Raw genomic sequence first — 111,010 nt, forward strand, 5'->3', positions numbered from 1 at the left:
GACGTCGCCGACCCCGACGAGCACGCCCTCGGGCGTGGGCAGCGCCGCGTAGAAGTCGCCGCCCATCTCGGCCTCCTGGGAGGCCGGCTCGTAGCGGAAGTCGATGTCCAGGCCCGCGAAGGCGGGCAGTTGGGAGGGCAGGAAGTTGTGTTGCAGCGTGTGGGCGACATGCCGCTCCTGCTCGTACAGGACGAGGGGTTCCGCGGCGAGCGCGATGGCGCGGGCGAGCTGGGCGACGAGCGGCCCCGTCCTGGCGTCCGGATCGTCGAAGTCGGGCGTGGCGAGGCACACGGGGAACCGGCCGTCGCGGGTGCGGGAGAGGGTGAGCCGGGCGCCGCCGGGCCCGAAGTAGGCCTGCGGCCACGCGGTCCCCGGCCGCAGCGTGGTGCGCACACCGCCGGGCCGGCAGCGGATCTGCCGCACCTGCTCGACGGCCCGCTCGCGCGCGGCGGAGTCCGGTCCCTCGGACGTCGGGGCGCTCCGGGACAGGCCCGTGTGCACCGCGCCGTGGTCGCCGAGGACGAAGACGGCGGCGTCGCCCCCGGTGAGCCGGGCCGTCGCGGCGGCCGCGGTCCGCGCGAGTTCCGCGAGGTCGCGGGCGCCCTGTACGTCGACGACGGCCCGGGACAGCAGGGTGAGGTGGTCGAACTGGGCCTGGGTGTGGGTGAGTTCGCGGGCGCCGCGGAGCGCGGCGCGCACGACGGCACGGATCTCCTCCGGTTCGGCGGGCACCGTCAGATAGGCCTCGCCGCCCGCGTCGAGCGCCCGGCAGCGGTCCGCCGGCACCGACGGGCGGGCGGAGAAGTGCACGACGGGGATCCCGGCGAGCGAGGGCAGCGCCTTGACCCTGCGGCACAGCTCGAACCCGCTGAGGTCGGGAAGGCCCACGTCCACGAGCGCCACATCGGGCAGCGCCCCCGCGCGCAGCCGCACGTCGAGCTCGACGAGGGCCTCGCCCGCGGAGCCGACGGGGACGACGACGTGCCCCGCCCGGCTCAGGACGGCGCCCAGCGCGTACCGATTGGCGGCGCTGTCGTCGACCACCAGGACGGTGCAGCCGACGTCTGTCCCGGGTCGCTGAGCCATGACGTTCACGAGAGCCCCTCAGGAAACGGAGCGGTGCGGGCCCCCTCGGCCCGCACCGCACCAAACTACCGCCGGACACCCGTGCGGCGGCCCGCCCTTCGTCCGGTTCACCGTTCCGGGTGGCGGCGGCCCAACCCGGCTTGCCCGCCCGGTACTTCCCGTTCGGTGGGCAATGCGGCGAGTGACGGGTAAGGTCGCGTCCCGTGACCGCACGCCTAGCCGACATCGCAAGCCAAGCGGGGGTCAGCGAAGCGACCGTCAGCCGCGTGCTCAACGGGAAGGCGGGGGTCGCCGCGGCCACCCGTCAGTCCGTCCTCGCCGCCCTCGACGTGCTCGGCTACGAGCGCCCCGTGCGCCTCAAGCAGCGCAGCGCGGGCCTGGTCGGCCTGATCACCCCGGAGCTGGAGAACCCGATCTTCCCGGCGCTCGCCCAGGTCGTGGTGCAGGCCCTGACCAGGCAGGGTTACACCCCGGTCCTGGCCACCCAGACGCCCGGCGGCTCCACCGAGGACGAGCTCACGGAGATGCTCGTCGACCGCGACGTCAGCGGCATCATCTACGTCTCCGGGCTGCACGCCGACACCACCGCCGACACGCAGCGCTACGAGCGCCTGCGCGGCCAGGGCGTCCCCTTCGTGCTCGTCGACGGGTACGCGGCGGGGGTAGCGGCGCCCTTCATCTCGCCGGACGACCGGGCGGCGGCCCGGCTCGCCGTGACGCATCTGCTCTCGCTCGGCCACACCCGGATCGGCCTGGCCGTAGGTCCGCGCCGCTTCGTTCCCGTACAGCGGAAGATCGAGGGGTTCGTACGCACGATGGCGGAGCGGCTCGACCTGCCGGAGGACGAGATGGAGCACGATCTCGTCCAGCACTCCCTCTACACCCTGGAGGGCGGGCAGGCCGCGACGTCGGCGCTGCTCGACCGGGGCTGCACGGCGGTGGTCTGCGCGAGCGACATGATGGCGCTCGGCGCCATTCGGGCGGTGCGCGAGCGCGGCATGGACGTGCCGAAGGACGTCTCCGTGGTCGGTTTCGACGACTCTCCGCTGATCGCCTTCACCGATCCGCCGCTGACCACGATCCGCAAGCCGGTGCATGCGATGGGTCAGGCCGCGGTGCACACGCTGCTGGAGGAGGTCGGCGGCACGCCCGCACCGCCGAGCGAATTCGTGTTCATGCCGGAGCTGGTGGTGCGGGGCTCCACAGCCGCGTCGGCAGCGGTGTCCGTAGGGGTTCGGCCTCGTCCGTAGGGCGTAGCGGGTGCGCCCGTGACCCGCCCAGGGGATGATCGGACGTGGGGTCGCAATCTGGCAGACTCTGTGCCTATGGGTGAATCGACCGTGACGACACGTGAAGGCCGTAAAGGGGCCACTTCATCACCCATCGCGGAAGACCGCGTCGGGCGTCGCCTTCGGGTGCCGCGGCGTCCGCGGCTCTGGTTCGAGATCCTGCTGATCGCGGTGAGTTACTACACGTACTCCCTGATCCGCAACGCGGTCCCGGAGCAGAAGACACAGGCGCTGCGCAATGCCGACTGGATCTGGCAGGCCGAGCACAGCCTCGGCATCGCCGTCGAGCAGGCAGTCAACCATGCCGCGAATTCGGTGAGTTGGCTCATCGTCGGCATGAACTACTACTACGCGACACTGCACTTCGTCATCACGTTGGGCGTCCTGGTGTGGCTGTTCCGCTGCCATCCCGGCCGCTACGCGGCGACCCGTCTCGCGCTGTTCGCGACGACGGCGGTCGCCCTCGTCGGTTATTACTTCTATCCGCTGGCACCACCGCGCCTGATGAGCGGCGGCGGTTTCGTCGACACGGTCGCGGTGCACCAGACCTGGGGCTCGATGGCCTCGGGCAACCTGAAGAACATGTCGAACCAGTACGCGGCGATGCCGTCGATGCACATCGGCTGGTCGCTGTGGTGCGGCATGACGATCTTCGCGCTCGCCTCGGTGCCGTGGGTGCGGGTCCTCGGGCTCGTGTACCCGGCGCTGACCCTGGTGGTCATCGTGGCGACCGCGAACCACTTCTGGCTGGACGCGGTGGGCGGCATGCTGTGCCTGGCGTTCGGGTTCGCGGTGGCGCGGGCCTGGTACGGGGCGCTGCCGTACGCGCTGCCGCGCCTGGTGACCCCACCCTTGATGCCGATCAAGGCCTGAGGCCTGTCGAGGGGGGGGCGGCGCCGTGCGGTGCCGCCCCTCCCCCGTGGCTCAGGCTCTCCGGTGCGTGATCCGGCCGTCCGTCACGGTGAGGACGACGGGGGCCTCGGCGACCTCGTCCGCGGGGGCCGTGACCGGGTCGAGGCCGAGCACGGTGAGGTCCGCGCGCAGGCCGACCGCGATCCGGCCGCCCTCCGCCGCCTGACCTGCGGCGATCGCCGCGTGCGAGGTGACGCCCTCCAGCGCTTCGAGGCCGGTGAGCCCCTGAGCGGGACCCGCCGCCCCCTCCGGCACCCGCGCCATGGCGAGCACGTTGCGGGCGTCGTAGTGGGCGATCGGCCAGTCGGAGCCGAGCGCGAGCACGGCGCCGGCGTCCCGCAGGTCACGGGTGCGCCAGGCGCGGGCGGCGCGCGCGTCGCCGAGCCGCTTGGACCACTCGTCGCTGTGGTCGCCCTTCGTGTACGCGGTGTGCGGGGGCTGCATCGACGCGGCGACGCCGAGCGCGGCGAACCGCGGGATCGTGTCGTCGGGCACGGACTCGATGTGTTCGATGCGGTGCGCGTTCCGGCCGCTCTCCCCGAGCGCCTCGATGGTGTCGAGGGCGTGCCGGACGGCCGCGTCGCCGATGGCGTGCGTCGCGGTGCGCACCCCGGCCGCGTGCAGATGACGTACGGCCGCGCTGTACGCCGCCGGGTCCGGCCAGAACGCGTCCGTGCCCTGACCGTGGCAGTCGGCGTGCTCCAGCCAGGCGGTGCCGCCCTCGACGGTGCCGTCCATGAAGAACTTGACCCCGCCGACCCGCCAGCGGCGCCCGCCGAGCTTCTGCAGCGCGACCAGCTCGTCGAGCCCGGCCCGGTCCACGCCCGGCATGCACCAGGGCGAGACGGTGAGCCGCATCGGCAGCTCCGTCTCCTCCTCGACGGCGGCGAGCAGCTCGAGCCCTGACCCGTCCATGACGTGCGCGCCGGTGAGCCCGGTGGCGGCCATGGTGCTGAGCAGATCGACGAGCCCGGAGCGGCGGTCCGCGGCGGAGGCCCGGGGCGCGACCTCGTACACCAGGTCCATGGCGGCGTGCTCGACGAGATATCCGGTGGGCCGCCCCTCGCCGTCGCAGACGATCTCGGCCCGCTGGGCGAACTCCCGCGGCCCCGTGATCCGCGCGGCGTCCAGGGCGGCGCCGCTGACCAGCGCGGAGTGGCCGTCGTACAGGCGCAGGAAGGCGGGCGCACCGCCGAGCACGTCCTCGATCAGCTCGCGGTGGATGGGCCGCCCCTCGAAGGCGTTGTGGTCGAGCCCCCACCCGACGACCCACCCGTCGAGCCGATCTGCTGTGCGCAGGGCGGCGCGGAGCCCGTCGAGGTCCTGTACGCCGCTGAGGTCGACGCCGGTGGCCATCTCCAGGCCCCAGACGGGGTGACTGTGGGAGTCGACGAACCCGGGGAGGACGTGGGCGCCGTCGAGGTCGATCCGTTCGGTGCCGGGGCCCTGCCAGTCCCGTACGAGGTCGCGGGTATCGCCCACAGCCACGATGCGACCTCCGGCCACAGCGACGGCGGTTGCCTCCGGCCGGGCCGGGTCGAGGGTACGGACGTGGGTGTCGGTGAGGAGGAGGTCGGCGTAGGACATGAGGCGGGGGTGACTCCGTTTCTGCAATTCAAGCCCCTGCGGCGATTGAGCAGCGGGGTTCGGGGCAGAGCCCCGTGGCGTCGGCCTGTTACTGGCCGAACCGTGCGTACGTCTCCGGACGGGACCGCTTCAGGCGCCATGCCAGCGCGAGACCCAGGACGAACACCGCCGGCGCCACCGCCATGAGGATCCAGTTGACCAGCGGAGACGCACCCGTGAAGAGGTCGATGTGCGTGGCCACCAACCCGATCGCGACGGCTAGGAGAACCGTCGCCACGACCGGCGCGACGACCGTCCGCAGCACGCCCTCCTGATGCGTGATCCGGCGGAAGAAGAACGGGACGGCGAGCGCCGCGAGGAGCTGGAGGGCCATCAGGCCCAGCATGCCCGGGGTGTTGACCCACAGCAGCAGTTGGTCGTACGGGTCCGCGCCCGCCGCCCAGAACCCGAGCACGACGACCGCGCCGAGCACCGTCTGCGCGAGCCCGGCGACGTACGGGGACCGGTGCTTGGGGTGGATGCGGGCGAGCGAGCGCGGCAGCACGCCCTCGTCGGCGAGGGCGAGGGCGTACCGGTTGATGGCGTTGTGGAAGGCGAGGAGCGAGGCGATGACGCTGGTGACGATGAAGACGTGCATCAGGTCCGCCGCCCAGCCGCCGACGAAGGTGGTGATCGCGGTGAAGAAGAGGTTCGCCGGGTCGTCGCCCGCCGCCTTCACGACGGCCGCGTCGCCGAAGGACTGGATGGCGATCCAGACGGTGAAGGCGTAGAAGAGGCCGAGGAAGGCGACCGCGATGTACGTGGCGCGGGGCACGGTGCGGTCCGGGTCGCGGGCCTCGCGGCGGTAGATGACGGTCGACTCGAAGCCGGTGAACGCGGCGAACGCGAAGGCGAGGACCGCGGCCGTGCCGGGCACGAGGACGTTGCCGGGCGCGAAGGAGGCCAGGGACAGTCCGTGCGCGCCGCCCTTGAGGAGCACCCCGCCCGCGAGCAGGATCAGGATGCCGGTCTCCGCGACGAGCAGGACGCCGAGCACCTTGGCGCCGAAGTCGATCGAGCGGAAGCCGCCGTACCAGATCAGGGCCAGGCCCACGAGGGAGACCGGCAGCCAGGGCACGTCCGCGCCGAACAGGGAGTGCACGGTGTCCTGCGTGGCGGAGCCGAGGAGTCCGTAGACGCCGATCTCCATGCCGTTGTAGCCGACCATCGCGAGCAGCGCCGCGCCGATGCCGGCCGGTCTGCCGAGGCCCTGCGCGATGTACGAGTAGAAGGCGCCGCCGCCGGTGACGTGGCGGCTCATCGTGGTGAAGCCGATGGCGAAGACGGCGAGGGTGATGCCGGCGAGCAGATAGCCGGCGGGGGCTCCGACGCCGCCGAGGGAGATGGCGATGGGCGCGACGCCCGCCATGACGGTGAGCGGGGCGGCGGCGGAGACGACGAAGAACGCGATGTCGGACGTGCCGAGGCTTCCTGTGCGGAGGCCGGTCGGGGTGCTCGGCGGTGCGTTCTCGGTCTTCGGGGAGGTCACGGTCATGCGGCAGGAAGCCCCTCTGGCGGACGGCCCGGACTGCGGACGGGCGTAAATCTAAAGGCTTTTGGTTTTCGCAATGTAACCTCCCGTTGGGCATACGGGAAGACCCGATTTTGTGGAGCCACCGAGGAGGGATCTGGATGGGGCGGCCGCGCACACCCCTCCTCGACCGGGAGCGGATCACCACGGCGGCGCTCGCCATCGTCGACGAGAAGGGCGAGTTCAGCGTCCCGCAGGTGGCGCGCAGGCTCGGCGTGCAGGCGGGCTCGCTCTACCACCACGTGGACGGCCGGGACGGCATCGTGGAGCTGCTGCGCGAGCGGATCTGCTCCGCGATCGACGAGACGCCGCTGACCTCGGGCCTCCCGTGGGACGAGGCGATCGCCGGGTGGGCCCGCTCCTACCGGGCCGCGTTCGCCGCGCACCCCAGGGCGATCCCGCTCCTGACGACCCACCCGGTGCGGGCGCCGCGGGTGCTCGCACAGTACGAGCTGGGGGTGGCGCTGCTGCTCGACGCCGGGTTCGCGCTGCCGGACGTGATGCCGGTGATCATCGCGCTCGACAACATGGTGCTCGGCTCGGCGCTCGACGTGGCGGCGCCCGACACGATGTGGGAGCCGACGGAGGAGGGCGCGACCCCGATGCTCGAACGGGCCCTCGCCGCCGGGCCCGAGGGCCGCACGGACGCGGCGTTCGAGCTGGCGCTCGCCGGGTTCGTCGCGCACTGTCGGGTACTGCTGGACGCGTAAGGGCCCCGTAGGGTTCCGGGACCTTCGTCCCGCGCGTTCACGACCGACGGCATCTGCCGCCGGGGCCCGTCCCGGAGGATCGTCGGAGGTCCAGACCTCGACGGTACGGACGGAGGGCCGGTCTCATGGCCACGGCAACGGTGCACAAGGACACGACGAGCGCGAGGGTGGCGGCGCCGGGCGACGCGTCCCACCCCTTCGGCGCGCTGCACCGCGAGCACGCTCCCGCGGACGAGCGGGCGGCCGCGGCGACGGCGCGGGCCCACCGGGGGCCTTCGGGGTTGCCGTGGCTGTCGGCGACGACGTCGGCGAAGGTCGCCTGACACCGGCACCGCCCCCACGCCACGGGGCTCCGCCCCGGACCCCGCGCCTCAATCGCCGGCGGGGCTTGATCATGCCGACCCAGCCTTGGGCAATCTGCCGCCTTGGGCGGCAGGGTGGGCAAGGCGGCCCCCGGTGCCGCGCAACGGAACCTCCCGGCGCCACCCCGGCACGGCGGGAACTCCCGGCGCCGCGCAGCACCGTCACCCGTCGTAGAACCGCTCCTCCATCACGGCTCGCGCGCGGCGCGTCGTGCGGCGGTAGTCGTCCAGCATGTCGCCGACGTGGCCGGGGTCGTACCCCAAGTACCGGCCCACGGCGCCCAGTTCGCGGCCGTCCGACGGGAACGTGTCGCCCGGCCTGCCGCGCACCAGCATCACCGCGTTGCGCACGCGCGTGGCGAGGACCCACGCCTCGTCGAGGATCGCCGCGTCCTCGGCAGGGATCAGTTCGGCGGCGCACGCGGCGGCGAGGGCCTCGCGGGTGCGAGTGGTGCGCAGACCCGGTTCCACCCAGCCGTGCCGCAGCTGCATCAGCTGCACCGTCCACTCGACGTCGGACAGCCCGCCGCGCCCCAGCTTCGTGTGGAGCGTGGGGTCGGCGCCGCGCGGCAGCCGCTCCGACTCCATGCGGGCCTTGAGGCGGCGGATCTCAAGGACGGCGTCGTCGCCGAGGCCCTCGGCGGGATAGCGCAGCGGGTCGATCAGGTCGATGAACGCGCGGCTCAACTCCTCGTCACCGGCGACCGGTTGGGCCCGCAGCAGCGCCTGCGACTCCCAGACCAGTGACCAGCGGCGGTAGTACGCCTCGTAGGACCCCAGCGTGCGCACCAGCGGGCCCGACTTGCCCTCGGGGCGCAGGTCCGCGTCGATGAGCAGCGGCGGATCGGCGCTCGGCAGGGCGAGCAGCCGGCGCATCTCGGAGACGACCTTGTTGGCGGCCTGCGCGGCCTCGTGGTCGTCGACGCCCTCGCGCGGCTGGTGCACGAACAGCACGTCGGCGTCGGAGCCGTAGCTCAGCTCGTGCCCGCCGAAGCGGCCCATGGCGATGATCGCGAACCGGGTGGGCAGGGTGTCGCCCCAGCCGTCGCGGACCACGGCGCGCAGCGTCCCGCCGAGGGTGGCGGCGGTCAAGTCCGATACGGCGGCGCCCACTTGGTCCACCAGGGCGCCCTGGTCGGCGACGGCGGGGGTGTCCTCGGTGCCGTACGAGGCGATGATGTCCGCGGCAGCCGTGCGCAGCAGCTCGCGGCGGCGCACAGCGCGCGCCGAGGTGACCGCCTGCTCGCCGCCGTCGGCCCGCCGCACCGCCGCGAGCACCTCCTGCTCCAACTGGGCGTGCCCGCGCGGCTCCAGGCCCCGCTCGTCGCCGAGCAGCGCCACCGCTTCGGGGGCGCGCATCAGGAGGTCGGGGGCGAGGCGCCCGGCGGACAGGATCCGCGCGAGGTTCTCGGCGGCCGCCCCCTCGTCGCGCAGCAGCCGCAGGTACCAGGGCGTCTTGCCCAACGCGTCGGAAACCTTGCGGAAGTTGAGGAGCCCCGCGTCCGGGTCGGCGGAGTCCGCGAACCAGCCGAGCAGCACCGGCAGCAGCGTCCGCTGGATGGCGGCCTTGCGGCTGACGCCGGAGGCCAGCGCCTCCAGGTGGCGCATGGCGGCGCTCGGGTCGGCGTAGCCGAGCGCGACGAGCCGCTCGCGGGCGGCCTCCGCGCGCAACCGGGTCTCGCCCGGGGCGAGTTGGGCCACGGCGTCTAGCAGCGGCCGGTAGAACAGCTTCTCGTGCAGGCGGCGGACGACGGACGTGTGCCGCTTCCAGGCGCGCTTGAGATCCGTGATGGGTTCCGTGCGCATCCCCATCGAGCGGCCGATGCGGCGCAGGTCGGCATCGTCCTCGGGCACCAGGTGGGTGCGGCGCAACTTGTAGAGCTGGATGCGGTGTTCGAGCGTGCGCAGGAACCGGTAGGCGTCGTCGAGCTGCACGGCGTCGACCCGGCCCACGTATCCGCCGTCGGCGAGCGCGGCGAGCGCGTTCAGGGTCGTACCGCTGCGCAGCGCCGAGTCCGCGCGGCCGTGCACCAACTGCAGGAGCTGCACGGCGAATTCGACGTCGCGCAGCCCTCCGGGCCCGAGCTTCAGCTCGCGGTCCACGTCGCCGACGGGGATGTTCGCGACGACCCGCTTGCGCATCTTCTGCACGTCGGGCACGAAGTTCTCGCGCTCGGACACCTGCCACACCATCGGCGAGACGGCCTCGACGTACTCCTCGCCGAGGTCGAGGTCGCCCGCCACCGGGCGGGCCTTGAGCAGCGCCTGGAACTCCCAGGTCTTGGCCCAGCGCTGGTAGTAGGCGAGGTGCGAGGAGAGGGTGCGCACGAGCGGCCCGTTGCGCCCCTCGGGGCGCAGGTTGGCGTCGACGGGCCAGATGGTGCCCTCGACGGTGGTGTCGGAGCAGATCCGCATCATGTGCGAGGCGAGCCGGGTGGCGGCCTGGATCGCCTTGCCCTCGTCGGCGGACCCGTCGGTGGGCTCGCCGACGAAGATGACGTCGACGTCGGACACGTAGTTCAGCTCGTGGCCGCCGCACTTGCCCATCGCGATCACGGAGAGCCGGCACAGCGCGGCGTCGGCCGGGGACGCCGTACGGGCGATGGCGAGGGCCGCGCGCAGCGTCGCCGTCGCCAGGTCGGCGAGTTCGGCGGCGGTCTCGGTGATGTCGGTCGTGCCGCACACGTCGCGGGCCGCGATGGACAGCAGGCAGCGCCGGTAGGCGACGCGCAGCGACACCTCGTCGGTGGCCTCGGCGAGCCCCTGCTCGAACTCCTCCACACCGGGGTGCAGATCGTTCGCCTCGTACGTGACCAGGGCCCGCCAGTCCTTCGAGTGCCGGGCGAGGTGGTCGGCGAGCGCCTCGGAGGAACCGAGCACGCCGAGCAGCCGGTCGCGCAGCGGCTTCGCGGCGACGAGCGTGTCGAGCAGCTCGCGCCGCGCCGTCTCGTCCTCCTGCGCCTCGACCAGCCTGACGAGGCCGAGGAGCGCCAGGTCCGGGTCGGCGGCGGCGCCGAGCGCGTCCAGGAGCAGCGGGTCGGCGCGCACGGCGGACAGCGCGGGGGCGTCGAGCAGCCGCTCGGCGGTGGACGGATCGGTGAAGCCGAGTCGCAGCAGCCGGGTGAAGGTGCTGCTTCTGCGGCCGCCCGTCCACCGTCCCCCTTCGTGCGGCACCGACATCATCGCCCGGCCTCCTGTTCGATCAACGGTGGCCTTGAGCCTACTGCGCCCCGGGCCGCACCGATGAGTTGTGGGGCCGTGGCAGGTCCCCACTTGTGTACGAGTGGCCACGTACAAGGAAAGGAACGCCCACGATGGAGTACGACGCGCACACCGGCACCGGCCCGCCGCACACGTCGATCGACCCGCGCTACAGCTCCCCCGGCGCCGAACCCACCGCGTGGGCGGCGGCCGAACGGCTGCTGACCGGCGCCGAGCTGTTCTGGATCTCCACGGTGCGCCCCGACGGCCGCCCCCATGTCACACCGCTCATCGCCGTCTGGCTGGACGGCGCGCTGCACTTCACCTCCGGCGAGCGCGAGCGCAAGTCGCTCAACGTCGCGGAGAACCCCGAGGTCGTCCTCACCACCGGCACGAACGCGTGGGCCGCGGGCTTCGACGTGGTGGTCGAGGGGTGGGCGGTGCGGATCACGGAAACGGAACGGCTGCGTTCCCTCGCCAAGGCGTGGGAGGCGAAGTACGGTCCGGCTTGGCACTTCGAGGTCCGTGCCGACGGCGCGTTCCAGGGCCGAGAGGGCCCGGCCCTGGTCTTCGCGGTGACGCCGCGCACGGTCTTCGGCTTCGGCAAGGGCGAACAGTTCACGCAGACGCGCTGGCGGTTCGAATGACCGCCGGGCACTCATGAGAGGACAGGCACCGGTCATGGAATGGACCCTCGAGGTGATCGTCGTTCCCGTCTCCGACGTGGACCGCGCCAAGGACTTCTACGCGAACAAGGTGGGCTTCAAGGTCGACCTGGACAGCCAGGTGGCCCCCGGCATCCGCATCGTTCAGCTCACGCCACCGGGCTCGCGCTGCTCGATCTCCCTGGCGGAGGGCCTGCCCGGAGCGCCTGGCCAGCCGGCCCTGGCCCCCGGCTCGCTCACCGGGCTCCAGGTCTGCGTCACCGACATCGCGGCGGCGCGCGAGGAGCTGCTGACACGCGGCGTCGACGTCAGCACGGTGCAGCACGCCGGTCCGCAGGGGTGGCAGGAGGGCCCCGGCGAGGTGTGGAACTCGTTCATGTTCTTCACGGACCCGGACGGCAACGGCTGGACGGTCCAGGAGGCGCCGGCACCACTGTCGGAACGCTGAGCACGCAACACCGAGCACCGGCGTCCGCACCGGCCCGGAACCGACGATTCGCCCCTACCTTGTCCCCATGGAAATGACCCTTGAGGTAATCGGCCTGCCGGTGTCGGACATCGACCGGTCCAAAGCCTTCTACGTCGACAAGGTCGGCTTCCGCTGCGACGTCGACCGCGAGGTGATGCCCGGCGCCCGCATCGTCCAGCTCACCCCGCCCGGCTCCGGCTGCTCGGTCACCCTCGCCGCGGGCGTCCCGTCACCGACGGGCACCGCGACCCCGGGCGCGTACCACGGCCTGCAACTGTGCGTCAGCGACATCAAGGCGGCCTACGAGGAGCTCCGCGCCCGCGGCCTGGACGTCTCGGAACCGGTCCAGTACGCCCCCGACGACGGCGGCACCTTCATGCACTTCACCGACCCGGACGGCAACGGCTGGTCCATCCAGGAATACCGAAAGCGCTCCGCTGTGCCGTTGCGGGACGCGTTGTAGACCGGGCGGGTCCCGGAACGTTCGCCCCTGCCTTGGCAGACCAATGCCTCACGGGCTACCGGCGGCCGAGATGCTCTGCACGACGTTGCCCAGGACGGCGAGAATCCCCTGCCCGAACCCGGTCGGCGCGATCAGCACGCCGAACACCAGCACGATGAACACGGTCGTCCACTGGTTGGCTTTGCTCTGGAACTGGCCCTTCCGACCTATGCGGAAGTAGATGATCACGGCCAGCAGGACCGCGACGTTGAGCGTCAGGATCACGTGGCCCACCTCCCCTTCTGATCAGGACCGTGCCGTCGGTCGACGAGGTGGATGCGGTGCTCCCGGCCCCATGGGGCGGCCTTCGAGGAGAACCGCCCGTTGGTGAGCACGACCGCGACATCCGCCCCGTGGACCTGCCGGGCCGTTCCGTTGACCTGCCGCAGCACCCCCACGCCGACGGCCGGGCCACGGTCCCCGTCACGGCGGTGCTTGCACTGGATCGCCCAGATACGACCGGCCGGGTCGGTGGCCCGTACGTCGCCGGCGCCACCGATCCGCTCGGCCGTCCAGCCGTCCCGGCGCATCAGGTCCCGGACGGCGAACTCGAACGCCCGGTGATCCAGCGCGTCCGTCTCCGCGATGCGCAGCCGTAGCGACCGGGCGCGGACCCGTTGCCACTCGTCCCGCTGCCGGACCTGGTGGAACCAGAAAACGCCCACGACCGAGGCGATCACGGCGTTGAGGACGAGGGGCCACCAGTGCACGAGCAGCCACCGCACAGCGGCAATCACCACACCGACCGCCACGACGGCACCGCCCAGGAGCGCGAGCTGCTCGTCCTTCTTCCTGGAGCGACGACTCACCCGACGGCGGGCCGTGCGCCGCGCCGAGCGACGACCGCTCACCGGAACACGACCGAAGGCCGCGACCTCGCTCCGCCACTCATATGCCCCTCGCTCCGTGCCCCCATGAACGAACTCCCCCTCAGGTCAGCCACGTTGGCGAGCCCCTGCTCTCGTCATATGACAGCACGCACCACTGACATGACGTAAGGATGCGATCACAGAGAGCAGCACCATTTCGGCCAGCACAACTCCCCCTCCCGCCCACACACGGCCCAGCCCCACCGCACACAACGAGGCCGCCGGTCTGTGACCGACGGCCCCGAAAGCCTGATGCGGTGCGAAACCGCTCTGACCTGCCCCTACAGCACCGGCAGATTCTTCCGCAGCTCGAACGCCGTGACCTCGCTGCGGTACTCCTCCCACTCCTGCTTCTTGTTCCGGAGGAAGAAGTCGTAGACGTGCTCGCCCAGCGTCTCCGCGACCAGTTCCGAGCGTTCCATCAGGGCGATGGCCTCGCCGAGGTTCTGCGGGAGGGGCTCGATGCCCATCGCGCGGCGTTCCGCGTCGGAGAGGGCCCAGACGTCGTCGTCGGCGCCCGGCGGGAGTTCGTAGCCCTCTTCGATGCCCTTGAGGCCGGCCGCCAGGAGGACGGCGTACGTGAGGTACGGGTTGGCGCCCGAGTCGATGGAGCGGACCTCGACGCGCGCCGAGCCCGTCTTGCCGGGCTTGTACATCGGGACGCGGATGAGGGCCGAGCGGTTGTTGTGGCCCCAGCAGATGTAGGACGGGGCCTCGCCGCCGGCGCCCGCCGTGCGCTCGGAGCCGCCCCAGATGCGCTTGTAGGAGTTCACCCACTGGTTGGTGACGGCCGAGATCTCCGCCGCGTGGCGCAGCAGGCCCGCGATGAAGGAGCGGCCGACCTTGGAGAGCTGGTACTCGGCGCCCGACTCGTAGAAGGCGTTCCTGTCGCCCTCGAAGAGGGACAGGTGGGTGTGCATTCCGCTGCCCGGGTGTTCCGAGAAGGGCTTCGGCATGAAGGTCGCCTGCACGCCCTGCTCCAGCGCCACCTGCTTCATGACCAGGCGGAACGTCATGATGTTGTCCGCCGTGGAGAGCGCGTCGGCGTAGCGGAGGTCGATCTCCTGCTGGCCCGGTGCGCCCTCGTGGTGGCTGAACTCGACCGAGATGCCCATCGACTCGAGCATCGTGATCGCCTGGCGGCGGAAGTCCATGCCCACGTTCTGCGGGGTGTGGTCGAAGTAGCCGGAGGTGTCGGCGGGCACCGGGCGGGTGCCGTCCAGCGGCTTGTCCTTGAGCAGGAAGAACTCGATCTCGGGGTGCGTGTAGAAGGTGAAGCCGAGGTCGGAGGTCTTGGCCAGGGCCCGCTTGAGCACGTAGCGCGGGTCGGCGAAGGACGGCGAGCCGTCGGGCATCAGGATGTCGCAGAACATCCGCGCCGTGCCGGGGGCCTCCGCGCGCCACGGCAGGACCTGGAAGGTGCCGGGGTCCGGCTTGGCGATCATGTCGGACTCGTAGACGCGGGCGAAGCCCTCGATGGCGGAGCCGTCGAAGCCGATGCCCTCATCGAACGCCTGTTCCAGCTCGGCCGGGGCCACGGCCACCGACTTGAGGAAGCCCAGCACGTCCGTGAACCACAGACGTACGAACCGGATGTCGCGCTCCTCCAGGGTGCGGAGCACGAACTCCTGCTGCTTGTCCATCTTTCGCTTCCACCCATCCTTGCTGGTCAGGCCTACTGCTCCCACGCCGTTTGGAGGGCCTGGTCACATCCCACCACACGCCCGTTTCCGGCGCGTTGCCGACCTTGATCGTCACTGATCGGCCGGTGATGTGTTCATAGTGCCTGCCGAAGCCCTCGGCGTCATAGTGCCCGCCTTCCGGGCCGCGCCGCCGGACGGTCCACGAGGGCCCGCACGACCGGCCCCGCCGCACCCCGCGATGCGCCCAAATCAGCCTATCCCGACCGGAGTTGAGCCGACTTGACGTCTTCTTGATCGTCCCATTTCCCTCGCGTGAACGGTTGTTGGCAAGAGTGGGCCTCTCTGCGTGTGCATTACACATGCACCTCAGCATCTCCAGTACCTCTATCCAGGGGGGTTCCACATGAGATCCAATCGCGGCGCACGCCGCACCCGGGCGGGCCTGAGCATCGCGGCCACCCTTCCGCTGCTCGCCGGCGCCCTCGCCCTCGCCGCGCCCGCCCACGCCCAGCCGGACGGCCGCGACACCCTCTCCGGCACCAGGCCGCTGTGGGCCACCGGCGCCGCCGACAAGGGCGACACCGCGGACGGCGGCAAGGTCACCGCGCGCGTCTACCTCGCGGGCCGGGACGCGAAGGGCCTCGCCCAGTACGCGAAGGACGTGTCCGACCCGAAGTCGGGGAAGTACCAGAAGTACCTGAGCGCCAAGGAGGCGCGCAGCCGCTTCGGGGCGACGAAGGAGCAGATAGCCGAGGTCACGGCCTGGCTGAAGTCCGCAGGTCTGACCGTGACCGGCTCCACCGCGCACTATCTCTCCGTGTCGGGCGACGTGGCCGCCACCGAGAAGGCCTTCGGCACCCAGCTGCACGACTACAAGAAGGGCGGCCACACCTACCGCGCCCCGTCCGGCGCCGCCTCCGTGCCCGCGTCCCTCGACGGCGCCGTGCTCACCGTGACCGGCCTCGACAGCGCCCCGCACAAGGCGACGAAGCAGGACCAACTGCCGCCCCCGAGCGCCGTGTTCCGCAACGCGGGCCCGTTCTCCACGTACTACGGCTCCAACACCGCGAGCACGCTCCCGGACGCGTACGGCGGCAAGGTCCCGTACGCCCCGAAGGGCTACACCGGCAAGCAGCTGCGTGCCGCGTACGGCGCCGGGAAGGCGACCGGCAAGGGTGTGAAGGTCGCGATCACCGACGCGTACGCCTCGCCGACCATCGCCAAGGACGCGGCGACGTACGCGAGGAAGCACGGGGACGCGGGCTACAACTCCGGGCAGCTGAAGCAGGTGCTGCCGAAGCAGTACACGAAGACCAAGGAGTGCGACGCGGCCGGCTGGTACGGCGAGGAGACCCTCGACGTCGAGGCCGTGCACGCGATGGCCCCGGCCGCCGACATCACGTACGTGGGCGCGGCCTCCTGCTACGACGACGATCTGCTCGACTCGCTCGGCAAGGTCGTCGACAAGCACCTGGCCGACATCGTCTCCAACTCCTGGGGCGACATCGAGGCCAATCAGACGCCCGAGCTGGCCGCCGCGTACGACCAGGTGTTCCAGCTGGGCGCCGTCGAGGGCATCGGCTTCTACTTCTCCTCCGGCGACAACGGCGACAACGTCGCGTCGACGGGTACGAAGCAGGTCGACACGCCCGCCAACTCGGCGTGGGTGACGGCGGTCGGCGGCACCTCGCTCGCGGTCGGCAAGGGCGACACGTACCAGTGGGAGACCGGCTGGGGCACGCTGAAGTCCAACCTGGCGGCGGACGGCAAGAGCTGGACCGACTTCCCGGGCGCGTACACCTCCGGCGCGGGCGGCGGCACCAGTAAGACGGTCGCGCAGCCCGACTACCAGAAGGGCGTCGTGCCGGACGCGCTCGCGGGCGCGAACGGCGGCCAGAACCGCGTCGTCCCGGACATCTCCGCGATCGCCGACCCGAACACCGGCTTCCTGGTGGGCCAGACGCAGACGATGCCCGACGGCTCGCTCGGCTACGACGAGTACCGCATCGGCGGCACCTCGCTCGCCGCACCGGTGATCGCGGGTGTGCAGGCGCTCGCGCAGCAGACGGGCGGCGGCAAGGCGCTCGGCTTCGCCAACCCGGCGATCTACGACCGGTACGGTTCGGCGAAGTACCACGACGTCGTCGACAAGCCGACCGGCAAGGACCTCGCCGTGGTCCGCGTCGACTACGCCAACAGCTACGACTCCTCCGAGGGCCTGCTCACCTCGGTGCGCAGCCTCGGCAAGGACGCCTCCCTGAAGGCCGTCAGGGGCTACGACGACGTGACGGGGGTCGGCTCGCCGGCTCCGGGTTACGTGCGCTCGTACCGCCGCTGACATCACGACGGCCCCAGTGGTCCGGGTGGGCGCTCACCCGGACCACTGGGGCTCACTGCTGTTCGCCGACGACCGGGTCCCGGTGGTCCGGGTGGATCCAGCTCGGCTTGCGGTACTTGAGGAACGCGACGGGCGCCGCGATGCCGAGGAGCAGCAGCCCGCCGCCGACGATCAGCAGATACCGCCACAGCGGCCCGGTGTCGTACTGGTCCGGCGGTACGAAGCCGATCACGAGCGCGAGCACGGAGGCCACGAACCCGACGCCCGCGACGGCGGTGACGGCCGGGACGACGAAGCCGCGCGGCACGTCCGGCTGCGAGCGGCGCAGCCGCACGACGGCCACGAACATCAGCAGATACGCGACCAGATAGATCTGGATCGTGATGACGGAGAACATCCAGTACTGGCTGGAGACGTTGTCGCTGAAGGCGTAGAGCACGCCGATGAGCGTGGTGAGCACGCCCTGCGCGATCATCACGTTCTGCGGGACGCCGTACTTGTTGAACTTCTGCAGGAACGGCGGCAGGTATCCCTCCTGCCGGGACAGCAGCACGAGCCCCTTCGCGGGTCCGGCGAGCCAGGTCAGCATGCCGCCGAGCGCCGCGCACACCAGCATCACGCCGACGATCCGCGTCATCCACCCGACCCCGAAGTGGTCGAAGAACGCCTGGAACGCCTGCATGAGGCCCGCGGTCAGGCTGAGTTGCTTCGCGGGCATCACCCAGCTGATGGCGAGGGCGGGCAGGATGAAGATCAGGAGTACGAGCCCGGTGGCGAGGAAGATCGAGCGCGGGTACTCGGCGCGCGGGCTGCGCAGCGAGGACACGTGCACGCCGTTCATCTCCATGCCCGCGTAGGACAGGAAGTTGTTGACGATGAGGACGAGGCTCGCGAGGCCCGTCCACGGCGGCAGCCAGTGGTCGGCGGTCATCGGGGCGGCGGACGGATTGCCCTGCCCGAGGAAGACGATGCCGAGCACGACGAGCACGACACCGGGGATGAGCGTGCCGATGATGAGCCCGAGCGACGACAGGCCGGCGATGGTCTTCGTGCCGCGCGAACTCACGTACACGCCCGCCCAGTACAGGACGACGATGCAGATCGCGACGTACAGGCCGTTCTCGGCGAGGCTCGGGTGGATGACGTACGCGAAGGTGGACGCGACGTAGGCGAGCAGGCTCGGGTAGTACGCGATGGTCATCGCGAACTGGCACCACACGGCGATGAAGCCGAGCGGTTTGCCGAGCGCCTCGCTGACCCAGCGGTAGATGCCGCCCGTCCAGCCGGAGGCCAGTTCGGCGCCGACGAGGGCGGTGGGCAGCAGGAAGACGACGGCGGGGAGGAGGTAGAGGAAGATCGCGGCGAGTCCGTACAGCGCCATGGAGGGCGAGGGCCGCAGGCTGGCGACGGAGGCCGTCGTCATCAGGCCGAGGGTGATCCAGGAGATGAACTGGCGGCGGTTGCCGTCGTCCGCGACCTGATCGCTTTGCCCTGGGTTGTCCGCAGTCGTCATGGGCTCATGATCGGTGCGGGAGGGGGAGGCCGCACCTCGCGGGATACCGGGTGGGGGTAGGGTGCGGGCATGGCGAGGACGCGGAGCGGTACGGGGCGGTGGCAGCGGCTGCTGCTGTTCGCCGCGCTGCTCTTCGGCGTCGTCGGGATGCATACGCTGGGGCATCCGTCAGGGCACGGGGCGGGGCACGACGGGGCGATGCCGATGCCGAGCGCGCACACCGCGATGGTTGGGCACGACTCCCCGCACAGCACCCCCGTCACAGCGCACGAGCGCCCCGACTCCCCCGGCCACGGCGGCATGGATCCGCTGAACGTGTGCCTCGCGGTGCTCGGTTCGTTCACGCTGCTGTTGCTGACGGCGGTCGTGCTGCGCCCGCTGCTCGCGGCGGTGGCGCCGGGGCCGCGGGCCCGCGGAATGGCCCTCGCCCAGCGCCCGAACCCTCCCCCGCCGCGAAGACTCCTGTCCGAGCTGTCGGTACTGCGCATTTAGGCCTGCGCGCGCTTTCGCACGCCTGAATCCACCTTCACCGACAGTTCATCGACAGCGAGGTACACACGCATGCGCAAGGAGACTCCGCGCACCCCCACTCGACGCACCCTGCTCGGCGCGGCGGTCGCCGCGGCCGGGACGGGCGCTCTGGCGGCCTGTTCCGGCTCGTCGTCGGGCCACGGAGGCCACGCGGCGAACGGCGCCGCGCCGCAGGGCTACATCGACCCGGCGGGCAAGGAGGTCGCCGCCGCCGAGAAGAAGCGCGGCTCCGGCGGCCGGGTCCGCGAGGTCCGGCTCACGGCGGCCGCGAGCCCGCTCGACCTGGGCGACCGCACCGTCAAGTCCTGGTCGTACGGCGGCGATCTGCCCGGCAAGGAGGTGCGGGTCACGGCCGGCGACACGCTCGCCCTCACCCTCGCCAACCACCTGCCCGAGCCCACGTCGATGCACTGGCACGGCATCGCGCTGCGCAACGACATGGACGGCGTACCGGGCCTGACCCAGAAGTCGATCGCGCCGGGCGCCGACTTCACGTACCGCTTCAAGGTGGCGCACCCCGGCACGTACTGGTTCCACCCGCACTCCGGCACGCAGCAGGACCGCGGCCTGTACGCGCCGCTGATCGTGGAGGACCCGAAGGAGCCGCTCTCCTACGACAAGGAGTGGGTGGTCGTCCTCGACGACTGGGTCGACGGGGTGGCCGGCTCGACCCCGGACGCGGTGCTCAAGGAGCTGCGGGCGGGGATGGACCACGGAAGCGGCTCCTCCGGTGGCGGTCACTCGGGCCACGACATGCCGGGGATGGAAGGCATGTCGATGCGTACGGAGGAGACCCCGGCCGGCCCCTCCCGCATGATGATGGGCGCGAAGAGCGATCTGCTGGGCGGCGACGCGGGCGACGTGAAGTACCCGCACTACCTGGTCAACGGCCGTACGCCACAAGCCCCTTCGTCGTTCGAGGCCCGCCCCGGCGATCGCATCCGGATCCGGTTCGTCAACGCGGGCGGCGACACGGCGTTCCGCGTCGCGCTCGGCGGCCACGAGATGACGGTGACGCACACGGACGGCTTCCCGGTGCGGCACGCGAAGACGGATGCGCTGCTGCTCGGGATGGGCGAGCGGTACGACGTGCTGGTGACGGCGGGCGACGGGGTGTTCCCGCTGACGGCGCTCGCGGAGGGCAAGAAGGCGTCGGCTCTCGCGGTGCTGCGCACGGCCTCGGGCTCGGCACCGTCCGCCACGGCCCGCCCCAAGGAGCTGGACGGCCGCCTCCTGACGGCGGACAAGCTCCGCGCGGACGACTCCGTGGCCCTGTCCGCCCGCAAGCCGGACCGCACGATCAAGCTGCGGCTCACGGGCGGGATGGCCAAGTACGACTGGGCGTTCAACAAGAAGCCGTACGACCCGGACCAGCGCTACCCGCTGCGCGCGGGCGAACGGGTCCGTCTGGTCTTCACCAACACGACGTCCATGTGGCACCCGGTCCACCTGCACGGCCACACGTTCGCCCTCCCGAACGGCCCCCGCAAGGACACGGCGATCGTCCTCCCGAACGCCACCGTCACGGCCGACTTCGACGCGGACAACCCCGGCCTGTGGATGCTCCACTGCCACAACGTGTACCACTCGGAGGCGGGCATGATGACGGTCCTGGGCTACCGGGGCTGACGCACGAGGGCGGGGTACGCGCGCGTACCCCGCCCTCTTCCACGCGGTCCGGTGAACCGGCGCGGCTCAGCGTCGCGCCGGTTCCTGTTCCGACGGGATGTGGGAGGCCACCAAGCGGCCGGGGGTCGTCGCGGCCCGGCCGCGGTCCACCGCGTACGCGACCGATGCGACGCCCACGCCGAGTACCGCGAGGGCCGCGCCCGTGATGGCCGGGGAGGTGACTCCGAAGCCCGCGGCGAGGGCGAGGCCGCCGATCCAGGCGCCGCCGGCGTTGGCGAGGTTGAAGGCCGCCTGGTTCGCGGACGAGGCGAGGGAGGGGGCCGCGGAGGCCTTCTCCATCACGATCAGCTGGAGCGGGGAGCCCGTCGTGAACGCCGCCATGCCGAGGAGGAAGACGGCGAGCGCCGCGCTCCACTCCGCACGCATGAGGAGGGGGAAGAGGGCCAGGACCACGGCCAGGGACGTCAGGCCGCCGAAGAGCGTGCCGCGCAGGGAGTGGTCCGCGAGGCGGCCGCCCATGAGGTTGCCGATCGTGGCGCCGACGCCGAAGAGCGCGAGGAGCACGGTCACGGACGCCTCCGCGTAGCCCGCCGCGTCCGTGAGCATCGGCGTGATGTAGCTGTACGCCGCGAAGAGCGCGCCGAATCCTGCGACCGTCGTGCCGAGCGCGAGCCAGACCGGGAGCGACCTCAGGGCGCGCAGTTCGCCGCGCAGGCCCGCGGCCGTCTCGCCGTGGCCGTGGTCCGCCGGGACCAGCGCCAGCAGCGCCGCGATCGCGACCAGACCGATCGCGCTGACCGCGAGGAACGTGGCGCGCCAGCCCAGCTGCTGCCCCATCGCGGTCGCGGCGGGCACGCCGACGACGTTCGCGATGGTCAGGCCGAGGAACATCAGGGAGACCGAGCGGGCCTTGCGTTCCGGGGCGACGAGCGAGGTGGCGACGACCGCGCCGACGCCGAAGAACGCTCCGTGCGGCAGGCCGCTGACGAAGCGCGCGAGCATCAGCGAGTGGTAGTCGGGGGCCGCCGCCGACACCGCGTTGCCGACGACGAACAGCGCCATCAGGCCGATGAGGACCCGGCGGCGCGGCATCCGCGCGGTGACCGCGGCGAGCAGCGGCGCGCCGATGACCACCCCGAGCGCGTACGCGGAGACGAGGTGTCCGGCGTCCGGGATCGAGATGCCCAGGTCGTCGGCGACGTTGGGCAGCAGGCCCATGATGACGAACTCGGTCGTGCCGATGCCGAAGGCGCCCACGGCGAGCGCGAGCAGGGCGAGGGGCATGGAGGAACTTTCGGTTGCGACGGCGGGAGGGTGGTGCGTCCGTACGTGAACGCGTACGTGTGGAGTACGTAAGTTTACGTACGGAACAAAGTCTCGCCCATCGACTATTCCGTGAGGTTAAGGCGCCGTGACGAGCGGCGAACCATCAGCCGTCACAGGTCGACCCGCGCCGCGATCGGCAGATGGTCGCTCCCGGTCCGCGGCAGCGTCCACGACGTGACCGGCTCCACACCCTTGACCATGATCTGGTCGATGCGCGCCATCGGGAACGCGGCCGGCCAGCTGAACCCGAAGCCGCTGCCCGCCGCGCCCTGCGTGGAGCGCATCTGGGCGGTGACCCCGTTCAGGGCCCGGTCGTTCATGGTGCCGTTCAGGTCGCCGAGGAGGACGACCTTCTCGATCGGCTCGTCGGCGATCGCCTCGCCGAGCGCGTCCGCGCTCTTGTCGCGCTGGCTGGCGGTGAACCCGGAGTTGAGCTTCACCCGCACCGACGGCAGATGCGCGACGTACACCGCGACCTTGCCCTGCGGCGTCGCGACGGTCGTGCGCAGCGCCCGCGTCCAGCCCAGCTTGATGTCCACGGGCTGCGTGTCGGAGAGCGGGTACTTGCTCCACAGCCCGACCGTGCCCTTGACCGCGTGGTACGGATAGGCGCTCGCCAGCGCGTCCCGGTACGTCGGCAGCGCCTGGGCCGTCACCTCCTCCAGGGCCACGACCTGCGCGCCGGACGCGGCGACGTCCTTCGCGGTGCCGGCCGGATCGGAGTTCTCGGCGTTGACGTTGTGCGTGACGACGGTGAGGTCGCCGCCGCTGTCCGTCTTGTCGGTGAGCAGCCCGCCGAAGAGGTTGAACCAGACGATCGCCGGGGCGAGCACCGCGACCACGGCCGTCGCCGACCTGCGGACGAGGCCCAGGACCAGCAGCACCGGAACGAAGACGCCCAGCCACGGCAGGAACGTCTCGGTCAACGAGCCGAGGTTGCCGACGGTGTTGGGGATCTGCGCGTGCAGCAGCATGACCAGCGCCAGCAGGATCGCGAGCACCGCGAGAACGATGCCGCGCCGCCAGTAACCGCGGTCCCCCAGCGGCCGGCCGCCCTGACGTCCCGGCCGGGCTCCCGGTCCGGCGGTCCCGGTCCCGCTGCCGTCGCCACCCTTGTACGCCTGCGCCATGCCGTCGTCGCCTCAACTCTGCCGTGCCCGCTGCCCTCGCCCGAAAACAGTAGGCGATGAGCAGCGGCTTTCCGTTCCTCTATGGTCAGGGGGACGTGTGCGGCGGCGTCCTGAGTTCCGTACGACCGGCCCGCGAGGGACGCTGTGACGAAACCCGCACATCGTCCACGGGGCCGTCGTCACCCGGCACGCGCGCCCGGCCCCCGTCAGCGGCCCGCGCGCAGCCCCGCGAGCACCGTATCGACGATCCGCTCGGCCAGGTCCTCCGCGAGCGGCGCGTCGGAGCGCATCACGGTGCGCAGCAGCATCGGCCCGGTGAACAGATCCGCAGCGAACCCCACGTCCGTGCCCGCCGGCAGCTCCCCCTCGGCGACCCCGCGCCGCACAACGTCGTGCGTCGCGCGCCGCCGGGGCTCCACGACCAGCTCCTGGTACGCGTCCCAGAGCCGCGGCAGCGTCTTCATCTGCGCCAGGACGTTGTGCAGCAGGGCGGAGGTGCGCATGCTGAGGCCGCGTCTGCGCATGTGCTCCAGGAGCCGCACGAGGTCGTCGCGCATCGAGGTGCCGGGAAGGTCGGCGGGATCGGGCTCCTCGATGGTGGCGACGACGTCGACGAAGAGCTCCTCCTTGCCGCTCCAGCGCCGGTAGATGGTGGCCTTGCCGACGCCCGCGGTACGGGCGATGCGCTCGATGGAGAGCTCCGTGAGCGGCACGCCCTGTTCGAGCAGCTGGATGACGCCCTCGATGATCGCCTGCTCGACGGCCTCGCTGCGCGGGCGCCCGCGCGCGGGAGCGGCCGGCTCCGGGGGCCCGGGAATCCTCCGCCGCCGCGTGTGTCCCTCGGCCGGTCCCGTGCCCGCGTCCACCGCACTCCGCCTTTCGCCGCGCCCCGGGGTCCGCCGCCGCGGCGGACCCCGGCGCATTCTCTCAACCAGCAGCTCGGTGCCGGATCAATGGCCCGCGCCGACCTTCTCCGGCTGCTCACCGCTCTGCTCGGCCGGCGGGTCCTTGGGCTTGCGCGGCAGGAAGAGCCCGGTGAGGACGGCGCTGAGCAGCGCGACCCCCGCACCGCACAGCGCGGTGACGTGCATGGCGTGCACGAAGGAGTCGTTCGCCGCCACGACCAGCGCCTCGCCGCGCGGCCCGAGCTTCTCGGCGACGCCGAGCGTGGCCTCGATGGACGCGCCCGCGGCGTCCCGGAGCCCTGCGGGCAGCGGGAGCAGCTGGTCCGCGATCCCGTTCTTGTACGCCGTGGCCAGCACCGAGCCGAGCACGGCGATCCCGAGCGCGCCGCCGACCTGGCGGAACGTATTGCTGAGCGCGGAGGCCGAACCCGCCTTCTCGCGCGGCAGCGCCTGCATGATCACGACGCTGGTCGGCGTCATGACGTGGGCCATACCCGTGCCCATGAAGAAGAAGATGATCTCCATGACCCACATCGGGCTGTCCTCGTCGAGCAGCGTGAACGCGGCGAGCATCGCCGCGAGCAGCACCAGGCCGCCGGTCGTCGTGACACGGACGCCGAGCCTGTCGACGACGAGCCGGGCGCGCGGCGCGAAGATCAGCTGCGCGGCGGCCAGCGGCAGCAGGAACGCGCCGGTCTGCAACGGCGAGTAGCCGCGCACGCTCTGGATGTAGAAGGACGCGAAGAACGTGACGCCCATCATCGCGAAGAAGACCAGCGCGATGCCGGCCATGGCGGCCGAGAACACCTTGTTCTTGAAGTAGTTGATGTCGAACGACGGGTGGTCACTGCGCTTCTCGTACAGCACGAAGGCGACCAGGACGGCGAGGCCCGCGGCGATGGTGGCCAGCACCTGGGCGCTGGTGAAGTCGCCCTCGTCGCCGCCCTTGATGATCCCGTAGACGAGCAGCACGAGTCCGACGATGGACAGCGCGACGCCGACGAGGTCGACACGGCCGGGCTTCGGGTCCCGGGAGTCCGGCACGAGCGCGAGCATCAGCGCGATGGCGATGATCACGATCGGCACGTTCACGAGGAAGACCGAGCCCCACCAGAAGTGGTCGAGGAGCAGTCCGCCGGTGATCGGCCCGATCGCGATGGCGAGCCCGACGCCGCCGGCCCAGATGCCGATGGCCTTCGGCTGCTCGTCCCTCTCGAACACGTTCATCAGGACGGCGAGCGTCGCCGGCATGACGAAGGCGGCGCCGAGGCCCATCACCGCGCGGAACGCGATGAGTTGGACCGGCGAACCGGACTCGGCGGCGAGGGCGGAGCCGATGCCGAAGACGACGAGTCCGCCGATGAGGACCTTCTTGCGCCCGATGCGGTCGCCGAGCAGTCCGGCGGTGAAGAGCAGGCCGGCGAAGACGAGCGTGTACGCGTTGATGGCCCACTCGAGCTCGCTCTGCGAGGCGCCGATGCCGATGGGCTCGGGGGTCGAGATCGTTTTGATCGCGACGTTCAGGATCGAGTTGTCGAGGACGACGATCAACAGGCTCAGCATGAGCACGCCGAGGATCACCCATCGGCGGCGGTGCACGGACTCGGGCACGCGGGCGCCCGCGGAGTCCGGGGGACCCTGGGGGCCCTGAGAGGCGGCGGGAGTGGTCATGGGAACGACCCTAGACCCATTTCGATACGGGACCGTCTCGTATTGAAAGTCTCGGGGGAAAGCCTTGCCGAGGCTTTACGCGGGCGGGGCACGGGTTGGGGAGGAGGCCTGGCGCGGGAGCGGCACGCGGTGCCACCATGGAGGCGATCCGGGGACGCCGTCAGGGCGCCTCGAGACGACATGAAGGAGCCGTTGCGATGACGCAACCCACAGAGCTTTCGGCTGCCCAGAACGCCCAGAGGTCCACCGTGCTGTACGGGGGCAAGGGCTCGCGCCGCGTATCCGTCCGGGACATCGGCCTCGCCAAGGAGCGGGGCGAGAAGTGGCCCATGCTCACCGCGTACGACGCGATGACGGCGTCCGTCTTCGACGAGGCCGGGATCCCCGTGATGCTGGTCGGCGACTCGGCGGGCAACTGCCACCTCGGGTACGAGACGACGGTGCCGGTCACCGTGGACCAGATGGTGATGCTGTCGGCGGCGGTCGTACGGGGCACGTCCCGCGCCCTGATCGTCGGCGACCTGCCCTTCGGCTCGTACCAGGAAGGGCCCGCCCAGGCGCTCCGGTCCGCGATGCGGCTGGTGAAGGAGGCCGGGGTCGGAGCGGTGAAGCTGGAGGGCGGCGAGCGCTCGCACGCCCAGATCAAGCTGCTCGTCGACGCCGGGATCCCGGTCATGGCGCACATCGGCCTGACCCCGCAGTCGGTCAACACGCAGGGTTACCGGGTGCAGGGGCGCGGCGAGGAGGCGGCGCAGCAGTTGCTGCGGGACGCGAAGGCGGTCCAGGACGCGGGCGCGTTCGCGGTCGTCCTGGAGCTGGTCCCGGCGGAGCTGGCGGCCGAGGTCACGCGGACGCTGCACATCCCGACGGTCGGGATCGGGGCGGGGGCCGGTACGGATGCGCAGGTCCTGGTCTGGACGGACGCGCTCGGCCTGACCGGCGGCAAGATGCCGCGCTTCGTGAAGAAGTACGCGGATCTGCGGGGCGTGATGTCCGACGCGGCGAAGGCGTTTGCGGAGGACGTCGTCGGCGGAACGTTCCCTCAGGAGAAACACTCCGTCCACTGAGCGCGCCCCGGGCGGGGGGCGCCCCGTCCGTTGAGCACACCCCGGGCGGGGGCGACCCGTCCGCTGAGCACACCCCGGACGGGGGCGACCCGTCCGCTGAGCACAACCGGGCGGTTGGAACCGCCCCACTGAGCCAATTCGGTACGACCGCGGCCCGCCGATCTTCCCCCGTCGGCGGGCCGCGTCACGCTCCGCGGGTGGGTCGGTGGGGCGTTGCGCATCGCCCCGCCTGGCGGTGGCCTGTCCGGCTCTCTCGGGGCCGCCGCCCCTGCCTGCCGACCATCCGCCGCTCTCGGGGCTCCGCCCATCTCCCACCACCCGCCCCCTCCGGGGGCTGCGGCCCCGCGGGGTGCCGCTGCTCTGCCGGGACGTCGGTGACGGCCGACCGTCCACCGCCCTCGGGGCTCCGCCCCGGCCCCCGCTGCTCAAACGCCGCAGGGGCTTGATTGGGCCACCCGTCACAGGGGCCCGAGTTTGCCCGCTCTTCCGGGGGCCATGGCCTTCACCCGCTCCGTCCGGGGGCGGCGGCCCGACGGGGTTCCGCCCGGGGCAGGCAGCCCCGTCCGGTCGACCATCCACCGCCCCGGAGCTCCGCCCCAGACCCCGCTGCCCAAGCGCCGCAGGGGCTTGATTGGGCCACCCGTCAGTCACGGGGGCCCGAGTTTGCCCCTCCCGCAGGGCAAGGCCCTCGCCCGCTCCCCCACCCATCTCCCACCACCCGCCCTCTCCGGGGGCTGCGGCCCGACGGGGTTCCGCCCGGGCCGCAGCCCCGTCCAGCCGACCGTCCACCGCCCCGGGGCTCCGCCCCAGACCCCGCTGCTCAAACGCCGCAGGGGCTTGAGCAGCCCACCCGCCCGCTGCCCGAGGCAAGCTCCGCAGAGGATCGATTTGGCCCCAGCCTCCGCCGAGCTGGGTCGACCACCTTCCGCAGGGCCGTGCGGATGGCCGTCACCGGCTTGGGCAATCTGCCGTCTGGGGCGGCAGGGTGGGCAAGGCGGCCCCCGGTGCCGCGCACCCATCACGACGGGCGCCGCCCCGGCGCGGGGGACGGACGGGCCGAAGCCCCCGGAGGGGGCGGCGGGTGGGAGATGAGCAGGCCCAGTCGCAGAACAGCGGTGCCGCACACCGGCACCATGAACACCCACCCGGCCCGCCGGCCGGACCCGGACCGGCCGAAGCCCCCGGAGGGGGCGGGCGGTGGGAGGTGAGCGGGCCCAGTCGCAGAAGGGCCGTGCCGCGCACCGGCGCCGTGGCCCTCAGCCCCGGCACGGCGGCCAGAACCCCGGCCCCGCTCACCCGACCCGACAAGCAACATCCCGACCACTGGGACCCCGGCCCCGGACCGGCCCCCGGCCCCGGCCTCCGCCCCGGGTGCCGGACCCGGACGCGACACCCGGCCCCCGGACCGGCCCCCGGCCCCCGGCCCCCGGCCCCCGGCCCCCGGCCCCCGGCAATGGCACCCCGCCCCGCCCCCGTCGGAGACCTGTCGGTCGGCTGTCGGCAGGTTGTCGGTGGTGGCTGCCACCTTGGGGGCATGACGCGAATCGACAAGAACCCCGACATCAGCCCGGGCAGCGACCGCCCGGTCGCCGTGTCCGTCCGGGGACTGGTCAAGCACTACGGCGAGACCAAGGCCCTGGACGGCGTGGACCTGGACGTGCACGAGGGCACCGTGATGGGCGTGCTCGGGCCGAACGGCGCGGGCAAGACCACCCTCGTACGGTGCCTGTCCACCCTGATCACCCCCGACGCCGGCACGGCGATCGTGGCCGGCTACGACGCCGTCAACCAGCCCCGCCAGCTGCGCCGCGTGATCGGCCTCACCGGCCAGTACGCCTCGGTCGACGAGAAGATCTCCGGCCGGGAGAACCTGTACATGATCGGCCGGCTCCTCGACCTGTCCCGGAAGGACGCCAAGGCCCGCGCCGACGCCCTGCTCGAACGGTTCAGCCTCACCGACGCCGCCGCCCGCCCCGCGAAGACGTACTCCGGCGGTATGCGCCGCCGGCTCGACCTCGCCGCCTCCATGATCGGCCGCCCGCACGTCCTCTACCTGGACGAGCCGACGACCGGCCTCGACCCCCGTACCCGTAACGAGGTGTGGGACGAGGTGCAGAGCATGGTGCGCGACGGCGTCACCGTCCTGCTCACCACCCAGTACATGGAGGAGGCCGAGCAGCTGGCCTCCGAGCTGACCGTCGTCGACCACGGCAAGGTCATCGCGCGTGGCGGCATCGAGGAGCTCAAGGCGAAGGTCGGAGGCCGCACCCTGCGCATCCGCCCGGCCGACGAGCTGGAGCTGCACCCGCTGGCGCACGCGATAGACGACATGGGGCTCACGGGCCTCGCCACCACCACCGTGGACACCCTGTCCGGGTCCGTCCTGGTCCCCGTACTCAGCGACGAGCAGCTCACCGCCGTGGTGGGCGCGGTCACCGCGCGAGGCATCACGATCGGCTCCATCACCACCGAACTGCCCAGCCTGGACGAGGTGTTCCTGTCCATCACCGGCCACAAGGCCTCCGCTCCGGAGGACGCCAGGCCCGAACTCGAGGAGGCCGCCGTATGAGTGCCACCACCCTTGCTCCCCCCGCGGCCCCCACGATCACCGTCGAGGCCGACCCCAAGATCGGCCTGCGCGGCCACCTGCGTCACACGGGCGCGCTGATACGCCGCAACCTGCTGTGGATCCGCAACGACCCGGAGTCGATGTTCGACGCGATCCTGATGCCGATCGTCTTCACGCTCCTGTTCGTGTTCGTCTTCGGCGGCTCGATCGGCTCCGCGATGGGCGGCGGCCAGGACGCGTACGTGCAGTACGTGATCCCCGGCATGGTCGCGATGATGAGCATGAACATCGCGCAGGGCGTCGGCACCGGCTTCAACGAGGACTTCCAGAAGGGCATCATGGACCGCTTCCGGTCCCTGCCCATCGGCCGCGGCTCGGTGCTCATGGCCAAGGTGGTCGTCGAGATGCTGCGGCTCCTCGTCGCCACCACGGTCCTGATGATCGTCGCGCTGCTCGTCGGCTTCGACATCACCAGCTGGGCCGGTCTGCTCGGTGCCATCGGCCTGACCGCACTGTTCGGCTCCGCCCTCATGTGGATCTTCCTGACGCTCGGCGTGACCATGAAGAGCGCACAGGCCGTGCAGGCCATGGGCTTCCTGGTGATGATGCCGCTGCAGTTCGGTTCGTCGATCTTCGCGCCGACCGAGTCGATGCCGGGCTGGCTGCAGGCCTTCACCGACTGGAACCCGATCTCGTCCCTCGCGGACGCCTGCCGCGGAATGATGGTCGGCGGCCCGGTCGCCCACGATCTGTGGGTGACCCTCGGGTGGACGGCGGTGATCACGGCCGTCATGGCGCCGATCGCGATCCGTAAGTTCACCACCAAGAGCTGACCCTGCGCGGGACGGATCCGGGCGACCGGGTCGATTCGCGTCGGTCGTCAGTCGTCCAGCAGGGCGGTGGCCTCCTCCACGGAGAGGCCGCCGCCCTCGGCGTATGCCCGCTCGTACGTGTCGGTGTCGAGCCCCGCGCGGACCGCCGCCTCGGCGTCCGCGCGCCAATTGCGTTCGAGGAGGCCCGGCTTGTGGCCCTTGGGCATCGCCGCGTCGGCCGCGCCCATGAGCCGCGCGGCCGTCACCGCGTCGCCGTCCCCGCCGCGCTGGGTCATGGCCCGGGCCGCCGTGCACAGGTGCAGCCCCACCAGTTGCGGCATGACGAGCGCGGACAGCGGGTCCCGCGCGATGTCGAGGCAGCGCCGCACGTTCGCGAGGGCGTCCCCCGTGTGCCCGTCGACGGCGTCGATCATCGCCTCCATGCCGACGGTCATGCCGTGGAAGAAGCCGATCTGCGCCACCCTGAACTCACCGCGCAGCAGAGCGAGTTGTTCACGGGCCACGGCGGTGCGGCCGGTGAGCGCGAGATGCGAGACGAGGAAGAGCCGGGCGGCGGGACGCGACTCGTTGGTGTGTCGGCGCCCGTCCTCGAGGGACTCCCACAGCAGCGCCTCGCCCTCCTCCGCGTCCCCCTGCTCGATGCGCGCCTGCCCGAGCCTGACCTGGAGGATCGCGGCCTGGGAGTGGGCGCCCATGCTGTGCGCGACCTCGCGGGCGCGCGTGTAGTCGGCGGCGGCGCCCTCGAAGTCGCCGAGCTTCTCGCGCGCCTCGCCGCGCGCGGACAGCGCCTCGGCGGTGCCCCATTCGTCGCCGAGCCGGCTGAACAGCTCAAGGGACTCGTCGGCGTACGCGAGCCCTTCCTCGGCCCAGTCGCTGCGGTTGGCGAACACGTTGGCCCGCATCTGGAGGACGAGCGCCAGCTCCCAGTCGTAGCCGAGCTCGCGGCAGGTCCGCGCGGACACCGCGGCGAGTTCCTGCAGCTTGTCCATGTCGCCGGTCATCAGGACGGCGAAGTACCAGATGTTGCCGGGCGGGCGGCAGGCCTGCGGGAGGTCGGCGCGGTAGGTGCCGATGACGGCGCGCAGCCGGGCCTGGCCCTCCTCGGTCTGCCAGTGGTCCATCTCCATGTCCATGTAGCCGAGCCGGCACAGATGGACCTGGCGGCGCGCCTCTTCGAAGAGCTCGCCGGTCAACGGGGGCGGGGTCTCGGTGCAGCGCTCGTACAGCGGCGGGGCGGGGCGCACGGGCCCGGCGAACGGGTCGGGGCCGAGCACCGCCGCCTCCCCCGTCCACGTACGGGCGTCGGTGCGCAGGTCACGCATCTGCCAGAACCAGGACAGGGACAGGACGAGGCTGAACGCCTCCTGTTCGTCACGTGCCGCGACCGCGTGCCGCAGGGCCGTGCGCAGATTCTCGTAGTCGCGCTCGATGCGGGCGATGGCCGCGCGCTGGCCGGCGCCGCGGAGCAACGGGTCGGTGGTACGGGCGAGTTCGCGGTAGTACGTGAGGTGGGCGCGCTCGGCGGTGGCGCGCTCCCCGGACTCGTCGAGGCGGTCGCCGGCGTACTCGGAGACGGTTTCGAGGAGCCGGTAGCGCATGCCGCCGCCGTGCTCGTCGTCCTCCGGGGCGGCGACCACGAGCGACTTGTCGACGAGGGAGGCCAGGGTGTCGAGCGCGTCCGGCCCGCAGATCGCCTCGGCCGCGGGCAGGTCGCAGCCGCCGCTGAAGACGGAGAGGCGGGCGAGGGTGGCGCGTTCGGGCTCGTCGAGGAGGTCCCAGGACCAGTCGACGACCGCGCGGAGCGTCTGCTGGCGGGGCAGGGCGGTGCGGGCGCCCGAGGTGAGGAGTCGGAAGCGGTCGTCGAGGCGGTCGGCGATCTGGCGGGGCGTGAGCATGCGCAGGCGCGCGGCGGCGAGTTCGATGGCGAGCGGGAGGCCGTCGAGGCGGCGGCAGATCTCGCCCACCGCCTCCGGGGCCTCGTCGACCGTGAAGCCGGGGCGCACGGCGGCGCCGCGCTCGCCGAACAGGCGCAGCGCGTACGGCTCCGGGAGCGGTTCCACCGGGTACAGCGACTCGCCCGGTACGCCGAGGGGTTCGCGGCTGGTGGCGAGGATCGTGACGCCGGGGCAGTGGGCGAGGAGGTCCTCGGCGAGGGCGGCGGCGGCGTCGACGACGTGCTCGCAGTTGTCGAGGATGAGCAGCAGCCGGCGGTCCTCGCAGTGCTCCACGATGCGTACGAGGGGGTCGTCGCCCTGGCGCTCGCCGGCGACGCGGAGTTCTTCGGCGCCGGCGCCGCGCAGCACCGTCTCCCGGGCGCCGAGCGCGCTGACGACCGCCTCCGGGACGGCGGCGGGGTCACCGACCGGGGCCAGCTCGGCCAGCCACACCCCGTCCGGTGCGGTCCCGAGCCCCTCGGCGGCCTCCTGGCTGAGCCGCGTCTTCCCGGCCCCACCGGGCCCGAGCAACGTCACGAGCCGTACGCGCCCCAGGTCAGCCCGAATCGCCTCGAGGTCACCGTCCCGCCCGACGAACGAGGTCAACCGGGCCCTGAGATTCCCCGGGGCTGGGGCCACACCATCGCCGCGCGGCACCGTGGGCCGCCTTGCCCACCCTGCCGCCCCAGGCGGCAGATTGCCCAAGGCTCGGTCGGCACTATCAAGCCCCTCCGGCGATTGAGGAGCGGGGTCCGGGGCGGAGCCCCGTGGCGTGGGAGCGGGTGGCGCCAACAACTCCTCGTGCAGCGCCCGAAGTTCCGGCCCGGGGTCGGCCCCCAACGCATCCGCCAACTCCCGCCGAACCCCTTCGTACGCCGCCAACGCCTCCGCCCCCCGCCCCGCGGAGCGCAACGCCCGGAGCCGCAGCACCTGCAACGGCTCGTCCAACGGATGCGCGTCGCACAGCGAGGTCAGCTCCGGCAGGACCTCGTCCGCGCGGCCGAGGTCCAACCCCGCGGCAAGGCGCGTCCGCCGGGCGTCCAGGTGGCGGGTCTCCCAGCGCACGGCCTCGGTCGACCGGTCCGGAAGATCGGCGAGGACCGGCCCCCGCCACAGCCCGAGCGCGTCGTCGAGCAGGTCGACCGCCTTCGCCGGGTCACCGTCCGCGAGGGCCCGCGCCCCGTCGGCGGTCAGCCGCTCGAAGCGGAACAGGTCGACGTCGTCCGCGGCGGCGGCGAGCCGGTAGCCGCCGTCGGACGAGGTGATCGCCCCGGCCCCCAGGGCCCTGCGCAGCCGCCCGACCAGCGCCTGCAACGCGGCCGGCGCGTCCGCGGGCGGCTCGTCGCCCCACACCTCGTCGACCAGGAACCCGACGGGCACGGCACGGCCGGGCCGCAGCGCGAGCACCGTGAGCAGCGCACGCAGCCGCGCCCCGCCGACCGGGACGGCCGTGCCGTCGTCGCGGAGTGCCTGGGTGGTGCCGAGGATTCGGTAGCGCACCCGCCTATTGTCCCCGCTGCCGCACGCCGGCGGCCGCGCCGGGTACCTGCCTGGGCCTGGTCATGCCCCCTACCCTCTCCGGAACTCCCGCCGTACCGCGACACGTTTCCCGCATACAGCGAGTACGTTCGGTGAGCCAGCCGACCAGACTGCCCCGGGAGTTCCACCCCATGACCACCGCCACCGCACGCCGCGGCGACAACAGGATCAGCCCCGTCTTCCTCGGCATCGCCGCGATCACGGCGGTGGCCGGCTGGGCGGTGTGGACGGACTTCGCCTCCGCGCCGGGCTTCGCCGTGTTCCTGTTCGTGACGGGGGCCTGGGTCGTCTCGCTGTGTCTGCACGAGTACGCGCATGCGCGTACGGCGCTGCACAGCGGCGACATCTCGATCGGCGCGAAGGGCTATCTGACCCTGAACCCGCTGAAGTACACGCACGCCCTGCTCAGCATCGTGCTGCCGGTGCTCTTCGTGATCATGGGTGGGATCGGCCTGCCCGGTGGCGCCGTCTTCATCGAGCGGGGGCGGATCCGGGGGCGCTGGCGGCACAGTCTGATCTCGGCCGCCGGGCCGCTGACGAACGTACTGTTCGCGATCGTGTGCACGGCGCCGTTCTGGCTGGACGCGCTGGACGGGGTGCCGGACACCTTCCGTTACGCGCTCGGGTTCCTCGCCCTGCTGCAGGTGACCGCCGCGATCCTGAACTTCCTGCCGGTGCCGGGCCTGGACGGGTACGGGGTGATCGAGCCCTGGCTGTCGCAGAGCATCCGGCGGCAGGTGGAGCCGTTCGCGCCGTTCGGTCTGCTCGCCGTGTTCGCCGTGCTGTGGATCCCGGAGATCAACCAGTGGTTCTTCGACGCGGTCGACTGGGTGCTCGGCGCGCTGGGCGTGCACGAGTGGGACACGTATTGGGGCCAGCAGTTCTACCGGTTCTGGCAGGGCACCCCGGAGATCCCGACGTTCACGCAGTAGGCGCGGTCTCGGCCTTCGCCACCTGCTTCTCGGCCTTCGCCCTGCGCAGGTAGAACCACGACATGTTCGACGTGATGCCCGCGATCAGCACCCACACGATCCCGAGGAAGCTGCCCTCGACGAAGGACACCACGGCCGCCACGACGGCCAGGGCGCAGACGACCAGGGAGAACAGTGCGATGCGGGGCATGGGGGGCGGCTCCAGACTGCGGCGCGGCGGGTAGTACGCCGTCCAGTGTCCCCCATGCCCCACCGGGGCCGGAACGCGGCTATACGTCCGTCATACGTCCGTGACGCGCAGCCCCGCGTGCGCCTTGTAGCGGCGGTTCACCGAGATGAGATTCGCGACGAGCGATTCGACCTGGTGGGCGTTGCGCAGGCGGCCGGAGAAGATGCCGCGCATGCCGGGGACGCGCCCGGCGAGCGCCTGGACCAGTTCCACGTCGGCGCGCTCCTCGCCGAGGACCATGACGTCGGTGTCGATCTCCTCGACCTCCGGGTCGGCGAGCAGGACGGCCGACAGGTGGTGGAAGGCCGCCGCAACCCGCGAGTCCGGGAGCAGCGCCGCGGCCTGTTCCGCCGCGCTCCCCTCCTCGGGCTTCAGGGCGTACGCGCCCTTCTTGTCGAAGCCGAGTGGGTTGACGCAGTCGACGACGAGCTTGCCCGCGAGGTCCTCGCGGAGGGCTTCGAGGGTGGCGCCGTGGCCGTCCCACGGCACGGCGACGATCACGATGTCGCTGCGGCGGGCGCACTCGGCGTTGTCGGCGCCCTCGATGCCGAGGCCGAGCTCGTCCGCTGCGGCCTTGGCGCGCTCGGCGGCGCGGGATCCGAGGATCACCTTCTGGCCCGCGCGGGCGAAGCGGTAGGCGAGGCCCTTGCCCTGCGGCCCCGTCCCGCCGAGGACTCCGACGACGAGTCCGGAGACGTCGGGGAGGTCCCAGGGGTCCTTGGCCGGGGCCTTCTGGCCGCTCGGGCTGCTTTCGGTAGAGGTCATGCAGCGACCCTACTCAAGGGTATGTGGCTCGTACGGGCGGACTTCCCCCGAACGCGGCGAACGGGCCCGTGACTTGAGGCACGATGCGGGCCCATGGACGCCGTACGAGTAGCACTGTTGCGCGAGGTACTCGCCGGGACCGAGTGGCCCTCCGCCACCCGTCGCTTCGCGGGGGCGCTGCGCTCCTCGGTCGGCGCGCACGGCGGCGGGCTGCTGCTCGTGGGGTCGCCGACGTACGAGCCCTGGCATCTGGCGGCCCACCTGGTCGACGAGGCGGCCTGGTCCGGGACGCCCGAGCTCGCCCCCACGCTGGTGCGGCACGCGGCGCGCCCCGACGACCCCGCGCACCTGGCCGTCGGCCTGGGGCGGCTCGAGGCGGCGCGGCGCGGCGAGACGCTGCTCGTGGTCACGCCGACCGAGCCGGGCGCTCCGCTCCTGGAACGGGTGCGGGACGCTCGGCGTGCGGGGGCGACGATTCTGGCGCTCGACGCGGAGGCCTCCGGCGGGGGTGATCTGCATGCCATGGCCCATGACGGGCTGAGCGTGCCAGGGGACACGGACCTGGATCTGGACACGGTGCAGCATCTGGTCAGTGCGGCGGCCGGGGAGAACGCGACATCCGCTCCGCGGGGGCGGCGGGGGTTTCGTGATCGGTTGTCGCGGCTTGCGGATCACTTGACCGCGCCGCCGCCTGCTCGTTGGTGAGGCGTCCGCCCACCCGCGCGGGGCTCCGCCCCGGACCCCGCTGCTCAATCGCCGCAGGGGCTCCAAATGATCACTGGTCCGGATCCTCCGGCTTGTCGTGCCACCGAGGGTCGGATTCCCACTCCAGGTTCCGCTCCCTCGCGGTGTCCATCGCGTGCTGCGCCTCCTCGCGGGAGGCGTAGGGGCCGAAACGGTCCTTGTTGGGGCACTCCGGCCCCTCCTCGACCTTCTTGTGCTCCAGGCAGTAGTACCACTCGCCCGGCTTTCCGACGGTTCGCTTCTTGAACAGCGCCACGGCGGCTCCTCTCGTCCCCGCCATGCTCCCCCACGTGCGCTCGTTACACTCGCTGGCATGTCTGGCCAGTCGCAAGCGTCGCCCACCCTGCTCGTTCCGGGGGAGATCTCCCCCACCCGCTCCGTGCCCGGGAACATCCGGCGCCCCGAGTACGTCGGCAAGCCCGCGCCGACCCCGTACACGGGCCCCGAGGTGCAGACCCCGGAGACGATCGAGGCGATGCGGATCGCCGGACGGATCGCGGCGCGGGCCATGGAGGAGGCGGCGAAGGCGATCGCCCCGGGCGTCACCACGGACGAGCTGGACCGCATCGCGCACGAGTACATGTGCGACCACGGCGCGTACCCGTCCACGCTGGGCTACCGCGGCTTCCAGAAGTCGCTGTGCACGAGCGTCAACGAGGTCATCTGCCACGGCATCCCGGACTCGACCGTCCTCAAGGACGGCGACATCGTCAATCTCGACGTGACGGCGTACATCGGCGGCGTGCACGGCGACAACAACGCCACGTACCTGGTGGGCGACGTCGACGAGGAGTCGAAGCTGCTCGTCGAGCGGACCCGTGAGTCCCTCAACCGCGCCATCAAGGCCGTGAAGCCGGGCCGCCAGATCAACATCATCGGCCGGGTCATCGAGTCGTACGCCAAGCGCTTCGGCTACGGCGTCGTGCGCGACTTCACCGGGCACGGCATCAACTCGTCCTTCCACAGCGGCCTGATCGTCCCGCACTACGACTCCCCGCACGCGACGACCGAGATCAAGACCGGCATGACGTTCACGATCGAGCCGATGCTCACGCTCGGCACGTACGAGTACGACATGTGGGAGGACGGCTGGACCGTCGTCACGAAGGACCGCAAGCGGACCGCGCAGTTCGAGCACACGCTGGTGGTCACGGAGAGCGGCACGGAGATCCTCACGCTGCCGTAGCGATCTTTGGGGCCTGGCGGTTTTCTGCTTTTACGTTCCCTTGATCGTGTCGCTGGGTACGCTTTTACCGACAGCTTGTCGGAAACCCGGAGGCCGCCCGATGGACACCCCGTTCTCCACGTTGATCCGCACCGCCTCGCACGAGCAGCACACGGAGGCGGAGACGTCGACGTTCATGGGCGACCTGCTCGGCGGGCGGCTCGGTGTGGACGCGTACGCGCGGTACACGGAGCAGCTGTGGTTCGTGTACCGGGCCCTCGAGGACGGCGCCCGGCGCCTCGTCGACGATCCGGTGGCCGGGCCCTTCATCCAGCCGGAGCTGGAGCGCGTGCCCGAGCTGGAGCGCGACCTCGCGCATCTGCGGGGTGCGGACTGGCGGGAGACGGTGTCCGCGCTGCCGCAGACGCGGGCGTACGCGGAGCGGGTCGCCGAGTGTGCGGCGTCCTGGCCGGGCGGGTATGTGGCGCACCACTACACGCGTTATCTGGGCGATCTCTCGGGTGGGCAGATCATCCGGGACAAGGCGGAGAAGACGTGGGGGTTCGCGCGCAAGGGGGACGGGGTGCGGTTCTACGTCTTCGAGGGTGTGGCCAATCCGGCGGCGTTCAAGCGGCACTACCGGGAGCTTCTTGACGGGATCGCGGTGGACGAGTTGGAGAAGCAGCGGGTGGTGTCCGAGTGCAAGGCGGCGTTCGCCTTGAATACCGGGGTGTTCGTCGGGCTGGGCGAGGAGTTTCGGTCGGCCGCGTGATCCTTTGAGCCGTGACGGCGTTGCGGCCACGGGGCTCCGCCCCGGACCCCGCGCCTCAAGCGGCGGCGGGGCTTGATGGATCGATCCCCGCCGCCGCTTGATGGCCCAAGCCCCACGGCACTTGATTTCAAGCCCTGCGGGAGCCGACATTTCGAGCCCGCGGGAGCGAGCATTTCGACCCGCGGGGGTCGGTATCTCGAGCCCTGCGAGACTCGACATCTCAAGCCCCACGAGAGCTGGTATCTCAAGCCCCACGAGACTCGACATCCCAAGCCCCACGAGACTCGACACCTCAAGCCCCGCGAAAGCTGGCATCTCAAGCCCCGCGAGACTCGGCATTTCGAGCCCCGCAGGAGTCGGCCTTTCAAGCCCCTGCGGCGATTGAGCAGCGGGGGCCGGGGCGGAGCCCCGTGTGGGTGGGTGTTACAGGTGGACGCGGCCGCCGACCTCGACCAGGCCACCCGGCAGGGGAGACGTCAGGAGTTGGGAGCCGCGGCCCTGGCGGATGTTCAGGGACCGGTCGAGGCTCGCGGTCAGCGACAGCGCCGCCGCCCCTGTCGCCTCGTCCTCCACGATGCCGTCGCCACGACCGGGGAAGGCGCGGGCGCGGACCCGGCCGGCGGCCTCGTCCTCCCAGGCCCACGCATAGATCCACTCGCCCTCCGGAGGCACCGGCAGCGCGTCCACCTCGGCGGCGGAGTCGTACTGCCGCAGCGTGCGCCCCGGCGCCCACTCCGCGCGCGCCTCGATCCAGGTGAACTCGCCGTCCTGGCGCGCCCCGACGACCCCCGCGGGCACGACGAGTTCCGGCACGTCGAGCAGCCAGGCCGTGCCGACGCAGGGGTGCCCGGCGAACGGCAGGCGCGCGGTCGGCGTGTAGATGTCGATGACGCCGCGCTCGGGGTCGTCGACGAAGACCGTCTCGCTGAAGCCCAGTTTCGCGGCGAAGGCCTGCCGCTCGTCCCGGCCCGGCAGGTGCGAGCCCTCGCGGACGACGCCCAGCGCGTTGCCCTCCCGGCCGTCGGGGGCGCAGAAGACGCGCACCACCTCGTACTCGATGCCGTACTGGTTCATGGCGGCAGTCAACCACGCGACATTCCACACTTGACCAGCACTTGACCCTTCCCTGACTTGGCCATGGGCGGTACTGAGGTAAGCCTCATATAAGTTAGGTCGGCCTTAGTTACCCCTGCCCCTGTGCACCCGCTGTACCACCGCTGTACGCCTTGGAGCCCGCATGCGAGCCGCCCGACTCACCGTTTCCACCGCCGTCGCCGCGGTGGCCGCCCTGACCGCCGTCACGGGCTGCACCCAGAAGAGCGACGCGAAGAGCGCCGGTTCCGGTGCGATCAAGGTGACCGCCGACGACGACAGCTGCAAGGTCTCGAAGAAGCAGTTCCCCGCGGGGCACGTGGAGTTGGCGGTCGAGAACAAGGGGTCCCGGGTCACCGAGGTCGAGATCCTCTTCCCGGACGACCGGATCGTCTCCGAGCGCGAGAACATCGGCCCCGGCACCAAGCACAGCCTCACCGCCGAGGTGAAGAGCGGCGACTACCGCATCGCCTGCATCCCCGGCATGAAGGGCAAGGGCCACCGCCAGGACGTGCAGGTCACCGGCGGGAAGAGCACCGCGAAGCGGGACCCGAGGCTCGACAAGGCCGTCGCCGCCTACCGCGAGTACACCCAGACCCAGGCCGACGAGACGCTGCCGAAGGTGAAGACCTTCACCGACGCCGTCCGCGACGGGGACCTGGAGGCCGCCAAGAAGGCGTACGCCCCCTCCCGTATCGGCTGGGAGCGCACCGAGCCGGTCGCCGAGTCCTTCGGTGACATCGACCCGAAGGTCGACGTGCGGGCCGACGGCCTCGAAGAGGGCCAGAAGTGGACCGGCTGGCACCGCCTGGAGAAGGCGCTCTGGAAGGACAAGAAGATCGGGAAGGCGGAGAAGGACCTCGCCGACCGGCTCGACAAGGACCTCGCGGACTGGCAGCAGCGCGTCGGCAAGGCGGAGATCACGCCCACCTCCATGGCCAACGGCGCCAAGGAGCTGCTCGACGAGGTCGCCACCGGCAAGGTCACGGGCGAGGAGGAGCGCTACTCGCACACCGACCTCGTCGACTTCAAGGCCAATGTCGAGGGCGCCGAGAAGGCGTACGAGCTGCTCGAGCCGGTCGCGTCGAAGAACGACGCCGCGCTCACCAAGGAGCTGGACAAGCAGTTCGCCGCCCTCGACGAGCTGCTCGACAAGTACCGCGAGGGCAAGAGCGGTTACGAGTTCACCTCCTACGACAAGGTCGGCAAGGCGGACCAGAAGGAGCTGTCCGACGCGGTCAACGCGCTGGCGGAGCCGCTGTCGCAGCTGGCCGCGGCGGTCGTCAAGTAGCCGTCGCCCACGAGCCGTTGGTCGTACACGTGAACACGCACCACAAGGAGAGGGTCGCCATGGCGGACGACGAGACCTCCAACTCCCCTTCCCCGTCCCGGCGTTCGCTGCTCGCCGCCGGTGGTGCCGGGCTCGCGCTCGGTGCCGCGGCCGCGGGCGGCGCCGTCGCCCTGACCCGGTCCGGCGAGGGCTCGGACATGCAGCCCGCGGGCGAGGCCGGCGGCTCGGTGCCGTTCCACGGCGTGCACCAGGCCGGGATCGCCACGGCGGTTCAGGACCGGCTGCACTTCGCCGCGTTCGACGTGAAGACGGCCGACCGCGAGGAGTTCGTCCAGCTCCTGAAGGACTGGACGAAGGCCGCCGCGCGGATGACCGAGGGCCGCACCGTCGGCGAGGGCGCGTACGGCGGGCTCGTCGAGGCGCCGCCGGACGACACGGGCGAGGCGCTGGGGCTGCAGCCGTCGCGGCTCACGCTGACGATCGGCTTCGGGCCCTCCCTCTTCGAGAAGCACGGGAAGGCGCTCGGCATCGCCGACAAGCGCCCCGACGCGCTCGTCGAACTGCCGAAGTTCCCCGGCGAGAACCTGGAGAAGACCCGCAGCGGCGGCGACCTGTGCGTACAGGCCTGCGCGGACGACCCGCAGGTCGCCGTGCACGCCATCCGCAATCTCGCGCGGATCGGCATGGGCAAGGTCGCCATCCGCTGGTCGCAGCTCGGCTTCGGCAAGACCTCGTCGACGACGCCGGACGCGCAGACGCCCCGTAACCTGCTGGGCTTCAAGGACGGCACCCGCAACATCGCGGGCACCGAGAAGGACCGCCTCGCCAAGCACGTGTGGGTGGACGCGGCGGACGCCGAGTGGATGAAGGGCGGCTCGTACCTGGTCGCCCGCCGGATCCGCATGAACATCGAGACCTGGGACCGTACGTCGCTGCAGGAGCAGGAGGACGTGTTCGGCCGGGACAAGGGCGAGGGCGCCCCGGTCGGCAAGGCGAAGGAGCGCGACGAGCCGTTCCTGAAGGCGATGAAGCCGGACGCGCACGTGCGGCTCGCGCACCCCGACTCCAACCACGGGGCGACGCTGCTGCGCCGCGGCTACTCGTTCACCGACGGCACGGACGGGCTCGGCCGCCTCGACGCGGGCCTGTTCTTCCTCGCGTACCAGAAGGACGTGCGCAAGGGGTTCATCCCGGTGCAGCGGAGCCTGGCGACCGACGCGCTCAACGAGTACATCCAGCACGTCGGTTCGGCGGTGTTCGCGGTGCCGCCGGGGGTGCGGGACGGCAGTGACTGGTGGGGCCGCGGCCTCTTCGAGAAGACGGAGGCGTGAGACGCGATGTTCGCGAACTATCTGATCGGGCTGCGTGAGGGGCTTGAAGCCAGCCTCATCGTCTGCATCCTCGTCGCGTACCTGGTGAAGACGGAGCGCAGGGACGCCCTGAAGCCGGTGTGGGCGGGGATCGGCGTCGCCGTCCTCGTGTCGCTCGCGTTCGGCGCGGGCCTGGAGTTCGGCTCGCAGGAGCTGACGTTCCAGGCGCAGGAGGCGCTCGGCGGCTCGCTGTCGATCATCGCCGTGGGCCTGGTGACGTGGATGGTGTTCTGGATGCGGCGCACCGCCCGGCACCTGAAGTCGGAGCTGCACGGCAAGCTGGACAGCGCCCTCCAGATGGGCACGGTGGCCCTCGTCGTCACGGCGTTCCTCGCGGTGGGCCGTGAGGGCCTGGAGACCTCCCTGTTCGTGTGGACGGCGGTGCACGCCACCAGCAACGGCACGACGGACCCGGTGATCGGCGCGCTGCTCGGGATCGCCACCGCGATCGTCCTCGGCTGGCTGTTCTACCGGGGTGCGCTGCGCATCAACCTGTCGAAGTTCTTCACATGGACCGGCGGCATGCTGGTCGTCGTGGCGGCGGGCGTCCTCGCGTACGGCGTCCACGACCTCCAGGAGGCGGACTTCATCGGCGGCCTGAACAACCTGGCCTTCGACATCAGTTCCACGATCTCCCCCGACGGCTGGCTCGGCACGCTCCTCAAGGGCGTCTTCAACTTCCAGCCCGACCCGACGGTCCTCCAGGTCGCCGTCTGGTTCGTCTACCTTGTCCCCACCCTCGCCCTGTTCTTCGCGCCTCCCGGACTGTTTTCCCGCAGGGTCGCGGCAGTGCGGGCCTCCTCTTCCCGGTAGGGTTCGGGCCCGTGGCAGGGCCGGGGAGCGGAAGGTGAATCGAACGTCATGAGCGAGGCCAGGAACAGGATCGGCCGACCGGTCGCAGCGGCGGCCGCCGCGGTCGTGCTGTCCCTCACCGCGAGCGGCTGCGTGACCGTGCACGGCGAGCTGGAGATCGTCCCGACGACCACGAAGGGGCAGGCGGCGCGCGCCGTCGACACCTTCGTGGACGCGTACAACGAGGCGGACAGGACGTACGACGCGGACGCCGACGCCAAGCACGTCACCGGCGCGCTCGGCGCGATCGACGCGGCGAAGCTGAAGGCGGGCCGCGCGCTCAACCCGAACGGCAACCCGAAGCATTCGCCGCTGAAGCTCACCGACACGCAGATCACGGTGCCGAAGAAGGCGGGCTGGCCGCGCTGGTTCGTGACGAACTCGGACAACAACCGGGTCGACGGCTACCGCTGGGTGATGGTCTTCACCCGCAACGCCCAGAACGCGCCGTGGGCGGTCTCCTACCTCTCCCTGTTCCGGGACGGCACGGTCCCCAAGTTCAAGACGGACAAGGACGGTTGGGCCGAGTCCGTCGCCCCGGACGCGTCGGGTCTCGCGCAGCGTCCGAAGGACATGGGCGACAAGTACATCCAGTACCTCAAGAAGGGCGGGGACGGTTACGCCCCGGGCCCGCACACCACGCGCTGGCGCCAGACCCGCGAGCGGATCGACTCGCGTCCGGGCCTCACCACGCAGTTCATCGACGAGACCCTCACCGAGGGCAATTACGCGCCCGTGGCCCTGCGCACCGAGAACGGCGGCGCGCTCGTCTTCTTCACGACCCGCCGCTACGAGAAGCTGACCGCGTTCCCCGGCAGCAATCTGCCCGCGATCGGGGCGGATGTGAAGGCGCTGATGAAGGGCGAGCCCAAGGAGTCGGCGATGTACGGCTACGTCTCGGGCCAGGCCGCCATCGACCCGCCCAAGTCCTCGGGCAAGGTCAACGTGGTGTCCCGCGTGGAGGGCATCACGACGGCAGAGGGCAACTAGGCCTCATCGCCGTGTGAGCAATTCAAGCGTCGGCGATGGGTGAGCAGATCAAGCCCCGCCGGCGATTGAGGCGCGGGGTCCGGGGCAGAGCCCCGCGACCGCAACACCGGACCACGTCTACGGCCACGCCGACGTGTAGTCCGGCTCCGCCCCCACGTACCGCGCACACTCATCCGTCAACGTCTCCAACAACGTGAGCGGATCAGGAAGCGGATGCTCCGGCCCCCGCACCCAGAACACGGACCGCTCCCCCGGCAACCGCGCCGGCGGCACCAGCACGTAGGACCCGCGGCAGTGCCACCGGAGCCCGGGATGCTCGTCCATGGTCTCGGGGTGGCAGTCCAGCTCGCAGGGCCACCACTCGTCCTCCTCGTCCGGCGTGCCCCGCGTCGCCGTGAAGAAGAGCATGCGGTCGCCGCCGGACTCGGCGACGGGCCCGACCTCGATTCCGGCGGCGAGCAGCCGCTCCAACGCCTCGTGCCCCGCCTCCAGCGGAACGTCCAGGACGTCGTGGACCATGCCGGTCGCGGTGATGAAGTTGGCCTGCGGCTGATGTCTCGCCCAGCGCTCGATCTGCGCGCGGTCCGTCGTGGACTGGGTCTGCCAGGCGAAGGAGACGGGGTGCCTGCCGGGGGTCGGACAACCGACTCGGTTGCACGAACACCGGTAGTCGGAGGGGTACGCGGCCGGGGCCAGCGGCAGTCCGGCGGCGGCAGCGGCGAGCAGCAGTTCCTCGCGGTCGGCGTCGGCGGCCGCGGTGTCCTTGGGGCCGCGCGCGGCCCTCAGCCACCGTGAGATGAGGCCGCCCGTACGCCCCTCCGTACCGCTGCGCCCGCCGAGTCGGCGGTCCTGCTCCGCGCCCATCAATCCCCTCACCATCGCCGTCGAGCCACTGCTGTCGTGCCGAGTCCGGATGAACCTTGGACCAAAAGTGTCCCACCATCCTGCGCCTCGGGTGGCCACAGTCCACATCCGGGGTGTGCGAGGGCGTACGGGGCCGGTTTTCAGGGGCGGCGGGCGGCGATCCCGTGGAGGGCGTACTCGACGATCGCGTCCGCGTACGCGTGGTCGAGCGGTCCGGTGTTCTGCAGCCAGCGCTGGGCGAGCGGTCCGGAGAACAGGTCGCGGGCGACGAGCGGGTCGACCTCGGCGCGGATCTGGCCGGCCTCCTGGGCGGCGCGCAGCCGGGCCGCGTACAGGTCGAGTCCGGGCATGAGGAGCTTGGCGACGAAGTCCTCGGCGAAGTCGCGGTTGGCGAGGCCCTCGGCGGCGAGCGCGCGGGCCGGGGCCTCGAAGCGGGGGTCCTTCAGCTCGTCGACGGTGGCGCGCAGCACCAGCTTGAGGTCGGCCTCGATGTCACCGGTGTCGGGCAGGGAGTCGTAGTCGAGCGGGTAGTCGGGGTGCTTCTCGGCTGCGGCCTCCTGGTTGCGCTCGCCGAGGTCGATGAAGGCCTCCATCAGGACCTCCGCCTTCGAGCCCCACCATCGGTAGATGGTCTGCTTGCCGACACCGGCGCGGGCGGCGATGCCCTCGATGGTGGTGCGCGGGTAGCCGATCTCCCCCACGAGGCCGAGGGCGGCGTCGTAGATCGCACGGCGGGAGCGTTCGCTGCGGCGGGTGGCGTCGGGGGCGGCCTTCTTCGCCGACTGGCTCTTCGTGACTGACATGGTTCGAATGTAGCAGCGGGCGAGCCGAGACGGTCCGTCTCGACACCCCTTGACAAGACGGTCCGTCTCGCCCACAGTGGAGCACCTCAACAACGCGAGACGATACGTATCGTCGCATCGATGGAAGAGGTGCACCCATGACCCGAGGTGGAGCAGGCGGCATGCTGGGCGTCGGCGGCGCCCGCAGCAACATGTCCCGCAAGGCGATGCGCGGCGGCGGCCGCGGCGGACGCGTCGGCGGCGGGGGCGCCGACCCGGTGGCGCAGAAGCGTGAGCTCCTGCGCAAACTCCAGGAGAAGCGCGGCACGCACGACGCGTCGTGATCAGGATCAGGCGTGAACCACCCGTTCGGTTCACAGCCCCGAGGGCTCCTCCGACCGCACCATGGGCTTCCACCCAGATCTGCGGTCGTGAGGAGCCCTCATTGCGTAATCCGCGCCTTGTCGAACGTCGCGCCACACCCCGGCGCTATCTCATGTGCCCACCGGCACACTTCAAGGTCACGTACTCGATCAACCCGTGGATGGACCCGACGAAACCCGTCGACGTCCCGCTCGCGGTCGCCCAGTGGGAGGACCTGGTCGCCCGCTACCGCGCACTCGGCCACACCGTCGAGGTGCTCGACCCGCGCCCCGGCCTCCCCGACATGGTGTTCGCGGCGAACGGCGCGACCGTGGTGGACGGGCGGGTGCTCGGCGCCCGGTTCGCGCACCCGGAGCGGGAGGCCGAGGCCGCGGCGCACCTGGAGTGGTTCCGGGCCCATGGCTACGCCGAGGTCCACGAGCCGGTCCATGTCAACGAGGGCGAGGGCGACTTCGCCGTCACCGCCTCGTACGTGCTCGCGGGGCGCGGTTTCCGGGCCTCGCCGCTGTCGCACGGGGAGGCGCAGGAACGCTTCGGCCGGCCCGTGATCGGCCTCGACCTGATCGACCCGCGCTTCTACCACCTGGACACGGCGCTCGCGGTGCTCGACGACGCGGAGGACTCCGTCATGTACTACCCGGCGGCGTTCTCGCCGGGGAGCCGGGCGGTGCTGCGGCGGATGTTCCCGGACGCGCTGATCGCCTCCGAGGAGGACGCGGTGGCCTTCGGCCTGAACGCGGTGTCGGACGGGCTGAACGTGCTGCTGCCGCAGGGGGCCGTGGGGTTGTTCGGGCCGCTTCGGGAGCGGGGGTTCGTGCCGGTGGGGATGGATCTGGGCGAGTTGTTGAAGGGGGGCGGGTCGGTGAAGTGCTGCACGCTTGAGCTCCGCTGAACGGGAGCTTCGTTCGGGCCGCACCGTGGTCGGGGTCGCGGGGCTCTGCCCCGGGCCCCGCTGCTCAATCGCCGCAGGGGCTTGATTTGGGGCTCTGCCCCATACCCCGCTCCTCAATCGCCGGAGGGGCTCGATTGGCCGGAGTCGCTTGATTGGCCCCACGCGTCGCCCCAGTCCGCGTTCCGGGCCTCGCGGTAAGCGGTTCCGTGCTTCTTCGTCACCGTGGTTCGCCGCAGGGTCCCCTCCGCCTCGCAGAGATCCAGCAGGACCTGGCCCTTGCGGATCTGGGGCTTGCGGATCATGCGGGACGGGGCGGGTGTCGGCGCGGAGCGGGTCGCGGCGACGTAGGCGAACTTCTCGTCCTCGTAGGCGAGGGAGCCGCCCTTGACCTGGCGGTGCAGGGAGGAGCGGGCGACGCGCGCCGAGAAGTGGCACCAGTCCGTGCCCGGGACGATGGGGCAGGCGGCGCTGTGCGGGCAGGGTGCGGCGATGTGGAACCCGGCGGCGATCAGGCGGTCGCGGGCCTCGATGACGCGGGCGTAGCCGTCCGGGGTGCCGGGTTCGATGATCACCACGGCGCCGGTGGCGGCCGCCGCGGCGGCGTCGACGACCGTCGTGCGGTCGGCCTCGGTGAGTTCCTTCAGCACGTACGAGACGGTGACCAGGTCGGCCTCCGGCGCGTCGTGGACGCCGATCCGCCCCCGCTCCCACCGCACGGAACCCTTCAACCCGGCCTCCGCGGCGGCGAGTTCGCGGCCGAGGTCGAGCGCGGGCTGCGACCAGTCGACGACCGTCGTGGTCCGCTCCCCCGGCCACACGTCCCGCGCCGCCCACACGGCCGCGCCCGTGCCGCCGCCAATGTCCAGGTGGCTCGCGGGCGGCCGGCCGGACGCGGCGTCCAGCGCGTCGAGCGCGGAGCGCACCGCCTCGAACGTGGCGGGCATCCGGTACGCCGCGTACGCGACGACGTCCGCCCGCTCCCGCAGGATCGGGGCGTCGGTCGGGGTGGTCCCCCGGTAGTTCGCGATGAGCCGCTCGACGGCCTTCGCCGCCTGCGTGGGCGGAAGACCGTCGACGAGCCCGGCGAGGGCCGCGCGGAGGGTGTCGGAGGACGACTGGAGGGGGGCGTTCACCCCCTGATTCTACGAACCGGTGGAGGCGGTCGCGGGGGCCGCCTCAGACCACCGCCCTCGCCAAACGGTTCGCCGCCGTCACCCGCGGCCCGTTCGCCGGGCCGCGGCGGCGGGGGTGGACCGTGTTGGCGAGGAGGATCAGGAAGGTGTCGGTCGCCGGGTCGATCACCAGGGACGTGCCCGTGAAGCCGGTGTGGCCCGCCGCGCCGCGGCCCGCCAGGTCGCCCATGAACCAGGACTGGTCGAGGCGGAAGCCGAGGCCGGGCGGGGTCAGCATCAGGTCGACGAAGTCGGGGCCGAGGATGCGGGCCGTGCCGTGGGAGCCGCCGGTCAGCAGGGTGCGGCACAGGATCGCCAGGTCGTACGCCGTGGAGAAGAGGCCCGCGTGTCCCGCCACGCCGCCGAGCGCCCAGGCGTTCTCGTCGTGCACCTCGCCGTGCAGCATGCCCCGGTCCGCCTTGGCCCAGGGGCGGCGCTGGTCCTCGGTGGCGGCGGCGTCGGGGCACGGGCCGTACCCGGTGGCGGTCATGCCGAGGGGGCGGGTGATGCCCTCGCGGATCAGGACGTCGAGGGGGCGGTCCGTGATGCGCTCCAGGACCTGCTGGAGGAGCAGCATGTTCAGGTCGGAGTAGAGGTAGTCGCCCGGTGGCGACGACGGTTCCTCCGCGCGGAGGAGGGCCAGGCGCGCCGCTGTGTCCGGGGCGTCGTACAGCGGGAGTTCGGGGCGCAGGCCCGAGGTGTGGGTGAGCAGGTCGCGGACCGTGATGCCGTGCCGGGCGGCGGCCGTGCACTCGGGGACGTACGCGCCGACCTTCGCGTCGATGCCGAGCCTGCCGCGCTCGATCTGCTGCACGGCGGCGATCGCGGTGAAGAGTTTGGTGAGCGAGGCCAGGTCGAAGGGGGTGTCCGGGGTCATGGGGACGCGGGACCCGGGCGGCAGCTCGACTCCCGTGTCCGTCGCTTCGTCGTACGACGCGTAGCGCGCCGCCCAGCCGTACGCCCCCTCCGCCGCGATCACCGGGCCGCGCCCCGCGAGCACGACGGCCCCTGCGCACCAGGGCCGCGGCCCCTCGGGCAGCCCGCGCACATCGGCGAGCAGCCCGGCGAGCTGCTCGGCGTCGAGCCCGGCCCGCTCGGGGGTGCCGTGGCGCAGTCTCGGCGCGTTCAGCGCTGCTCACCCGCCGGGCGCCGCTGCCAGGGGCGGCACAGGGTCACGAAGGCGAGCGCCGCGACGAGCCCGGAGACGAGCTGGACGAGCGCCATCGGGACCGCCGTGTGCTCGCCCGCGATGCCGACGAGCGGGGAGGCGATGGCGCCGATCAGGAACGAGGCCGTGCCGAGCAGCGCCGAAGCGGAGCCGGCCGCGTGCGGGGTGCGCATGAGCGCGAGGGCGTTGGTGTTGGGCGTGGTCAGGGCCATGCAGGACATGAGGACGAAGAGGCCCGCCGCGATGGGCGCGAGGCCGAGTTCCTCGGGCGTTCCGAAGACGCCGCTCGCGGCCAGCAGGAGGAACGCGGCGGCGAGGACGACCAGGGTGAGGCCGATGCCGAGCACCTTGTCGAGGTCGACGCGGCCGACGAGCACCTTGCCGTTGAGCTGGCCGACGGCGATCAGGCCGATCGAGTTCAGGCCGAAGAGGAGGCTGAACGTCTGCGGGGACGCTCCGTAGATCTCCTGGATGACGAACGGGGAGGCCGACACGTACGCGAAGAGTGCCGCGAACGCGAAGCCGCCGACGAGCGTGTAGCCGAGGAAGACGCGGTCGGCGAGCAGTCCGCGCATCGTGCGCAGCGCCTCCATGGTGCCGCCGCCGTGCCGCCGCTCGGGCGCGAGGGTCTCCGGCAGGAACTTCCACACGACGGCGGTGAGCGCGATGCCGATGCCGGTGAGCACGACGAAGACGCCGCGCCAGTCGGTGAACCGCAGCACCTGGCCGCCGATCAGCGGCGCGACGATCGGGGCGATGCCCGAGATCAGCATCAGGGAGGAGAAGAAGCGGGCCATCGCGACGCCGTCGTACAGGTCGCGGACCACCGCCCGCGCGATCACGATGCCCGCCGAGCCCGCGAGGCCCTGCATCAGACGGAAGGCGATGAGGAGGGCGGCGTTCGGCGCGAAGGCGCAGATCGCCGTCGCGAGGATGTAGATGAGCAGGCTGATGATCAGCGGCCTGCGGCGGCCCCACTTGTCGCTCATCGGGCCGACCACGAGCTGCCCGAGCGCCATGCCGGTCAGGCACGCGGTGAGGGTGAGCTGGGCGGTGGCGGCCGAGGTGTGCAGGGAGCCGGTGACCTCCGGCAGGGCCGGCAGGTACATGTCCATGGACAGCGGCGGTACGGCGGTCAGGCCGCCGAGGATGAAGGTGACGAGGAGGCTCGCGCCGACGCCGACTGCCGCCCTGGGGACGGGAGTTGGGGCGGCCGCCCGGACCTCACCGGTCGCGTTCTCCCCCGTGGTGCTCCCGGTGGAACATCCGCTGTCCTTCATTCCGTTGTCCCTCGTTTCCCTTCGTCTCTCCCGGCCACCTGTGCGATTCCCTATGCTCTCAGCTCGGCGGTGCGGTCGAGACCAATATCTGGAGTGGGTGGGGCGCGATGGCGGAACGGGTGCGTTGGGGAATTCTCGCGACGGGCGGGATCGCCGCGTCGTTCACGGCCGATCTGCTCGATCTGCCGGACGCCGAGGTGGTGGCCGTGGCCTCGCGCAAGGAGACCTCGGCGAAGGCCTTCGCGGAGCGCTTCGGGATCGAGCGGGCGTACGGCGACTGGGCCTCGCTCGCGGCGGACGAGGACGTGGACGTCGTGTACGTGGCGACGCCGCACGCCGCGCACCGGGAGGCCGCCGGGCTCTGCCTGGAGGCGGGCCGTGCGGTGCTGTGCGAGAAGGCGTTCACGCTGAACGCGCGGGAGGCGGCGGAGCTGGTGACGCTCGCCCGCTCGCGGGGCGTGTTCCTGATGGAGGCCATGTGGATGTACTGCCATCCGCTGGTGCGCCGCCTGAAGGCGCTCGTCGACGACGGGGCGATCGGCGAGGTGCGCACGGTGCAGGCCGACTTCGGGCTCGCGGGCCCGTTCCCGCCCGCGCACCGGCTGCGGGACCCGGCGCAGGGCGGCGGCGCGCTCCTGGACCTCGGGGTGTACCCGGTGTCGTTCGCTCAGCTGCTGCTCGGGGAGCCCGCCGACGTGACGGCGTCCGCGCAGCTCTCCGAGGAGGGCGTCGACCTGCAGACCGGGATGCTGCTCTCGTGGGACGGCGGGGCACGGGCGCTGCTGCACTGCGCGATCAACGCCGGTACGGGCGTGACCGCTTCGGTGACCGGTTCGGCCGGGCGGATCGACGTACCGGACGGGTTCTTCTACCCGGAGCGGTTCGTGCTGCACCGGGACGGGCGGGAGCCGGAGGAGTTCGTGGCGGCCCCCGAGGACGGTCCGCGCGATTCGATGCGGCACGAGGCCGTCGAGGTGACGCGGCGGATCCGGGCGGGCGACACCGAGTCGCCGCTGGTGCCGCTGGACGGCTCGCTCGCCGTGATGCGGACGCTCGACGCCGTCAGGGAACGGGTCGGCGTCCGCTATCCCGGCGAGGACTGACCGGGGTTACGCGGGCTTGAGCCCGGGCTCTCCCACGGCCGTCACGAACGAGGCCGCCGTGGTGAGGGCCGCCCCGGGTGTGGTCACCGCGGACACCGTCTTGAAGTCGGCCCGCGCCGCCTCCCGGCCCAGCTCCACGGTCGCGTAGCCGCGCTGGCCGTTGTAGTGCTTCATGTGCGGGTTGCGGGCGAGGTACCCGGCCCAGTTGGACGGCTTGGCGGAGCCGTCCTTGCCACTGGTGATCGAGGTCGTCACGATCTCGGTGCCGACCGTGCGGGAGTCCTGGTCGTCGGCGTCCCGCTTGATGTCCATGGCGTACGAGACGTGGACGTCGCCGGTGAGGACCATCAGGTTCTCGACGCGGGCCGCCTCCGCGCCCTTGAGGATCCGCTCGCGGGAGGCCGGGTAACCATCCCAGGAGTCCATGGAGAGCGTGGTGTTGCCGGCGGTCGCGTTGTTCCTGCGGGAGAACGTGACCTGCTGCGGGACGACGTTCCACAGGGCCCGCGAGTCGCGCCAGCCGTCGGTCAGCCAGCGCTCCTGGGTGAAGCCGGGCAGCGTCTGCGAGGCGGCCTCGGACTCGGGCGTCGGCGTCTTCCAGCCGTCGCCGTTGGCCTGGTCGGTGCGGTACTGGCGGGTGTCGAGGATGTCGAACTGGGCGAGCCGGCCCCAGTGCAGCCGCCGGTAGAGCCGCATGTCGGGGCCGCTCGGGACCTGCGGGCGGCGCAGCGGCTGGTTCTCCCAGTACGCGCGGTACGCGGAGGCGCGGCGCAGCAGGAACTCCTCGGGCGGGTTGCCGTTCTCGTCGGTGTCGCCCGCGTAGTTGTTCTCGGTCTCGTGGTCGTCCCAGGTGACGACGAAGGGGTGCGCGGCGTGGGCGGCGCGCAGGTTCTCGTCGGACTTGTAGAGGGCGTACCGCAGCCGGTAGTCCTCCAGCGTCATGGTCTCCCGGTTGAAGACGTCGGGCAGCACGCGGTCGGTGTAGTTCCGGGCGCCGCCGACGGAGGTCACGGCGTACTCGTACAGGTAGTCGCCGAGGTGGAAGACCACGTCGACGTCGTCCTCGGCCAGGTGCTTGTACGCGGTGTAGTACCCGTCGTGGTACGCCTGGCAGGACACGGCGGCGAGGGTCAGCGCGGAGGTCTTCGCGCCGGCGGCGGGCGCGGTGCGGGTGCGGCCCGCCGGGCTCACCCAACTCCCCACGCGGAAGCGGTAGTAGTACACGCGCCCGGCCGCCAGCTTGTCGACCTCGACGTGCACGGTGTGGTTGTACTCGGGGTGCGCGGTGGTCGTGCCGCGCCGCACCACGCGCCGGAACCTCTCGTCGCTCGCCAGCTCCCAGGCCACGTCGACGCGGGCGGCGGGCAGTCCGCTGCCGGTCTCGTACGGGGACGGGGCGAGCCGGGTCCACAGCAGCACGGAGTCGGGCAGCGGGTCGCCGGAGGCGACGCCGAGCGTGAAGGGGTCGCTCTTGATCTTCTTGGCGTCGAGCTCGGCGGCGGCCGCGGTGCCGGCGGTCGGCAGGTTGGTCGCGAAGGCGAGCGCGGCGGCGGCGCCGGTGACGGTGAGGAATCTTCTGCGGCCCAAGTGCTGGGCGGCGACACGGAGTTCGGCTGCGTGCTGCGATGTCTGGGGCATGAAGCGTTATTGCAGTGGCCGGGGACGACGCCCGACTGTCACGTACACAACAGCCACATGGCGGATCGATGATCTCCGTGTGGCCGCGCGACCCGTACGCTGCGGCCCCATGAACGCTTCGCAAACGGACACCGCTTCGCGCACCGCCGTCGTCACCGGCGCGGGCTCCGGCATCGGCCGGGCCGTCGCCCTCGAACTGCTGCGGGCGGGCTGGCGCGTGGCCCTCGCGGGCCGCCGCGCCGAGACCCTGGAGGCGACCGCGGCGCTCGCCCCGGACGCCGATTCCCTCGTGGTCCCCGCGGACGTGTCGCGCCCCGAGGACGTCACGGCGCTCTTCGCCACGGCCCGCGACGGCTTCGGCCGCCTCGACCTGCTCTTCAACAACGCGGGCACGTTCGGGCCCGGCGGCGTCGGCATCGAGGACCTGGAGTACGACGCGTGGCGGCAGGTCGTCGACGTGAACCTCAACGGGGCGTTCCTGTGCGCACAGGCGGCGTTCCGGCAGATGAAGGAGCAGGACCCGCAGGGCGGCCGGATCATCAACAACGGCTCCATCTCGGCGCACGCGCCGCGCCCGCGCTCGATCGCGTACACGACGACGAAGCACGCCATGACCGGCCTGACGAAGTCGCTCTCCCTCGACGGCCGCCCCTACCGGATCGCCTGCGGCCAGATCGACATCGGCAACGCGGCGACGGACATGACCGAGGCCATGCAGCGCGGCATCCCGCAGGCGAACGGCGAGCTGGCGGCTGAGCCGGTGATGGACGTCTCCGACGTGGGGCGCACGGTGCGGCACATGGCCGAACTGCCGCTCGACGCCAACGTCCAGTTCGCGACGGTCCTGGCGACGAACATGCCGTACATCGGCCGGGGCTGAAGTCCGGCTTCCGCATGTGCGGGCTTGATCCACTGGACTAGTGTCACTCGAACGGGCCTGCGCACCAGGTGCGGGCCGGACGAGTGCCGGACGGTGAGGTCATGACCTGCTCACGTTTTCGTACGTCTCGTAGTTCCTGCCCCGGGCGCCGCGACCTCGGGCTGCTCGCGCTGCGGCTCGGCACCGGCGGAGTGCTCGCCGCGCACGGGGCTCAGAAGCTCCTCGGCTGGTTCGGCGGCGGTGGGGTGTCCGGCACGGCCGCCGGCATGGAGGCCATGGGGTACCACCCGCCGAAGGCGAGCGCCATCGCCGCCGGGCTCGGGGAGGCGGGCGGCGGGGCGCTGCTCGCGCTCGGGCTCGCGACCCCTGTGGGCGGTGCGGCCGCCGCCGGGACCATGGCGGGCGCGGCCGCGGTGCACGCGCCGAACGGCTTCTTCGCGCAGAACGGCGGCTACGAGTACGCGGCGTTCCTCGGCTTCGTCGCGGCGGGCCTCTCCGTGACCGGCGCGGGCCGCTACTCCCTGGACCACGCACTCGGCCACCGCCTCGACCGGCACTGGATGGTGCCGGCGGCGCTCGTCGGGGCGGGCGCGGCGGCACTGGCCGTGGTGTCGTCCCGCAACAAGCAGGTGGCCGCGCGCCAGGACGAGAAGGAAGAGGAATAGCCCGCCCGCGAGACCCGTCGGCGACCCTCTACCCTCGTCGCTCGTGACGACGAACCCCGACTCCGACGACGCCCTGTGGACGACGATCGACCGCCTGCGGACCTGGCTCGACGACCACAACGCCCGCCCACCCCAAGAGGCCCTCCTCCTGCGCATGTTGAAGCTGTCGGAGGAGGTCGGCGAGGTCTCCGAGGCGGTGATCGGCGCAATCGGCCAGAACCCGCGCAAGGGCGTCAGCCACTCCTGGGGCGACGTGGAGTCGGAGCTGTGCGACGTGGTCGTTACGGCGCTGGTCGCCCTGGGCACCCTGACTCCCGACCCGCGGGGCGCGCTGCGGGCGCATGTGGCGAAGGTCGCGGACCGCTCCCTGACCTGACCGAGCCGCGGGCCGGGCGCACAAGGTGAACGGCTACCATCGCCGCCATGACTGACAGGCACCGAAGCACCGAACTCCCGCGCCTGGGTGTGGCCATCGTCACCATGGGCAACCGGCCCAAGGACGTCGACGCCCTCCTGGAATCGGTGGCCAAGCAGGATGCGGTGCCCACCCGCGTCGTCATGATCGGCAACGGTACGGCGCTGCCTGCCTACCCCGGCTACCCGTTCGAGGTCACGACGGTCGAGCTGGACGACAACCTCGGCTGCCCCGGCGGCCGCAACGTCGCCCTCGCCCGGCTGCGCGAGTTCGGCGACGTCGACGTGGCCGTGGAGCTGGACGACGACGGGCTGCTCGTCGACGCCGATGTGTTCTCCACCATCCAGCGCCTGTTCGCCGAGGACCCGAAGCTCGGCATCGTCGGCTTCCGGATCGCCGACGAACTCGGCGAGACGCAGCGCCGCCACGTGCCGCGGCTGCGGGCGAAGGACCCGATGAAGCGCGGGCTCGTCACCGCGTTCCTCGGCGGCGCCCACGGTTTCTCGATGAAGATGCTCGACGAGACCGGCGACTGGCCCGCCGACTTCTTCTTCACGCACGAGGAGACCGACCTGGCGTGGCGCGCGCTCGACGCGGGATGGAAGGTCCTCTACGAGCCGCAGCTGCTGCTCCAGCACCCGAAGACGTCCCCGGCCCGGCACGCCGTCTACCACCGGATGACCGCCCGGAACCGGGTGTGGCTGGCCCGCCGCCGGCTCCCCCTCCCGCTGATCCCGCTGTACCTCGCGGTGTGGACCGGCATCACGCTGCTGCGCACGAGGTCGCTGGGCGGTCTGCGCGCCTGGGCGGGCGGCTTCGCGGAGGGCCTGCGCGCGTCCGCCGGTGAGCGGCGCCCGATGCGCTGGCGGACGGTGTGGCGGATGACGCGGCTCGGCCGCCCGCCACTGATCTGACCGTACGGGGGTCGGCGCACGCCCACAGGTGCTTCGCTGGCCCCATGATTGTCGTCGCCACCAGTGTCATCGCGGTCCTCGGCACCCTGCTGGGCGCGGGCCTGAGCCACGTACTGCAGGCTCGCACGGCCGCCCGCGGCCAGGACTTCGCGCGCGCCGAGCGGCTGCGCCAGGAACGCATCGACGCCTACTGCGCGTTCGGCGGCGCGCTCGCCAACTACCGGCGGGGGCAGCTGGACCGCTGGTTCCCCGAGCACGTCGACCGGCCGGGCGAGACGGCCGACGTCCACGAACTGCGCCGCGAGGCGCAGCGGTTGAGGACGGCGGCCATGGAGGCGATGTTCCGCGTCGAACTGCTCACCGAGACCCCGGCCCTGACCACCCTCGCCCGCGAGGCGATGGCGTCCGTCGACCGCATCCCCACGGCCGACGACCGGGACGAACTCCGCGTCGTACGGGACGAGTCGCGCGGCCTGATCCACCAGTTCATCGCGGCGTCACGCCCCCACGTGCTCCCCCGGTGACCGGCGCCGGTCAGATCGACTCCAGGCTCCGCCCGGTCGTCCGCGGCCCCAACAACCGCACGTTCAGGCACAGTACGAGCATCAGCACGCCCGACGCGATGAACACCGCGTTGGCGCCCAGGTCCTCCAGCACGTCGATCGCGACGAACGGCAGCACCACCGAGGTGAGCCGGGACAGCGAGTACGCGATCCCGATGGCGCTGGAGCGCATGCCCGTCGGGAAGATCTCCGTCTGGTAGACGTGGAAGGCGTTCGAGAAGACGTTGCTGCTGACGGTGAGCAGGAAGCCCGCGCCCACGATCAGCCAGGACGCCTCCGCGAACCCGAAGACCAGGCCGAACGCGGCGATCCCGAGCGCCGACAGGATGATGAGCGTGCGCCGCTCGATCCGGTCGATCAGCGGCACGGAGAGGGCGGAGCCCACCGGGTAGCCGAGGTAGCTGAGGGCCGCGTAGGAGAGGGACTCCGTGACGGTGTGGCCCTTGGCCTGGAGGACGACGGGGGCGAGTGAGCCGAAGCCGTAGTAGCCGACGGTCTGGAGGATCTGGAAGATCCACCACATCACCGTGCGGCGGGCGTAGGGGGCCTTGAACATACGGCTGAGCGGCACCGTGGTTGACGTCTCGGGGCTCTGCCCCGGACCCCGCTGCTCAATCGCCGCAGGGGCTTGATTTTGCCCACCCGCTCGACTGGGCCCGTCCGTTTGAAAAGCGATGCTCCGCACCACCGCGTCCGCCTCCGCCGTTCGCCCCCGCGACGCCAGCCAGCGGGGGGACTCCGGGAGGCGGGTGCGCAGGATTTGGATGAACGCGGCGCCGAGTGCGCCCGCGACGAGGAGCCAGCGCCAGCCGTCGATGCCGAGCAGTTCGTGCTTGGCGACGAGGCGCGCGCCGAGCAGTGCCGCGACGGGCACGCCGACGAAGCCGAGGGTGTAGGCCCAGGCGATGTAGCGGCCGCGCACCTTGCGCGGCAGGAATTCCGCCAAGTACGTGTCGACGAGGACCAGTTCGGCGCCGAGGCCGAGGCCTGCGAGGAAGCGGAGCACGGACAGCTGGGTGGCGTCCTGCGCGAACGCGCAGGCCAGCGAGAACAGCGAGTAGAGCCCCAGGTTGACCAGGAACATCTTGCGCCGCCCGAACCGGTCGGCGAGCACGGACAGCACGTTGGCGCCGACGAACATGCCGAGGAACCCGGAGGCGATCAGCCACGACTTCTCGGTGCCGGACAGCTGCCAGGACTCGGCGAGCGCGGCGGCGAGCACGCCGCCGAGGAACACCTCGTAGAGATCGAAGAAGGCCCCTACGCACGATCGCGGTCAGCCTGCGGTGCCACGGCCCCACGGGCAGCCGGTCGAGCCGGTCGACCGGGTCCGTCGTGTCGTTCATGTCCGGGGCGGCGGCAGCCCCCGTGACGCCCTGCTCACTCATGGACACAGACGTTAGCTGTAAGCGGCACGTAAATGAAGAGGGAATTTCTCGCCTCCACACCTCCCCCACCTGCACATACGCCCCCAGGCGGCCGCCGATGGGACCGGCGCACACTTATATCACCATTACTCGCATACTGGACATAATCCTTCTCCTCTCTCGAAAGACGGGTCCATGTCCTCGAACGACCACGACACCACCGGCACAGCCCTGGACGTCGGCGAGTGGGCCGCATTCGACAGCGGCCTCGAAGCGACGATCGACGACCTCGAGACCTTCGCGCCCACCTATCTGGACCAGGGCCACGAGGAGGGCGACACCTACGTCCGCTTCACGGTCCGCGTGAAGAACTCGGCCCCCGGCGTGCGCCGGGCCATGCGCGCCCACCACGCCGAGCATCCGCGCCGCGCGCCGCGCAGGGGCTACTCCAGCGAGGCCGCGCACACGAGGGCCGTCGACCAGCACACCAAGGAGCACACCGACGCGCTGCGCCACGCGAAGGCCGCGGTGCGGATGCACCTCACCGCACGCGTCCAGGTGTGGGCGGGCGGAGCCAAGGCCGTCCGCTCGTACGACGCCGACCAGGACATCCTCGCCGGCCTGCACAGCGAGGTGCGCCGCCGTCGCACCCGCACCGCGACCTACGCCTTCCGCGTCCCGGCGGGCGGCCTGGAGGACCTCCACATACGCCTGAGCCCCGCGGTGAACGGCACGACCCGCGAGTCCGCGGACTGGGAGACGTCCCTCCCGGAGCCGCCCGAGGACCTCCTCGACGACTCCCTCGTACGGGAGCCCGAGGAGCACACGGACACCGAAGCGGCGGACGACGACACGGAGCACGCCCCGAAGAAGCGCAAGCAGCGCCGCCAGGAGAAGCGGGAGCACCGCCGCCAGCAGATCCGCTCGACGAACGGCGCGGCGCTCTGACGCCGCGCCGGGGGGCGCCCCGGAAGAGGAAGGGGCAGACGAGTCGGGCTGTACGCCGGGTTCTGTGCTCCCGGGACCTCGCGGTCGTCGGGGCGACGGCCATCCATCTACGACCGGCGTTGCCACCGGCCTCCTGCGGTCCACCCGCGAACATCGGGCGGGCAGCCCTCGATCGTCCGCGCAGGACCGTCTCCGAAGAGGCGGTCCCTCTTGACCTTGCTCCAGGTGGGGTTTACCTAGCCGCCTGAGTCGCCTCAGGCGCTGGTGGTCTCTTACACCACCGTTTCACCCTTACCGAGGGCCTTGCGGTCCCCGGCGGTCTGTTTTCTGTGGCACTGTCCCGCGGGTCACCCCGGGTGGCCGTTAGCCACCACCTTGCCCTGTGGAGCCCGGACGTTCCTCGGGAGGTTCCGAAGAACCCCACGCGGCCGTCCGCCCGGCTCGTCTGCCGTGCGGCCATCCTACCTGCCGGTTCGGCGGGTCCGGCCGGTTCGGCCCGCCGGGGCTAGGAGCCGAGCGCAGCGGCCCCGGCCCGCCACGCCTCCGTCAGGTCCGCGCCGTCCGGAAACCTGCCGTGGATCTCCAGGATCACCATGCCGTGCGCGAAGGCCCAGGCGGCGCGGGCCAGGTCGCCGTCGCCCCCGCAGGCCCGCATCAAGGGGGCGGCCGCGCGGTTCTCAAGGCCCTCGGGCAGCGCGTGCCGGGGCAACGGTCGCTCTGTGGCGAGGCAGTAGAGGTGGGGGTGGGCGAGGGCGTAGGCGCGGTAGGCCTCGGTGAGGGCGGCGAGTGAGCCCGGGGCCCGGCGCTCCGCCTCCTCGCAGGCCTCGGCGGACTCGGTGAGCATCTGCGCGACGAGCTCCGTCTCGACGGCCTGCTTGTCGGGGAAGTGCTTGTAGAGGGACGGGGCCTTGATGCCGAGGCGGTCGGCCAGGGCGCGCATCGTCAGGGCCTCGGGCCCGGACTCCTCCAGGAGGGCCCGGGCCTCGGCCGCGATCCCGGTGGCCCGGGGCGTGAGCCGCGGGCCTTCTTTCAGGTCAGGCACGCTGGAAGCCCTCCTTGGTGCGCAGTCCGTAGCCGAAGGCGCGATCGTACGAGATGTGGGCGAGCCAGCCGCAGAAGCCCGCGAAGAGCGGCGCCCACTGCATGAAGGGCAGCACCGTGTACGCCACGACGAGGGCGAGCGGGACCAGCGCGCGGTGGGCCGCGTTGTAGAACGGCACGGCGCGGGGCGGGAGTTGGCCCGGCGCCATCTTCCGGGTCTCGCCGATGCCCGCCAGGAACGTGAAGTCGGGGGCGAGGAAGAAGGCGACGGCGAACAGGGTCGCGACCCAGCCGTGGTTGACGCCCTCCACGACTGCGAAGGCCGTCCAGAAGAGGGCGTGCACGAACCATGCGGAGCGGCGGACGACCGTGAGCGACTTGGTGACAGTGGAGGGGGCGGTGTCGGTCGTCGTGGTCGGTGCTGTCGTGCTCATCGGGACCTCCCGGAGAGTCTGCGGCGTCGGCGACACCGTGGCTAACACCGTTAGCCGAACCATGCGACGACCGTACGGCTAACGGTGTTAGCCGTCAAGCCCTTCCGGCGCGGTCCGCTTGACCCTGCCGTAGCGTCAACGTTTCTACTGAGGGCATGCGGATCGGAGAGCTGGCCCGGATCGTCGGCGTCACCACGCGTGCCATCAGGCACTATCACCACCTCGGACTACTGCCCGAGCCCGAGCGGCTCGGCAACGGGTACCGGGAGTACGGACTGCGGCACGCCATCGAGCTCGCCCGGATCAGGCGGCTGACCGAGCTGGGGCTCGGGCTGCCCGAGGTGCGGGACGTGCTCGCGGAGGACGCGGGGCGCGACCTCGTCGAGGTGCTGGCCGAGCTGGACGCGGATCTGGCCCGGCAGGAGGCGGCGATCCACGAGCGGCGGACCCGGCTGCGGGCGCTGCTCTCGGACGCCGAGCGGGGGCGGCTGCCCGCGGACGGCCCGCTGTCCCCGGAACTGAGCGCGTTCTTCGGCGAGTTGGGCGACGAACTGCGCGATTCACCGATGGCCGCGAAGGACCGCGAGGTGCTCGCCCTCATCGACACGGCGGCGCCGCCCGAGGACCGCGAGCGGTTGATGTCGACGCTGCTGCCCGCCCTGTCCGGGCCCGACGCCCTGGAGGCGGCCCGTGACGTGTACGCGCGGCTCGACGCGCTCGCCGACGCCCCCGCGGACGACCCCCGGGTGGCAGGGGCGGCGCGGGCGCTGGCCGCGTGCGTGCCGCCGGACCTGCCGACCGGCGAGGCGTTCACGGAGGGCAACACCCTGCTCGACACCTTCCTCGCCGACTTCTCCCCCGCCCAGGCGGAGGCCGTCCGGCGCGCGCTGCGGATCGCCGCCGAGGGCGGTGCGCCATGACGGGGCTGCGGACGGTGCTGCGTGTCCTCGCGTACGCCGCCATGGCCTGCGAACTCGTCGTCACCGTCTGCCTGTTGGCGGGTACGCGGCCGCCCCGCGCCGTCGAGGCGGCGGTCGTCGCGGTGCTCGTCGTCGAGGCCTGCGGACTCGCGGTGCTGTACCGGCGCGGCGGCCGGGCGGCCGTGCGGGAGGTCGTCCCCGCCAAGGTCCGCCGGATCGTCGGGCACGAGCTGCGGGTCTTCGCGAGCCTCCTGCGGTGGGCGGCGCGGCGGCGGCACGGGGTTCCGGTCGGCGCCGAGGCCTTCCCGTACGCGCGGGGCCAGGCCGTGATGATGTACGGCATCACGTTCGTGTGCGTCGTCGAGTCCTTCGGGATGTGGGCGCTGCTGCGCGACTGGCCGACGCTCCACCACGTCGTCCTGTTCCTCGACGTCTACACGGTGGTGTGGATCCTCGGCCTGCACGCCGCCGCCGTGACCCGTCCGCACGTGGTGTCGGACGACACCCTGCGGGTGCGCCGGGGCATCCTCGTGGACCTGCGGATACCGCTGGAGCGGATCACGGCGGTGCGCCGCGAGAACAAGTACACGCACGAGGCGAAGGAGGGTGAGCTGAACCTGGACATCGGCGCCCAGACCAGCATCACCGTCGAACTCTCCGACGCCGTACGGCACTTCACGTTCCTCGGCCGCCCGCAGGACATCCACCTCGTACGCCTGCACGCGGAGGCCCCGGACGCGCTCGCCCGCGCCCTGGAGCTCACGCGGGCGCGAACAGCACCTTCGCCGACCCCGGGTCCGCCTGCGTGAGCCGGACCCGCAGCCGCTCCCCCAGCGGCAGCGCGGAGGAGCCGCCCTCGATCCGGGCGACGACGGCGGGCTCGGTCAACTGGACGGTCCCGGCGGCCGGTTCGCGGTCCTTCACGTCCACCACCACCGCGTCGAAGACGTCGCCGACCCGGTGCCACAGGAGCGCAGCCTCGACGATGTCGACGCACTCGCGCTCCACGGTGTTGGCCCGCCGGGTGCCCTCGGCCATCTCCTTCGGCAGCTCGTCCAGGGCCGCGAGGACCCATTCGGGGACGCCCCGCCCCGCGCACGCGGCCAGGCACAGCTCGGACGCGTAGCGGTCGACGAGGCGGCGCAGCGGGGCCGTGCAGTGCGTGTACGGCGCGGCTACGGCGGCGTGCGTGGCGAGGGCCGGGGGCTCGCCCCCGCTGAACGCCGTGTAGCCCGCGCCGCGCAGCAGCGTCGTGCACTCCTGGAGGAACGCGGCGTGGTGCGGGTTCCGGGGGTCGAGGGAGCGGACCAGGTCGGAGTACGGGACGTGGTGGGGCCACTCGATGTGCAGGGCCTTCGCGGTGCGGCGCAGCCGGCCCACCGCTCCGTCGGGGGCGGTGGGCAGCGTGCGCAGGATGCCGGTGCCGGCGGTGAGCATCAGCTCGGCGGCGGCCATCCCGGTGAGCAGCGAGATCTGGGCGTTCCAGGAGTCGGCGGGCAGCGGGGCCCGGTAGGCGAGTTCGTACGCGGTGTCGCTCGCGACGATCTCCTGCTCGGGCACGTCGAGCGAGATGCCGCCGCGCTCGACCTCCAGCTGCATGCGCAGTTGCCCGATGTCCCTGAGCAGGGCGAGCGGCTCCTCGGCGGTCCCGTCGTCGATGGCCTTCTGCACGCCCGCGTAGTCGAGCTTGGCGCGGCTGCGGACGAGGGCGCGGACGACGTCGGTGGACTCTGCGCGCCCGTCGGCGTCCAGGTCGATCGTCCACAGGACGGCCGGGCAGGTCTGGCCAGGCAGCAGGCTCGCGGCGCCCTCGCTGAGCACGGTGGGGTGCAGCGGGACCTTCTCGTCGGGGAAGTAGAGGGTGGTGACGCGGCGGTGCGCCTCGGCGTCGAGGGCGCCGCCAGGTGCGACGTACGCGGCGACGTCGGCGATCGCGTACCGCACGCGGTAGCCGCCGCCGGGGCGCCGGGACAGGTGCATGGCCTGGTCGAGGTCGGTCGACGTGGGCGGGTCGATGGTGAAGAGGGGGATCGCCGTCTCGTCGCGGTCCGGCAGCCACGGCGGCTCTACGGCGACGCGCTCGGCTTCCGCGAGCACGGCGGCCGGGAACTCCCCGGGCACGTCCAGCTTCGTACGCAGTTCGCGCAGCACGGCACCGAGCGGCTCCCGCGCCGCGCCGGTCACACGGAGGTGGCGACGGGGCATGCCATGAAGCGTAGGACCGGGTGGCGCGGTCGGCACGCCGTAGGCTGGTGCGCCGATCGTCTTCTGTTCCCGTACGTGCTTGAGGAGTGCCCCGTGCTTGTGCTGTTGCCGCCGTCGGAGGGTAAGGCCGCTTCCGGACGCGGGGCGCCGCTGAAGCCGGAGGGGCTGTCCCTGCCGGGGCTCGCCGAGGCGCGGGCGGCCGTCCTGGACGAGCTGGTGGAGCTGTGCGCGGCCGACGAGGAGAAGGCGCGCGAGGTGCTCGGCCTGAGCGAGGGGCTGCGCGGCGAGATCGCCAAGAACACGGAGCTGCGCACGGCGGGCGCGCGCCCGGCCGGCGAGATCTACACGGGCGTCCTGTACGACGCCCTGGACCTGGCCTCCCTCGACGCGGCGGCGAAGAGGCGGGCGGCGAAGTCGCTGCTCGTGTTCTCCGGGCTGTGGGGCGCGGTCGGCATCGCCGACAAGATCCCCTCGTACCGGTGCTCGATGGGCGTGAAGCTGCCGGGGCTCGGCGCGCTGGGCGCGTACTGGCGGGGGCCCATGGCCGAGGTGATGCCGGAGGCGGCCGGGGACGGGCTCGTGCTCGACCTGCGCTCGTCGGCGTACGCGAGCGCGTGGAAGCCGAAGGGCACGGTCGCGGAGCGGACGGCGACGGTGCGGGTGCTGCACGCGCCGACCCGCAAGGTCGTCTCCCACTTCAACAAGGCGACCAAGGGCCGGATCGTCCGCTCGCTCCTCGAGGCGGGCGCCGCACCGGCCGGCCCCGCCGAGCTGGTCGACGTGCTGCGCGGGCTCGGACACGTCGTGGAGGTCGAGGAGCCGACGAAGGCGGGCCGCCCGTGGAACCTGGACGTCCTGGTGGACGAGATCCACTGACCCCCGACTCGACGCATTGCAGCATGCGCAACGCCCTTTGCGCATGCTGCGTGGACCGGGGCAGGATGGTTCCATGACCTCGACTGCCGCCGCCTCTGCCGGCTCCTCCGTGCTGGATCTCGCCCCCGTCGTGCCCGTCGTCGTGGTGGAGGACGTCGCCGACGCGGTGCCGCTCGCGCGGGCGCTCGTCGCGGGCGGCCTCCCCGCCATCGAGGTGACCCTGCGCACGCCCGCCGCGCTGGACGCGATCCGGGCGATCGCCGCCGAGGTGCCGGACGCCGTCGTCGGCGCGGGCACCGTGATCTCGCCCGCGAACGTCGCCGACTCGGTCGACGCGGGCGCCCGCTTCCTGGTCAGCCCCGGCTGGACGGACACGCTGCTCGACGCCATGAAGGGCTCGGGCGTGCCGTTCCTGCCCGGCGTCTCCACGACGTCCGAGGTCGTGGCGCTGATCGAGCGCGGCGTGCACGAGATGAAGTTCTTCCCGGCGGAGGCCGCGGGCGGCACCGCGTACCTGAAGTCCCTCGCGGGCCCGCTGCCGCAGGCCCGGTTCTGCCCCACGGGCGGCGTCTCCCCGGCCAACGCGCCCGGTTACCTGGCGCTCAAGAACGTCGGCTGCGTGGGCGGCAGCTGGATGCTCCCGGCCGACGCGATCGCGGCGAAGGACTGGGACCGGGTGGAGTCCCTGGCCCGCGAGGCGAGCGGCCTCCGCTAGAACCCTGGTCGGCCCAGGTGCGCTGTCTCGTTGAGGCAGCGCACGCTCGCGTTCCCGTCCGCGTAGTACGCGACCGTGGTCAGGGACGCCGCCGCGAGCTCCATGCGGAACATCGCCTCTGCGGGCGCACCGAGCGCGAGCCGCACCAGCGTCTTGATCGGCGTCACATGGCTGACCAGCAGCGCGGTGCGCCCCCGGTACGCGGCGGTCAGCCGGTCCCGCGCCTCCGCGACCCGCTCCGCGACCTCGGCGAAGCTCTCGCCGCCGCCCGTGGGCGCGGCGTCGGACGACCCGAGCCACGCCTTGAGGTCGTCGGGATACCGCGCCCCGACCTCCTTGAACGTGAGCCCTTCCCACGCCCCGAAGTGCGTCTCGCGCAGCCCGTCGTCGACCCGCACCTCGATCCCGAGCCGCTCACCGACGACCTCGGCGGTCTCGCGGCAGCGGGCGAGCGGCGACGCGACGATCACCTCGACATCGCCGCGCGCGGCCAGCGCCGCAGCGGCGGCAGCGGCCTGCGCCCGCCCGACATCGGACAGCTCGGGATCCCCGCCCCCGCTCCCGGAGAACCTCTTCTCAGGAGTGAGCGCGGTCTCCCCATGCCGAAGCAGGAGGAAGGTGGCGGGGGCGCTGAGGTCGGGGGGCGTCACATCGTCCTCTCCGGCGGGCAGCAGGGGCCCAAATCAAGCCCCTGCGGCGATTGAGCAGCGGGGTCCGGGGCAGAGCCCCGCGACCGCAACACCGTGGGACCGCAACATTCCTACAGGCCGGACTCGGACGTACGGACCAAGATCCGCCGACAGTTCTCGCACCGCACCACCGCATCCGCCGCCGCGGCGCGAACCTCGTTCAGCTCCGTGATGTTGAGCTCAAGACGGCACCCCTCACAGCGCCGCTGGAACAGCTTCGCCGCACCGACCCCGCCCTCCTTCTCGCGGAGCTTGTCGTACAGCTTCAGCAGATCCGCGGGGATCGACCCGGCGACGACCTCGCGCTCCTTGGTGACGGAGGCGACGTCGGAGTCGATGGCGGCAGCCGCCTCGTCGCGCCGCGAGGTCGCGTCGTCGGCCTTGGCCTGCACGGAGGAGAGCCGCTCGGCCAGCTCGCCCGCGCGCTCCTGCGCGGACTCCCGGCGCTCCATGACCTCGAGGACGACGTCCTCCAGGTCACCCTGGCGCTTGGCGAGCGAGGCGATCTCGCGCTGCAGGTTCTCCAGGTCCTTGGGGGACGTGACCGCGCCGGAGTCGAGGCGCTTCTGGTCGCGGGCGGCACGCTGGCGGACCTGGTCGACGTCCTGCTCTGCCTTGGTCTGCTCGCGGGCGCAGTCGCTCTCCTCGGTCGTCGCGGCGACGTGCAGGTCGCGCAGCTGCGTGAGGTCCTTGGTCAGCGACTCGATCTCGGCGTGCTCGGGCAGCGACTTCTTCTTGTGCGCGAGCTGCTGGAGGCGGGTGTCCAGGTCCTGGAGGTCGAGCAGACGGATCTGATCGGCGGGCGCGGCGTTCAGTTGGGGGCTCCAAAAGTAGAAACAGACTGGGGGTTGGACGCCGCGTGGGCGGTCCAGGGATCGGTGACCGTCTTCGAGACGTGGACCCGCAGGCCCCATCCCTCGCGGTCGGAGATCTCGTCGAGCTGAGCTGCGGCCAGCTCGCACCAGGGCCACTCGGTGGCCCAGTGCGCCGCGTCGAGCAGCGCGAGAGGCGTGGTCTCGCGGGCCTCGCTCACCGGGTGGTGGCGCAGGTCCGCGGTGAGGAAGGCGTCGACGCCGGCGGCACGCACCTCGTCGAAGAGGCTGTCGCCGGAGCCGCCGCTCACGGCGATCGTACGCACCGTCGCGTCGAGGTCCCCCGCGACGCGGATGCCCTGCGCGGTGGCCGGCAGCCGGTCGGCGGCGCGGCCCGCGAGCTCGCGCAGCGTCAGCGGGTGCTCGAGCTCGCAGACCCGGCCGAGGCCGCGACGTCCGGCGGGGTCGGTGGGGTCGGGGACCAGGGGGCGTACGACGCGGACGTCGAGGGCGCCCGCGAGCGCGTCCGAGACGCCGGGGTCGGCCTTGTCGGCGTTGGTGTGCGCGACGTGCAGCGCGATGTCGTTCTTGATCAGCGTGTGGACGGCGCGGCCCTTGAAGGTCGAGGCCGCCACCGTCGTCGTACCGCGCAGGTAGAGCGGGTGGTGCGTGACCAGCAGGTCGGCGCCGAGCTTCACCGCCTCGTCGACGATCTCCTGGACCGGGTCGACGGCGAACAGGACCCGGCCGACCTCGGCGTCCGGGTCGCCCGCGACCGTGCCGACCGCGTCCCATCCCTCGGCGAGGGCCGGGGGCCAGAGGGCTTCGAGGGCGGTGGTTACTTCAGACAGACGGGGCACGCAGACAGGTTACCTGCGCGGCCCGCCCCACCCCCAAGCCCGGCCCGTACCGGAGGAAGGGAGCAGGAGAGCACACGGGACTCGGGGTGCACAGCCAATTCGGGGCATGGCCCACCTTTCGTGTGAAACGGCGGGCGCGAGGTGCCACGGAGGTTCGTGCGAAAACTAGCGTCGGCCCGGACAAGCGGAGGTGACTGATCCATGACGGCCCTGGCCACCGAACCCACGCCGGATACGCCGGAAATGCCGCCACGACCGCCGCACACCGGATGTGTGCTCACGATGGACGCGACGTACGCGGCGCGGCTCGCCCGGCACGGCGCGAGCGAGGACTCCTGGTTCCCCGAGCGCTGGACCCTGGACGGACCCGAGCCGTACGCGGTCCCGCTGCCGGGCCCCCAGCCCGAGGAGCCCGGCACCGCCGTGCTGCCCCTGACCGACGGCCGGGTGCTGATCCAGCGCACCGCTGCGGGGCGCCAGATGTTCTCGCTGCTCTACCCGACGGGCCCCGGCACGGGCGAGGTGCCGCTCGGGGCCGTGGAGTGCGAGGAGCTCACGCTGCTGCCGCCCGCACCCGACGGTCGGTGTGCCTACGCGCTCGCGGTCGGCGCGGAGTCGACCGCGGTCTGGCAGGTGGCGGGCGCGGGCTTCGGCCCCGAGCTGCTCGCGGAGGTGCCGGGGCGCTGCTCGGGCGGGGTCTGGCTGTCCCGCGAGGCCCGGCTGCTCGCGCTGGACCGGGCCCTGCCGGACGCGGACGGCGGCGGCCCGGTGAAGACGGTGGTGGTGGACCTGGACCGGGGCGGCGAGGTCTCCCCGCTCCTCCAGGTCGCGGAGGACAGCGAGGACCGACTGCTCCTCGCCGACCTCGACAGCGGCCTCATCCTGCTCCGCTCGGACGCCCCGACACCGGGCGAACTCCGGCTCGGCTGGGGCGTGTTGGGCAGCACGCTGCCGATCCGCTTCCCGTATTCGCTGCGCCTCGCCGACTGCGAGCTGACGCCCTTCGCCATCCAGCCGGGCCAGTCGCTGATGCCGGAGGGGTGCGCGGTGGCGCTGCACGTCGAGAGCACGGAGGGCGGCTCCCCGTGGCTCGGTCTGTGGCGGCCCGCGGAGGGCCGGATGCACCAGGTCGCGGCGCCCGGCGGCTGGCTCCCGGGCAGCGGCTTCCTCTCGCGCGACGGGGTGCTCTCCCTCCCGTACGTCACCGAGGAGACGCCGTGCGGACTTGCGCGGCTCCCGGTGCCGGAACCCGGCCCGGAACAGCGGGAGCCGAAGGCGGAATCCGCCCCGCCCGAGCCCGCCGCGACACGCCCCGTCCCCCTCGCGCAGGCACCCCTCGGGGGCCGCGGGACGGACCGTTAGACTCGCCCGGCTGCAACTGAAGGATCTTGTACGTGTTTACGGGGTGAATGTTCCGATGGCGGAAGGCAACGGCACGGATGTCGAGGTCGGCACGGAGGCGGCGCGCCTGGCGCGGGCCGGTTCGGGTCGTCACCGCGGCGAGGTGTCCTCGCCGCCCACTGCGGGCGGCGACCAGGAGTCGAGGCCGCGAGGGCGGCATCGTGGGGCGCGCGCGGACGAGGCGTAACGCTCGACACTCGATGTGAGGAAACGTATCTCTGAGGGGCCCGGCATCCGCCGGGCCCCTCAGTGGTGTCCGCGGCCGGACTCAGCCGTGCTTGAGGCCGAGCACCTCCGCCGCCGCGAACGTCTCGTTCGGCGGCCGGTCCTTGTAGTGCGGGGTGAGCAGCGCGTCGAGCTCGTCGTACGTGAACGCGTCCTTGGCCGTGTCGAACTTCGCCTGCACCCGGGGCCGGTCGACGACGGCGACCATGCCGCCGTGCACCACGAGCAGCTGGCCGTTGACGTTGGCGGCGGCGGGCGCGGCGAGGTAGCCGACGAGCGGGGCGACGTGTTCGGGCGCGAGCGGGTCGAGCCCGTCCTCCGGCTCGGCGAACCCGGCGAAGACGTCCTCCGTCATACGGGTGCGGGCGCGCGGGCAGATGACGTTGGCGGTGACGCCGTACTTGGCGAGGGCGAGCGCCGTGGAGGTGGTGAGCCCGACGATGCCGCCCTTCGCCGCCGCGTAGTTGGGCTGCCCGGCCGAGCCCGCGAGGAAGGCCTCGGACGAGGTGTTGATGATGCGCCCGTACACGGGGCCGCCCGCGGCCTTGGACGCCTCGCGCCAGTGGCGGGCGGCGAAGTGGCTGGTGTTGTAGTGGCCCTTGAGGTGGACGTGGATGACCGAGTCCCACTCCTCCTCGGTCATCGAGAAGATCATGCGGTCGCGCAGGATGCCGGCGTTGTTGACGAGGATGTCGAGGCGGCCGTACGTGTCGATGGCCAACTGGACGAGTTCTTCCGCCTGTTGGTGGTCGGCGACGTCGCCGGTGTGTGCGGTGGCGGTGCCGCCGGCGGCCTCGATCTCCGCGACGACCTGCTCCGCGGGGCCTGTCGTCGCCTCGCCGGAGCCGTCCCTGCCGGGTTGGCCGAAGTCGTTGACGACGACGTTTGCGCCGAGGCGGGCGAGTTCGAGGGCTTCGGCGCGACCCAGGCCCCGGCCGGCACCGGTCACTATGGCCGTGAGGCCGTTGAGCGGGGTTGACATACAGTCGGCTCCCTTGGTTCGTGTGCGCCGCGACGGTGTTGCGGACTCGGGGCTTTGCCCCGGACCCCGCTGGCTCTCGTCCAAACGGCGGGCTTGAAATGCGCGGCCTACAGCTCGATACAGGTCCGCAGCGCGACGCCCGTCCTCATCTGGTCCAGCGCCTCGTTGATCTCCGCCAGCGGCACCCGGTGCGTGATCAGGGACTCCAGGTCGATGCGGCCCGCCCGCCACAGGGCGATCGCGCGCTCGTAGGACTGGAGGACGTCGCCGCCGCCGTACATCGACGGCAGGATCTTCTTCTCGTCGAAGAACAGCTCGAACATGTTGAGCTGCAGGAAGTCGTCCATGGCGCCCGCGCCGACGACGCAGAGCGTGCCGCCGCGCCGCGTCGTCTCGTACGCCGTGCGGGCCGTGGCGGACTTGCCGACGACCTCGAAGACGTAGTCGAAGCCCTCGCCCGCGGTGATGTTCTGCTTGGCGTCGGCGAGTTCGTCCGGTGAGATCGCCTTCGTCGCGCCGAACTTGAGGGCGGACTCGCGCCGCGACTCGACGGGGTCCACGGCGACGATCTCCGCCGCGCCCTTGAGCCGCGCGCCCTGGATCGCGGAGATGCCGACGCCGCCGCAGCCGATGACGGCGACGGACGAACCGGCCGCCACATCCGCCGTGTTGATCGCGGCGCCGAGGCCCGTGGTGACGCCGCAGCCGATGAGCGCGGCGATGTCGAAGGGCACGTCGTCCGGGATCGGCACGGCGCAGGCCGCGTTGACGACGACCTCCTCGGTGAACGTGCCGGTTCCGGCGAAGCCGAAGACGTCGCCGCCGGGGCGCTTGAAGTTCGGGGTGCCCGCGTTCATGAACCCGGCGAGACACAGTTCGGTCTGGCCGCGCTTGCAGGCGGGGCAGGTGCCGCAGGCGGGCAGCCAGCACATCAGGACCCGCTGGCCCGGCGTCAGGTGCGTCACGCCGTCGCCGACCTCGACGATCTCGCCCGCGCCCTCGTGGCCGGGGATGAAGGGGGCGGGCTGCGGCAGCACGCCGTTCATCGCGGAGACGTCGGAGTGGCACAGGCCGGTGGCGCGCAGCCGGACCCGCACCTTGCCCGGGCCGAAGCCGACCGCCTCGACGTCGTCCAGTACCTCGAGTTTGTCCTGGCCTATCTCGTGCAGTACGGCTGCTCGCATGGCGTGCGGCTCCTTCGTGCGTCGGTGTCCCTTTACCGGTGGTCAGTTGTGGTCGACGAGCGTGTCGGCGAGCACCGGAGCGTCCTCGCGCTCCACCGCCGTGACCGTGACCTGCACGCGGCCCGGCTGCTCCCACATGCGCACGCGCAGCGTCTCGCCGGGGAAGACGATCCCGGCGAAGCGCGTGCTGTAGCGGGTGATGCGGGAGACGTCGCCGCCGAGGGCCGTGTCCGCGACCGCCTTGAGCGTCATTCCGTAGCTGCACAGGCCGTGCAGGATCGGCCTGTCGAAGCCGGCCAGCTTGGCGAACTCCGGGTCGGCGTGCAGCGGGTTCCAGTCGCCGGAGAGGCGGTAGAGGAGGGCCTGGTCCTCGCGGATGGTCCGCTCGACGGTGCGGTCGGGCTCGCGCTCGGGGACCTCCAGGCGCTCGGACGGGCCGCGGTCGCCGCCGAATCCGCCCTCTCCGCGTACGAAGATCTGGGAGTCGCTGGTCCACAACGGGCCGTCCGCGTCGGCGACTTCGCTGCGCAGGACGAGCACGGCCGCCTTCGTCTTGTCGTAGACGGCGGCGACGCGCGAGGTGGTCGTGGCCTTCCCCTTGACCGGGATCGGGCGGTGCAGCTCGATGGTCTGGCCGCCGTGCAGGACGTGCGCGAGGTTCACGTCGATGCCGGGTGCGGAGAGGCCGCCGACGACGCCCATGCCGGCGCCCGCGACGGTCGCGAAGCTCGGCAGGACGTGCAGCTTCGACTCGAGCGTGTAGCGCAGCTCGTCGGGGTCGGTGGCGGGGACGCCCGCGCCGAGACCCAGGTGGTAGAGCTGGATGTCCTTGTGGTCCCAGGTGATCTCTGCGGACCTGGGCTCTGCGGCTACGGCCTTCGCGGCGTCGATGGGCATAGAGGCAAACGCTCCCTAAGGCTGGTCGAAGACCTCGGTGCGACCGTCCGCACCGTCGGCCGCACCGAGGTCGTCACGGGCCGGGTAGAACCTGTTCCATTTCCCCCGGCGCCCCATGTATAGCCAAGAGCGCATGGCTTGGGAAGGGCCGTGGCGCACCTTTCTGACGGCACGTCAGAAATACGGCGGTGACATTTGTACCGGCGAGGTGCGGACAACCGCATCTGCCGCCGCCCGGGCCCCGATCCATAGCGTCACTGTCATGAAGACGACGAAGGCAGCGGCCGTCTCGTTCACGGGGGCCGTCAAGACGTTCGGTGAGGTGCGGGCCGTGGCCGGCCTCGACCTGGAGATCACGGCGGGCGAGACGGTGGCGCTGCTCGGGCGCAACGGCGCGGGCAAGTCGACCGCCATCGCGCTCCTGCTCGGCCTCGACGAGCCCGACGAGGGGCACGTGGAGCTGTTCGGCACGGCGCCGCAGGACGCGGTGCGGGCCGGGCGGGTCGGCGCGATGCTCCAGGAGGGGCGGGCGGTGCCCCGGGTCACGGTCGCCGAGCTGGTCTCCTTCGTGGCCGGCCGGTACCCGCACCCCATGGACGAACGGGAGGCGCTGCGGCTCGCCGGGATCGAGGAGCTGGCCGGGCGCCGGGTCGACAAGCTGTCGGGCGGGCAGACGCAGCGCGTGCGGTTCGCCGTGGCGCTCGCCGGCAACCCGGCGCTGCTCGTGCTCGACGAGCCGACGGCCGCGCTCGACGTCGAGGCCCGGCACGCGTTCTGGGCGTCGATGCGGGGATACGCGCGGCGCGGCCACACCGTGCTGTTCTCCACGCACTACCTGGAGGAGGCCGACGCCAACGCCGACCGGATCGTGGTGATCGACCACGGCCGGGTCGTCGCGGACGGCAGCGGCGACGAGCTGCGCAGGGCGGGCGGCGGCAGCCTCGTCGCCTTCGACCTGGCGGGGCGCGGCACGGCAGGTCTTGAGCTGCTGCCGGGAGTGACGACGGTGGAGGTGCGCGGCGACCGCGCCCGGCTGCGCACCGAGGACTCCGACGGCACGGTCCTCGCGCTGGCCGCCCAGGACCTCGTACGGAACCTGGAGGTCCAACCGGCCTCCCTGGACGACGCGTTCATGGCACTGACGGCGTCCCCCGAGGACGACATCGACGGCATCGACGACCAGCTGGAGCGTGTGTGATGTGGGACTACCTGCGGCTCGGAGTGCGGCGCACACTGCGCGACGGACGGTTCGTGCTCGGCACGATCGCGATGCCGGTCCTGATGTACCTGCTGTTCACCAACATCGGCTACACGGACGAGAGTTGGCGCACGGCATCGATGATCGGCATGGCCGCGTACGGTGCGCTCGGCGCGGCCCTGAACACGGCGGGCGGGGTCGCGGAGGACCGGGCGATCGGCTGGCTGCGGCAGCTGCGGATCACCCCGATGACTCCGCGCCAGGGCGTGCTCGGCCGGGCGCTCACCGGGGCTGTGACAGTGCTGCCCGCGGTCCTCGCGGTGATGCTGGCGGGCGCGCTGGTCAACGGCGTACGGATGGACGCCTGGAAGTGGCCGGCGATCGCGGTGCTGCTGTGGCTGGGCTCGCTGCCGTTCACCATGCTGGGGCTCGGCAACGGCTACCGGCTGACCTCACAGGCCCTGGGCGGCGTCAACATGCTCTGCTACCTGGGCCTCGCGGTGCTCGGCGGACTGTGGTTCCCGGTGGCGCTGTTCCCGCACTGGCTCCAGCAGGTCTCGTCGTTCACGCCCACCAACCGCTTCGCCCAGCTCGGCACGGCCGTCGCGGACGGCCACGCGCCGTCCGTCGCGGCGCTCGCCGTGCTGATCGGCTGGCTGGTGGCGTTCGGTTCGTACGCTGTGGTCTCGTACCGCAGGTCCGCGCGCACCATCTGAGCTACGGGGGTTTGGGCATGGCGTCGGGGAACAGGTTCGGCTCCGGGATCCGCGCATGGCGGGACGCGCGGGACGAGTGGAAGGCCGACTACGCGCGCGTGAAGGCGGACCGCCGCGAGCACGGCAGGCCGGCCGAGGAGCTGGGCCCGCCGCCCACCGGCTTCGCGCTGCTGCCGTGGCTCCTGATGGGTCTCGGCGCCGCGTCGAACCTCGTCCAGGGCAAGACACCCCACCCGTGGGTCGGCGGCATCGGCCTGTTCGTCTTCAACTCCCTCTACGTGTATGTGGTGTTCAGGGCCTTCCACAAGGAGACACGGCAGGCGGCGTCGACGCGGGCCGCGGTCGTCGTGATGGGACTGCTCACGTGCGGGCTCGCCGGGGCGTACGGGGGCAGCTGGCTGGCGCTCTTCCCGCTGCTCGGGCTCGCGGTCGGGGCGGTGGCGCGGGGGCGGCACCTGGGGCGGGTCGGCCTCGGCCTGACCGTCCTCGCGGCCGTCGTGTCCGGGCTTCGCGAAGGGTGGGACGCGGTGAGCGTCGCGTACGGCACGTTCCTGTCCACGATGGTGACGGCGGCGATCCTGTCGCTGTCCGAGACGGTACGTGAACTGCGCGACGCCCGTGAGGAGTTGGCGCGGCAGGCCGTGGAGCGGGAGCGGCTCCGCTTCTCCCGCGACCTGCACGATCTGCTCGGCCACACCTTGTCGGTGATCGTGGTGAAGTCGGAGGCTGCGCGCCGGCTCGCGCCGCGCAGCCTGGACGCGGCGCTCGAACAGGTCACCGACATCGAGGCGGTCGGCAGACAGGCGCTCACCGAGATCCGGGAGGCGGTGACCGGGTACCGCGAGGGCAGCCTCGCCACGGAGCTGGACCGGGCGCGCTCGGCCCTGGCGGCGGCGTCCATCGAACCCGTCGTACGCCAGTCGGGCCCGCCGCTTTCTGCGCAGACGGAGGCGTTGCTGGGGTGGGTGGTCCGGGAGGCGGTGACCAACACGATCCGGCACAGCGGGGCGACGACCTGCACGATCACGGTGGAGGGGGCGGCCGACCGGGTCCGGCTGCGGGTGAGCGACGACGGGGTGGGGCCCTCCGGGGACGCCGGGCGCGGCGGCGGCACCGGGCTCAAGGGGCTCACGGAGCGGCTCGCGGCGGCGGGCGGGTCCCTGCGGTCGGGCGAGGCGCCGCGCGGGGGCTTCGAGGTCCGGGCGGACCTGCCCACGGGAGACCGTGAACCCACGGTGCCTGCGACGACGTGACGGTCGAGCGGACGCGCCAACCACGGGCCGAGGCCGTAATCTCTGGGTCGTGACCGAGATGCCGCAGAACCATCGCCCGGCCAAATGCATCCGCGTGCTGCTCGCGGAGGACCAGGGCATGATGCGGGGCGCGCTCGCGCTGCTGCTCGGGCTCGAGTCCGACCTGGAGGTCGTCGCCCAGGTCGCCAGGGGTGACGCCATCGTCGACACGGCCCTCGAACAGCGGCCCGACGTCGCCCTCCTCGACATCGAGCTGCCCGGCCTCAGCGGGCTCGACGCCGCGGCCGAGCTGCGCGACCAGGTTCCGGACTGCCGGGTCCTGATCCTCACCACGTTCGGGCGGCCCGGCTATCTGCGGCGGGCGATGGAGGCCGGGGCGGCGGGGTTCCTCGTCAAGGACGGTCCGGTGGAGGAGCTCGCCGAGGCGATCCGCACGGTGCTGCGCGGCGAGACGGTCGTCGATCCGGCGCTGGCCGCGGCGGCGCTGGGGGCGGGGCCGAGTCCGTTGACCGCGCGGGAGGCGGATGCGCTGCGGGCGGCGGCGGACGGGGCGACCGTCTCCGACATTGCCGGGGCGTTGCATTTGTCGGAGTCGACCGTGCGGAACTATTTGTCGTCGGCGATCGGGAAGACGGGGGCGCGGAATCGGACGGAGGCGCTTGGCGTCGCCGCGGACAAGGGGTGGCTGTAACGGGGTTGCGGTCGCGGGGCGCTGCCCCGGGCCCCGCTCCTCAATCGCCGGAGGGGCTTGATTTGGCGGCGACTTGGTCTGTCTTCCGCATGCCTGCGAGCAGTACCACCGCCGCCACCACCAGGATGGCCGCGCCCGTGGCGAAGGCGGCCGAGTAGCCGCGGGTCAGTGCGGACGGGTCGGCCGAACCCGCGGCGCGGCTCGTGGCGACCGTGGACAGGATCGCCAGGCCCAGGGAGCCGCCCAGGGTGCGTGAGGTGTTGACGAGGCCGGAGACCAGGCCCGCGTCGCCGGGGGCCGCACCCGATGTCGCCAGTGAGGCCAGCGGGGTCATCGCGCAGCCGGCGCCCGCCATCATCACGATTCCGGGCAGCATGATCGTCGTGACGTACGCGCCGTCCGCGGTCATCGTCGACTGCCACAGGAACCCGGCCGCGGTCACCAGGACACCGACCGCCGCCACGTTCCGCGCGCCGTAACGCGGCATCAGGCGCGGTGCGAACTTCGAGCCGAGGACCACCGCCAGCGAACTCGGCACCAGCGCGAAGCCCGCCTCGATGGGCGTGTAACCGAGCACGTTCTGCGCGTACAGCGTCATGAAGAACCACATGGCGAACGAGCCCATGCCGCACACGAACATCGCCGCGTTCGCGACCGCCACCGAGCGCACCTTGAAGAGGCCGAGGGGCATCAGGGGCAGTCGGGTACGGGCCTCCACGGCGAGGAAGCCGACGACCAGCAGCAGGCCGATCGCCAGCGGCACCAGCGTCGCCGCGGCGCCCCAGCCCTGCTCCTCCGTCTGCACGATGCCGTACGCGAGGACGGCCGTGCCCGCCGTGACGAGGACCGCGCCGGGCAGGTCGAGCCGGCGGTCGCCGCCCGCGCGGGACTCCCGGATCCAGCGGGCCGCCGCCGCGAGGACGACCGCGCCCAGCGGAACGTTGATCAGGAGCACCCAGCGCCAGTTCAGCCCCTCCGTGAGGACGCCGCCGACGAGTCCGCCGGCCGCGCCGCCGCCCGCGCCGACGGCGGTCCAGGTCGCGATGGCGCGCGCCCGGGCGGCACCCTCGGGAACGGCGGAGGTGAGGATCGTCAGGGTGGAGGGAGCCAGCACCGCGGCTCCGAGGCCCTGCACCGCGCGCGCCGCCAGCAGCTGCCAGCCCTCCTGCGCGAGGCCGCCCGCGAGCGAGGCGAGGGTGAACAGGCCGAGCCCGACCAGGAACATCCGCTTGCGGCCGAAGAGATCACCGGCCCGGCCGCCGAGCAGCATGAAGCCCGCGAACGCGATCGAGTACGCGTTCACCACCCACTGCAGCCCGCTCGCGCTGAGCCCGAGGTCGGCGCGCATCGACGGCAGCGCCACGTTCACCACGGACACGTCGAGGACGACGAGGAACTGTCCGGCGCAGGCCACGGCCACCACCAGCCAGGCGGGCGGAGCGGCGGCCGCGCGGCCACGGGAACGTATCGCGTCGTCGGAGGCCGCTTCGGAAGCGGCGTCGGGGGGAGTCTGGGCCATGCGTGTCATGGTCTCAGTCCCCCGACACCCCGTACATCCGGATTTCGCCGCAGCAGGGGTGGGTCGTCCGGCATAGGCCCCTGGTCCTAGGGCCTGTCACCCCCGCCGCAGCATCGTCACCACCGCCGCGCCGCCGAGGCCGATGTTGTGGGCGAGGCCGACCCGTGCGTCCGGGACCTGACGCGGGCCCGCCTCGCCCCTCAACTGCCAGGTCAGCTCGGCCGCTTGGGCGATGCCGGTCGCGCCCAGGGGGTGGCCCTTGGAGATGAGGCCGCCGGAGGGGTTCACCACCCATGTGCCGCCGTACGTCGTCGCGCCTGATTCGACGAGCTTGCCGGACTCGCCCTCGGCGCACATGCCGAGCGCCTCGTACGTGAGGAGTTCGTTGACGGAGAAGCAGTCGTGGAGTTCGACGACGTCGATGTCCTCGATGCCGAGGCCGGACGTCTCGTAGACCTGCCGGGCCGCTTCCCGCGACATCGGCTGTCCGACCACGTCGATGCAGGAGCCGGAGGCGAAGGACTCCTCCGTGTCCGTCGTCATCGACTGGGCGGCGATCTCGACCGCCTTGTCGCCGAGGCCCCGTTCCTCGACGAAGCGTTCGGAGACGACGACCGCCGCCGCCGCGCCGTCCGAGGTGGGCGAGCACTGGAGCTTGGTGAGCGGCATGTGGATGGTCTTGGCGGCGAGGATCTCCTCGACCGAGTACGCGTCCTGGAACTGGGCGTACGGGTTGTTCACCGAGTGCCGGTGGTTCTTGGCGCCGACCGCGGCGAGCTGCGCCTCGGTCGTGCCGTACTTCTCCATGTGCTCGCGCGCGGCGTCGCCGAAGATCTGGGCGGTGGGCGGGGTCATCTCGAAGCCGTGGCGGGCCGCCATGATCCCGTAGTGGCGCGCGACGGGGGATGTCTTGAAGTCGCCGCCGTCGGCCCCTCCCCCGAGCGCGCCGCGCTGCATCTTCTCGAAGCCGAGCGCGAGCACGCAGTCGCTGATCCCGCCCTCGACGAACTGGCGGGCCATCATCAGCGCGGTCGAGCCCGTCGCGCAGTTGTTGTTGACGTTGTAGACCGGAATGCCGGTCAACCCCAGTTCGTAGGCGGCGCGTTGGCCCGCCGTCGACGCCTGGAAGCAGTAGCCGACGGGGGCCTGCTGCACGTCCGCGTAGGAGATCCCGGCGTCGGCGAGGGCCGCGCCGCCCGCCTCCTTCACCATGTCCCAGTACTGCCAGTCCCGGGTCTCGGGCTTCTCGAACCTGGTCATGCCGACGCCGACGATGTACGACTTCATGGCTGCGGGCCCTCCTGACGCACTGCCTTCACTGCCTCATTGCCTTCATTGCTTATCTGACGGTTCGTCAGATAGTGGCAGGGTGAGGCGCGCAACGGAAGGGCGCGGAAGGCCTCAGGCGCCCAGCAAGCGGTCGATCTCCGCCTTCCCGTAGCCGATTTCGGCCAGTACCTCCCGGCTGTGCAGGCCCAGCGTCGGCGGCGCCGAGCGCACCGGCGGGCGGACGCCGCGGAACGTGACGGGGAACGCGACCTGCCGCAGCGGCCCCACGTCCGGGTGGTCGACCTCCTGCACCATGCCGAGCGCCGCCGTCTGCGGGCAGTCGTAGACCTCGTCGAGCGTGCGGATGGGGGTGACGGGGACGCCGAGGGGCTTGAGGAGATCCACCCAGTGGGCCACCGGCTCGTCGACGAGGACGGCCTCCAGCTTGGCGTTCAGGGCGGTGCGGTTGGTCACCCGGTCCCGGTTGCTCGCGAAGCGCTCGTCGTCCGCCCACTCCGGGTGCCCGAGAGCGGTCACGAGGCGGCGGAACAGCGCGTCGTTGCCGACCGCGATCACGAAGTGCCCGTCGGCGGCCCGGTACGCCTGGTACGGGACGAGGCTCGGGTGACCCGAACCGAGGCGCCCCGGCCGCTCCCCCGTCGCGAAGTAGCCCGTCGCCCAGTTGATGTGCAGGGCGAGCTGGGACTCGTAGAGGGAGGTCGTGACGTACTGGCCGCGGCCCGTGCGCTCGCGCTCGACGAGGGCCGCGTTGACTCCGACCAGGCCGAAGAGGGCGGCGCCGAGGTCGCCCATCGCGTAACCCGCCTTGACCGGCGGCCCGTCCGGCTCCCCCGTGAGGGACATCAGTCCGGCGCTCGCCTGCGCCACCATGTCGTAGCCCGGTTCGTCGCGCAGCGGGCCCGTGTCGCCGAAGGCGGAGATGTGCAGGATGACCAGGCGCGGGTAGCGGGCGCTCAGCTCCTCGTAGTCGAAGAGGCGGGCGAGCGAGGAGCCGGGGCGGAAGTTCTCCACCATGACGTCCGCGTCGGCGAGCATCCGGTGCACGGCCTCCTGCCCGGCCTCGGACTTGAGGTCGAGGGCGACGGAGCGCTTGTTGCGGTTGGCCGCCAAGTAGTAGGTGGCGTCGGGGCCGTTGAAGGGCGGGCCCCAGGAGCGGGTGGGGTCGCCGCCCTCGGGGTGCTCGACCTTGATGACGTCGGCGCCGAGGTCGGCGAGGGACATGGTGACGTACGGGCCCGCGAGGATCTTGGAGAGGTCGACGACCTTCATGCCGGCGAGCGGCACGTTGTCAGGCACGGTGGGGCTCCTGGAGTGCGGAAAGCGGGACCGGACCGCCGTCGGCGAGCGCGGCGAAGTGGTCGAGGGCGGGGCGGGGCAGTGCGGCCGGGTCGTCGGCGAGCGCCGTGTACGTGCGGGCGACGAGGAGGGCGCGGCCGTCGCCGGTGGTCCGGGTCTCGTGGTCGGCCTGGTCGTGCAGCAGGGTCTCCATGACGGCGCGGGTGAGTTCGTCGGCGTACCGGCCGATCCGCATCTCCTGTTCGTCCTCCGGGAGTTGGAGGAGTTCGTCGCCCTTCTTGCGGAGCAGCGCCCACCTGTCGGCGGTCTGCGGCCGGTCGCCATAGGTGTCGGCGAGGGTGGCGTGGGCGTTCTGACGGCGCATGCAGCGCAGGACGTCGAGGGCGATGACGTTCGAGGAGCCCTCCCAGATGGAGCCGAGGTGGGCGTCGCGGACGAGGCGCGGGTTGACCCAGTCCTCGATGTAGCCGTTGCCGCCGCGGATCTCCATGGCCTCGCCGGTGACGGTGCGGGCGCGCTTGCACAGGGTGTGCTTGGCGAGGGGGGTGAGGACGCGGACGAGCGCGCGGGCGTCGGCGTCGCCTTCGTCGGCGGCGGTGAGCCGGGCGGCGGCCTCGACGACCAGGTGCAGCGCGGCCTCCGTGTCGAGGATCATCGGCAGCAGCGTGGCCCGCATCAGCGGCTGGTCGAAGAGGGGCTTGCCGAAGACGTTCCGTACGCGGGTGTGGTCGACGGACTCGCGGACGGCGCGGCGCATCAGGGCGGTGGCGCGCATGGCGTTGGAGAGGCGGGAGACGTTGAGCATCTCGGCCATCTGCCGGAATCCGTTGGTGAGTTGACCGACGGGGGTGGCGTACGCCTCGTCGAGGGTGACCTCGCCGCTGGCGATGGACCTGGACCCCAGCTTGTCCTTGAGCCGGTCGATGCGGACGGCGTTGCGGGTGCCGTCGGGGCGCAGGCGCGGGACGAGGAACATGCCGAGGCCGCGGGTTCCTTCGCCCTGGCCGGGGACGCGGGCGAGGGTGAGGATCACGTCGGCGGACGGGTTCGAGGCGAACCACTTCTTGCCGGTGAGGGTCCAGTGGCCGTCGCGCTCGGTGGCGACGGTTTCGGTCAGTCCTACGTCGGTGCCGCCCTGCTTCTCCGTCATGAACATCGCGCCGGTGGAACGGAATTCGGGGTCGGTGGAGGAGAGCGCGGCGATCTCGGCGGCGTACCGCTCGGGGTCGAAGAGGCGCAGGATGCGGGCGGCGGAGTCGGTCATGGACAGCGGGCAGGCCATGCCGAACTCGGACTGTACGTAGAGGTAGGACAGGGCGTACTTGACGGTGTGCGGGACCTTGGTGGGCCAGCCGAGGACGCCGGGCCTGTGCGACATCGCGGCGAGGCCGAACCGTTCGTAGGCGATGGCGGCGGCGCGGTCGTGGGCGGGGTGGAAGTCGACCTGGTCGATACGTTCGCCGTCCGGCGCGTACTGGACGAGTCGGGGCGGATTGGCATCGGCGACGGCCGCCTGCCGGTCGAGCTCCCCGGCGGCGAGCTCTCCGAGTTCGACGAGGTGGGGTTCGACCCGGGCGCGGTCCTCGGCGGACAGCACGCGGTCGAGGAGGGGGCGGAGGACGGGGTCCCGGTCGGCGAAATTCATGGGTCGACTCCAAGTGTCAGGTAGAAGTGCTCAAGGCCCCGGGGCTCCGCCCCGGACCCCGCTGCTCAATCGCCGCAGGGGCTCCAAATACCGATCCCCATCGGTCCCGAACGGCGGCCAAATCAAGCCCGCCCGGCGGACAAATCAAGCCCCGCCGGCGATTGAGGCGCGGGGTATGGGGCAGAGCCCCAAATCAAGCCCCTCCGGCGATTGAGGAGCGGGGTCCGGGGCGGAGCCCCGTGGCGTCGGGGCGGCTGGGCGTGTCAGAACCGGTCCGAGCCAAGAGCGGCAGCACCCCCGCCAACGTGATCGCCGTGTACGCCAGGCCGAGCGCGACGACCGGCCAGATCGAGTCGAAAGAGGTCAGCAGATACTGCGAGACGATCGGCGCCGTACCGGCGAACAGCGTCGTGCACAACTGGTACGACAACGACATCCCGGTGTACCGGACCTCGACCGGAAACACCCGCGCGAGGATCCCCGCGAGCGCCGCGTAGTACATCGCGTGCGGGAACGTGGCGAGCCCCATCCCGAGGACGGCCAGCCAGAAGTTCCCCGTGCCGACCAGCATGAACATCAGCGGCAGCACCACGAATTCGGGAATCAGCATCCACAACACGGCCTTGCGCACCGGCCACTTGCTCGCCAGCACCGCCCCGAACGGCTGCACCACCACCTGCACCACGAGCGCGAGCGCGATGACGGTGAGGAACGTCGACCGGTCGAAGTCCAGGTCCGACGTCGCCCACGACAGCGCGAACGTCGTCTTCACGTAGGTGATCGCGACACCTGCCGTCCCCGCGAGCACCCCCAGGAAGACCAGCAGCGGATAGCGGCTGAGCACCGTCTTGATCGGCAGCTTGACCGGCTTGTTACGAGCGAGCGCCTCCCGCATCTCGGGCGTCTCGGCCAGCTTCAGCCGGATGAAGAGCCCGACCGCCACCAGCACCGCCGAGAACAGGAACGGCACCCGCCACCCCCACGACTCGAAGGCCGCGTCCGGCAGTTGGGCGATGCCGAGGAAGGCCAGCGTGGCGAGCAGATTGCCGACCGGCGAGCCCTGCTGGGCGAACGCCCCGTACAGCAACTTCCGCTTGGGCGGCGCGTATTCGGTCGCGATGAGCACGGCCCCGCCCCATTCGCCGCCCATCGCGACGCCCTGGATCATGCGGAGCAGCACCAGCAGGATCGGCGCGGCGGCACCGATCCGGTCGTAGCCGGGGAGCAGCCCGACGCAGAAGGTGGCGGCGCCCATCATGGTGAGCGTGGTGATCAGGGCCTTCTTGCGGCCGTACTTGTCGCCGAAGTGCCCGAAGATCAGGCCGCCGAGGGGGCGGGCCAGGAAGCCGACCCAGAACGTGGCGAAGGCGGCGAGCGTCCCGACGGCGGGCGAGGCGTCGGCGAAGAAGATCTTGCCGAGGACCAGCGCGGACGCCGATCCGTAGATGTAGAAGTCGAACCACTCGATGGTGGTGCCGACGAACGCGGTGACGCCGGCCCGGCGGGCGTCCTTGGCGAGCGCGGGGTCCGGGGCGGGGTCGATGGCGGGCTGCGCGGGGGCGTCTTGCGGCATGCGAGCGTCCTCTCGGTGCGGCGGGTCCCGCCCGTGGCGCGGACACCGCGGCCCGTGCACGCTCCGTCGCGAGACGCGGATCACTCTGCCCCTCGCCATTAGGCGCTGTCCAAGACCAATACCGGGGCCGATTGAGCCGTGATCCCGCATAATCAGCCCCCGGAGTTCGCGGCCTCCGGGGCGTCGTCCGGCGTCGGCAGCACGTCCCGGGCCACCCGGAGCACCGCCTGCAGCGCCGCCGACGGGTTGCCGGTGCGCCAGCCGAGCGCGATCGGCAGGACCGGCACCTCGTCCCCGGCGAGCGGCCGGAACACCACGTGCTCCAGGTGGATGTTGCGCGCCGACTCGACGACGACCGCGACCCCGACGCCCGCGCCGACGAGCGCCAGCATGTTGTACGAGTCCGGGGCCTCCTGCGCGATCCGGGGCGCGAATCCGGCGTCGTGGCACGCCTGCACCATCGCGTCCCGCACCGCCGACTCGCGGGAGAGCGGGAAGGTGACGATGGGCTCGTCGGCGAGCGCGCGCACGGGGACCTCGGCGCGGTCCGCGAGCGGGTGGCTGTCGGGCAGGGCGAGGACGAGGCGCTCCATGCGGACGACGCGGGCGGTGATGCCGCGCCGCACCGGCAGCGCCACGAAACCGAGGTCGAGCGTGCCGTCGTTGACCCGGCGCAGCGCCTCGCCGCTGTAGGTCTGGCCCTCCAACAGCAGCTCGATGCCCGGCAGTTGGGACGTTACGGCACGGGTGAGCAGCGGCAGCGCCGCGTAGCTGCTGGCCCCGGCGAATCCGACGGACACCCGCCCGACCTCGCCCAGGTGCGCGGCCCGCACCGTCCTGCGCACGGAGGACGCGTCCGCGAGCAGCTTCCTGGCCGGCTCCACGAGCGCCTGCCCGGCGGGGGTGAGCCGGACGGTGCGGGTGGTCCGATCGAAGAGCTTCACGCCGAGATCGCGTTCGAGCAGCTTGATCTGCTGACTGAGCGGCGACTGCGCAACGTGCAAGCGCTCCGCGGCGCGCCCGAAGTGCAGCTCCTCTGCGACCGCAACAAATCCGGTGAGGTGTCTCAGTTCCACAGGGTCATTCAAGCCCCTGTGCCGGGGTGAGCAAATCAAGCCCCTGCGGCGATTGAGCAGCGGGGTGCAGGGGCAGAGCCCCTGCCGGTTCGGCTAATCCCTCGGCAGACCCAGGATCCTCTCGGCCACCACATTCAACTGCACCTGCGTCGTCCCCCCGGCAATCGTCAAACACCGCGACAACAGGAACCCGTGCAGCGCCCGCTCCCCCGCCCCCTCCCGTAGCGCCCCCGCCGGGCCGAGCAACTCGAGCGCCAGTTCCGCGACCTTCTGCTGGTGCGGCGTCTGCACGAGTTTCCGCACGGAGGCACCCGCCCCCGGCTCCACACCCTCGACCTGCTGCATGGTCGTACGGAGTCCGATGCACCCCAGCGCATGCGCCTCCGCCGCGAGCGCGCCGATCCTCGCCCGGTACGAACCGTCGAGGTCACCCGCCCGCGCGAGCAGCGCCTCAAGACCGGTGTCGAACGTCAACTGGTCGGCCATGTGCACCCGTTCGTTGCCGAGCGTGTGCCGGGCGACCCGCCAGCCGTCGTCGACCTCGCCGACGACCGCGTCGGCGGGCAGCACCACGTCGTCGAAGTAGACCTCGTTGAAGAGGGAGTCGCCGGTGATCTCGCGCAGCGGCCGGATGTCGATGCCCTCGGTGTTCTTCATGTCGAGGACGAAGTACGTGAGGCCCTTGTGCTTGGGCGCGTCCGGGTCGGTCCGGGCGAGCAGGATGCCGTGGTCCGCCCACTGCGCGGCGCTCGTCCACACCTTCTGCCCGTTGATCCGCCACCGCCCGTCGGGCAGCCGCTCGGCCTTCGTGCGCAGGGAGGCGAGGTCGGAGCCCGCGCCCGGCTCCGAGAACAGCTGGCACCACAGCGTCTCGCCGCGCAGGGTCGCCGGAAGGTACCGGTCGCGCTGCTCCTGGGTGCCGTACGAGATGAGGGAGGGCACGACCCACGTGGCGATGCCGAGGTCGCTGAGCTTCACCCCGGCGGCCTTCAACTCCTGCTGTACGGCCAGCTGTTGGACCGGCCCCGCGCCGAGCCCGTACGGGGGCGGGAGGTGCGGCGCCGCGTATCCGGTGGGCGCGAGGAGCCGCCTCGCGGCCTTCGGGTCGAGCCCCCGCGCCCCCTCGATGACACCCCGGGCCGCCTCCCGGTGCACGTCCGCCTCGGCGGGCAGCGCGAACCGCAGTTCGCGGCGGACGCCGGACTCGGCGAGCCGCACGCCGCGCAGCCGGTGCGCGTCACCCGCGCCGAGCAGCTGGCGGGCGACGACGGCGCGGCGCAGATAGAGGTGGGCGTCGTGCTCCCAGGTGAAGCCGATGCCGCCGAGGACCTGGATGCAGTCCTTGGCGCAGGAGTACGCGGCGTCGAGCGCGGCCCCCGCCGCGAGCGCCGCGGCGAGCCCGCGCACGTCCTCGGACTCCCCCTCTTCGAGCGCCCGTGCCGCGTCCCAGACCAGCGCGGCCGCCTGCTCGACCCGTACCAGCATGTCCGCGCACAGGTGCTTGACGCCCTGGAACTGGCCGATGGGCCGCCCGAACTGCTCGCGCACCTTGGCGTGTTCGGCCGCGGCGTGCAGCGCCCAGGCGGCGGTGCCGCAGGCGTCGGCGGCCAGGAGCACGCCCGCCAGGTCGCGCACGAGGGTCCCGTCGATGTCGAGGATCCGGTCGGCGGGCACGACGGCGCCGGCCGCCGTGACCTCGGCGGTGGGCCGGGTCGGGTCACCGCTCTCGTGCGCCCGCACGGTGAGGCCCGCGGTCTCCGCGTCGACGGCGCACCACACCACGCCGTCGGCGCTCTCCGCCGCGAGCACGAGCAGGTCGGCGTCGGCGCCGGTGAGGACGGGCGGCGCGACCCCGTCGAGCACGAGCCCGTCGGGGCCCGCGACGGCGCTGAGCCCGCCGGGCCCGAACGCGACGGCGCCGATCCGCTCCCCTTCGGCGAGGGACCGGGCCAGGTCGCGCTGTCCGGCCCCGCGCAGCACCTCGGCCGCGATCACGCTGCCGACGAACGGGCCGGGCAGCGCCGCGCGGCCCGCCTCCTCCACGACCACCGCGAGGTCGAGCAGGGTCCCGCCCCCGCCGCCGTACGACTCGGGGAGGTGCACCCCGAGGAGGCCCTGCCCGGCGATGCCGTCCCAGTAGGAGGGGCGGCGGCCGGGCGCGGCCGGGGCGTCGAGCAGCTTGCGCACCTCGTCGGGCGGTACGGCGCGCGCGATCCAACCGCGCACGGCGTCCGCGAGTTCCCGCTGTTCCTGCGTGATGGCGATCCCCATGCGGCGCACGGTAGAACACGTTCCAGTAGACCGGAAGAGCAAATCTGACACTGGGTCAGAAACATCGGAAACAAGCGTTCACCGGCCGGTGACGTAATGAAGAGGTAAAGGATCCCGCTCGTACGACGACCGTCGGAATAGTCGCCCCAGCCAACCGGTTCGACATACACACAACCCGCCCGCAGTCAGCCCCACCGACCGCATACCGACCGCACAACGCGCGCCCCGACCCCGGCGGCGCGCGTTCGCCGTCCCCAGCGTCACGTCTCAGTACGTGGACCGAGACCGCCTTCCGGAGGCCTTCCTTCATGTCCCAGCCGACGACTCAAGCCCGCCCGTCAGGCGGCGTCGTCCCCGTCCTCGCCTTCGCCGGCATCACCGTGGCGGTCATGCAGACGCTGCTCGTGCCGGTGATCAAGGACCTGCCCGAGCTGCTGAACACCGCCCCGTCCAACGCCACCTGGGTCATGACCTCGACCCTGCTCGCGGGCGCCGTCGCCACCCCGATCATGGGCCGCCTCGGCGACCTGGCAGGCAAGCGCCGGATGCTGCTCACCAGCCTCGCCATCATGGTGTTCGGCTCCCTGGTCTGCGGCTTCACGGACAACCTGCTCGTCATGATCGTGGGCCGCGCGCTGCAGGGCTTCGCCATGGGCGCCATCCCGCTCGGCATCGGCCTCATGCGGGACATGCTGCCGCGCGAGAAGCTCGGCTCGGCGATGGCCCTGATGTCCTCCTCCATCGGCGTCGGCGGCGGCCTCGCCCTGCCGGCCGCCGCGCTCGTCGCCCAGCACGCGAACTGGCACGCGCTGTTCTTCGGCGCCGCCGGGCTCGGCGTCGTCGCGATCGTCCTCACCCTCGCCGTCGTCCCCGAGAGCCCGCTGCGCGCGCAGGGCACCTTCGACGTCGCGGGCGCCCTCGGCCTCACCCTCGGCCTCATCCTCTTCCTGCTGCCCATCACCAAGGGCAGCGACTGGGGCTGGAGTTCGGGCACGACGCTCGGCCTGTTCGCCGCGGCGCTCGTCGTCCTGCTGGCCTGGGGCGCGATGGAGCTGCGCCTGAAGGCCCCGCTGGTCGACCTGCGCACGACGGCCCGCCGCGAGGTGCTGCTCACGAACCTCGCCTCGATCATGGTCGGCGTCGCCTTCTACGCGATCTCGCTCGTCCTGCCCCAGCTGCTCCAGCTCCCGAAGGAGACGGGCTACGGCCTCGGCCAGTCGATGGTCGTCGCGGGTCTGTGCGTGGCACCGCTCGGCCTGACGATGATGCTGACGGCGCCGGTCTACGCCCGGCTCTCCGCGAAGTTCGGTCCGAAGGTCACCCTGCTCCTCGGCCTGCTGATCATCGCGATCGGCTACGGCGCGGGCCTCGGCCTGATGAACGCCGCCTGGCAGACCATCGTCATCTCGGTCCTGGTCGGCGCGGGCATCGGCCTCGCCTACTCCTCGCTCCCGGCCCTGATCATCGGCGCGGTGGACGCGTCCGAGACGGGTGCGGCCAACGGCCTCAACACCCTGATGCGCTCCATCGGCACGTCCGTGTCCTCGGCCGTCATCGGCATGGTCCTGGCCAACACGGCGAACAACATGGGCGGCGTCGCCGTCCCGACGATGCACGGCTTCCGGGTCTCCTTCCTCATCGCCACGGCCGCCGTCGCGGTCGGCGTCCTGCTGGCCTTCGGCCTGCCGGGCCGCCGCAGGCCGACGGTCCAGCTCCGCGCGAGCAGCGAGGAGGACGCGGTGCTCGCCCTCGCCGAGGAGGCGCTCGCCGCCCGGTTCCACGGCCGCGTCCTCGACCCTGCGGGTCTGCCGGTGCCGCGCGCCAAGGTCACCCTGATCGACCGCCGCGGCCGCCAGGCGGGCGCCGCCCTCACCGACCACGAGGGGCAGTACGCCCTCGACGTCCCGGCGGGCGGCTCGTACGTCCTCGCGACCACCGCCTCCGGCCACGCCCCGCGCGCGCTGGCCGCCACGCACCACGGCGAGGACCGTCCGGTGCGGGTGGACCTGGCACTGGAGGCGCTGGCCGAGACGGTTCGGTAGCGGCGGGGGCAGAGGCCGCGGGCGGCCTTGCCGAGAGCCGAGAGCCGAGAGGGGACGCGGCGCGCGAAAGCGCGCCGCGTCCCCTCCGCTTTTGTGACGCCCACCCTCCGCTTTTATTCGGTACTGCGGGCCCCGCACCGCCAGTACGCTCGCCCCTCATGAGCTGGCTACCCGCGGACTTCGTCCACCCCACCCACGTCCCCGTACCCGGGACCGCCCTCCATCTGCGGCCGATCCGCGAGGCGGACACCGCGATCGACTACCCCGCCGTCATGGGCTCCCGCGAGCGCCTGTGGGAGATCTTCGGCCCGGCCTGGGGCTGGCCCGCGGAGACCATGACGTACGAGGCGGACCGCGTCGACCTGCTGAGGCACGAGAAGGAGATCGCGGCCCACGAGTCGTTCAATTACGCCCTCCTGAACGAGGACGAGTCGGCGCTCCTCGGCTGCGTCTACATCGATCCGCCCGAGCGCGTCGGCGCCGACGCCGAGATCTCCTGGTGGGTCGTGGACGAGCTGGCGGGCGGCGCCGACGAGCGCGCCCTCGACGCGCTGGTCCCCGAGTGGATCGCCGTCGGCTGGCCGTTCGAGCGGCCCCGCCTGGTGGGCCGCGACCTCACGTGGCAGGAGTGGCTGGCCCTGCCGGAACTGCCGTAGGACCTACGCGTCGAACTTCGGCCGCGCCGCCAGGAGTTCGGACACGTCCGACCCCGCCGCCAGCTCCCGCGGCTCCGCGCCCCGGCGGAACAGCCGCGCCGGGTGCGCGCCCTCCACCGATGCCCGCTCCCCCGCCACCCGCAGCCACGAACCCTCCCGAAGCCCGAGGACCGGCACGTCGTTCTCCTCCAGGAACTCCGTGAGGCGCTGCTCGCGGGTCTCGCCCTTGTGGGTGGAGGACGGGTCCGGGTCCAGGTAGTGCGGGTTGATCTGGAACGGGACGAGGCCGAGCGTCTCGAAGGACGGCGGCTGCACGATCGGCATGTCGTTGGTCGTGCGAAGGGTGGGCGCGGCCATGTTGGTACCGGCGCTCGCGCCCATGTACGGCAGACCCGCGCGGACCGCCTTCGTCACGGCGTCCCGCAGTCCCGTGCGGTACAGCGCGCTCAGCAGCCGGAACGAGTTGCCCCCGCCGATGAACACCGCGTCCGCCGCGGCCAGTTGGGCCAGCGGGTCGCCGCCCTCGTGCATGCCGTGGACCTCGATCCCCGAGCCCTCCAGCGCGCCGCGCACCCTCGCCGTGTACGCGTCGTGGTCGGCCAGCGCGTACGGCACGAACGCGAGGCGGGCGTTCGACGGCAGGAAACCGGTGACGACATCGAGCGCGTGCTCCAGGTAACCCTGGCCGTGCTGGGTGGAGTTGGAGAGCAGCAGCAGATTCATGGTGCGGATGGCTCCGATCAAGGGGGCGTGCGTACAGGTCAGTTGGCGGCGCTGCGGCTGCGGCGCGCGGGCTGCGGCGGATGCGTCAGGCGCCGCTCCAGAAGGCGGGCGGCCTTGCGCAAGGCGTCGAGGCGGTCGTCGGGCCCGTCGGGGAAGCGCTCCTTCGCGGCGCCGAGGCTGAGGCTCCCGTAGGGCTCGCGGCCGAGGAAGACGGGGACGGCGACGGTGCCGATCCCGGCGTCGTACTCGCCGACCGTCCACGCGTACCCCTGGGCGCGGACCGCGAGGAACTCCCGCTCCAGCTCGTCCGCGTCGGTCACCGTGCGCTCGGTGAAGCGGGCCATGGGGCGGCCGCGGAACAGCCGGTGGCGCTGGTCGTCGGGGAGGAACGCGTAGTACGACTTGCTCGTCGCGCCCGCGTGCGCCGGGTACAGCTCGCCCACCAGCGGGTAGTAGCGCAGCGGCCCCTCCTCGCCCTCGACGGCCGCGACGCAGCGCATGTGGAAGCTGTCGGGCAGGCAGAACAGGACCGTGTCGCCGGTCGCCGCCCGCAGCTCCTCCAGTACCGGCCCGGCGAGGAGTTCGAGCGAGCCCGAGCGCTCCCACAGCCTGCCGAGCCGCAGCACCGCGGGCCCGATCCGGTAGCGCCGCGTCACCGGGTCCGAGACCAGGAAGCCGCGCCCGGCCAGCGTCGAGAGCAGCCGCTGCGCAACCGATGTGTCCCAGCCGAACTCGGCGGCGACCTCCGTCACGCCCCAGTCGGGCCGCGTCCGCTCGAACGCGAGCAGCACGAGCAGGGCCCGGTCGACGGTCTGCAGAGCGCCGGCCGGGGTCTTCCGGTCGAGCGGGATCTCCGGCACGCCATCTCACCATCCAGACCTGTATTGCAAATAACGGGAAATGCTTGCCGACAACGCTATCCGATCCCGAATCTGCTGTCAGTACCGGTGGAAACCGCGACCGGGCACAGCGCAGCGAGAGGGACCCCGCATGTTGAAGTACGTCCTCGATGTCGTCGATCTGCTGGACGACCCCGACGCCGACGGCAAGCGCGCCGTCGCGTATCTCGACTCGGTCGCGGGCCCGGAGGGCTCCGGCGCCGAGGTGACCACCGTGGAGGGCGAGCGCGGCTCGACCGACTTCGTGCTCGTCCGGATCCCCGGCGCCAAGGGCCGCAGCCGGGGCGGCAGCGCCCGTACGCTCGGCGTCGTCGGCCGCCTCGGCGGGGTCGGCGCCCGCCCCGAGATGACCGGCCTGGTCTCCGACGCGGACGGCGCCGCCGCCGCGCTCGCCACCGCCGCGAAGCTCCTCGACATGCGCCGCCGCGGCGACGTGCTGGACGGCGACGTGGTCGTCGCCACGCACGTCTGCCCGGACGCCCCGACCGCGCCGCACGACCCCGTCCCCTTCATGGACTCGCCGGTCGACATCGCCACGATGAACCGGCACGAGGTGACGGACGACATGGAGGCCGTGCTCTCCATCGACACCACCAAGGGCAACCGCATCATCAACCACAAGGGCCTCGCCCTGTCCCCCACCGTCAAGGAGGGGTGGGTGCTGCGGGTGAGCGAGGAGCTGGGCGAGCTGCTCGCCGTCGTCACCGGTGAGCCGTTGGTCACGTATCCCGTGACAACCCAGGACATAACGCCTTACGGTAACGGCGCCCACCACATCAACTCGATCCTGCAGCCGGCCACCGCGACCGCCGCCCCGGTCGTCGGCCTCGCGGTCACCTCGGCCTCCGCGGTCCCCGGCTGCCAGACCGGCGCCAGCCACGAGACGGACATCGCGGCCGCGGCCCGGTTCGCCGTCGAGACCGCGAAGGCATACGGCGGCGGGCGGATCGACTTCCACGACGCCGACGAGTTCGACGCCCTCGTGAGCCGCTACGGCTCGCTCGCCCACCTGCAGACCCTCGGCAACGCACCCACGGAGTCGTAAGCCATGGCCACCACCAAGAAGAGCGTGGGCAGCGACGACTACGCGCTGTCCAGAGTCCCGAAGGACAAGCGGCTCGGCTTCTGGACGATGCTGCTGCAGTGGCTCGCCCAGTCCGGCTCCATCTCGCAGTTCACCCTCGGCGCGACCATCGGCGTCGGCATGACCTTCGGGGACGCCTTCCTCGCGTTCACGCTGGGCGCGGTGATCCTCGAAGTCGTCATCTTCCTCATCGGCATGGCGGGCATGCGCGAAGGGCTCGCGACGCCGCTCCTGACCCGCTGGGTCGGCTTCGGGCGCAACGGCTCGGCGCTCGTCAGCTTCATCATCGCCGTCAGCCTCGTCGGCTGGTTCGGCGTGCAGAACACGATCTTCGGCGACAGCGTCTCTTCGCTGGTAGGCGGCCCGTCGTGGCTGTGGTGCATCGCCGCGGGCCTCGCCATCACGGTCCTGGTGATCTTCGGCTTCCGCTACATGGCGATCTTCGCGAAGATCGTGACGCCGCTGTTCTTCGCGATGGTCGCCTGGTCGGTCATCGACGCCCTCAGCGACCACTCCATCGGCGACCTCATCAGCTCGCCGCCGCCCGGCCAGGCCATCCCGCTCTCGGTCGCCGCCACCGCCATCGCGGGCGGCTACATGACCGGCGCGATCGTGGCGCCGGAGATGACCCGCTACAACAAGAAGGGGTCGCACGTCTTCCTTCAGACGGCGTCCTCGATGATCCTCTCCGAGTACATCGTGGGCCTGACGGGCGTGCTCCTCGGCCACATGGTCAAGAGCGACCAGGTCTCGCAGATCGTGCTCTCCACGTCCGGCGTCTTCGGCGTCCTCGTCGTCCTGATGTCGACCGCGAAGATCAACGACTGGAACCTGTACGGCTCCTCGCTCGGCGTCGTCAACTTCTTCCAGGTCGTCTTCAAGAAGCGCCTGCACCGCGGCGCCGTCACCATCGCCCTCGGCGTCGCGGGCACCGCCCTCTCGGCGGTCGGCATCATGACCCACTTCACCGAGTTCCTCTCGGTGCTCGGCGTGGCCATCCCGCCCATCGGCGGCATCGTCGTCGCCGAGTACTGGGTGGTCCGCAAGATGCGCAAGCCGCTCGACGAGACCCGCGAGGCGGGCACGCTGCCGGCCACCTCCCCGACCTGGGTCCCCATGTCCCTCGTGATCTGGGCCGCCGCCTTCTGCGTCGGCAAGTTCTACGACGGCGGGATCCCGGCCCTGAACTCCCTGGCCACCGCGTTCGTCCTCTACACCGTGCTCGGCCTGCTCGGCTGGATCAGGACGTACGGCACCACCACCCTGGCCGACGACGAGGACACGCTCCCCGGCACGGCCGAGAAGACCCCCGTAGGAGCGGCATGACCACCCTTGCTTCGGAAGAGGCCCAGCGCGAAGTCGTCGAGCTCTGCGCCGAGCTGATCCGCTTCGACACCTCCAACCCGACGAGCGACGAGCGGGCCTGCGCGGACTGGGTCGTGTCCCGCCTCGCCGAGGCCGGCATCGCCTCCGAACTCGTCGAGAGCGCGCCCGGCCGCGCCAGCGTCATCGCCCGCATCGAGGGCGCCGACCGCACCCGCGGCGCCCTCCTGGTCCACGGCCACCTCGACGTGGTCCCGGCGGACGCGGCCGAGTGGCAGGTGCCTCCCTTCTCGGGCGAGATCCGCGACGGCTACCTGTGGGGCCGCGGCGCGATCGACATGAAGGACACGGTGGCCGTCATGCTGGCCACCGCCCGGCACTTCGCGCGTACGGGCACCAAGCCGTCGCGCGACCTGGTCCTCGCGTTCCTCGCGGACGAGGAGGCGGGCGGCAAGTTCGGCGCGCACTGGCTCGTCGAGCACCGCCCGGACCTCTTCGAGGGCGTCACCGAGGCGATCGGCGAGGGCGGCGGATTCTCGTACGCCCTCGACGACACCCGCCGCCTCTACCCGATCGAGAACGCCCAGCGCGGCATGGCCTGGATGGAGCTGACGGCGAACGGGCGCGCGGGCCACGGCTCGTCGCCCAACGACGAGAACGCGGTGACGGACCTCGCCGAGTCCCTCACCCGCATCGGCCGCCACACGTTCCCCGTCCGCCTCATCGAGCCCGTACGGGCCCTGCTCCAGAAGGCCGCCGACCTCCAGAACGTGGAGATCGACTTCGAGGCCGAAGACCTGGACGCGGAACTCGCCAAGCTCGGTCACGTGGCGGACTTCATGCAGGTGGTGCTCCGCAACTCCGCGAACCCCACCATGTTCACGGCCGGCTACCAGACCAACGTGATCCCCGGAAAGGCCACGGCCCGCGTCGACGGCCGCTTCCTGCCCGGTCACGAGCAGGAGCTGATCGACGCCATCGACGAGCTGCTCCTGCCGTCCGTCTCCCGCGAGTGGGTCAACCACGACATCGCGATGGAGACGACGTTCGACGGGCCCCTCGTCGACGCCATGTGTGACGCGGTGCGCGCCGAGGACCCGGACGGCCACCCGGTCCCGTACTGCAACCCGGGCGGCACGGACGCCAAGGCGTTCACCAAGCTGGGCGTGCGCTGCTTCGGCTTCAAGGGCCTGAAGCTGCCGGCCGACCTGGACTACGGCCGCCTCTTCCACAGTGTGGACGAGCGGGTGCCGCTGGAGGGGCTGCGGTTCGGGGTGCGGGTGATGACCCGCCTCTGGCAGGCCTGCTGAACGGCTCCGCCGGGTGGACTGTGACGTGTGATGACGCTCCCGCCGTCATTGCACGTCACAGTCCACCCCACCCCCAGGCCGGGCCGCCGTCCGCGTAGGGCAGAGTGAGCGGCATGAGCATCACAAGCCGCAGCCACAACCCCGCCCCGGACGTCCTTGCCGCCTTCGAGGCGGCCAAGGGATTCATGCCGCGCGGTGAGGGGCTCGCGCTGTACGCCGCCGCCGTCGAGGCAGCAGCGCTCGGGCTGCCGCTCCTGGAGGTCGGCACGTACTGCGGGCGCTCGACGATCCTGCTCGCCGACGCCGCGCGCGCGGCCGGGGTCACGGCGCTCACCGTCGACCACCACCGGGGCAGCGAGGAGCAGCAGCCGGGCTGGGACTTCCACGACCCCGAGACGGTCGACCCCGAGGTGGGACTCATGGACACGCTCCCCACCTTCCGGCGCACGCTGCACGCGGCGGGCCTGGAGGACCACGTGGTCGCGCTCGTCGGAAAGTCGCCGCGGGTCGCGAAGGCCTGGGGCGGAAAGCTCGGGCTCGTCTTCATCGACGGCGGGCACACCGACGAGCACGCCACCGCCGACTACGAGGGCTGGGTGCCGCACGTCGCCGAGGGCGGCCTCCTCCTCATCCACGACGTCTTCCCGGTGAAGCACGACGAGTGGACGGGACAGGCGCCGTACCGCGTGTACCAGCGGGCACTCGCATCCGGGGCGTTCACCGAGGTCTCTCAGTGCGACTCGCTGCGCGTCCTGCGTCGAAGTGGCGCCGGGATCTGAGCGCGCGGTTAAGGTCGGAAACGTGTCGTATGTAGGTCCGGAACCCGATGGCTTCGATCCCGACGGCTGGGACGGCCGGGGCGGGGCGCCACGCCGCCGCTTCGGCGGGCGTCCCGTGCTCGTCACCTTCGCCGCACTGGTGCCGACGGCGCTCGCGGCGTGGCTGGTGTGGCAGGTCGTGAGCGGGCCGGGTGAGAGCGAGCCGCCCAAGGTGCTGCCCGCCCCCGGCCAGTCCTCGACCGGCTCGCCCTCGCAGGACGGTTCACAGGAGGCCAAGGAGTCGAGCGCGGCGCCGTCGAAGTCCGGGGAGTCGAAGTCGCCGAAGGGGTCCGCCTCCCCCTCGAAGTCGAAGTCCGAAAAGGCCGCCCCGAAGCCCGCCGGCGGCTCGGGCCCCCTCAAGGGCAAGGTCGTCGTCATCGACCCCGGCCACAACCCGGGCAACTTCAAGCACACCACCGAGATCAACCGGTCGGTGAACGTGGGCAACGGCTCCAAGGAGTGCGACACCACGGGTACGTCGACGAACGCGGGCTACACCGAGGCCCGGTTCACGCTGGACGTCGCGAAGCGCATGCGGACGCTCCTCGAACGCCAGGGCGCGACCGTCCAATTGACCCAGAGCGGCGACCGCGCCTGGGGCCCCTGCGTCGACGAGCGCGCGGAGATCGGCAACACCGCGAAGGCCGACGCCGTCGTCTCCGTGCACGCGGACGGCTCGGGCCAGGGCAACCGCGGCTTCCATGTGATCCTTCCCGCATCCGTGCGCGCGGGAGCCGCCGACACCACCCCGATCGTGAAGCCCTCGCGCGACCTCGGCGAGCGGATCGCGGGCAACTACCTGAAGGCCACAGGCCAGCCCCCGTCGAACTACATCGGCGGCGGAACGGGCCTCGACACCCGCAGTGACCTGGGAGGACTCAACCTTTCCAAGGTTCCGAAGGTCTTCATCGAGTGTGGCAACATGCGGGACTCGCAGGACGTCGAGCGACTGACCTCGGGCGCCTGGCGACAGAAGGCGGCGCAGGGCATCTCTGAGGGAATCGTGAGTTTCCTCGACGGGTAAATGTCACCCTGTGGATCTCGGCAGACACTCCCCGGACCCGGGCGATAGTGTCCTCCGTAGGATGTGGGGCCACCCCTGCGCATTGCGCCGCCTCCACCGATGACCGGACGACTGACGAAGGACTTGAAGTGAATATCCGCTCCCTCACTCGAGGCGACGGCGTGGTGATCGGAGCAGCGGTGTTGCTGTTGATCGCCTCGTTCCTCGATATCTACTCGTACGACGGGGCGCCCGACAGCGTCGAGTTCCCGAACTCCTGGGAGAGCGGCCCGCTTCTCATGAGCGTGGTGCTCGCGGGCATCATCGGCGCCGCGCTCATCGTGGTCGGCCGCGGCATGCCGGAGTCCCGCAAGGTCGCGGGCATCGACCTCGGTCAGTTCGGCATCGCGGCGACGATCCTGGCGGCCTGGGCGGCGCTCGCCAACGTCTTCGACCCGGCCGGCGGCATCGACAACATGGGCAGCGGCGCGTCCGACGGCCCGACCGCCGGCATCGGTCTCATCCTCAGCCTCGTCGCCACGCTCGTCATGGCCGCCGCCGCCATCGCCACCCCCCTGGTCCCGGCCCTCAAGGGCGCCCTCCTCGGTGCCCCGCGCCCGCAGCAGCCGCAGCCGTACGGCGGTCAGCCGCAGCAGGGGTACGGCTACCCCGGCGCCCAGCAGCAGCCCGGTGGTCCCGGCCAGCAGCAGCCCTACGGTGCGCAGCAGCCGGGCCCGGGTCAGCAGCAGCCGTACGGCGGTCAGCCGCAGCAGCAGGGGGCTCCGGCGCCGCAGGCCGCCGCGCAGCCGCCGGCCGCGGACTTCTCGCCGTTCTGGTTCGCCGTGCCGGTGCCGCGTCCGCTCTTCGCGGAGGACGGCTCGCAGGCGCAGATCGCGGAACTGGCGCCCGGTACCTGGTACTTGGCGGTCGAGCAGCGGGGCCCCGGCCTCGTCGCGCAGACCCAGGACGGCCGCCGCGGTGTGCTGCAGGACACCTCGGGGATCCAGCGCGGCTGACCCGATCGCATTACGGGGATCAAGCAGTTCAAGGCCCCTCGCCCGTCTTCCGGGCGAGGGGCCTTTCGCGTACAGTCGCGCACCGGAAGCTGAACTGACGGGTCATCAGTTACGTCATCGGTTATGGGGGCGCGCATGCGGCTCGGAATCGCACTCGGCTACTGGGGTCGCGGACCGAACCCCGATCACCTGCAACTCGTGCGGGACGCCGAGGAGTTGGGCTACGACTCGGTGTGGACGGCGGAGTCCTGGGGCAGCGACGCGTTCACCCCGCTCACCTGGTTCGCCGCGCACACCTCGCGGATCCGGCTCGGCACGGCGATCGCGCAGATGGCCGCCCGCTCCCCCACAACGACCGCGATGCACGCGCTCACCCTGGACCACCTCTCGGGCGGCCGGATGATGCTGGGCATGGGGCTGTCCGGGCCGCAGGTCGTGGAGGGCTGGTACGGGCGCCCGTTCCCCCGCTCCCCGCTCACGGCCACCCGCGAGTACGTGGACGTCGTACGGCAGGTGCTGCGGCGCGAGGGGCCGGTGGAGGTGGACGGGCGATTCCACGCGCATCCGTATCGCGGCGAGGAGGGGACCGGGCTCGGAAAACCCCTGAAGCCCATCACGCACCCCCTGCGCTCCGACCTGCCGATTCTGCTCGGCGCGGAGGGCCCGAAGAACATCGCGCAGACCACGCGGATCGCGGACGGCTGGCTGCCGCTGTACTGGTCGCCGACGCGGACGGACGTGTACGAGGCGTCGCTCACGGACCTGCCGGAGGGCTTCACCATCGCGCCCATGGCCCGCGCGAAGGTCTGCGACGACGTCGCCGAGGGGCTGCTCCCGGTGAAGGCGATGCTCGGCTTCTACATCGGCGGCATGGGCCACGCGACCCGCAACTTCCACGCCGACCTCATGGCGCGCATGGGGTACGAGACCGAGGCCCGGCACATCCAGGACCTGTTCGCCGAGGGGCGCAGGGAGGAGGCCGTGCTTGCCGTGCCGGACGCGTTCGCCGACGAGATCTCGCTCGTGGGACCGCGCGAACGGATCGCGGAACGCCTGGAGCTGTGGCGCAAGGGCCCGGTGACGGACCTGTTGGTCCTGTCCCCGGACCCGCACACGATGCGCGTCCTGGCGGAGCTGAACTCGTAGCCCCCTACGAGCCCTTCGTGAGCTGCGAGGCCGACGGGACCTTGTTGGTCACCTCGGCGCCCGCGCTCTTGCCCGCGTCCTTCACGCCGTTGATGACGTCGTCGAAGGAGGAGGTCACGTCGCCGAGGCCCTCGCCCTTGCGGAGCTTGGTCGACAGGCCCTTCAGCGACGCGATGCCGGCCGTCAGCGGCCCGACCGCCTTGGAGAGTGTCGGGTCGCCCTTGGCGTTCTTCGTCGCGGCGTTGAGCCGGTTGTACGTGAACGCGCCCGCGAGCCCCGCCTTGATGAGCGCGAACTTCCGGCCGTCCGCACCGGCCTTGAACTTGCCCGCACGGTACGGCTTCACGATCCACTGGTAGGTGGCACCGGCCGCGAGCCCCGCGTTCGCCGCGAACCGGGTCTTGGCGAACTTCTGCTTCTCGGCCTTCGTGGTGGCGCTCGACGACGCCTTGGTCGCGGACGCCGAGTCGCTGTCGGAGCCGCACGCGGTCGCGCCCGCGAGCAGCGCGCCGCACAACAGCAGGGCCGTGAGCATGCGTCGTACGGGAAGAGAGGAACGGGTTACCACCGACTGCCTCCGGGTCTCGAGTGGCACTCGTCGCAGCGTCACCCGGCCGCTGCGCATGCGCCACTTGAGGGAGCCCGTACGGGTTTCACCGGGTCCTGAGGGGTAACCCGGATCGACATGTCTGCGAATCGGCATTACCGAGGGACCAACGAGGCCGCCCGGATCGTGGCGATCGTCGCCGATGCACTGGCCCTGATCCTGGGCCTGTGGATCCTGATGTACCTCCTGGACGCGAACCGGGGCAACGACCTGGTCCAGTTCGTCCACGAGGTCTCGGCCTGGCTGGCCGCCTGGTCGCACGACCTGTTCACCTTCGACGCGACCTGGGCCCGCGTCGTCGCCGGCTACGGCCTCGCGGCCGTCGTCTACCTCTTCGTCGGCCACGCCATCGCCAACCGCCTGCGCCGCTACTAGCGGTCTAGCAGCAGTCCGGCTCGACACCCGTCGGGAGCAGCTGGCCGCCGAAGACGGAGCAGGTGGCCTCGTCGCCGCCGAGGGCCGCCACCGCGAGCAGCACCGAGCCCGCGGTCCACGTGGTCAGTTCCTCCGGCCAGATGGCCTTGTCGTCGAACACGTAGCCCGTCCAGTACAGGCCGGTCTTCGGGTCGCGCAGGTGCTGGATGTCCTGGAGGATCTCGAGCGCCCAGTCGGACTCGCCCATCGCCCAGAGCGCGAGGGCGAGTTCGGCGCTCTCGCCGCCCGTGACCCAGGGGTTGGGGTCCACGCACCGCACGCCGAGCCCGGGGACGACGAAGGTGTCCCAGGACTCCTGGATGCGGGCCTTCGCCTCGGCGCCGCGCAGAGCGCCGCCGAGGACCGGGTAGTACCAGTCCATCGAGTAGCGGTTCTTGTCGAGGAAACGCTCGGGGTGGCTGCGGATGGCGTGCCCGAGCGCGCCGAGCGCCAACTCCCAATCGGGCTGCGGCTCTTCGCGCTGTTCGGCAATGGCGAGCGCGCAGCGCAGCGCGTGGTGGATGGACGAACTGCCGGTGAGGAGCGCGTCGTTGACCGGCGTACCGTCGGCCTCGCGCTTCCAGCCGATCTGGCCGCCGGGCTGCTGGAGGCGGAGCACGAACTCCGTCGCCGCGCACACGGCGGGCCACATGCGGTCGAGGAAGGCGTCGTCACCGGTGGAGAGGTAGTGGTGCCAGACGCCGACGGCGATGTACGCCACGAAGTTGGACTCGCGGCCGTGGTCCGTCACGTCGTGCGGGTCGCCGTCGCGGTAGGCGGCGCACCAGGAGCCGTCCTCGTCCTGGTGCCTGGCCAGCCACTCGTAGGCCCGCTCGGCGGCCTCGTGCTCGCCGGCCACGTCGAGGGCCATGGCGGCCTCGGTGTGGTCCCACGGGTCGAGGTGATGCCCGCGGAACCACGGGATGGCGCCGTCGGCGCGCTGCACGGCGAGTATCCCCGCGACGGTCTGCGCGGCCTGATCCGCCGTCAGCACACCGGGGAGTACGAGGAGTTCGGTCCGCTCCGGGCTGCTCACTCAGCGGCCCCGTCGGCCTTCGGCAGGTGCGGCTTCGTGGCGTACGCGACGAAGCTCTTGCCGACGACGGGGTTGAGGAGCCCTTCGGCGACCCGCGTCAGCGCGGGCTTCTTCATGATGTCCCAGACCAGGAGCTTGTGGTACGCCTTCACCGGCAGCGCCTTGTCGTTGTCGACGCCGAAGGCGCACTTGAGCCACCAGTACGGGGCGTGCAGCGCGTGCGCGTGGTGCGTGCCGTACGGCTTGAGTCCGGCCTCGCGCATCTTGCCGAGGAGCTCGTCGGCCTTGTAGATGCGGATGTGCCCGCCCTCGACCTCGTGGTACGCGTCGGAGAGCGCCCAGCAGACCTTCTCGGGGCCGTAGCGCGGCACGGTGACCGCGATCCGGCCGCCCGGCTTCAGCACGCGCACCATCTCGGCGAGCACCCCCTTGTCGTCGGGGATGTGCTCCATCACCTCGCTGATGATGACGACGTCGAACGACTCGTCGGGGAAGGGGAGTTGGAGCGCGTCACCCTCCATCGCCGTCGCGGTGGCGCCCGCGGGGGCCTCGCCGGCCTCCTTCATCGCGGCGAACCACTTGGCGACCTCGGCGATCTCTTCCTTGTTCTGGTCGAGCGCCACGACCTGCGCCCCGCGCCGGTAGCACTCGAACGCGTGCCGTCCGGCCCCGCACCCGAGATCGAGGACGCGGTCGCCCGCGGCGAGCGGGAAACGGGTGAAGTCGACGGTCAGCACGTGGCCCTGCTTTCCTGGGGGGTTTCGGTGACAACTTCGGTGCGCGCGGGGCCGGTCGGCCGCGGCGCGGCCCCCATCGCCTCGCGGTAGAGCTCTGCGGTGCCCTGAGCGGCACGGGCCCAGGTGAAGCGTTCCAGGACGCGGGCGCGGCCGTCCGCCCCGAGCCTGGCGCGCAGTTCACGGTCGCCGAGCAGCCGGCCGAGAGCCGCGGCGAGCGCGCCCGCGTCGCCGGTCGGCACGGCCAGACAGGTCTCGCCGTCGGGACCCGCGACCTCGGGGATCGCGCCGCCGGTGGTGGCGACGAGCGGGGTGCCGGTGGCCATGGCCTCGGCGGCGGGCAGCGAGAACCCCTCGTACAGCGACGGCACGCAGGCGACCTGCGCCGAGCGCACGAGGTCGACGAGCTCCTCGTCGGTGATGCCCTTGACGAACTCGACGGCGCCTTCCAGGCCGTAGCGCGCGATGGCCTGCGCGACCGGGCCCTCCTCGGGCCGCTTGCCGACGACGACGAGGTGCGCGTCGGGCTGCTCGGCCCGCACCTTGGCGAGCGCCTCGACGAGGAAGACGAGCCCCTTGAGCGGCACGTCGGCGCTGGAGGTCGTCACGATCCGGCCCGGCACCTCGGGCACCGCCGGATTCGGCGAGAACAGGTCGGTGTCGGCGCCGATGTGCACGACGTTGATCCGCCCGGGACGCACGCCCAGGTCCTTGACGATCTCGTCGCGGGACGTGCCGGAGACGGTGACCACGGACGGCAGCCGGCGCGCGACCCGCTTCTGCATGCGCGTGAACGCGTACCAGCGGCGCTTGGACATCCGCTGCTGCCAGTTCTCGGCGGCGTCCAGCTCCAGCTGCCGGTCCACGGTGATCGGGTGGTGGATGGTGGTGACCAGCGGGCTGCCGATGTCCCCCAACAGCCCGTAGCCGAGCGTCTGGTTGTCGTGCACGACGTCGAACTCGCCGCGTCTGGCCCGCAGATGACGGCGGGCGCGCAGCGAGAACGTCAGCGGCTCGGGAAAACCGCCGGTCCACATGGTGCCGACCTCGAGCGCGTCGACCCAGTCGCGGTACTCGCCGGGCTTGGGTGTACGAAAGGGGTCGGGGCTGCGGTACAGGTCGAGGCTCGGCAGCTCGGTGAGCGAGAGCCCCGCCAGGTCCTCGCCCTCGTCGAGCACGGGGTACGGCTGGGAGCCGATGACCTCGACGCGGTGCCCGAGCCGGACCAGCTCCCGCGAGAGGTGCCGGACGTACACGCCCTGACCACCGCAGAACGGGTTGCCTTTGTACGTGAGGAGAGCGATACGCAAGGACTCCGCGGTCACTCCAGGCCACCCTTCTTCCTGCTTGCCCGTGGACACTACGTGGGGACGCTAATCTAGAACAAGTTTCAGACTTGATCGTTCAAGAGCATCGAATCTACCGGCTGGTAGCCGGGCCGTAAGGGGTGGATCAGGTGATTCACGCCACGGCCGGCCCCACGGGACACGGAAAGCTTTCTGATGACAGCTCCGGACGCGAGAACCACCACCCGTACGACCCCCGCGCTCACTGAGCGTCAGGAGGCCAGGCGCCGTCGCATCCTGCACGCCAGCGCGCAGCTCGCGGCGCGCGGCGGCTTCGACGCGGTGCAGATGCGGGAGGTCGCCGAGTCGTCCCAGGTCGCGCTCGGCACGCTGTACCGCTACTTCCCGAGCAAGGTGCACCTCCTGGTCGCCACCATGCAGGACCAGCTCCAGCACATGCACACGACGGTCCGCAAGCGGCCGCCGTCCGGCGACAGCCCCGCGGAGCGGGTGGCCGAGACGCTGATGCGGGCCTTCCGGGCGCTGCAGCGCGAGCCGCATCTGGCCGATGCGATGGTGCGGGCGCTGACCTTCGCGGACCGCAGCGTGAGCCCCGAGGTCGACCAGGTGTCCCGGCAGACCACGGCGATCATCCTCGACGCGATGGAGATCGACGACCCGACCCCGGAGCAGTTGTCCGCGGTGCGGGTCATCGAGCACACGTGGCACTCCGCGCTGATCACGTGGCTCTCCGGCCGCGCCTCCATCGCCCAGGTCAAGATCGACATCGAGATGGTGTGCCGCCTGATCGATCTCGCCCATTCAAGCCCCCGCGGCGATTGAGCGGCGGGGCTTGAATGGTGCAGCCCCGCCCTAGTCCTCCGGTGGGAAGACGACCTCCCCCGTGTCCAGCAGCGTGACGGTGATCGCCTCCACGGGGCACCCTTCCGCCGCCGCGAGGACCCGCTCGTTCGCGTCGCCGTCCGCCTCCACGGGGTGGGACTGCCGCGCGGTGTCGAGCCGGAACCCGTCCGGCGCCGCGTTCACGCACATCGCGGAGCCGATGCACACGCTCCGGTCGACCTCCACATGCCACCGGTCACCCATGCTCAGTTCGCCTCCGGCTCGTAGCCCGCGGGCAGGTGGATCATCTTGTGCTCGAAGTACTCCCCGTACCCCTCGGGCCCGAACTCCCGGCCCAGACCGGAGTTCTTGTAGCCGCCGAACGGCCCGAGCATGTCGAGGCTGAACGTGTTCACGCTGTACGTGCCCGTACGCACCTGCCGCGCGATGTCGACGCCGTGCGCGGTGTCCGCGGTCCACACGCTGCCGCTGAGGCCGTAGTCGGAGTCGTTCGCGATCTTGACGGCCTCGGCCTCGTCCCCGTACGGCAGCAGACAGATGACCGGGCCGAAGATCTCCTCGCGGGCGATGCGCATGGAGTTGTCGACGTCGCCGAAGAGGGTCGGCTCGACGTACCAGCCCTGCTCGAATCCCTTCGGGACACCGCCGCCGGTGAGGATCTTGGCGCCCTCGTCCTGGCCGATGCGGATGTAGTCGAGGGAGCGCTGCTGCTGGCGCTGGGCGACGAGCGGGCCCAGTTCGGTCGCCGGGTCGAGCGGGTCGCCGACCTTGAGCGCGGAGGCCGCGCCGGCGAAGGCGTCGGCGAACTCGTCGTAGCGCGAGCGCGGGACGAGGATCCGGGTCTGCGCCACGCAGGCCTGACCGTTGATCATCCAGGCGAACGGGACGATGCCGGAGACCGCGGCGCCCGCGTCGGCGTCCTCCAGGATCACGGCGGCCGACTTGCCGCCGAGTTCGAGGGTGACGCGGGTGAGGTTGCGGGACGCGACCTCCATGACGCGCTTGCCCGCGGCGACGGACCCGGTGAAGGAGACCTTGTCGACGCCGGGGTGCCCGACGAGGTACTCGCTGACCTCGCGGTCGGCGGGGAGGATGGAGAGCACGCCCTCCGGAAGACCGGCCTCGGTGGCTATCTCGGCGAGCAGATACGCGTCGAGCGGCGTCTCCGGCGAGGTCTTGAGGATCACCGGGTTGCCCGCGAGCAGCGCGGGCGCGAGCTTCGCGGCGGCGGTGAACTGCGGGACGTTCCACGGGACGATCGCCGCGACCACGCCCACCGGCTCGCGCCGCACGAGGAGCTTGCCGAGGGCGCCGTCGCGGGTCTCCTCGTACGTGAAGTTGCGGGCGACGTTGATCGCGGAGTCCCAGACCATCATCGCGGCGAGCGCCTGCACCATGACGCCCGAGGTGTACGGGGTGCCGTTCTCGCTGCTGATGACGCGGGCGATCTCCTCGTGCCGCACCGCGAACGCGTCCTTGATCTTCGTGATGACCTCGATGCGCTCGTCGAGGCTCATCCGCGGCCAGGGGCCCTCCTCGAAGGCGCGGCGGGCGACGGCGACGGCCCGGTCGACATCGGCGGGCGCGGCGTGCGGCACCCGGCCGAAGACCTCGCCGGTGTGCGGCGAGACGACCTCGATGACCTCCCTGCCGAGCGGGTCGGTCAACTCCCCGCCTATGAACAGCTGTCCGTATTCCGCGAGCTCGGTCATGGCTGGCATCCTCACGCACGACATTTCTGACGGTGTTTCAGAACTGATACCAGTTCTAGTTGCGATCCGGAAGGGTGGTACGCACCCCGAAAGTCGTGTGCTCGGGCGACCATTGAAACGAGTTCTACAAGTTCCCGTACAGTGGCGGCAGTTCGGCTGGAGCGGCGGAGGGTGTCCGATGGCAGAGGCGACGCAGGTGACCGACCACAGCGGGGGTGTGCACAGCATCCGTGTGCCGATCCCCGACAACCCGCTCGGCTACACCCTCGTCTACCTGGTCGACACCGACGCGGGCCCGGTCCTCATCGACACGGGCTGGGACGACCCGACGTCCTGGGACGCGCTGACGACGGGCCTGGCCGCCTGCGGCACGCGCGTCGAGGACCTCACCGGCGTCCTCATCACCCACCACCACCCGGACCACCACGGCCTGTCGGCGAAGGTGCGGGAGGCGTCCGGCGCCTGGATCGCGATGCACGAGGCGGACACGGCGGTGGTCCGGCGCACCCGGGAGAACAAGCCGGCGCGCTGGTACGCGTTCATGGTGGCGAAGCTGGTCGCGGCCGGTGCGCCCGAGGAGCACATCGCTCCCCTGATCGCGGCCCGCGACTCCGGCAAGCCGCGCGAACTGCCCGGCTTCGCCCCCGCGTTGCCGGACCGCACCATCACCCCCGGCGACCTCCTCGACCTGCCGGGCCGCAGGCTGCGCGCGATCTGGACGCCGGGCCACACCCCCGGGCACGTGTGCCTGCACCTGGAGGAGGACCACCCCTCGGGCCGCGCGGGCAACGGCCGCCTCTTCTCTGGCGACCACATGCTGCCCGGCATCACCCCGCACATCGGCCTGTACGAGGACCCGGACGACGCCACCGTCACGGACCCGCTCGGCGACTACCTCGACTCGCTCGAACGGGTGGGGCGGCTCGACCCGGCGGAGGTCCTCCCGGCGCACCAGCACACGTTCACCGACGCCCCGGCCCGCGTACGGGAGTTGCTCGACCACCACGAGGAACGCCTCACCGGCCTGCTCACCCTCCTCGCCACGCCCCTCACCCCGTGGCAGCTCGCCGAACGCATGGAGTGGAACCGCCCGTGGTCCCAAATCCCGTACGGGTCAAGGACGATCGCGGTGTCGGAGGCAGAGGCCCACCTGCGCCGCCTCCAGAAGTCGGGCCGGGTGGAACAGGTCCCGGACACGGACCCGGTGACGTACCGCTCAAGCCCCGCCGGCGATTGAGGCGCGGGGCCCGGGGCAGAGCCCCGCGACCGCAACCCCGGTGCGGCGGATCTTTGCCGTGCCTTCATCGAAGGTGCGCCCGCAGAGGCGTATCTTCGGCCCCCAAGGGCTCTCACGAGCTGGAACGACAAGGGGGCGCCCGCCGATGACGCCGGACGAGGCAGTGGTCGGCCGAACGGGGAAGCTGGTCATCGGCACGCGTGGAGCCGGCGGTCCGGGCGAGGTGTTGGTGCAGGTCAGGGGCGGAACCGAGACCTTTCTGGCGTACTCGGACGAGCCCCTGGAGCGGGGCGCCACCGTGCTCGTGATCGAGTCCCGCGGGAGCCGGCAGGTCGTGGTCATGGCCTGGTCCGACCCACTTCTCTCCGGTGGCGAGGGCGACGCCCGCTAAGGAGACGTACAGGCATGTTCGGATATCGCGTTCCCGCACCCGACGAGGCGATGCTGATCTCGGGCGGCAGGCGGGGACTTGGGGGAGCGCCGTTCCGCGTCGTCACCGGGCACGGGAAGTTCGTGCTCCCCGTGTTCCGCAAGACCCGCTTCCTGTCGCTCGCGATGAGCGAGTCGGAGGTCGTCGAGAAGTGCGTGACCCGGCAGGGCATCGCCCTGACCGTCCGCGCGGTCATCGCCTTCAAGGTCGGCAACGACCATGAGTCGATCGTCAACGCCGGTCAGCGCTTCCTCTCCGACCAGGACCAGATGTCGGTCCTCACGGGGCGCATCTTCGCCGGTCACCTGCGCTCGATCATCGGCTCGATGACGGTCGAGGAGATCGTGACCGAGCGGCAGAAGCTCGCCACGGAGGTCCTCGACACGTCGAAGGCGGAGATGGCGAAGATCGGCCTGCACGTCGACTCGCTGCAGATCCAGTCCATCGACGACGGCCAGACCGGTTACATCGAGGCGATGTCGCGCCCGCACAAGGCCGCCATCCAGCGGCAGGCACAGATCGCGCAGGCGCAGGCCACGCAGGCCGCGGCGGAGGCCGAGCAGGCGGCGGCCCGCAAGCAGGCCGAGTACGCGCGGGAGACCGCGGTCGTGCAGGCCGAGTACAACGCCGAGGTCGACCGGGCCAAGGCGCAGGCCGACCAGGCGGGCCCGCTCGCGCTCGCGCACGCGCAGCAGGAGGTCCTCGCGGCGCAGACGGAACTGGCCATGAAACAGGCCGAGTTGCGGGAGAAGCAGCTGGTGTCGGAGATCGTCAAGCCGGCCCAGGCCGACGCGGAGCGCATCCGTGTCCTGGCCCTCGCCGAGGCCGAGCGGATGAAGATCCAGGCCGAGGCGGCGGCGTCGTACGACCGGGTCGCCCTCGACCGCATGCTCATCGACCAGCTCCCGCAGATCGTGAAGGAGGCCTCGGCGGGCCTCGCCGGGGCGAACGTCAACGTTCTGAACGGCGCGGACGGCCTGGGCGAGATCGCGGCGGGCCTGGTGGGCCAGGGCCTGACCATCCTGGACTCGGTCCGCAAGAACCTGGGCGGGGAGGGCGGCGACGACGTCGGCTCGACGATCGAGCGCTATGTCGGCGCTCCGCGCGGCAACGACGACGGCCCGGTGGACGTCCGGTGAGTCATTCAAGCCCCGCCGGCGATTGAGGCGCGGGGTCCGGGGCAGAGCCCCGCGGCCGCAACGGCGTCGCCGGGTACAGTAAAGACGTCGTCAGTACGTACGTACGAGGGGAAGCCGGTGCAAATCCGGCGCTGACCCGCAACCGTCACAGCCGGAATGCCTCGTACGTACCTGCTCGGCTCAGGACCGTCGAGGAATACGGAGCCGGAGCCGCCCGGTGCCCCCGCGTGCCGCGCCGCCCCGCTCCCCGCAGGGAGAGGCATCCGCCCCACCATGAACATTCGCCGCAGCGCCGCGCTCGTCGCCGCGACCGTCGCGATCGGCGCCATGGGCGCGCAGGCCGCGAGTGCCTCTCCCTCGCCGAAGACGGCTCTCCCTTCGGGCCTCTACGGCAAGGGCGACCCCACGTACGACGGGGTCTGGCGGCAGTCGCTCGCGCTCGTCGCGCAGGACACGGTGGGCGTGAAGCCCGCGAAGAAGGCCGTCGACTGGCTGGCCGGGCAGCAGTGCGAGAACGGCGGCTTCGCCGCGTACCGCGCCGAGCCCACCAAGCCCTGCGACTCCAAGACCAAGATCGACAGCAACGCCACCGCGGCCGCCGTCCAGGCGCTCGCCGCGGTCGGCGGCCGGGACGGCGAGGTCGCCTCGGGCGTCGCCCTGCTGAAGAAGAACCAGAACGCCGACGGCGGCTGGGGCTACAACCTCGGCATGGACAGCGACGCGAACTCCACGTCCGTCGTGCTCGGCGCGCTCGCCGCGGCCGGCGAGAAGCCGTCCGAGGTCAAGTCCGGCAAGGGCAGGACCGGCGCCGACGCCCTCGCCTCGCTCGCCCTCCCCTGCTCCAAGGGCAAGGACGGCGGCGCGCTCGCCTACCAGCCCGACAAGAAGGGCGAGCTCGCCGCGAACGCCGACGCCACCGCCGCCGGTGTGCTCGGCGCCCTCGGCACCGGCTTCGCTCCCGGCAAGGGCAAGGCCCCGGACGCGTACACCTGCGAGGACGGCAAGAACGCCGAGGCCGTGGCGCACAACGGCGCCGTCTACCTCCAGAACCAGCTCGACACCCACCTCTACCTGAAGTCCCAGCTGGCCGGCTCCACCGACCAGCCCGACTACGGCAACACCGCGGACGCGGTCACCGCCGTCGCCGCGGCCGAGGGCGTCAAGGCCACGAAGGACTCGTACACCTGGCTGGAGAAGAACGCGAAGGGCTGGGCGTCGCAGACCGGCCCGGCCGCCTACGCCGAGCTGATCTTCGCCGCGCACGCCACCGGCAACGACCCCCGCGACTTCGGCGGGACGGACCTGGTGAGCGCCCTCAACAAGACGGGCCCGGAGCCCGCCTCCACCAAGTCATCGGACTCCGCCTCGGACTCGGACGAGAAGAAGGACGACGGCGGTGGCGCCAACTGGTGGATCATCGGCGTGATGTTCATCGCCGCCGTGGGCGCCGGTTTCCTGCTCAGCGGCCGCAAGAAGCAGCAGCCGTGACCGCGCGCAGGTCGGCCGGGCTCGGCGGGCTCGTCCTCGCACTGCTCGGCGCACTGCTCGCCCTGACCGTCGCCCCCGCGCAGGCGGCCGGGTACCGGTACTGGTCGTTCTGGGAGCGGGACTCCCACAACGCATGGACGTACGCGACGGCGGGCCCCTCGCAGGCCAAGCCGGAGGACGGGGACGTGCAGGGCTTCCGGTTCGCGGTGAGCGCGGACTCGAAGGACGCGAAGCAGCCGCGCGGCGCGGCGTCCTTCGGCGACATCTGCGCCGATACGCCCGCCAAGGACGGCAAGAAGCGCGTCGCGCTCGTCATCGACTCCGGCACGGCGGCCGACGCCCCGTCCGGCGAGACCCCGCCGAAGCCGCGCACCGCGTGCGCGCAGGTCGCCGAGGACGCGACGAGCGCCGACGCGCTCGCCGCCGTCGCGAAGCCGCTGCGCTACGACAGCAGCGCGATGCTGTGCGCGATCTCGGGCTACCCGAAGGCGGGCTGCGGCGAGCAGGTGTCCTCGTCGAAGGACCCGGACAAGGCGTCCAAGACGGAACAGCCCGCCGCGAAGGACTCCGGTTCGGACGGCGGCCCCTCCGTCGGCCTCATCGCGGGCATCGCCGTGGTCGTCGTGCTCGGCGTCGCGGCCGGCGTGCAGGCCCGACGCCGCCGCGGCTGACGCATGGCCGCCTCCCAGCTCCGCGCCCCTCGGGCCCACCGCTCCAACTCGCTGCACCCGGGCGCCTGGTGGATCTGGGCGCTCGGCCTCGGCACGGCCGCGTCCCGCACCACGAACCCGCTGCTGCTCGCGCTGCTGATCGGCGTCGCCGGGTACGTGGTGGCGGCGCGCCGCACCGAGGCGCCGTGGGCGCGTTCGTACGGGGCGTTCGTGAAGCTGGCGCTTGCCGTGCTCGGCATCCGCCTGGTCTTCGCGACGCTGCTGGGCTCGGCGATCCCGGGCACCCATCTCCTGTTCACGCTGCCCGAACTGCCGCTGCCGGACTGGGCGCAGGGGGTCCGGATCGGCGGCCCGGTCACCCTCGAAGGCCTCGTCTTCGCGCTCTACGACGGCCTGAAGCTGGCCACCCTCCTCATCTGCGTGGGCGCGGCGAACGCGCTCGCCTCCCCGTCCCGGCTGCTCAAGTCGCTGCCCGGCGCGCTGTACGAGGCAGGGGTCGCGGTCGTCGTGGCGATG

103 protein-coding genes, 1 other RNA gene, 2 pseudogenes and 1 riboswitch (2 of these 107 running past the window's edge) are annotated in these 111,010 nt (G+C 71.8%); of the genes and pseudogenes, 57 read left to right on the forward strand and 49 right to left on the reverse strand.

Annotated features, from left to right (window positions below; all coding sequences use genetic code 11):
• Positions 1-1,086 carry the 5' portion of a SpoIIE family protein phosphatase gene (locus ACZ7L4_RS15810; RefSeq protein ID WP_472102851.1) on the reverse strand. Its footprint begins 522 nt before the window's first position, so 1,086 of the gene's 1,608 nt are visible here — the first part of the coding sequence; the start codon lies at positions 1,084-1,086; the stop codon falls past the left edge of the window.
• Positions 1,087-1,289: 203 nt separating this feature from the next.
• On the opposite strand from ACZ7L4_RS15810, the gene ACZ7L4_RS15815 reads away from it, so the two are divergent.
• Together ACZ7L4_RS15815 and ACZ7L4_RS15820 are read left to right on the forward strand one after the other, a co-directional pair.
• Positions 1,290-2,336 carry a LacI family DNA-binding transcriptional regulator gene (locus ACZ7L4_RS15815; RefSeq protein ID WP_472102853.1) on the forward strand — a complete coding sequence of 349 codons (1,047 nt, stop codon included), beginning with the start codon at positions 1,290-1,292 and terminating at the stop codon, positions 2,334-2,336.
• 75 nt (positions 2,337-2,411) lie between these two features.
• Positions 2,412-3,248, forward strand: a complete 837-nt coding sequence (locus ACZ7L4_RS15820; RefSeq protein WP_472102855.1) for a phosphatase PAP2 family protein — start codon at positions 2,412-2,414, stop codon at positions 3,246-3,248.
• Between the two features lie 51 nt (positions 3,249-3,299).
• Here ACZ7L4_RS15820 and ACZ7L4_RS15825 read toward each other — a convergent pair whose 3' ends face one another.
• Both ACZ7L4_RS15825 and ACZ7L4_RS15830 read right to left on the reverse strand, forming a co-directional pair.
• Complete coding sequence (locus ACZ7L4_RS15825; RefSeq protein ID WP_472102857.1) at positions 3,300-4,874, reverse strand: amidohydrolase; 1,575 nt, start codon at positions 4,872-4,874, stop codon at positions 3,300-3,302.
• Between the two features lie 88 nt (positions 4,875-4,962).
• A complete protein-coding gene (locus tag ACZ7L4_RS15830) occupies positions 4,963-6,408 on the reverse strand; it encodes an APC family permease (protein ID WP_472102859.1) in 1,446 nt (481 codons plus the stop codon).
• Between the two features lie 137 nt (positions 6,409-6,545).
• Between ACZ7L4_RS15830 and ACZ7L4_RS15835 the strand changes: the two genes are divergently transcribed.
• Positions 6,546-7,154, forward strand: a complete 609-nt coding sequence (locus ACZ7L4_RS15835) for a TetR/AcrR family transcriptional regulator (protein WP_472102861.1) — start codon at positions 6,546-6,548, stop codon at positions 7,152-7,154.
• A 125-nt stretch (positions 7,155-7,279) separates the two neighbouring features.
• Complete coding sequence (locus ACZ7L4_RS15840; protein ID WP_472102863.1) at positions 7,280-7,477, forward strand: hypothetical protein; 198 nt, start codon at positions 7,280-7,282, stop codon at positions 7,475-7,477.
• 201 nt (positions 7,478-7,678) lie between these two features.
• Here the strand turns inward: ACZ7L4_RS15840 and ACZ7L4_RS15845 are convergent, their stop codons facing one another.
• Positions 7,679-10,696 (reverse strand): bifunctional [glutamine synthetase] adenylyltransferase/[glutamine synthetase]-adenylyl-L-tyrosine phosphorylase, encoded by a 3,018-nt coding sequence (locus tag ACZ7L4_RS15845; protein WP_472102864.1) that lies wholly within the window; start codon positions 10,694-10,696, stop codon positions 7,679-7,681.
• Between the two features lie 134 nt (positions 10,697-10,830).
• On the opposite strand from ACZ7L4_RS15845, the gene ACZ7L4_RS15850 reads away from it, so the two are divergent.
• From ACZ7L4_RS15850 to ACZ7L4_RS15860, 3 genes are all read left to right on the forward strand, one after another.
• Positions 10,831-11,364 carry a pyridoxamine 5'-phosphate oxidase family protein gene (locus tag ACZ7L4_RS15850; RefSeq protein ID WP_472102866.1) on the forward strand — a complete coding sequence of 178 codons (534 nt, stop codon included), beginning with the start codon at positions 10,831-10,833 and terminating at the stop codon, positions 11,362-11,364.
• Between the two features lie 34 nt (positions 11,365-11,398).
• Entirely contained in the window at positions 11,399-11,830 is a 432-nt protein-coding gene (locus ACZ7L4_RS15855; RefSeq protein ID WP_472102868.1) for a VOC family protein, read from the forward strand.
• 67 nt (positions 11,831-11,897) lie between these two features.
• On the forward strand, positions 11,898-12,314 hold the full coding sequence (locus ACZ7L4_RS15860; RefSeq protein WP_472102870.1) for a VOC family protein: 417 nt from the start codon (positions 11,898-11,900) through the stop codon (positions 12,312-12,314).
• A gap of 48 nt (positions 12,315-12,362) precedes the next feature.
• Here ACZ7L4_RS15860 and ACZ7L4_RS15865 read toward each other — a convergent pair whose 3' ends face one another.
• The 3 genes from ACZ7L4_RS15865 to ACZ7L4_RS15875 all read right to left on the reverse strand — a co-directional run bounded on the left by ACZ7L4_RS15865 (position 12,363) and on the right by ACZ7L4_RS15875 (position 14,865).
• Positions 12,363-12,578, reverse strand: coding sequence for a hypothetical protein (locus ACZ7L4_RS15865; RefSeq protein ID WP_326022277.1), 216 nt, complete (start codon positions 12,576-12,578; stop codon positions 12,363-12,365).
• Positions 12,575-13,204, reverse strand: coding sequence for a restriction endonuclease (locus tag ACZ7L4_RS15870; RefSeq protein WP_472102872.1), 630 nt, complete (start codon positions 13,202-13,204; stop codon positions 12,575-12,577). Before ACZ7L4_RS15870 ends, ACZ7L4_RS15865 begins: the two co-directional genes overlap by 4 nt.
• Before the next feature lie 299 nt (positions 13,205-13,503).
• Entirely contained in the window at positions 13,504-14,865 is a 1,362-nt protein-coding gene (locus ACZ7L4_RS15875) for a glutamine synthetase family protein (RefSeq protein WP_385768450.1), read from the reverse strand.
• 403 nt (positions 14,866-15,268) lie between these two features.
• Between ACZ7L4_RS15875 and ACZ7L4_RS15880 the strand changes: the two genes are divergently transcribed.
• Positions 15,269-17,203 (forward strand): S53 family peptidase, encoded by a 1,935-nt coding sequence (locus tag ACZ7L4_RS15880; protein WP_472102873.1) that lies wholly within the window; start codon positions 15,269-15,271, stop codon positions 17,201-17,203.
• A gap of 52 nt (positions 17,204-17,255) precedes the next feature.
• Here the strand turns inward: ACZ7L4_RS15880 and ACZ7L4_RS15885 are convergent, their stop codons facing one another.
• Positions 17,256-18,716, reverse strand: coding sequence for an APC family permease (locus tag ACZ7L4_RS15885; protein ID WP_472102875.1), 1,461 nt, complete (start codon positions 18,714-18,716; stop codon positions 17,256-17,258).
• A gap of 69 nt (positions 18,717-18,785) precedes the next feature.
• Between ACZ7L4_RS15885 and ACZ7L4_RS15890 the strand changes: the two genes are divergently transcribed.
• A complete protein-coding gene (locus ACZ7L4_RS15890) occupies positions 18,786-19,208 on the forward strand; it encodes a DUF6153 family protein (protein ID WP_472102877.1) in 423 nt (140 codons plus the stop codon).
• Between the two features lie 69 nt (positions 19,209-19,277).
• Complete coding sequence (locus ACZ7L4_RS15895; RefSeq protein ID WP_472102879.1) at positions 19,278-20,876, forward strand: multicopper oxidase family protein; 1,599 nt, start codon at positions 19,278-19,280, stop codon at positions 20,874-20,876.
• 66 nt (positions 20,877-20,942) lie between these two features.
• On the opposite strand, the gene ACZ7L4_RS15900 is transcribed toward ACZ7L4_RS15895, so the two are convergent.
• The 4 genes from ACZ7L4_RS15900 to ACZ7L4_RS15915 form a co-directional block, all read right to left on the reverse strand.
• Positions 20,943-22,160 carry an MFS transporter gene (locus ACZ7L4_RS15900; protein ID WP_472102881.1) on the reverse strand — a complete coding sequence of 406 codons (1,218 nt, stop codon included), beginning with the start codon at positions 22,158-22,160 and terminating at the stop codon, positions 20,943-20,945.
• A gap of 152 nt (positions 22,161-22,312) precedes the next feature.
• Positions 22,313-23,332: an endonuclease/exonuclease/phosphatase family protein gene (locus ACZ7L4_RS15905; protein ID WP_472102883.1), complete on the reverse strand. Its 1,020-nt coding sequence runs from the start codon at positions 23,330-23,332 to the stop codon at positions 22,313-22,315.
• A 206-nt stretch (positions 23,333-23,538) separates the two neighbouring features.
• Positions 23,539-24,198, reverse strand: coding sequence for a TetR/AcrR family transcriptional regulator (locus ACZ7L4_RS15910; RefSeq protein WP_450813917.1), 660 nt, complete (start codon positions 24,196-24,198; stop codon positions 23,539-23,541).
• Positions 24,199-24,282: 84 nt separating this feature from the next.
• Positions 24,283-25,908 carry a DHA2 family efflux MFS transporter permease subunit gene (locus ACZ7L4_RS15915; protein WP_472102885.1) on the reverse strand — a complete coding sequence of 542 codons (1,626 nt, stop codon included), beginning with the start codon at positions 25,906-25,908 and terminating at the stop codon, positions 24,283-24,285.
• Between the two features lie 197 nt (positions 25,909-26,105).
• Between ACZ7L4_RS15915 and panB the strand changes: the two genes are divergently transcribed.
• From panB to ACZ7L4_RS15930, 3 genes are all read left to right on the forward strand, one after another.
• Positions 26,106-26,975 (forward strand): 3-methyl-2-oxobutanoate hydroxymethyltransferase, encoded by an 870-nt coding sequence (gene panB / locus ACZ7L4_RS15920; RefSeq protein ID WP_472102887.1) that lies wholly within the window; start codon positions 26,106-26,108, stop codon positions 26,973-26,975.
• Between the two features lie 1,534 nt (positions 26,976-28,509).
• The gene (locus ACZ7L4_RS15925; RefSeq protein ID WP_472102889.1) at positions 28,510-29,544 is read left to right on the forward strand and encodes an ATP-binding cassette domain-containing protein; all 1,035 of its coding nucleotides are present in this window, start codon (positions 28,510-28,512) and stop codon (positions 29,542-29,544) included.
• Positions 29,541-30,377: an ABC transporter permease gene (locus ACZ7L4_RS15930; RefSeq protein ID WP_472102891.1), complete on the forward strand. Its 837-nt coding sequence runs from the start codon at positions 29,541-29,543 to the stop codon at positions 30,375-30,377. The genes ACZ7L4_RS15925 and ACZ7L4_RS15930 overlap by 4 nt, the downstream gene beginning before the upstream one ends.
• 47 nt (positions 30,378-30,424) lie before the next feature.
• Here ACZ7L4_RS15930 and ACZ7L4_RS15935 read toward each other — a convergent pair whose 3' ends face one another.
• Entirely contained in the window at positions 30,425-33,811 is a 3,387-nt protein-coding gene (locus ACZ7L4_RS15935; protein ID WP_472102893.1) for an AfsR/SARP family transcriptional regulator, read from the reverse strand.
• Positions 33,812-33,981: 170 nt separating this feature from the next.
• On the opposite strand from ACZ7L4_RS15935, the gene ACZ7L4_RS15940 reads away from it, so the two are divergent.
• A complete protein-coding gene (locus tag ACZ7L4_RS15940; protein WP_472102894.1) occupies positions 33,982-34,782 on the forward strand; it encodes a site-2 protease family protein in 801 nt (266 codons plus the stop codon).
• Here the strand turns inward: ACZ7L4_RS15940 and ACZ7L4_RS15945 are convergent.
• Together ACZ7L4_RS15945 and npdG are read right to left on the reverse strand one after the other, a co-directional pair.
• The gene (locus tag ACZ7L4_RS15945) at positions 34,772-34,972 is read right to left on the reverse strand and encodes a hypothetical protein (RefSeq protein WP_472102896.1); all 201 of its coding nucleotides are present in this window, start codon (positions 34,970-34,972) and stop codon (positions 34,772-34,774) included. The two genes, ACZ7L4_RS15940 and ACZ7L4_RS15945, sit on opposite strands and share 11 nt — an antisense overlap.
• A gap of 90 nt (positions 34,973-35,062) precedes the next feature.
• A complete protein-coding gene (gene npdG, locus ACZ7L4_RS15950) occupies positions 35,063-35,776 on the reverse strand; it encodes an NADPH-dependent F420 reductase (RefSeq protein ID WP_472102898.1) in 714 nt (237 codons plus the stop codon).
• Positions 35,777-35,869: 93 nt separating this feature from the next.
• Between npdG and ACZ7L4_RS15955 the strand changes: the two genes are divergently transcribed.
• Positions 35,870-36,481, forward strand: coding sequence for a hypothetical protein (locus ACZ7L4_RS15955; protein ID WP_472102900.1), 612 nt, complete (start codon positions 35,870-35,872; stop codon positions 36,479-36,481).
• A gap of 70 nt (positions 36,482-36,551) precedes the next feature.
• Here the strand turns inward: ACZ7L4_RS15955 and ACZ7L4_RS15960 are convergent, their stop codons facing one another.
• A complete protein-coding gene (locus ACZ7L4_RS15960) occupies positions 36,552-36,776 on the reverse strand; it encodes a hypothetical protein (RefSeq protein ID WP_472102902.1) in 225 nt (74 codons plus the stop codon).
• Between the two features lie 57 nt (positions 36,777-36,833).
• On the opposite strand from ACZ7L4_RS15960, the gene map reads away from it, so the two are divergent.
• On the forward strand, positions 36,834-37,706 hold the full coding sequence (gene map, locus ACZ7L4_RS15965; RefSeq protein ID WP_472102904.1) for a type I methionyl aminopeptidase: 873 nt from the start codon (positions 36,834-36,836) through the stop codon (positions 37,704-37,706).
• Between the two features lie 100 nt (positions 37,707-37,806).
• Positions 37,807-38,457, forward strand: a complete 651-nt coding sequence (locus ACZ7L4_RS15970; RefSeq protein ID WP_472102906.1) for a biliverdin-producing heme oxygenase — start codon at positions 37,807-37,809, stop codon at positions 38,455-38,457.
• Positions 38,458-38,880: 423 nt separating this feature from the next.
• Here ACZ7L4_RS15970 and ACZ7L4_RS15975 read toward each other — a convergent pair whose 3' ends face one another.
• Positions 38,881-39,531: a PhzF family phenazine biosynthesis protein gene (locus ACZ7L4_RS15975; protein ID WP_472102908.1), complete on the reverse strand. Its 651-nt coding sequence runs from the start codon at positions 39,529-39,531 to the stop codon at positions 38,881-38,883.
• Between the two features lie 163 nt (positions 39,532-39,694).
• Between ACZ7L4_RS15975 and efeO the strand changes: the two genes are divergently transcribed.
• Genes efeO through ACZ7L4_RS15995 form a run of 4 tightly spaced genes read left to right on the forward strand, consistent with a single transcriptional unit; the run spans position 39,695 to position 44,052 of the window.
• A complete protein-coding gene (gene efeO, locus ACZ7L4_RS15980) occupies positions 39,695-40,840 on the forward strand; it encodes an iron uptake system protein EfeO (protein ID WP_472102910.1) in 1,146 nt (381 codons plus the stop codon).
• A gap of 59 nt (positions 40,841-40,899) precedes the next feature.
• Positions 40,900-42,171, forward strand: coding sequence for an iron uptake transporter deferrochelatase/peroxidase subunit (gene efeB, locus ACZ7L4_RS15985; RefSeq protein ID WP_472102912.1), 1,272 nt, complete (start codon positions 40,900-40,902; stop codon positions 42,169-42,171).
• A gap of 6 nt (positions 42,172-42,177) precedes the next feature.
• Positions 42,178-43,023: an iron uptake transporter permease EfeU gene (efeU, locus tag ACZ7L4_RS15990; RefSeq protein WP_472102914.1), complete on the forward strand. Its 846-nt coding sequence runs from the start codon at positions 42,178-42,180 to the stop codon at positions 43,021-43,023.
• A gap of 48 nt (positions 43,024-43,071) precedes the next feature.
• Positions 43,072-44,052, forward strand: a complete 981-nt coding sequence (locus ACZ7L4_RS15995; protein WP_472102916.1) for an SCO2278 family lipoprotein — start codon at positions 43,072-43,074, stop codon at positions 44,050-44,052.
• A gap of 117 nt (positions 44,053-44,169) precedes the next feature.
• Here the strand turns inward: ACZ7L4_RS15995 and ACZ7L4_RS16000 are convergent, their stop codons facing one another.
• Together ACZ7L4_RS16000 and ACZ7L4_RS16005 are read right to left on the reverse strand one after the other, a co-directional pair.
• Positions 44,170-44,916: a bifunctional DNA primase/polymerase gene (locus tag ACZ7L4_RS16000; protein WP_472102918.1), complete on the reverse strand. Its 747-nt coding sequence runs from the start codon at positions 44,914-44,916 to the stop codon at positions 44,170-44,172.
• Positions 44,917-45,056: 140 nt separating this feature from the next.
• Complete coding sequence (locus ACZ7L4_RS16005; RefSeq protein WP_472102920.1) at positions 45,057-45,719, reverse strand: TetR/AcrR family transcriptional regulator; 663 nt, start codon at positions 45,717-45,719, stop codon at positions 45,057-45,059.
• Positions 45,720-45,856: 137 nt separating this feature from the next.
• On the opposite strand from ACZ7L4_RS16005, the gene ACZ7L4_RS16010 reads away from it, so the two are divergent.
• Together ACZ7L4_RS16010 and ddaH are read left to right on the forward strand one after the other, a co-directional pair.
• On the forward strand, positions 45,857-46,042 hold the full coding sequence (locus ACZ7L4_RS16010) for a DUF6243 family protein (protein ID WP_422477393.1): 186 nt from the start codon (positions 45,857-45,859) through the stop codon (positions 46,040-46,042).
• A gap of 101 nt (positions 46,043-46,143) precedes the next feature.
• Entirely contained in the window at positions 46,144-46,974 is an 831-nt protein-coding gene (gene ddaH / locus ACZ7L4_RS16015; RefSeq protein ID WP_472102922.1) for a dimethylargininase, read from the forward strand.
• A 113-nt stretch (positions 46,975-47,087) separates the two neighbouring features.
• Here ddaH and ACZ7L4_RS16020 read toward each other — a convergent pair whose 3' ends face one another.
• The 3 genes from ACZ7L4_RS16020 to ACZ7L4_RS16030 are packed head-to-tail and all read right to left on the reverse strand — an operon-like array spanning position 47,088 to position 50,594.
• Positions 47,088-48,107 (reverse strand): small ribosomal subunit Rsm22 family protein, encoded by a 1,020-nt coding sequence (locus tag ACZ7L4_RS16020; RefSeq protein WP_472102924.1) that lies wholly within the window; start codon positions 48,105-48,107, stop codon positions 47,088-47,090.
• Between the two features lie 43 nt (positions 48,108-48,150).
• Positions 48,151-49,275 carry a serine hydrolase domain-containing protein gene (locus tag ACZ7L4_RS16025; protein ID WP_472104026.1) on the reverse strand — a complete coding sequence of 375 codons (1,125 nt, stop codon included), beginning with the start codon at positions 49,273-49,275 and terminating at the stop codon, positions 48,151-48,153.
• Complete coding sequence (locus ACZ7L4_RS16030) at positions 49,272-50,594, reverse strand: multidrug effflux MFS transporter (protein WP_472102926.1); 1,323 nt, start codon at positions 50,592-50,594, stop codon at positions 49,272-49,274. The genes ACZ7L4_RS16025 and ACZ7L4_RS16030 overlap by 4 nt, the downstream gene beginning before the upstream one ends.
• Positions 50,595-50,701: 107 nt before the next feature.
• On the opposite strand from ACZ7L4_RS16030, the gene ACZ7L4_RS16035 reads away from it, so the two are divergent.
• On the forward strand, positions 50,702-51,697 hold the full coding sequence (locus tag ACZ7L4_RS16035; RefSeq protein ID WP_472102928.1) for a Gfo/Idh/MocA family protein: 996 nt from the start codon (positions 50,702-50,704) through the stop codon (positions 51,695-51,697).
• A gap of 6 nt (positions 51,698-51,703) precedes the next feature.
• Here the strand turns inward: ACZ7L4_RS16035 and ACZ7L4_RS16040 are convergent, their stop codons facing one another.
• A complete protein-coding gene (locus tag ACZ7L4_RS16040) occupies positions 51,704-53,335 on the reverse strand; it encodes an alkaline phosphatase D family protein (protein WP_472102930.1) in 1,632 nt (543 codons plus the stop codon).
• Between the two features lie 109 nt (positions 53,336-53,444).
• Between ACZ7L4_RS16040 and ACZ7L4_RS16045 the strand changes: the two genes are divergently transcribed.
• The 5 genes from ACZ7L4_RS16045 (at position 53,445) to ACZ7L4_RS16065 (ending at position 56,733) form a co-directional block, all read left to right on the forward strand.
• On the forward strand, positions 53,445-54,215 hold the full coding sequence (locus tag ACZ7L4_RS16045; RefSeq protein WP_472102932.1) for an SDR family oxidoreductase: 771 nt from the start codon (positions 53,445-53,447) through the stop codon (positions 54,213-54,215).
• A 101-nt stretch (positions 54,216-54,316) separates the two neighbouring features.
• Positions 54,317-54,880 (forward strand): DoxX family protein, encoded by a 564-nt coding sequence (locus ACZ7L4_RS16050; RefSeq protein WP_472102934.1) that lies wholly within the window; start codon positions 54,317-54,319, stop codon positions 54,878-54,880.
• A gap of 43 nt (positions 54,881-54,923) precedes the next feature.
• Positions 54,924-55,256, forward strand: a complete 333-nt coding sequence (locus ACZ7L4_RS16055) for a MazG-like family protein (protein WP_472102936.1) — start codon at positions 54,924-54,926, stop codon at positions 55,254-55,256.
• 47 nt (positions 55,257-55,303) lie between these two features.
• Entirely contained in the window at positions 55,304-56,209 is a 906-nt protein-coding gene (locus ACZ7L4_RS16060) for a glycosyltransferase family 2 protein (protein ID WP_472102938.1), read from the forward strand.
• Positions 56,210-56,253: 44 nt separating this feature from the next.
• Complete coding sequence (locus ACZ7L4_RS16065) at positions 56,254-56,733, forward strand: hypothetical protein (RefSeq protein WP_472102940.1); 480 nt, start codon at positions 56,254-56,256, stop codon at positions 56,731-56,733.
• Between the two features lie 10 nt (positions 56,734-56,743).
• Here the strand turns inward: ACZ7L4_RS16065 and ACZ7L4_RS16070 are convergent.
• Positions 56,744-58,118: pseudogene (locus tag ACZ7L4_RS16070) on the reverse strand (MFS transporter).
• 216 nt (positions 58,119-58,334) lie between these two features.
• Here ACZ7L4_RS16070 and ACZ7L4_RS16075 point away from each other — a divergent pair.
• Positions 58,335-59,087, forward strand: coding sequence for a hypothetical protein (locus tag ACZ7L4_RS16075; RefSeq protein ID WP_472102942.1), 753 nt, complete (start codon positions 58,335-58,337; stop codon positions 59,085-59,087).
• Between the two features lie 35 nt (positions 59,088-59,122).
• Here ACZ7L4_RS16075 and rnpB read toward each other — a convergent pair.
• The 3 genes from rnpB to ACZ7L4_RS16090 all read right to left on the reverse strand — a co-directional run bounded on the left by rnpB (position 59,123) and on the right by ACZ7L4_RS16090 (position 60,562).
• Positions 59,123-59,531, reverse strand: an RNA gene (gene rnpB, locus ACZ7L4_RS16080) — RNase P RNA component class A.
• Between the two features lie 61 nt (positions 59,532-59,592).
• Positions 59,593-60,120: a TetR/AcrR family transcriptional regulator gene (locus ACZ7L4_RS16085; RefSeq protein WP_472104028.1), complete on the reverse strand. Its 528-nt coding sequence runs from the start codon at positions 60,118-60,120 to the stop codon at positions 59,593-59,595.
• A 1-nt stretch (position 60,121) separates the two neighbouring features.
• Positions 60,122-60,562, reverse strand: a complete 441-nt coding sequence (locus ACZ7L4_RS16090) for a DUF4260 family protein (protein WP_472102944.1) — start codon at positions 60,560-60,562, stop codon at positions 60,122-60,124.
• Positions 60,563-60,717: 155 nt separating this feature from the next.
• Between ACZ7L4_RS16090 and ACZ7L4_RS16095 the strand changes: the two genes are divergently transcribed.
• Both ACZ7L4_RS16095 and ACZ7L4_RS16100 read left to right on the forward strand, forming a co-directional pair.
• On the forward strand, positions 60,718-61,482 hold the full coding sequence (locus tag ACZ7L4_RS16095; protein WP_472102946.1) for a MerR family transcriptional regulator: 765 nt from the start codon (positions 60,718-60,720) through the stop codon (positions 61,480-61,482).
• Complete coding sequence (locus ACZ7L4_RS16100) at positions 61,479-62,291, forward strand: hypothetical protein (protein ID WP_472102948.1); 813 nt, start codon at positions 61,479-61,481, stop codon at positions 62,289-62,291. Before ACZ7L4_RS16095 ends, ACZ7L4_RS16100 begins: the two co-directional genes overlap by 4 nt.
• Here the strand turns inward: ACZ7L4_RS16100 and ACZ7L4_RS16105 are convergent.
• Positions 62,242-63,687, reverse strand: coding sequence for an RNB domain-containing ribonuclease (locus ACZ7L4_RS16105; RefSeq protein ID WP_472102950.1), 1,446 nt, complete (start codon positions 63,685-63,687; stop codon positions 62,242-62,244). The genes ACZ7L4_RS16100 and ACZ7L4_RS16105 overlap by 50 nt on opposite strands.
• 93 nt (positions 63,688-63,780) lie before the next feature.
• Between ACZ7L4_RS16105 and yaaA the strand changes: the two genes are divergently transcribed.
• Both yaaA and eda read left to right on the forward strand, forming a co-directional pair.
• Positions 63,781-64,563, forward strand: a complete 783-nt coding sequence (gene yaaA, locus ACZ7L4_RS16110) for a peroxide stress protein YaaA (RefSeq protein ID WP_472102952.1) — start codon at positions 63,781-63,783, stop codon at positions 64,561-64,563.
• Between the two features lie 73 nt (positions 64,564-64,636).
• Complete coding sequence (gene eda / locus ACZ7L4_RS16115) at positions 64,637-65,278, forward strand: bifunctional 4-hydroxy-2-oxoglutarate aldolase/2-dehydro-3-deoxy-phosphogluconate aldolase (RefSeq protein ID WP_472102954.1); 642 nt, start codon at positions 64,637-64,639, stop codon at positions 65,276-65,278.
• Here eda and ACZ7L4_RS16120 read toward each other — a convergent pair.
• The 3 genes and pseudogenes from ACZ7L4_RS16120 to ACZ7L4_RS16130 all read right to left on the reverse strand — a co-directional run.
• Positions 65,275-65,919: pseudogene (locus ACZ7L4_RS16120) on the reverse strand (histidine phosphatase family protein); the annotation flags it as partial. The gene eda and the pseudogene ACZ7L4_RS16120 sit on opposite strands and share 4 nt — an antisense overlap.
• Positions 65,920-66,038: 119 nt before the next feature.
• Positions 66,039-66,782, reverse strand: a complete 744-nt coding sequence (locus tag ACZ7L4_RS16125; RefSeq protein WP_472104030.1) for a zinc ribbon domain-containing protein — start codon at positions 66,780-66,782, stop codon at positions 66,039-66,041.
• The gene (locus ACZ7L4_RS16130) at positions 66,779-67,639 is read right to left on the reverse strand and encodes a Nif3-like dinuclear metal center hexameric protein (RefSeq protein WP_472102956.1); all 861 of its coding nucleotides are present in this window, start codon (positions 67,637-67,639) and stop codon (positions 66,779-66,781) included. The genes ACZ7L4_RS16125 and ACZ7L4_RS16130 overlap by 4 nt, the downstream gene beginning before the upstream one ends.
• Before the next feature lie 201 nt (positions 67,640-67,840).
• On the opposite strand from ACZ7L4_RS16130, the gene ACZ7L4_RS16135 reads away from it, so the two are divergent.
• On the forward strand, positions 67,841-69,001 hold the full coding sequence (locus ACZ7L4_RS16135; protein WP_472102958.1) for a hypothetical protein: 1,161 nt from the start codon (positions 67,841-67,843) through the stop codon (positions 68,999-69,001).
• A 55-nt stretch (positions 69,002-69,056) separates the two neighbouring features.
• Positions 69,057-69,227: a hypothetical protein gene (locus tag ACZ7L4_RS16140; RefSeq protein WP_472102960.1), complete on the forward strand. Its 171-nt coding sequence runs from the start codon at positions 69,057-69,059 to the stop codon at positions 69,225-69,227.
• A gap of 81 nt (positions 69,228-69,308) precedes the next feature.
• On the opposite strand, the gene ACZ7L4_RS16145 is transcribed toward ACZ7L4_RS16140, so the two are convergent.
• The 3 genes from ACZ7L4_RS16145 to ACZ7L4_RS16155 form a co-directional block, all read right to left on the reverse strand.
• Positions 69,309-70,247, reverse strand: coding sequence for a 3-oxoacyl-ACP reductase (locus ACZ7L4_RS16145; protein ID WP_472102962.1), 939 nt, complete (start codon positions 70,245-70,247; stop codon positions 69,309-69,311).
• A 107-nt stretch (positions 70,248-70,354) separates the two neighbouring features.
• A complete protein-coding gene (locus ACZ7L4_RS16150; RefSeq protein ID WP_472102964.1) occupies positions 70,355-71,431 on the reverse strand; it encodes a Zn-dependent alcohol dehydrogenase in 1,077 nt (358 codons plus the stop codon).
• A 42-nt stretch (positions 71,432-71,473) separates the two neighbouring features.
• Positions 71,474-72,328 (reverse strand): MaoC/PaaZ C-terminal domain-containing protein, encoded by an 855-nt coding sequence (locus tag ACZ7L4_RS16155; RefSeq protein ID WP_472102966.1) that lies wholly within the window; start codon positions 72,326-72,328, stop codon positions 71,474-71,476.
• A 262-nt stretch (positions 72,329-72,590) separates the two neighbouring features.
• Here ACZ7L4_RS16155 and ACZ7L4_RS16160 point away from each other — a divergent pair, with 262 nt between their 5' ends.
• From ACZ7L4_RS16160 to ACZ7L4_RS16175, 4 genes are read left to right on the forward strand one after another with little or no spacing between them, the layout of a single operon-like run.
• On the forward strand, positions 72,591-73,526 hold the full coding sequence (locus tag ACZ7L4_RS16160) for an ABC transporter ATP-binding protein (RefSeq protein ID WP_472102968.1): 936 nt from the start codon (positions 72,591-72,593) through the stop codon (positions 73,524-73,526).
• Positions 73,526-74,242, forward strand: coding sequence for an ABC transporter permease (locus ACZ7L4_RS16165; RefSeq protein WP_472102970.1), 717 nt, complete (start codon positions 73,526-73,528; stop codon positions 74,240-74,242). Before ACZ7L4_RS16160 ends, ACZ7L4_RS16165 begins: the two co-directional genes overlap by 1 nt.
• Before the next feature lie 17 nt (positions 74,243-74,259).
• A complete protein-coding gene (locus ACZ7L4_RS16170; RefSeq protein ID WP_472102972.1) occupies positions 74,260-75,495 on the forward strand; it encodes a sensor histidine kinase in 1,236 nt (411 codons plus the stop codon).
• A gap of 58 nt (positions 75,496-75,553) precedes the next feature.
• Positions 75,554-76,186 carry a response regulator gene (locus ACZ7L4_RS16175; protein WP_472104032.1) on the forward strand — a complete coding sequence of 211 codons (633 nt, stop codon included), beginning with the start codon at positions 75,554-75,556 and terminating at the stop codon, positions 76,184-76,186.
• 40 nt (positions 76,187-76,226) lie between these two features.
• Here the strand turns inward: ACZ7L4_RS16175 and ACZ7L4_RS16180 are convergent, their stop codons facing one another.
• From ACZ7L4_RS16180 to ACZ7L4_RS16210, 7 genes are all read right to left on the reverse strand, one after another.
• Complete coding sequence (locus ACZ7L4_RS16180) at positions 76,227-77,705, reverse strand: DHA2 family efflux MFS transporter permease subunit (protein WP_472102974.1); 1,479 nt, start codon at positions 77,703-77,705, stop codon at positions 76,227-76,229.
• Between the two features lie 96 nt (positions 77,706-77,801).
• Positions 77,802-78,992 (reverse strand): lipid-transfer protein, encoded by a 1,191-nt coding sequence (locus ACZ7L4_RS16185; RefSeq protein WP_472102976.1) that lies wholly within the window; start codon positions 78,990-78,992, stop codon positions 77,802-77,804.
• Between the two features lie 114 nt (positions 78,993-79,106).
• On the reverse strand, positions 79,107-80,291 hold the full coding sequence (locus ACZ7L4_RS16190) for a CaiB/BaiF CoA transferase family protein (protein ID WP_472102978.1): 1,185 nt from the start codon (positions 80,289-80,291) through the stop codon (positions 79,107-79,109).
• Positions 80,284-81,936, reverse strand: a complete 1,653-nt coding sequence (locus ACZ7L4_RS16195; protein ID WP_472102980.1) for an acyl-CoA dehydrogenase family protein — start codon at positions 81,934-81,936, stop codon at positions 80,284-80,286. The genes ACZ7L4_RS16190 and ACZ7L4_RS16195 overlap by 8 nt, the downstream gene beginning before the upstream one ends.
• A 193-nt stretch (positions 81,937-82,129) precedes the next feature.
• The gene (locus tag ACZ7L4_RS16200) at positions 82,130-83,509 is read right to left on the reverse strand and encodes an MFS transporter (protein WP_472102982.1); all 1,380 of its coding nucleotides are present in this window, start codon (positions 83,507-83,509) and stop codon (positions 82,130-82,132) included.
• A 152-nt stretch (positions 83,510-83,661) separates the two neighbouring features.
• On the reverse strand, positions 83,662-84,585 hold the full coding sequence (locus ACZ7L4_RS16205; RefSeq protein WP_472102984.1) for a LysR substrate-binding domain-containing protein: 924 nt from the start codon (positions 84,583-84,585) through the stop codon (positions 83,662-83,664).
• A 93-nt stretch (positions 84,586-84,678) separates the two neighbouring features.
• Positions 84,679-86,856, reverse strand: a complete 2,178-nt coding sequence (locus ACZ7L4_RS16210; protein ID WP_472102986.1) for an acyl-CoA dehydrogenase — start codon at positions 86,854-86,856, stop codon at positions 84,679-84,681.
• Positions 86,857-87,164: 308 nt separating this feature from the next.
• Between ACZ7L4_RS16210 and ACZ7L4_RS16215 the strand changes: the two genes are divergently transcribed.
• The gene (locus tag ACZ7L4_RS16215) at positions 87,165-88,898 is read left to right on the forward strand and encodes an MFS transporter (protein WP_472102988.1); all 1,734 of its coding nucleotides are present in this window, start codon (positions 87,165-87,167) and stop codon (positions 88,896-88,898) included.
• A 158-nt stretch (positions 88,899-89,056) separates the two neighbouring features.
• Positions 89,057-89,554, forward strand: a complete 498-nt coding sequence (locus tag ACZ7L4_RS16220) for a GNAT family N-acetyltransferase (protein WP_472102990.1) — start codon at positions 89,057-89,059, stop codon at positions 89,552-89,554.
• Between the two features lie 3 nt (positions 89,555-89,557).
• Here the strand turns inward: ACZ7L4_RS16220 and pepE are convergent, their stop codons facing one another.
• Both pepE and ACZ7L4_RS16230 read right to left on the reverse strand, forming a co-directional pair.
• Positions 89,558-90,277, reverse strand: a complete 720-nt coding sequence (pepE, locus tag ACZ7L4_RS16225) for a dipeptidase PepE (protein WP_472104034.1) — start codon at positions 90,275-90,277, stop codon at positions 89,558-89,560.
• A gap of 38 nt (positions 90,278-90,315) precedes the next feature.
• Positions 90,316-91,137 (reverse strand): IclR family transcriptional regulator, encoded by an 822-nt coding sequence (locus ACZ7L4_RS16230; protein ID WP_472102992.1) that lies wholly within the window; start codon positions 91,135-91,137, stop codon positions 90,316-90,318.
• Between the two features lie 130 nt (positions 91,138-91,267).
• Here ACZ7L4_RS16230 and ACZ7L4_RS16235 point away from each other — a divergent pair, with 130 nt between their 5' ends.
• From ACZ7L4_RS16235 to ACZ7L4_RS16265, 7 genes are all read left to right on the forward strand, one after another.
• Positions 91,268-92,221 (forward strand): DUF1177 domain-containing protein, encoded by a 954-nt coding sequence (locus ACZ7L4_RS16235; RefSeq protein ID WP_472102994.1) that lies wholly within the window; start codon positions 91,268-91,270, stop codon positions 92,219-92,221.
• A 3-nt stretch (positions 92,222-92,224) separates the two neighbouring features.
• Positions 92,225-93,586, forward strand: coding sequence for a cytosine permease (locus tag ACZ7L4_RS16240; RefSeq protein ID WP_472102996.1), 1,362 nt, complete (start codon positions 92,225-92,227; stop codon positions 93,584-93,586).
• The gene (locus ACZ7L4_RS16245; protein ID WP_472102998.1) at positions 93,583-94,893 is read left to right on the forward strand and encodes a M20/M25/M40 family metallo-hydrolase; all 1,311 of its coding nucleotides are present in this window, start codon (positions 93,583-93,585) and stop codon (positions 94,891-94,893) included. The genes ACZ7L4_RS16240 and ACZ7L4_RS16245 overlap by 4 nt, the downstream gene beginning before the upstream one ends.
• A 113-nt stretch (positions 94,894-95,006) precedes the next feature.
• Positions 95,007-95,672 carry a class I SAM-dependent methyltransferase gene (locus tag ACZ7L4_RS16250; protein ID WP_472103000.1) on the forward strand — a complete coding sequence of 222 codons (666 nt, stop codon included), beginning with the start codon at positions 95,007-95,009 and terminating at the stop codon, positions 95,670-95,672.
• Positions 95,673-95,694: 22 nt separating this feature from the next.
• Positions 95,695-96,735, forward strand: coding sequence for an N-acetylmuramoyl-L-alanine amidase (locus ACZ7L4_RS16255; RefSeq protein ID WP_472103002.1), 1,041 nt, complete (start codon positions 95,695-95,697; stop codon positions 96,733-96,735).
• 128 nt (positions 96,736-96,863) lie between these two features.
• Positions 96,864-97,730 (forward strand): hypothetical protein, encoded by an 867-nt coding sequence (locus tag ACZ7L4_RS16260; RefSeq protein WP_472103004.1) that lies wholly within the window; start codon positions 96,864-96,866, stop codon positions 97,728-97,730.
• Between the two features lie 135 nt (positions 97,731-97,865).
• Positions 97,866-98,876, forward strand: a complete 1,011-nt coding sequence (locus tag ACZ7L4_RS16265; RefSeq protein ID WP_472103006.1) for an LLM class F420-dependent oxidoreductase — start codon at positions 97,866-97,868, stop codon at positions 98,874-98,876.
• Between the two features lie 4 nt (positions 98,877-98,880).
• On the opposite strand, the gene ACZ7L4_RS16270 is transcribed toward ACZ7L4_RS16265, so the two are convergent.
• Positions 98,881-99,411, reverse strand: a complete 531-nt coding sequence (locus ACZ7L4_RS16270; protein WP_472103008.1) for a hypothetical protein — start codon at positions 99,409-99,411, stop codon at positions 98,881-98,883.
• A gap of 150 nt (positions 99,412-99,561) precedes the next feature.
• Here ACZ7L4_RS16270 and ACZ7L4_RS16275 point away from each other — a divergent pair, with 150 nt between their 5' ends.
• Positions 99,562-99,858, forward strand: a complete 297-nt coding sequence (locus ACZ7L4_RS16275) for a hypothetical protein (RefSeq protein ID WP_472103010.1) — start codon at positions 99,562-99,564, stop codon at positions 99,856-99,858.
• Positions 99,859-99,862: 4 nt separating this feature from the next.
• Here the strand turns inward: ACZ7L4_RS16275 and ACZ7L4_RS16280 are convergent, their stop codons facing one another.
• Genes ACZ7L4_RS16280 through ACZ7L4_RS16290 form a run of 3 tightly spaced genes read right to left on the reverse strand, consistent with a single transcriptional unit; the run spans position 99,863 to position 102,992 of the window.
• Positions 99,863-100,933: a prenyltransferase/squalene oxidase repeat-containing protein gene (locus ACZ7L4_RS16280; protein WP_450814025.1), complete on the reverse strand. Its 1,071-nt coding sequence runs from the start codon at positions 100,931-100,933 to the stop codon at positions 99,863-99,865.
• Positions 100,930-101,670, reverse strand: coding sequence for a class I SAM-dependent methyltransferase (locus ACZ7L4_RS16285; protein ID WP_472103012.1), 741 nt, complete (start codon positions 101,668-101,670; stop codon positions 100,930-100,932). The genes ACZ7L4_RS16280 and ACZ7L4_RS16285 overlap by 4 nt, the downstream gene beginning before the upstream one ends.
• Positions 101,664-102,992, reverse strand: coding sequence for a glycosyltransferase family 4 protein (locus ACZ7L4_RS16290; RefSeq protein ID WP_472103014.1), 1,329 nt, complete (start codon positions 102,990-102,992; stop codon positions 101,664-101,666). Before ACZ7L4_RS16290 ends, ACZ7L4_RS16285 begins: the two co-directional genes overlap by 7 nt.
• 177 nt (positions 102,993-103,169) lie before the next feature.
• Here ACZ7L4_RS16290 and ACZ7L4_RS16295 point away from each other — a divergent pair, with 177 nt between their 5' ends.
• A complete protein-coding gene (locus ACZ7L4_RS16295; protein WP_472103016.1) occupies positions 103,170-103,796 on the forward strand; it encodes a TetR family transcriptional regulator in 627 nt (208 codons plus the stop codon).
• 30 nt (positions 103,797-103,826) lie between these two features.
• Here the strand turns inward: ACZ7L4_RS16295 and ACZ7L4_RS16300 are convergent, their stop codons facing one another.
• Together ACZ7L4_RS16300 and ACZ7L4_RS16305 are read right to left on the reverse strand one after the other, a co-directional pair.
• A complete protein-coding gene (locus ACZ7L4_RS16300; RefSeq protein WP_472103017.1) occupies positions 103,827-104,060 on the reverse strand; it encodes a ferredoxin in 234 nt (77 codons plus the stop codon).
• A gap of 2 nt (positions 104,061-104,062) precedes the next feature.
• A complete protein-coding gene (locus tag ACZ7L4_RS16305) occupies positions 104,063-105,529 on the reverse strand; it encodes an aldehyde dehydrogenase (RefSeq protein ID WP_472103019.1) in 1,467 nt (488 codons plus the stop codon).
• 178 nt (positions 105,530-105,707) lie between these two features.
• Here ACZ7L4_RS16305 and ACZ7L4_RS16310 point away from each other — a divergent pair, with 178 nt between their 5' ends.
• From ACZ7L4_RS16310 to ACZ7L4_RS16335, 6 genes are all read left to right on the forward strand, one after another.
• Positions 105,708-106,766 (forward strand): MBL fold metallo-hydrolase, encoded by a 1,059-nt coding sequence (locus ACZ7L4_RS16310; RefSeq protein ID WP_472103021.1) that lies wholly within the window; start codon positions 105,708-105,710, stop codon positions 106,764-106,766.
• A gap of 145 nt (positions 106,767-106,911) precedes the next feature.
• Positions 106,912-107,157: a hypothetical protein gene (locus tag ACZ7L4_RS16315; protein WP_472103023.1), complete on the forward strand. Its 246-nt coding sequence runs from the start codon at positions 106,912-106,914 to the stop codon at positions 107,155-107,157.
• Between the two features lie 14 nt (positions 107,158-107,171).
• Complete coding sequence (locus ACZ7L4_RS16320) at positions 107,172-108,335, forward strand: flotillin family protein (RefSeq protein ID WP_472103025.1); 1,164 nt, start codon at positions 107,172-107,174, stop codon at positions 108,333-108,335.
• Positions 108,336-108,429: 94 nt separating this feature from the next.
• A riboswitch (adenosylcobalamin-variant (AdoCbl-variant) riboswitch) is annotated at positions 108,430-108,505 on the forward strand.
• A 103-nt stretch (positions 108,506-108,608) separates the two neighbouring features.
• Positions 108,609-109,823, forward strand: coding sequence for a prenyltransferase/squalene oxidase repeat-containing protein (locus ACZ7L4_RS16325; protein WP_472103027.1), 1,215 nt, complete (start codon positions 108,609-108,611; stop codon positions 109,821-109,823).
• Positions 109,820-110,494 (forward strand): SCO2322 family protein, encoded by a 675-nt coding sequence (locus ACZ7L4_RS16330; RefSeq protein ID WP_472103029.1) that lies wholly within the window; start codon positions 109,820-109,822, stop codon positions 110,492-110,494. Before ACZ7L4_RS16325 ends, ACZ7L4_RS16330 begins: the two co-directional genes overlap by 4 nt.
• Before the next feature lie 3 nt (positions 110,495-110,497).
• A protein-coding gene (locus ACZ7L4_RS16335) for an energy-coupling factor transporter transmembrane component T (protein ID WP_472103031.1) crosses the window boundary here: on the forward strand, positions 110,498-111,010 show its 5' portion. Its footprint extends 621 nt past the window's final position; the window shows 513 of its 1,134 coding nt (coding positions 1-513); the start codon lies at positions 110,498-110,500; its stop codon lies beyond the right edge, outside the window.

This window comes from Streptomyces sp. NPDC107575, from assembly GCF_055657265.1.

Bases quoted from the DNA above. Each gene is read 5' to 3' on its own strand.
- ACZ7L4_RS15820 (WP_472102855.1), top strand. From the start codon at position 2,412: ATGGGTGAATCGACCGTGACGACACGTGAAGGCCGTAAAGGGGCCACT.
- ACZ7L4_RS15825 (WP_472102857.1), bottom strand. From the start codon at position 4,874: ATGTCCTACGCCGACCTCCTCCTCACCGACACCCACGTCCGTACCCTC.
- ACZ7L4_RS15830 (WP_472102859.1), bottom strand. From the start codon at position 6,408: ATGACCGTGACCTCCCCGAAGACCGAGAACGCACCGCCGAGCACCCCG.
- ACZ7L4_RS15835 (WP_472102861.1), top strand. From the start codon at position 6,546: ATGGGGCGGCCGCGCACACCCCTCCTCGACCGGGAGCGGATCACCACG.
- ACZ7L4_RS15840 (WP_472102863.1), top strand. From the start codon at position 7,280: ATGGCCACGGCAACGGTGCACAAGGACACGACGAGCGCGAGGGTGGCG.
- ACZ7L4_RS15845 (WP_472102864.1), bottom strand. From the start codon at position 10,696: ATGTCGGTGCCGCACGAAGGGGGACGGTGGACGGGCGGCCGCAGAAGC.
- ACZ7L4_RS15850 (WP_472102866.1), top strand. From the start codon at position 10,831: ATGGAGTACGACGCGCACACCGGCACCGGCCCGCCGCACACGTCGATC.
- ACZ7L4_RS15855 (WP_472102868.1), top strand. From the start codon at position 11,399: ATGGAATGGACCCTCGAGGTGATCGTCGTTCCCGTCTCCGACGTGGAC.
- ACZ7L4_RS15860 (WP_472102870.1), top strand. From the start codon at position 11,898: ATGGAAATGACCCTTGAGGTAATCGGCCTGCCGGTGTCGGACATCGAC.
- ACZ7L4_RS15875 (WP_385768450.1), bottom strand. From the start codon at position 14,865: ATGGACAAGCAGCAGGAGTTCGTGCTCCGCACCCTGGAGGAGCGCGAC.
- ACZ7L4_RS15880 (WP_472102873.1), top strand. From the start codon at position 15,269: ATGAGATCCAATCGCGGCGCACGCCGCACCCGGGCGGGCCTGAGCATC.
- ACZ7L4_RS15885 (WP_472102875.1), bottom strand. From the start codon at position 18,716: ATGACGACTGCGGACAACCCAGGGCAAAGCGATCAGGTCGCGGACGAC.
- ACZ7L4_RS15890 (WP_472102877.1), top strand. From the start codon at position 18,786: ATGGCGAGGACGCGGAGCGGTACGGGGCGGTGGCAGCGGCTGCTGCTG.
- ACZ7L4_RS15895 (WP_472102879.1), top strand. From the start codon at position 19,278: ATGCGCAAGGAGACTCCGCGCACCCCCACTCGACGCACCCTGCTCGGC.
- ACZ7L4_RS15900 (WP_472102881.1), bottom strand. From the start codon at position 22,160: ATGCCCCTCGCCCTGCTCGCGCTCGCCGTGGGCGCCTTCGGCATCGGC.
- ACZ7L4_RS15905 (WP_472102883.1), bottom strand. From the start codon at position 23,332: ATGGCGCAGGCGTACAAGGGTGGCGACGGCAGCGGGACCGGGACCGCC.
- ACZ7L4_RS15915 (WP_472102885.1), bottom strand. From the start codon at position 25,908: ATGACCACTCCCGCCGCCTCTCAGGGCCCCCAGGGTCCCCCGGACTCC.
- panB (WP_472102887.1), top strand. From the start codon at position 26,106: ATGACGCAACCCACAGAGCTTTCGGCTGCCCAGAACGCCCAGAGGTCC.
- ACZ7L4_RS15925 (WP_472102889.1), top strand. From the start codon at position 28,510: ATGACGCGAATCGACAAGAACCCCGACATCAGCCCGGGCAGCGACCGC.
- ACZ7L4_RS15930 (WP_472102891.1), top strand. From the start codon at position 29,541: ATGAGTGCCACCACCCTTGCTCCCCCCGCGGCCCCCACGATCACCGTC.
- ACZ7L4_RS15940 (WP_472102894.1), top strand. From the start codon at position 33,982: ATGACCACCGCCACCGCACGCCGCGGCGACAACAGGATCAGCCCCGTC.
- ACZ7L4_RS15945 (WP_472102896.1), bottom strand. From the start codon at position 34,972: ATGCCCCGCATCGCACTGTTCTCCCTGGTCGTCTGCGCCCTGGCCGTC.
- npdG (WP_472102898.1), bottom strand. From the start codon at position 35,776: ATGACCTCTACCGAAAGCAGCCCGAGCGGCCAGAAGGCCCCGGCCAAG.
- ACZ7L4_RS15955 (WP_472102900.1), top strand. From the start codon at position 35,870: ATGGACGCCGTACGAGTAGCACTGTTGCGCGAGGTACTCGCCGGGACC.
- map (WP_472102904.1), top strand. From the start codon at position 36,834: ATGTCTGGCCAGTCGCAAGCGTCGCCCACCCTGCTCGTTCCGGGGGAG.
- ACZ7L4_RS15970 (WP_472102906.1), top strand. From the start codon at position 37,807: ATGGACACCCCGTTCTCCACGTTGATCCGCACCGCCTCGCACGAGCAG.
- ACZ7L4_RS15975 (WP_472102908.1), bottom strand. From the start codon at position 39,531: ATGAACCAGTACGGCATCGAGTACGAGGTGGTGCGCGTCTTCTGCGCC.
- efeO (WP_472102910.1), top strand. From the start codon at position 39,695: ATGCGAGCCGCCCGACTCACCGTTTCCACCGCCGTCGCCGCGGTGGCC.
- efeB (WP_472102912.1), top strand. From the start codon at position 40,900: ATGGCGGACGACGAGACCTCCAACTCCCCTTCCCCGTCCCGGCGTTCG.
- efeU (WP_472102914.1), top strand. From the start codon at position 42,178: ATGTTCGCGAACTATCTGATCGGGCTGCGTGAGGGGCTTGAAGCCAGC.
- ACZ7L4_RS15995 (WP_472102916.1), top strand. From the start codon at position 43,072: ATGAGCGAGGCCAGGAACAGGATCGGCCGACCGGTCGCAGCGGCGGCC.
- ACZ7L4_RS16000 (WP_472102918.1), bottom strand. From the start codon at position 44,916: ATGGGCGCGGAGCAGGACCGCCGACTCGGCGGGCGCAGCGGTACGGAG.
- ACZ7L4_RS16005 (WP_472102920.1), bottom strand. From the start codon at position 45,719: ATGTCAGTCACGAAGAGCCAGTCGGCGAAGAAGGCCGCCCCCGACGCC.
- ACZ7L4_RS16010 (WP_422477393.1), top strand. From the start codon at position 45,857: ATGACCCGAGGTGGAGCAGGCGGCATGCTGGGCGTCGGCGGCGCCCGC.
- ACZ7L4_RS16030 (WP_472102926.1), bottom strand. From the start codon at position 50,594: ATGAAGGACAGCGGATGTTCCACCGGGAGCACCACGGGGGAGAACGCG.
- ACZ7L4_RS16035 (WP_472102928.1), top strand. From the start codon at position 50,702: ATGGCGGAACGGGTGCGTTGGGGAATTCTCGCGACGGGCGGGATCGCC.
- ACZ7L4_RS16040 (WP_472102930.1), bottom strand. From the start codon at position 53,335: ATGCCCCAGACATCGCAGCACGCAGCCGAACTCCGTGTCGCCGCCCAG.
- ACZ7L4_RS16045 (WP_472102932.1), top strand. From the start codon at position 53,445: ATGAACGCTTCGCAAACGGACACCGCTTCGCGCACCGCCGTCGTCACC.
- ACZ7L4_RS16050 (WP_472102934.1), top strand. From the start codon at position 54,317: ATGACCTGCTCACGTTTTCGTACGTCTCGTAGTTCCTGCCCCGGGCGC.
- ACZ7L4_RS16060 (WP_472102938.1), top strand. From the start codon at position 55,304: ATGACTGACAGGCACCGAAGCACCGAACTCCCGCGCCTGGGTGTGGCC.
- ACZ7L4_RS16065 (WP_472102940.1), top strand. From the start codon at position 56,254: ATGATTGTCGTCGCCACCAGTGTCATCGCGGTCCTCGGCACCCTGCTG.
- ACZ7L4_RS16075 (WP_472102942.1), top strand. From the start codon at position 58,335: ATGTCCTCGAACGACCACGACACCACCGGCACAGCCCTGGACGTCGGC.
- ACZ7L4_RS16090 (WP_472102944.1), bottom strand. From the start codon at position 60,562: ATGAGCACGACAGCACCGACCACGACGACCGACACCGCCCCCTCCACT.
- ACZ7L4_RS16095 (WP_472102946.1), top strand. From the start codon at position 60,718: ATGCGGATCGGAGAGCTGGCCCGGATCGTCGGCGTCACCACGCGTGCC.
- ACZ7L4_RS16100 (WP_472102948.1), top strand. From the start codon at position 61,479: ATGACGGGGCTGCGGACGGTGCTGCGTGTCCTCGCGTACGCCGCCATG.
- ACZ7L4_RS16105 (WP_472102950.1), bottom strand. From the start codon at position 63,687: ATGCCCCGTCGCCACCTCCGTGTGACCGGCGCGGCGCGGGAGCCGCTC.
- eda (WP_472102954.1), top strand. From the start codon at position 64,637: ATGACCTCGACTGCCGCCGCCTCTGCCGGCTCCTCCGTGCTGGATCTC.
- ACZ7L4_RS16135 (WP_472102958.1), top strand. From the start codon at position 67,841: ATGACGGCCCTGGCCACCGAACCCACGCCGGATACGCCGGAAATGCCG.
- ACZ7L4_RS16140 (WP_472102960.1), top strand. From the start codon at position 69,057: ATGGCGGAAGGCAACGGCACGGATGTCGAGGTCGGCACGGAGGCGGCG.
- ACZ7L4_RS16145 (WP_472102962.1), bottom strand. From the start codon at position 70,247: ATGTCAACCCCGCTCAACGGCCTCACGGCCATAGTGACCGGTGCCGGC.
- ACZ7L4_RS16150 (WP_472102964.1), bottom strand. From the start codon at position 71,431: ATGCGAGCAGCCGTACTGCACGAGATAGGCCAGGACAAACTCGAGGTA.
- ACZ7L4_RS16155 (WP_472102966.1), bottom strand. From the start codon at position 72,328: ATGCCCATCGACGCCGCGAAGGCCGTAGCCGCAGAGCCCAGGTCCGCA.
- ACZ7L4_RS16160 (WP_472102968.1), top strand. From the start codon at position 72,591: ATGAAGACGACGAAGGCAGCGGCCGTCTCGTTCACGGGGGCCGTCAAG.
- ACZ7L4_RS16165 (WP_472102970.1), top strand. From the start codon at position 73,526: ATGTGGGACTACCTGCGGCTCGGAGTGCGGCGCACACTGCGCGACGGA.
- ACZ7L4_RS16170 (WP_472102972.1), top strand. From the start codon at position 74,260: ATGGCGTCGGGGAACAGGTTCGGCTCCGGGATCCGCGCATGGCGGGAC.
- ACZ7L4_RS16175 (WP_472104032.1), top strand. From the start codon at position 75,554: ATGCCGCAGAACCATCGCCCGGCCAAATGCATCCGCGTGCTGCTCGCG.
- ACZ7L4_RS16180 (WP_472102974.1), bottom strand. From the start codon at position 77,705: ATGGCCCAGACTCCCCCCGACGCCGCTTCCGAAGCGGCCTCCGACGAC.
- ACZ7L4_RS16185 (WP_472102976.1), bottom strand. From the start codon at position 78,992: ATGAAGTCGTACATCGTCGGCGTCGGCATGACCAGGTTCGAGAAGCCC.
- ACZ7L4_RS16195 (WP_472102980.1), bottom strand. From the start codon at position 81,936: ATGAATTTCGCCGACCGGGACCCCGTCCTCCGCCCCCTCCTCGACCGC.
- ACZ7L4_RS16200 (WP_472102982.1), bottom strand. From the start codon at position 83,509: ATGCCGCAAGACGCCCCCGCGCAGCCCGCCATCGACCCCGCCCCGGAC.
- ACZ7L4_RS16210 (WP_472102986.1), bottom strand. From the start codon at position 86,856: ATGGGGATCGCCATCACGCAGGAACAGCGGGAACTCGCGGACGCCGTG.
- ACZ7L4_RS16215 (WP_472102988.1), top strand. From the start codon at position 87,165: ATGTCCCAGCCGACGACTCAAGCCCGCCCGTCAGGCGGCGTCGTCCCC.
- ACZ7L4_RS16220 (WP_472102990.1), top strand. From the start codon at position 89,057: ATGAGCTGGCTACCCGCGGACTTCGTCCACCCCACCCACGTCCCCGTA.
- pepE (WP_472104034.1), bottom strand. From the start codon at position 90,277: ATGAATCTGCTGCTGCTCTCCAACTCCACCCAGCACGGCCAGGGTTAC.
- ACZ7L4_RS16235 (WP_472102994.1), top strand. From the start codon at position 91,268: ATGTTGAAGTACGTCCTCGATGTCGTCGATCTGCTGGACGACCCCGAC.
- ACZ7L4_RS16240 (WP_472102996.1), top strand. From the start codon at position 92,225: ATGGCCACCACCAAGAAGAGCGTGGGCAGCGACGACTACGCGCTGTCC.
- ACZ7L4_RS16245 (WP_472102998.1), top strand. From the start codon at position 93,583: ATGACCACCCTTGCTTCGGAAGAGGCCCAGCGCGAAGTCGTCGAGCTC.
- ACZ7L4_RS16250 (WP_472103000.1), top strand. From the start codon at position 95,007: ATGAGCATCACAAGCCGCAGCCACAACCCCGCCCCGGACGTCCTTGCC.
- ACZ7L4_RS16265 (WP_472103006.1), top strand. From the start codon at position 97,866: ATGCGGCTCGGAATCGCACTCGGCTACTGGGGTCGCGGACCGAACCCC.
- ACZ7L4_RS16270 (WP_472103008.1), bottom strand. From the start codon at position 99,411: ATGCTCACGGCCCTGCTGTTGTGCGGCGCGCTGCTCGCGGGCGCGACC.
- ACZ7L4_RS16275 (WP_472103010.1), top strand. From the start codon at position 99,562: ATGTCTGCGAATCGGCATTACCGAGGGACCAACGAGGCCGCCCGGATC.
- ACZ7L4_RS16295 (WP_472103016.1), top strand. From the start codon at position 103,170: ATGACAGCTCCGGACGCGAGAACCACCACCCGTACGACCCCCGCGCTC.
- ACZ7L4_RS16300 (WP_472103017.1), bottom strand. From the start codon at position 104,060: ATGGGTGACCGGTGGCATGTGGAGGTCGACCGGAGCGTGTGCATCGGC.
- ACZ7L4_RS16305 (WP_472103019.1), bottom strand. From the start codon at position 105,529: ATGACCGAGCTCGCGGAATACGGACAGCTGTTCATAGGCGGGGAGTTG.
- ACZ7L4_RS16310 (WP_472103021.1), top strand. From the start codon at position 105,708: ATGGCAGAGGCGACGCAGGTGACCGACCACAGCGGGGGTGTGCACAGC.
- ACZ7L4_RS16315 (WP_472103023.1), top strand. From the start codon at position 106,912: ATGACGCCGGACGAGGCAGTGGTCGGCCGAACGGGGAAGCTGGTCATC.
- ACZ7L4_RS16320 (WP_472103025.1), top strand. From the start codon at position 107,172: ATGTTCGGATATCGCGTTCCCGCACCCGACGAGGCGATGCTGATCTCG.
- ACZ7L4_RS16325 (WP_472103027.1), top strand. From the start codon at position 108,609: ATGAACATTCGCCGCAGCGCCGCGCTCGTCGCCGCGACCGTCGCGATC.